General features: G+C 71.7%; 98 protein-coding genes, 1 pseudogene and 1 riboswitch (1 of these 100 running past the window's edge). Of the genes and pseudogenes, 41 read left to right on the forward strand and 58 right to left on the reverse strand.

Translation table 11 applies throughout. The annotated features are described in order from the left end of the window. Positions 1-393 precede the first annotated feature (393 nt). Together ACWBNA_RS14790 and ptsP are read left to right on the forward strand one after the other, a co-directional pair. Positions 394-843, forward strand: coding sequence for a PTS sugar transporter subunit IIA (locus tag ACWBNA_RS14790; protein WP_482704787.1), 450 nt, complete (start codon positions 394-396; stop codon positions 841-843). Positions 844-921: 78 nt separating this feature from the next. Further along, on the forward strand, positions 922-2592 hold the full coding sequence (gene ptsP, locus ACWBNA_RS14795) for a phosphoenolpyruvate--protein phosphotransferase (RefSeq protein ID WP_482704788.1): 1671 nt from the start codon (positions 922-924) through the stop codon (positions 2590-2592). 68 nt (positions 2593-2660) lie between these two features. Here ptsP and ACWBNA_RS14800 read toward each other — a convergent pair whose 3' ends face one another. Further along, complete coding sequence (locus tag ACWBNA_RS14800) at positions 2661-3554, reverse strand: hypothetical protein (protein WP_482704789.1); 894 nt, start codon at positions 3552-3554, stop codon at positions 2661-2663. A gap of 160 nt (positions 3555-3714) precedes the next feature. Next, on the reverse strand, positions 3715-5682 hold the full coding sequence (locus tag ACWBNA_RS14805) for an acetoacetate--CoA ligase (RefSeq protein ID WP_482704790.1): 1968 nt from the start codon (positions 5680-5682) through the stop codon (positions 3715-3717). A 212-nt stretch (positions 5683-5894) separates the two neighbouring features. Here ACWBNA_RS14805 and ACWBNA_RS14810 point away from each other — a divergent pair, with 212 nt between their 5' ends. Then, entirely contained in the window at positions 5895-8261 is a 2367-nt protein-coding gene (locus tag ACWBNA_RS14810) for a glycoside hydrolase family 31 protein (RefSeq protein WP_482704791.1), read from the forward strand. 2 nt (positions 8262-8263) lie between these two features. On the opposite strand, the gene ACWBNA_RS14815 is transcribed toward ACWBNA_RS14810, so the two are convergent. Continuing rightward, complete coding sequence (locus tag ACWBNA_RS14815; RefSeq protein WP_482704792.1) at positions 8264-8800, reverse strand: NUDIX domain-containing protein; 537 nt, start codon at positions 8798-8800, stop codon at positions 8264-8266. 68 nt (positions 8801-8868) lie between these two features. Next, positions 8869-9678, reverse strand: a complete 810-nt coding sequence (locus ACWBNA_RS14820) for a M15 family metallopeptidase (RefSeq protein ID WP_482704793.1) — start codon at positions 9676-9678, stop codon at positions 8869-8871. A gap of 172 nt (positions 9679-9850) precedes the next feature. Here ACWBNA_RS14820 and ACWBNA_RS14825 point away from each other — a divergent pair, with 172 nt between their 5' ends. The 5 genes from ACWBNA_RS14825 to glpK all read left to right on the forward strand — a co-directional run bounded on the left by ACWBNA_RS14825 (position 9851) and on the right by glpK (position 16072). Further along, complete coding sequence (locus ACWBNA_RS14825; RefSeq protein ID WP_482704971.1) at positions 9851-10276, forward strand: Zn-ribbon domain-containing OB-fold protein; 426 nt, start codon at positions 9851-9853, stop codon at positions 10274-10276. Then, entirely contained in the window at positions 10273-11463 is a 1191-nt protein-coding gene (locus ACWBNA_RS14830) for a lipid-transfer protein (RefSeq protein WP_482704794.1), read from the forward strand. Before ACWBNA_RS14825 ends, ACWBNA_RS14830 begins: the two co-directional genes overlap by 4 nt. 145 nt (positions 11464-11608) lie before the next feature. Further along, entirely contained in the window at positions 11609-13234 is a 1626-nt protein-coding gene (locus ACWBNA_RS14835; protein ID WP_482704795.1) for an EAL domain-containing protein, read from the forward strand. A 358-nt stretch (positions 13235-13592) separates the two neighbouring features. Then, positions 13593-14342, forward strand: a complete 750-nt coding sequence (locus tag ACWBNA_RS14840) for an MIP/aquaporin family protein (protein ID WP_482704796.1) — start codon at positions 13593-13595, stop codon at positions 14340-14342. 209 nt (positions 14343-14551) lie between these two features. Beyond that, a complete protein-coding gene (gene glpK / locus ACWBNA_RS14845; RefSeq protein WP_482704797.1) occupies positions 14552-16072 on the forward strand; it encodes a glycerol kinase GlpK in 1521 nt (506 codons plus the stop codon). A gap of 132 nt (positions 16073-16204) precedes the next feature. On the opposite strand, the gene ACWBNA_RS14850 is transcribed toward glpK, so the two are convergent. The 4 genes from ACWBNA_RS14850 to ACWBNA_RS14865 form a co-directional block, all read right to left on the reverse strand. After that, the gene (locus tag ACWBNA_RS14850; protein WP_482704798.1) at positions 16205-16810 is read right to left on the reverse strand and encodes a GTP-binding protein; all 606 of its coding nucleotides are present in this window, start codon (positions 16808-16810) and stop codon (positions 16205-16207) included. 581 nt (positions 16811-17391) lie between these two features. Continuing rightward, positions 17392-17787, reverse strand: coding sequence for a DUF742 domain-containing protein (locus ACWBNA_RS14855; RefSeq protein ID WP_482704799.1), 396 nt, complete (start codon positions 17785-17787; stop codon positions 17392-17394). Between the two features lie 9 nt (positions 17788-17796). Next, the gene (locus ACWBNA_RS14860) at positions 17797-18234 is read right to left on the reverse strand and encodes a roadblock/LC7 domain-containing protein (RefSeq protein ID WP_482704800.1); all 438 of its coding nucleotides are present in this window, start codon (positions 18232-18234) and stop codon (positions 17797-17799) included. Then, positions 18231-21302 (reverse strand): sensor histidine kinase, encoded by a 3072-nt coding sequence (locus ACWBNA_RS14865; protein WP_482704801.1) that lies wholly within the window; start codon positions 21300-21302, stop codon positions 18231-18233. The genes ACWBNA_RS14860 and ACWBNA_RS14865 overlap by 4 nt, the downstream gene beginning before the upstream one ends. 418 nt (positions 21303-21720) lie before the next feature. Here ACWBNA_RS14865 and ACWBNA_RS14870 point away from each other — a divergent pair, with 418 nt between their 5' ends. Next, on the forward strand, positions 21721-22293 hold the full coding sequence (locus tag ACWBNA_RS14870; protein ID WP_482704802.1) for a hypothetical protein: 573 nt from the start codon (positions 21721-21723) through the stop codon (positions 22291-22293). Positions 22294-22347: 54 nt separating this feature from the next. On the opposite strand, the gene ACWBNA_RS14875 is transcribed toward ACWBNA_RS14870, so the two are convergent. Continuing rightward, positions 22348-23532, reverse strand: a complete 1185-nt coding sequence (locus tag ACWBNA_RS14875; protein WP_482704803.1) for an NAD(P)/FAD-dependent oxidoreductase — start codon at positions 23530-23532, stop codon at positions 22348-22350. Then, a complete protein-coding gene (locus tag ACWBNA_RS14880; RefSeq protein ID WP_482704804.1) occupies positions 23529-23852 on the reverse strand; it encodes a bifunctional 3-phenylpropionate/cinnamic acid dioxygenase ferredoxin subunit in 324 nt (107 codons plus the stop codon). The genes ACWBNA_RS14875 and ACWBNA_RS14880 overlap by 4 nt, the downstream gene beginning before the upstream one ends. 440 nt (positions 23853-24292) lie before the next feature. Here ACWBNA_RS14880 and ACWBNA_RS14885 point away from each other — a divergent pair, with 440 nt between their 5' ends. The 9 genes from ACWBNA_RS14885 (at position 24293) to ACWBNA_RS14925 (ending at position 36692) form a co-directional block, all read left to right on the forward strand. Further along, a complete protein-coding gene (locus ACWBNA_RS14885; RefSeq protein WP_482704805.1) occupies positions 24293-25120 on the forward strand; it encodes an IclR family transcriptional regulator in 828 nt (275 codons plus the stop codon). Between the two features lie 255 nt (positions 25121-25375). Next, the gene (locus ACWBNA_RS14890) at positions 25376-26461 is read left to right on the forward strand and encodes an S-(hydroxymethyl)mycothiol dehydrogenase (RefSeq protein ID WP_482704806.1); all 1086 of its coding nucleotides are present in this window, start codon (positions 25376-25378) and stop codon (positions 26459-26461) included. Further along, complete coding sequence (locus tag ACWBNA_RS14895; protein WP_482704807.1) at positions 26458-27087, forward strand: MBL fold metallo-hydrolase; 630 nt, start codon at positions 26458-26460, stop codon at positions 27085-27087. The genes ACWBNA_RS14890 and ACWBNA_RS14895 overlap by 4 nt, the downstream gene beginning before the upstream one ends. Positions 27088-27174: 87 nt before the next feature. Beyond that, positions 27175-29631 (forward strand): GcvT family protein, encoded by a 2457-nt coding sequence (locus ACWBNA_RS14900; RefSeq protein ID WP_482704808.1) that lies wholly within the window; start codon positions 27175-27177, stop codon positions 29629-29631. Positions 29632-29672: 41 nt separating this feature from the next. After that, complete coding sequence (gene solA / locus ACWBNA_RS14905; protein WP_482704809.1) at positions 29673-30827, forward strand: N-methyl-L-tryptophan oxidase; 1155 nt, start codon at positions 29673-29675, stop codon at positions 30825-30827. 11 nt (positions 30828-30838) lie between these two features. Beyond that, entirely contained in the window at positions 30839-32014 is a 1176-nt protein-coding gene (locus tag ACWBNA_RS14910) for an aromatic ring-hydroxylating oxygenase subunit alpha (RefSeq protein WP_482704810.1), read from the forward strand. Further along, on the forward strand, positions 31995-33461 hold the full coding sequence (locus tag ACWBNA_RS14915; RefSeq protein ID WP_482704811.1) for an aldehyde dehydrogenase family protein: 1467 nt from the start codon (positions 31995-31997) through the stop codon (positions 33459-33461). Before ACWBNA_RS14910 ends, ACWBNA_RS14915 begins: the two co-directional genes overlap by 20 nt. Positions 33462-33568: 107 nt before the next feature. Continuing rightward, positions 33569-35125 carry an APC family permease gene (locus tag ACWBNA_RS14920; protein ID WP_482704812.1) on the forward strand — a complete coding sequence of 519 codons (1557 nt, stop codon included), beginning with the start codon at positions 33569-33571 and terminating at the stop codon, positions 35123-35125. A gap of 16 nt (positions 35126-35141) precedes the next feature. Then, positions 35142-36692: a GMC family oxidoreductase gene (locus ACWBNA_RS14925; RefSeq protein ID WP_482704813.1), complete on the forward strand. Its 1551-nt coding sequence runs from the start codon at positions 35142-35144 to the stop codon at positions 36690-36692. Positions 36693-36761: 69 nt separating this feature from the next. Here ACWBNA_RS14925 and ACWBNA_RS14930 read toward each other — a convergent pair whose 3' ends face one another. From ACWBNA_RS14930 to ACWBNA_RS14945, 4 genes are all read right to left on the reverse strand, one after another. Next, complete coding sequence (locus tag ACWBNA_RS14930; protein ID WP_482704814.1) at positions 36762-41384, reverse strand: coiled-coil domain-containing protein; 4623 nt, start codon at positions 41382-41384, stop codon at positions 36762-36764. 46 nt (positions 41385-41430) lie between these two features. After that, complete coding sequence (locus ACWBNA_RS14935; RefSeq protein WP_482704815.1) at positions 41431-42321, reverse strand: hypothetical protein; 891 nt, start codon at positions 42319-42321, stop codon at positions 41431-41433. A 103-nt stretch (positions 42322-42424) separates the two neighbouring features. Beyond that, entirely contained in the window at positions 42425-43951 is a 1527-nt protein-coding gene (locus tag ACWBNA_RS14940) for a hypothetical protein (RefSeq protein WP_482704816.1), read from the reverse strand. 100 nt (positions 43952-44051) lie between these two features. Continuing rightward, the gene (locus tag ACWBNA_RS14945; RefSeq protein ID WP_482704817.1) at positions 44052-44747 is read right to left on the reverse strand and encodes a GntR family transcriptional regulator; all 696 of its coding nucleotides are present in this window, start codon (positions 44745-44747) and stop codon (positions 44052-44054) included. Positions 44748-44912: 165 nt separating this feature from the next. Here ACWBNA_RS14945 and ACWBNA_RS14950 point away from each other — a divergent pair, with 165 nt between their 5' ends. Genes ACWBNA_RS14950 through ACWBNA_RS14970 form a run of 5 tightly spaced genes read left to right on the forward strand, consistent with a single transcriptional unit; the run spans position 44913 to position 49325 of the window. Further along, complete coding sequence (locus tag ACWBNA_RS14950) at positions 44913-46214, forward strand: MFS transporter (RefSeq protein ID WP_482704818.1); 1302 nt, start codon at positions 44913-44915, stop codon at positions 46212-46214. After that, positions 46211-47056: a putative hydro-lyase gene (locus ACWBNA_RS14955; RefSeq protein WP_482704819.1), complete on the forward strand. Its 846-nt coding sequence runs from the start codon at positions 46211-46213 to the stop codon at positions 47054-47056. The genes ACWBNA_RS14950 and ACWBNA_RS14955 overlap by 4 nt, the downstream gene beginning before the upstream one ends. A gap of 18 nt (positions 47057-47074) precedes the next feature. Further along, positions 47075-47833 carry a LamB/YcsF family protein gene (locus ACWBNA_RS14960; protein ID WP_482704820.1) on the forward strand — a complete coding sequence of 253 codons (759 nt, stop codon included), beginning with the start codon at positions 47075-47077 and terminating at the stop codon, positions 47831-47833. After that, entirely contained in the window at positions 47830-48459 is a 630-nt protein-coding gene (gene pxpB / locus ACWBNA_RS14965) for a 5-oxoprolinase subunit PxpB (protein ID WP_482704821.1), read from the forward strand. The genes ACWBNA_RS14960 and pxpB overlap by 4 nt, the downstream gene beginning before the upstream one ends. Continuing rightward, a complete protein-coding gene (locus ACWBNA_RS14970) occupies positions 48456-49325 on the forward strand; it encodes a 5-oxoprolinase subunit C family protein (protein ID WP_482704822.1) in 870 nt (289 codons plus the stop codon). The genes pxpB and ACWBNA_RS14970 overlap by 4 nt, the downstream gene beginning before the upstream one ends. 4 nt (positions 49326-49329) lie before the next feature. Here the strand turns inward: ACWBNA_RS14970 and ACWBNA_RS14975 are convergent, their stop codons facing one another. The 5 genes from ACWBNA_RS14975 to ACWBNA_RS14995 form a co-directional block, all read right to left on the reverse strand. Beyond that, the gene (locus ACWBNA_RS14975; RefSeq protein WP_482704823.1) at positions 49330-50244 is read right to left on the reverse strand and encodes an SGNH/GDSL hydrolase family protein; all 915 of its coding nucleotides are present in this window, start codon (positions 50242-50244) and stop codon (positions 49330-49332) included. Next, positions 50241-51398, reverse strand: a complete 1158-nt coding sequence (locus tag ACWBNA_RS14980) for a glycosyltransferase (RefSeq protein WP_482704824.1) — start codon at positions 51396-51398, stop codon at positions 50241-50243. The genes ACWBNA_RS14975 and ACWBNA_RS14980 overlap by 4 nt, the downstream gene beginning before the upstream one ends. Continuing rightward, complete coding sequence (locus ACWBNA_RS14985; RefSeq protein ID WP_482704825.1) at positions 51395-52522, reverse strand: glycosyltransferase family 4 protein; 1128 nt, start codon at positions 52520-52522, stop codon at positions 51395-51397. The genes ACWBNA_RS14980 and ACWBNA_RS14985 overlap by 4 nt, the downstream gene beginning before the upstream one ends. 139 nt (positions 52523-52661) lie before the next feature. After that, positions 52662-54080 (reverse strand): HEAT repeat domain-containing protein, encoded by a 1419-nt coding sequence (locus ACWBNA_RS14990; protein ID WP_482704826.1) that lies wholly within the window; start codon positions 54078-54080, stop codon positions 52662-52664. 300 nt (positions 54081-54380) lie between these two features. Further along, positions 54381-54773, reverse strand: coding sequence for an ankyrin repeat domain-containing protein (locus ACWBNA_RS14995; protein ID WP_482704827.1), 393 nt, complete (start codon positions 54771-54773; stop codon positions 54381-54383). 260 nt (positions 54774-55033) lie between these two features. On the opposite strand from ACWBNA_RS14995, the gene ACWBNA_RS15000 reads away from it, so the two are divergent. After that, positions 55034-55228 (forward strand): hypothetical protein, encoded by a 195-nt coding sequence (locus ACWBNA_RS15000; RefSeq protein WP_482704828.1) that lies wholly within the window; start codon positions 55034-55036, stop codon positions 55226-55228. Between the two features lie 36 nt (positions 55229-55264). After that, entirely contained in the window at positions 55265-57004 is a 1740-nt protein-coding gene (locus tag ACWBNA_RS15005; RefSeq protein WP_482704829.1) for a P-loop NTPase family protein, read from the forward strand. 65 nt (positions 57005-57069) lie between these two features. Here ACWBNA_RS15005 and ACWBNA_RS15010 read toward each other — a convergent pair whose 3' ends face one another. Further along, positions 57070-58575: an SCO1417 family PLP biosynthesis transcription factor gene (locus ACWBNA_RS15010; protein ID WP_482704830.1), complete on the reverse strand. Its 1506-nt coding sequence runs from the start codon at positions 58573-58575 to the stop codon at positions 57070-57072. A gap of 64 nt (positions 58576-58639) precedes the next feature. On the opposite strand from ACWBNA_RS15010, the gene yczE reads away from it, so the two are divergent. The 4 genes from yczE to ACWBNA_RS15030 all read left to right on the forward strand — a co-directional run bounded on the left by yczE (position 58640) and on the right by ACWBNA_RS15030 (position 62165). Then, positions 58640-59338, forward strand: coding sequence for a membrane protein YczE (gene yczE / locus ACWBNA_RS15015; protein WP_482704831.1), 699 nt, complete (start codon positions 58640-58642; stop codon positions 59336-59338). Continuing rightward, entirely contained in the window at positions 59335-60102 is a 768-nt protein-coding gene (locus ACWBNA_RS15020; protein ID WP_482704832.1) for a glycerophosphodiester phosphodiesterase family protein, read from the forward strand. The genes yczE and ACWBNA_RS15020 overlap by 4 nt, the downstream gene beginning before the upstream one ends. Positions 60103-60166: 64 nt before the next feature. After that, the gene (locus tag ACWBNA_RS15025) at positions 60167-61522 is read left to right on the forward strand and encodes an MFS transporter (RefSeq protein ID WP_482704833.1); all 1356 of its coding nucleotides are present in this window, start codon (positions 60167-60169) and stop codon (positions 61520-61522) included. Between the two features lie 268 nt (positions 61523-61790). Beyond that, positions 61791-62165, forward strand: coding sequence for an RNA polymerase-binding protein RbpA (locus tag ACWBNA_RS15030; RefSeq protein WP_003977404.1), 375 nt, complete (start codon positions 61791-61793; stop codon positions 62163-62165). A gap of 132 nt (positions 62166-62297) precedes the next feature. Here the strand turns inward: ACWBNA_RS15030 and fxsA are convergent, their stop codons facing one another. From fxsA to ACWBNA_RS15050, 4 genes are all read right to left on the reverse strand, one after another. Beyond that, positions 62298-62858 carry an FxsA family membrane protein gene (gene fxsA / locus ACWBNA_RS15035; RefSeq protein WP_482704834.1) on the reverse strand — a complete coding sequence of 187 codons (561 nt, stop codon included), beginning with the start codon at positions 62856-62858 and terminating at the stop codon, positions 62298-62300. Positions 62859-62930: 72 nt separating this feature from the next. Then, on the reverse strand, positions 62931-63731 hold the full coding sequence (locus tag ACWBNA_RS15040; protein WP_482704835.1) for a polyprenol monophosphomannose synthase: 801 nt from the start codon (positions 63729-63731) through the stop codon (positions 62931-62933). Positions 63732-64288: 557 nt separating this feature from the next. Further along, on the reverse strand, positions 64289-65890 hold the full coding sequence (locus tag ACWBNA_RS15045) for an amidohydrolase (protein ID WP_482704836.1): 1602 nt from the start codon (positions 65888-65890) through the stop codon (positions 64289-64291). Positions 65891-65937: 47 nt separating this feature from the next. Further along, positions 65938-66378, reverse strand: coding sequence for an Lrp/AsnC family transcriptional regulator (locus ACWBNA_RS15050; protein ID WP_482704837.1), 441 nt, complete (start codon positions 66376-66378; stop codon positions 65938-65940). A 268-nt stretch (positions 66379-66646) separates the two neighbouring features. Between ACWBNA_RS15050 and ACWBNA_RS15055 the strand changes: the two genes are divergently transcribed. After that, positions 66647-67078 (forward strand): hypothetical protein, encoded by a 432-nt coding sequence (locus ACWBNA_RS15055; RefSeq protein ID WP_482704838.1) that lies wholly within the window; start codon positions 66647-66649, stop codon positions 67076-67078. Between the two features lie 439 nt (positions 67079-67517). Here the strand turns inward: ACWBNA_RS15055 and ACWBNA_RS15060 are convergent, their stop codons facing one another. Next, complete coding sequence (locus ACWBNA_RS15060) at positions 67518-68690, reverse strand: acyl-CoA dehydrogenase family protein (RefSeq protein ID WP_482704839.1); 1173 nt, start codon at positions 68688-68690, stop codon at positions 67518-67520. Positions 68691-69022: 332 nt separating this feature from the next. On the opposite strand from ACWBNA_RS15060, the gene ACWBNA_RS15065 reads away from it, so the two are divergent. Continuing rightward, positions 69023-70297, forward strand: a complete 1275-nt coding sequence (locus tag ACWBNA_RS15065) for a glycoside hydrolase family 18 protein (protein ID WP_482704840.1) — start codon at positions 69023-69025, stop codon at positions 70295-70297. A gap of 122 nt (positions 70298-70419) precedes the next feature. Here the strand turns inward: ACWBNA_RS15065 and ACWBNA_RS15070 are convergent, their stop codons facing one another. From ACWBNA_RS15070 to ACWBNA_RS15080, 3 genes are all read right to left on the reverse strand, one after another. After that, positions 70420-71082 (reverse strand): TetR/AcrR family transcriptional regulator, encoded by a 663-nt coding sequence (locus tag ACWBNA_RS15070; RefSeq protein ID WP_482704841.1) that lies wholly within the window; start codon positions 71080-71082, stop codon positions 70420-70422. A 64-nt stretch (positions 71083-71146) separates the two neighbouring features. Then, positions 71147-71287, reverse strand: a complete 141-nt coding sequence (locus ACWBNA_RS15075) for an SCO1431 family membrane protein (RefSeq protein ID WP_482704842.1) — start codon at positions 71285-71287, stop codon at positions 71147-71149. Between the two features lie 145 nt (positions 71288-71432). Further along, complete coding sequence (locus ACWBNA_RS15080; RefSeq protein ID WP_482704843.1) at positions 71433-72794, reverse strand: peptidase C39 family protein; 1362 nt, start codon at positions 72792-72794, stop codon at positions 71433-71435. Between the two features lie 211 nt (positions 72795-73005). Here ACWBNA_RS15080 and ACWBNA_RS15085 point away from each other — a divergent pair, with 211 nt between their 5' ends. Together ACWBNA_RS15085 and ACWBNA_RS15090 are read left to right on the forward strand one after the other, a co-directional pair. Beyond that, a complete protein-coding gene (locus tag ACWBNA_RS15085; RefSeq protein WP_482704972.1) occupies positions 73006-73626 on the forward strand; it encodes a uridine kinase family protein in 621 nt (206 codons plus the stop codon). 432 nt (positions 73627-74058) lie between these two features. Continuing rightward, a complete protein-coding gene (locus ACWBNA_RS15090; RefSeq protein WP_482704844.1) occupies positions 74059-75921 on the forward strand; it encodes an AAA family ATPase in 1863 nt (620 codons plus the stop codon). Between the two features lie 124 nt (positions 75922-76045). On the opposite strand, the gene ACWBNA_RS15095 is transcribed toward ACWBNA_RS15090, so the two are convergent. The 9 genes from ACWBNA_RS15095 to ACWBNA_RS15135 all read right to left on the reverse strand — a co-directional run bounded on the left by ACWBNA_RS15095 (position 76046) and on the right by ACWBNA_RS15135 (position 83418). Continuing rightward, entirely contained in the window at positions 76046-77131 is a 1086-nt protein-coding gene (locus tag ACWBNA_RS15095) for a hemolysin family protein (protein WP_482704845.1), read from the reverse strand. Next, positions 77128-78456, reverse strand: a complete 1329-nt coding sequence (locus ACWBNA_RS15100) for a hemolysin family protein (RefSeq protein ID WP_482704846.1) — start codon at positions 78454-78456, stop codon at positions 77128-77130. The genes ACWBNA_RS15095 and ACWBNA_RS15100 overlap by 4 nt, the downstream gene beginning before the upstream one ends. 234 nt (positions 78457-78690) lie before the next feature. Beyond that, complete coding sequence (locus ACWBNA_RS15105; protein ID WP_482704847.1) at positions 78691-79146, reverse strand: PH domain-containing protein; 456 nt, start codon at positions 79144-79146, stop codon at positions 78691-78693. A gap of 13 nt (positions 79147-79159) precedes the next feature. Beyond that, positions 79160-80017 (reverse strand): ATP phosphoribosyltransferase, encoded by an 858-nt coding sequence (hisG, locus tag ACWBNA_RS15110; protein WP_482704848.1) that lies wholly within the window; start codon positions 80015-80017, stop codon positions 79160-79162. 53 nt (positions 80018-80070) lie between these two features. Next, positions 80071-80343 carry a phosphoribosyl-ATP diphosphatase gene (locus ACWBNA_RS15115; RefSeq protein ID WP_217239573.1) on the reverse strand — a complete coding sequence of 91 codons (273 nt, stop codon included), beginning with the start codon at positions 80341-80343 and terminating at the stop codon, positions 80071-80073. Positions 80344-80377: 34 nt separating this feature from the next. Continuing rightward, complete coding sequence (gene ribH, locus ACWBNA_RS15120) at positions 80378-80863, reverse strand: 6,7-dimethyl-8-ribityllumazine synthase (RefSeq protein WP_482704849.1); 486 nt, start codon at positions 80861-80863, stop codon at positions 80378-80380. Between the two features lie 28 nt (positions 80864-80891). Continuing rightward, positions 80892-82181 (reverse strand): bifunctional 3,4-dihydroxy-2-butanone-4-phosphate synthase/GTP cyclohydrolase II, encoded by a 1290-nt coding sequence (locus tag ACWBNA_RS15125; RefSeq protein WP_482704850.1) that lies wholly within the window; start codon positions 82179-82181, stop codon positions 80892-80894. Further along, positions 82178-82819: a nicotinamide mononucleotide transporter family protein gene (locus ACWBNA_RS15130; protein WP_482704851.1), complete on the reverse strand. Its 642-nt coding sequence runs from the start codon at positions 82817-82819 to the stop codon at positions 82178-82180. The genes ACWBNA_RS15125 and ACWBNA_RS15130 overlap by 4 nt, the downstream gene beginning before the upstream one ends. Beyond that, the gene (locus tag ACWBNA_RS15135; RefSeq protein ID WP_482704852.1) at positions 82816-83418 is read right to left on the reverse strand and encodes a riboflavin synthase; all 603 of its coding nucleotides are present in this window, start codon (positions 83416-83418) and stop codon (positions 82816-82818) included. The genes ACWBNA_RS15130 and ACWBNA_RS15135 overlap by 4 nt, the downstream gene beginning before the upstream one ends. A gap of 144 nt (positions 83419-83562) precedes the next feature. Then, positions 83563-83693: riboswitch (FMN riboswitch) on the reverse strand. Positions 83694-83996: 303 nt separating this feature from the next. On the opposite strand from ACWBNA_RS15135, the gene ACWBNA_RS15140 reads away from it, so the two are divergent. Continuing rightward, a complete protein-coding gene (locus tag ACWBNA_RS15140) occupies positions 83997-84884 on the forward strand; it encodes an RNA polymerase sigma-70 factor (RefSeq protein ID WP_482704853.1) in 888 nt (295 codons plus the stop codon). Between the two features lie 89 nt (positions 84885-84973). Further along, entirely contained in the window at positions 84974-85711 is a 738-nt protein-coding gene (locus ACWBNA_RS15145) for an SDR family oxidoreductase (protein WP_482704854.1), read from the forward strand. Here the strand turns inward: ACWBNA_RS15145 and ACWBNA_RS15150 are convergent. Both ACWBNA_RS15150 and ACWBNA_RS15155 read right to left on the reverse strand, forming a co-directional pair. Further along, positions 85708-85989 (reverse strand): annotated as a pseudogene (locus ACWBNA_RS15150) (ROK family protein); the annotation flags it as partial. The gene ACWBNA_RS15145 and the pseudogene ACWBNA_RS15150 sit on opposite strands and share 4 nt — an antisense overlap. 461 nt (positions 85990-86450) lie before the next feature. Next, positions 86451-87716, reverse strand: a complete 1266-nt coding sequence (locus tag ACWBNA_RS15155) for an ROK family transcriptional regulator (protein WP_482704855.1) — start codon at positions 87714-87716, stop codon at positions 86451-86453. 122 nt (positions 87717-87838) lie between these two features. Here ACWBNA_RS15155 and ACWBNA_RS15160 point away from each other — a divergent pair, with 122 nt between their 5' ends. Continuing rightward, positions 87839-89050: an MFS transporter gene (locus tag ACWBNA_RS15160; protein ID WP_482704856.1), complete on the forward strand. Its 1212-nt coding sequence runs from the start codon at positions 87839-87841 to the stop codon at positions 89048-89050. A 127-nt stretch (positions 89051-89177) separates the two neighbouring features. Here the strand turns inward: ACWBNA_RS15160 and ACWBNA_RS15165 are convergent, their stop codons facing one another. Continuing rightward, positions 89178-90302, reverse strand: coding sequence for a glycoside hydrolase family 6 protein (locus tag ACWBNA_RS15165; protein WP_482704973.1), 1125 nt, complete (start codon positions 90300-90302; stop codon positions 89178-89180). Positions 90303-90484: 182 nt separating this feature from the next. Between ACWBNA_RS15165 and ACWBNA_RS15170 the strand changes: the two genes are divergently transcribed. After that, positions 90485-91216 (forward strand): DUF5995 family protein, encoded by a 732-nt coding sequence (locus ACWBNA_RS15170; RefSeq protein ID WP_482704857.1) that lies wholly within the window; start codon positions 90485-90487, stop codon positions 91214-91216. Between the two features lie 56 nt (positions 91217-91272). On the opposite strand, the gene ACWBNA_RS15175 is transcribed toward ACWBNA_RS15170, so the two are convergent. The 8 genes from ACWBNA_RS15175 to ACWBNA_RS15210 form a co-directional block, all read right to left on the reverse strand. Continuing rightward, positions 91273-92970 (reverse strand): flavin monoamine oxidase family protein, encoded by a 1698-nt coding sequence (locus tag ACWBNA_RS15175; protein ID WP_482704858.1) that lies wholly within the window; start codon positions 92968-92970, stop codon positions 91273-91275. Between the two features lie 55 nt (positions 92971-93025). Beyond that, on the reverse strand, positions 93026-93814 hold the full coding sequence (locus tag ACWBNA_RS15180) for a carbon-nitrogen hydrolase family protein (protein WP_482704859.1): 789 nt from the start codon (positions 93812-93814) through the stop codon (positions 93026-93028). Positions 93815-94087: 273 nt separating this feature from the next. Beyond that, on the reverse strand, positions 94088-95284 hold the full coding sequence (locus tag ACWBNA_RS15185) for an MFS transporter (protein ID WP_482704860.1): 1197 nt from the start codon (positions 95282-95284) through the stop codon (positions 94088-94090). Positions 95285-95404: 120 nt separating this feature from the next. Continuing rightward, positions 95405-96859, reverse strand: a complete 1455-nt coding sequence (locus tag ACWBNA_RS15190; RefSeq protein WP_482704861.1) for an HAD-IA family hydrolase — start codon at positions 96857-96859, stop codon at positions 95405-95407. A 38-nt stretch (positions 96860-96897) separates the two neighbouring features. Continuing rightward, positions 96898-97974, reverse strand: coding sequence for an ABC transporter ATP-binding protein (locus ACWBNA_RS15195; protein WP_482704862.1), 1077 nt, complete (start codon positions 97972-97974; stop codon positions 96898-96900). Between the two features lie 2 nt (positions 97975-97976). Next, complete coding sequence (locus ACWBNA_RS15200; protein ID WP_482704863.1) at positions 97977-98789, reverse strand: ABC transporter permease; 813 nt, start codon at positions 98787-98789, stop codon at positions 97977-97979. Further along, positions 98777-99673: an ABC transporter permease gene (locus tag ACWBNA_RS15205; protein ID WP_482704864.1), complete on the reverse strand. Its 897-nt coding sequence runs from the start codon at positions 99671-99673 to the stop codon at positions 98777-98779. Before ACWBNA_RS15205 ends, ACWBNA_RS15200 begins: the two co-directional genes overlap by 13 nt. Continuing rightward, positions 99670-100827: an ABC transporter substrate-binding protein gene (locus tag ACWBNA_RS15210; protein WP_482704865.1), complete on the reverse strand. Its 1158-nt coding sequence runs from the start codon at positions 100825-100827 to the stop codon at positions 99670-99672. Before ACWBNA_RS15210 ends, ACWBNA_RS15205 begins: the two co-directional genes overlap by 4 nt. Before the next feature lie 234 nt (positions 100828-101061). On the opposite strand from ACWBNA_RS15210, the gene ACWBNA_RS15215 reads away from it, so the two are divergent. Both ACWBNA_RS15215 and ACWBNA_RS15220 read left to right on the forward strand, forming a co-directional pair. Then, positions 101062-101802: a GntR family transcriptional regulator gene (locus ACWBNA_RS15215; RefSeq protein ID WP_482704866.1), complete on the forward strand. Its 741-nt coding sequence runs from the start codon at positions 101062-101064 to the stop codon at positions 101800-101802. Positions 101803-101812: 10 nt separating this feature from the next. Next, complete coding sequence (locus tag ACWBNA_RS15220; RefSeq protein WP_482704867.1) at positions 101813-102253, forward strand: SRPBCC family protein; 441 nt, start codon at positions 101813-101815, stop codon at positions 102251-102253. A gap of 1 nt (position 102254) precedes the next feature. Here ACWBNA_RS15220 and ACWBNA_RS15225 read toward each other — a convergent pair whose 3' ends face one another. The 7 genes from ACWBNA_RS15225 to rpe form a co-directional block, all read right to left on the reverse strand. Then, entirely contained in the window at positions 102255-102707 is a 453-nt protein-coding gene (locus ACWBNA_RS15225) for an Lrp/AsnC family transcriptional regulator (RefSeq protein WP_482704868.1), read from the reverse strand. A gap of 10 nt (positions 102708-102717) precedes the next feature. Continuing rightward, positions 102718-104187, reverse strand: coding sequence for an amino acid permease (locus ACWBNA_RS15230; protein ID WP_482704869.1), 1470 nt, complete (start codon positions 104185-104187; stop codon positions 102718-102720). A gap of 236 nt (positions 104188-104423) precedes the next feature. After that, positions 104424-104921, reverse strand: coding sequence for a GNAT family N-acetyltransferase (locus tag ACWBNA_RS15235; protein ID WP_482704870.1), 498 nt, complete (start codon positions 104919-104921; stop codon positions 104424-104426). 90 nt (positions 104922-105011) lie between these two features. Continuing rightward, entirely contained in the window at positions 105012-106454 is a 1443-nt protein-coding gene (locus ACWBNA_RS15240) for a GuaB1 family IMP dehydrogenase-related protein (protein ID WP_482704871.1), read from the reverse strand. Positions 106455-106585: 131 nt separating this feature from the next. After that, positions 106586-106915, reverse strand: a complete 330-nt coding sequence (locus ACWBNA_RS15245) for a barstar family protein (RefSeq protein ID WP_482704872.1) — start codon at positions 106913-106915, stop codon at positions 106586-106588. 105 nt (positions 106916-107020) lie between these two features. Next, positions 107021-108064: a sugar-binding transcriptional regulator gene (locus ACWBNA_RS15250; RefSeq protein ID WP_482704873.1), complete on the reverse strand. Its 1044-nt coding sequence runs from the start codon at positions 108062-108064 to the stop codon at positions 107021-107023. A 78-nt stretch (positions 108065-108142) separates the two neighbouring features. Next, on the reverse strand, positions 108143-108829 hold the full coding sequence (gene rpe / locus ACWBNA_RS15255; protein ID WP_383865784.1) for a ribulose-phosphate 3-epimerase: 687 nt from the start codon (positions 108827-108829) through the stop codon (positions 108143-108145). 134 nt (positions 108830-108963) lie between these two features. Here rpe and ACWBNA_RS15260 point away from each other — a divergent pair, with 134 nt between their 5' ends. Then, a complete protein-coding gene (locus ACWBNA_RS15260) occupies positions 108964-111132 on the forward strand; it encodes an MMPL family transporter (protein ID WP_482704874.1) in 2169 nt (722 codons plus the stop codon). Here ACWBNA_RS15260 and ACWBNA_RS15265 read toward each other — a convergent pair. Both ACWBNA_RS15265 and fmt read right to left on the reverse strand, forming a co-directional pair. Next, positions 111113-112540 (reverse strand): RsmB/NOP family class I SAM-dependent RNA methyltransferase, encoded by a 1428-nt coding sequence (locus tag ACWBNA_RS15265; protein WP_482704875.1) that lies wholly within the window; start codon positions 112538-112540, stop codon positions 111113-111115. The two genes, ACWBNA_RS15260 and ACWBNA_RS15265, sit on opposite strands and share 20 nt — an antisense overlap. A 62-nt stretch (positions 112541-112602) precedes the next feature. Further along, on the reverse strand, positions 112603-113535 hold the full coding sequence (gene fmt / locus ACWBNA_RS15270) for a methionyl-tRNA formyltransferase (protein WP_482704876.1): 933 nt from the start codon (positions 113533-113535) through the stop codon (positions 112603-112605). A gap of 258 nt (positions 113536-113793) precedes the next feature. Between fmt and ACWBNA_RS15275 the strand changes: the two genes are divergently transcribed. Further along, positions 113794-114339: a hypothetical protein gene (locus ACWBNA_RS15275; protein WP_482704877.1), complete on the forward strand. Its 546-nt coding sequence runs from the start codon at positions 113794-113796 to the stop codon at positions 114337-114339. Between the two features lie 898 nt (positions 114340-115237). Here ACWBNA_RS15275 and ACWBNA_RS15280 read toward each other — a convergent pair. Beyond that, on the reverse strand, positions 115238-115343 hold the 3' portion of the coding sequence (locus ACWBNA_RS15280) for a primosomal protein N' (protein ID WP_482704878.1). It continues 2051 nt past the right edge of the window; the window shows 106 of its 2157 coding nt (coding positions 2052-2157); its start codon lies off the right edge, out of view — the gene reads right to left on this strand; the stop codon is at positions 115238-115240.

A 115343-nucleotide genomic window follows, 5' to 3' on the forward strand; every position in this document is an offset into this window, starting at 1 on the left:
AGTTCTCAAGGAACGGACGCTTCCTTTGTACTCACCCTCTCGGGCTTTCCTCCGGGCTTCCCTTCGGTCTTGCGTTTCCAACTCTAGCAGTGTTTTTCCGGCCCCCTGACCACCGTCCTGCAGGCATGCAGAAGGTGACCCCGAGATAGGATCTGACAAGTTGGGTGCTGCCAGGCAAGGACGCCAGGTGTGCGTCGCTCAGCCCCGAGCAGGAGTACGACTGTACACGGAGCCGCAGAGCAGGTGCAAATCGATTCGAGGTATGGTCTAGACCTCTAAGGTGAGCTCTCGTGCGGAACCGGTACTTCGTATGACATACCCTGCTGATCAGTGCGCCGTCCGGGACAGGCAGTGACGGTGTCCATATAGATCTCCACCCCTGGGAGGCTTCCCATGACCACCGTGACGTCCCCTCTTGCCGGACGCGCCATCGGACTGGCGGCGGTGCCCGATCCGGTCTTCTCCGGGGCCATGGTCGGCCCCGGAACGGCCATCGACCCCGTGCGTGAGCCTTCCGAGGCTGTCGCGCCCGTCGACGGAGTCATCGTCTCGCTGCATCCGCACGCTTTCGTCGTCGTCGACGAGGCCGGACACGGCGTACTCACCCACCTCGGCATCGACACGGTGCAGCTCAACGGCCAGGGCTTCGAGTTGCTCGTGAACAAGGGCGACACCGTCACGCGCGGTCAGAGCGTGGTGCGCTGGAATCCGGCGGCGGTCGAGGCCGCGGGCAAGTCTCCGGTCTGCCCGATCGTGGCGCTCGAGGCCACCGCCGAGGCGCTCGCCGAGCTCCGTGAGGACGGCGACGTGAAGGCCGGCGACAGTCTCTTCGTCTGGAAGTGACGCCGACACCGTCTGATGACGGCAAGTAGGGACAACCACCGCGGCGGCGGGACCCGCCGCACTATCGGGACGGGTGAGATGGAGACAACGCTGCGAGGCGTCGGCGTGAGCCATGGTGTGGCGATCGGCGAGGTTCGGCACATGGGAACGGCGGTGCTGGAACCGCCTGCCAAGCAGATACCGGCGGAGGACGCGGAGCGTGAACAGGGGCGCGCTCGTAAAGCCGTCGAGGCTGTGGCCGCCGATCTGACGGCACGCGGCAACCTGGCCGGAGGAGAAGCCCAGGCGGTGCTCGAGGCGCAGGCCATGATGGCCCTGGATCCCGAGCTGATGGCGGACGTGGAGCGGCGGATCGCCGTCGGGAGCACGGCCGAGCGGGCGGCGTACGACGCGTTCGCCGCGTACCGCGCCCTGCTCGCCGGAGCTGGTGAGTACCTGGCCGGTCGTGTCGCCGACCTCGATGACGTGCGGAATCGTATCGTCGCACGCTTGCTCGGGGTGCCGATGCCGGGTGTGCCGGACAGTGACGAGCCGTACGTCCTTATTGCTCGGGACCTTGCGCCGGCCGACACCGCGCTTCTGGATCCGACGCTGGTCCTCGGTTTCGTCACCGAGGAGGGCGGCCCGACCAGCCACAGTGCGATTCTCGCCCGTGCGCTCGGAGTTCCGGCCGTGGTGGCGCTGCCCGGAGCGGGTGAGCTGGCCGAGGGCACGATGATCGCGGTGGACGGGAGCACCGGCGAGATCTTCGTGAACCCCAGTGAGGAACGGAAGAGGCGGATGGCGGCCGAGGCCGCCGAGCGCAAGGCCGCACTGGCCGCCTCGACGGGGCCGGGCGTCACCTCCGACGGGCACAAGGTGCCGCTGCTGGCCAATGTCGGCGGTCCGGCCGACGTGCCGGCGGCCGTCGAGGCCGGGGCCGAGGGTGTCGGTCTGTTCCGTACCGAGTTCCTGTTCCTCGACGACAGCAAGAACGCTCCGTCGGAGGAGAAGCAGGTCGACGCCTATCGTCAGGTGCTCGAGGCGTTCCCCGAGGGACGTGTCGTGGTGCGTGTGCTGGACGCGGGTGCGGACAAGCCGCTGGACTTCCTCACGCCGGCGGATGAGCCGAACCCGGCACTGGGCGTGCGTGGACTGCGGGCCCTGCTCGACCATCCCGATGTGCTCCGCACGCAGCTGACCGCGCTCGCCAAGGCTGCCGAGGGACTGCCGGTCTACCTCGAGGTCATGGCTCCGATGGTGGCGGACCGTGCCGACGCGAGGGCCTTCGCGGACGCGTGCCGTGACGCTGGGCTGCAGGCGAAGTTCGGCGCGATGGTGGAGATTCCGTCGGCCGCCCTGCGGGCGCGCTCGATTCTGCAGGAGGTCGAGTTCCTGTCCCTGGGGACCAACGACCTCGCGCAGTACACGTTCGCCGCGGACCGTCAGGTGGGTGCCGTGTCCCGTCTGCAGGACCCCTGGCAGCCCGCGCTGCTCGACCTGGTCGCGCTGTCCGCCGAGGCGGCGAAGGCCGAGGGCAAGAGCTGTGGTGTCTGCGGCGAGGCCGCGTCCGACCCGCTGCTCGCATGTGTGCTGACCGGTCTGGGCGTCACCTCTCTTTCCATGGGTGCGGCGTCGATCCCCTACGTCCGGGCGACGCTGGCGAAGTACACGCTTGCGCAGTGTGAGCGGGCCGCGGCTGCGGCGCGGGCTTCGGACAGTGCTGAGGGGGCGCGGAACGCGGCGCAGGCCGTGTTGTCCGGCGAGTAGCGGTCGGGCCGGCCGTCGGCTGTGCCGTGAGGGGCGCTCCACCTGCGGGTGGGGCGCCCCTCACGCGTTCAGTGGTGGTGCCCCGGTGTCTGCCCCATGTCACCGAGCTCGGGCGGCACGCAGTAGTCGACGTCCGATTCCGGGGAGATGAGGTCTCCGGAGTCGATGTCGGTGCAGTAGGCGTCGAAGACCTCTCCGGCGGTGAGGGGTTCGAGGCCTTCCCCTCGCATGCGCCAGCCGTAGATGCGGTCCGGGGCGCCGGGGGTGCTGGTGCGCATGACGAGACCGCCGGGGCCGTGGGTGGCGAGGCCGAGGGCCAGGACGGTGGTGAACTCGAGGGCTTCGGCCTCGTCGAGGTGGGTGGCGCCGTCGCTCTCCTCTTCTGTGCGGAGCACGGACACGACTGATTCCGGGGTGCCCGTGACGCTGCAGACGAGGTGTCGGTCTCCGCTCTGGGCTGTTTCGAGGATGCGGACGAGGAGGTGGGAGGCGCGGATGAAGGCCGCACGGCCGATGTCCTCGCCGCAGGCGGCACAGGCGCCGAGACGTGCCAGCAGGGTGCTCGCGTACTCCCAGGTGGCCTGCCGGACGGCTTCGTCGACGAGGGCCGGTACGAGGTCGGCCAGGGGTTGGCCGTCGTAGGGGATGGTCGGGCCCGTTGTCGCGAGCTCCGCTGTGAAGCGTGTGCGGCTTGACTGGATGTCCGGGTCGAGGCCGGCGGCCGTGCAGAACTCGGCGTACTCCTGTGGGTCGAAGAGGGCGACGGTGGTGTGGCTGCCTTGCGCGACGCGGTGTTTGAGGAGCTCTTCGACGTGTCGCAGATAGGTTTTGTGGTCGTCGAAGGTGAAGCTGCGGTACCGCCGCATGGCGCGGAAGTCGTGCTCGTCGGTCAGCAGGCCGATGGTGCCGGCGATTTCGCGGCGCAGGACGCGTCGCATCGTCTGGTGGTCGGTGTGCGCCATGGTTCCCCCTGGGTCCGGTCGATCAATGCTCACTCACAGTAATCGGCGGCACTGACAACGGTGTCCGGGCGAGGTGGCTTTGTCGGCCTCGGGCTTCGCAGGTGTGCTGGGCGAGCCCGAGGCCGGCTACGGGAGGGTGAGCCGTGCCCTCCGGTTTTGGTCAGGCGTGTTTGTGGGCCAGGTCCTCGTAGAAGCGGAGCAGGTCCAGGTTGTCGATGGAGCCAGGGTTGACGGCCTTCTCCAAGGGGGTGCCCTGGAGGAGGCGTTTCACGGGGACCTCGACGCGTTTGCCGGTGAGGGTGTGCGGGATGCCGGGCACCTCGATGACCTCGTCGGGGACGTGGCGGGGGGAGAGCTGTTCGCGGATGGTCTGCCTGATGCGGTTCAGGAGGGCCTCGTCGAGGGCGGTTCCCGGGATCAGGTGTACGAAGAGAGGCATCCAGTAGCCACCGTCGGGCTGTTCGACGCCGATGACGAGCGATTCCTTGATCTCGGGGAGTCGTTCGACGGCTTCGTAGATGTCGGCCGAACCCATGCGGACGCCCTGGCGGTTGAGCGTCGAGTCGGAGCGACCGTGGATGACGACGGAGTCGCGCGAGGTGACGGTGATCCAGTCGCCGTGACGCCACACTCCGGGATAGGTGTCGAAGTAGCTGTCGTGATAGCGGCTGCCGTCCGGGTCGTTCCAGAAGTGGATCGGCATGGACGGCATGGGGTTGGTGACGACGAGCTCGCCGACCTCGTCGACCAGGGGCTTTCCGCTCGGATCCCAGGACTGCAGGTCGGTGCCCAGGCCGGGTGCCTGGAGCTCGCCGATGTACACGGGGAGGGTCGGTACGGCTCCGGCGAAGCAGGAGCAGACGTCCGTGCCACCGCTGACGGACGCGATCCACAGGTCGTCGCGGACCTCGTCGTGCAGCCAGCGGAAACCGTCGGGCGGCAGGGGCGAGCCGGTGGTGGCGACGCAGCGCACCCTGGAGAGGTCGTGGTCACGGCCGGGATGGACTCCGGCCTTGCGGCAGGCCATGACGTACGCGGCCGAGGTGCCGTAGAGGGTGGCCTGCGTGCGTTCGGCGATCTGCCACTGGGCGCCGGTGTCCGGATAGCCGGGGCTGCCGTCGTAAAGGACGATCGTGGTGCCCGTGAGGAGGCCGGAGACGAGGAAGTTCCACATCATCCAGCCGGTGGACGTGTACCAGAAGAAGCGGTCCTCGGGGCCCAGGTCGCAGTGCAGGCCGAGCTGCTTGAGGTGCTCGACGAGGATGCCGCCCTGGGACTGGACGATGGCCTTGGGCAGGCCGGTCGTGCCCGAGGAGTAGAGCACCCACAGGGGGTGGTCGAAGGGCACCTGCTCGAAGACGGGCTCCGTGTCGGCGGCCGTCAGGGCCGACCACTCCAGGGCGCCTTCGGGAGCCTCGGTGCCGAGCACGGGGATGTGGACGACGGCGCGCAGGGTGGGCAGTTCTCGGCGCAGTTCGGCGACCGTGTCACGGCGGTCGTGCTCCTTGCCGCCGTAGCGGTAGCCGTCGACGGTGAACAGGATCACCGGTTCGACCTGCTGGAAGCGGTCCAGGACGCTGCGGGCGCCGAAGTCGGGGGCGCAGGAGGTCCATACGCCGCCCACGGCGGCGGTGGCCAGGAGGGCTACGACGGCCTGCGGGATGTTGGGAAGGTAGCCGCTGACGCGGTCGCCGGGGCGGACGCCGAGGGTGCGCAGCTCGGCGGTCAGGGCGCCGACCTGTCGGCGCAGTTCGGACCAGGTCACGGGGCGCGGCTCGTGGGTTTCGTCGACGTGCAGGAGGGCCGGTTCGTCCGCGCGGGTCTCGGCGGCCCGCAGGGCGTGCTCGGCGTAGTTCAGGGTCGCTCCGGGGAACCACTGGGCGCCGGGCATCGAGCGGTCGCCGAGCACGCGCGCGTAGGGGGTCGAGAACCGTACGTCGAACCACTCCGTGAGGGCTTTCCAGAACGTGTCCAGCTGGTCGACGGACCAGCGGTGCAGTGCGGGGTAGCCGCCCGCGGAAGGGGCGCCGTGGTGTTCCGCCGCCCAGGCCTGGAACCTGGTGACCTGTGCCTGGGCGATGCGTTCCGGATCGGGCTGCCAGAGCGGCTGGGGGTTCGTGGTCGGCATGGGGCGGCTCCCGGACTGTGCGCGTCGTGTGCGTCGTCCGCGCACGGGCTGGGTGTGCGCGTGACGCGGCTGACACGGACGATGCCATGTGATCAATTCTCACACCAGGGTGTGCCCCACATAGTCCGTGTCGTGAAGATGTGGTCCAGGCACGGGTGAACGGCAGTTGAACGAGACACCTGTGTGAGCCGGTCAATGGCAGGCTGAGCAGCATGGATGGTCGTGACCTGGTGCGTTCGGTGAAGGCGGTCGGTTCGGCGGGGGCGGCCCAGGGGTTGCGTACCGTACGAGCCGCGTGGCGCAGGAGGCGTGCCGATGCCTCCGGGCTGCCGTCGCGGGGGGCCGAGCGGGCTCGGGTTCCCGGGCCGGTGCGGGAGGTGGAGCCTGGTCCCGGGGGCGGTGTCGTCCGGTTCAGCCGCTCCGAGCTGCGGATCAGCGTCGCCGTGAACGGAGCTGTCTTCTGGGGCTGGGACGGGGCGGGCCCGGAGCCGTCGTACGCGCTCGCGAACCGTTGTCCGGAGCCGGACCCGCGGGCGCGGCTGGAGCCGGACAAGGACGGGGGCTGGCGGGTCGTGGCCGAGCGGGTGACGGTCGTCGTCTCGCGGCACGGATCGATCGAGGTGCTTACGCCCGGAGGGGTGATGCTGCGCCGGGATCTGCCGCCCCGGTGGTGGGATCCGGTCGGCGGCGGACCGGCCCGGTGGATGCAGCGCTCGGAGGTGGCCGCGGACGCGCGGTTCTTCGGACTCGGCGGGCGCGCTTCGGGGCCCCGGCTGCGGGACGGGGCCTACCGGCTGTGGAACACGGACCCGGGCCGGCCCTTCGGCCCCGGCGACGATCCGCTGTACGTGACGATGCCGGTGCAGCTGGTGGTGGCCGACGCGGCCACGCATCTGGTGTTCCACGACACGTCGTGGGACGGCACGGTCACCCTGCGGGAGGGTGAGGAGGGCGCGGGGTCCGGTCACGACCTGGCCGGCACGTGCGAAGTGCGGATGGACGGGGGGCCGTTGCGCTCCTGGGTGATGGTGGGCACCCCCGCGCGCGTGCTGCTCGCCTGGGCCTCGCTCACCGGGGCGCCGGCGCTGCCGCCGGCGTGGGCGCTCGGTCATCACCATGCGCGGTGGGGCTTCGGCGACGAGCAGGAGGTCCGGCGGATCGGCTCGGGCTATCAGGAGCGCGCCCTGCCCCTCGACGCGGTCCATCTGGACATCGACCACTACGACGCGCACCAGGTGTTCACCGTCGATCAGGATCGTTTTCCCAAGTTGCCGGTGCTGGCCGAGGAGTTGCGGCGGGACGGGATCCGGCTGGTGTCGATCGTCGATCCCGCCGTCAAGGCCGAACCGGGGAACACCGTGTTCGACAGTGGGACGGCGAAGGACGCGTTCGTGCGGGACGCGACCGGGCGGCTCGTGCGGAGTGTCGTGTGGCCCGGAGAGGCCGCCCATCCGGACTTCACGCACGCGCGCGTGCGGCAGTGGTGGGGGCGCCTCTATGAGGAGCGGCTCGCGCAGGGCTTCTCGGGGTTCTGGCACGACATGAACGAACCCACCTCGTTCACGGCCTTCGGCGAGTCGACGCTGCCGCGGTCGGCCAGGCACTCTCTGGAGGGGCGGGGCGGCGACCATCGGGAGGCGCACAACGTGTACGCGCTGTGCATGGCCCGGGCGGGTTACGAGGGGCTGCGCGAACTGGCTCCCCAGGAACGTCCTTTCGTCTTCTCGCGCTCCGGCTGGGCGGGGATGCAGCGCTACGGCGGGACGTGGTCCGGCGACGTCGCCACCGGCTGGCCCGGGCTGCGGGCGTCACTGTCGCTGGTCATGGGGCTGGGGCTGTGCGGGGTGCCGTATTCGGGGCCGGACGTGGGCGGCTTCGACGGGAGTCCGTCGCCCGAGCTGTATCTGCGATGGTTCCAACTGGGCGCGTATCTGCCGCTCTTCCGCACGCATGCGAGCATGCGGGCCGGGCGCCGGGAGCCGTGGGAGTTCGGTGCGGAGGTGTTGGAGTACGCGCGCGTGGCGCTCGTCGAACGCCGTCGGCTGCTGCCGTATTTCGTGACGCTCGCGCATCTGGCCCGCCGTACGGGCGCGCCCTATGTGCGCCCCTTGTGGTGGTCGGCGCCCGAGGACCGGGCGCTGCGGGACTGCGAGGACGCGTTCGCGCTGGGCGACTGTCTGCTGGTGGCGCCGGTGTTCGATCCGGGCGCGGGCCGGCGTGCCGTGCGGTTGCCGCGGGGGCGCTGGTACGACACGGCTACGGGGCAGGCCTACGAGGGGCCGGCGCAGGTCCTCCTGGACGCTCCGCTGTCACGGATACCGGTGCTCGCGCGGGCGGGTGCCGTCATTCCGGTGCGCGGTGACGACGGCGGGCTGGAACTGGAGGTCTGGGCGCCCGCCCGGGGACGTACCGGGGGCGGGCTGGTGGTGCCGGACGGGGGCGACGGCTGGGACGAGCCGGCGATCGAGCGCTATGTCACTCGCTGGGAGGGGTCGCGGGTGGTCGTCGAGCAGGAGGGTGAGGACGGCGTGAGCGAGCCGCCTCACCCGGTGCGCGTACGAGGGCTGGAGACGGGCTGAGGTCAGAGGTACCGGCCCTCGAACCAGGCCCGCACGGCCAGCGTGTGCAGGGGGAAGGCGAGCTCCTGAGGCCGCCGCAGGAGGTGCCAGCCCTCAGTCTCGTCCGTGGCCTGGGAGGGCGCGAGGCCGTCGGCCGGGCGCTCCGGCAGGGCCCCGAACAGCAGGAGGTGGCCGTCGGGCGAGCTCAGCGCGTCGACGAGTCGTACGTCGCGGCTCGCCGCGTCGATGCCGGTCTCCTCCTTGAGTTCACGGACGAGGGCCTGCCGCCAGTCCTCGCGGTCGTCGATGTAGCCGCCGGGCAACGCGATGCCTCCGCGCGCGGGGGCGACGGTTCGGGTGATGACCACCAGAGCGCTGCCCTGTGTGTCGTACACGGGCTGGAGGGCCACCGCGACGGGGAGCGGGTTGCGGTAGGCGACGGTGGAGCAGGCCGGACAGGTGCGGGGCCAGCCGGAGACGCCCGCTCCGTAGGGAGCTCCACAGGCGGAACAGTGGGAGCCGGGCGCGGAGTTGGGGATGGAGTGCTGAGTTTCGGACACGCGGCGGACTGTATCCGATCATCGGAAGAGCGTCTTCCGGAGGTGGCCCCATTGCGGTCGGTCAGGAGTCAGTGGCTCTTGGTCAGCGACTTCGCGGACACCGGGAAGTCGAAGTAGGTGTCCGGGTAGGGCTCCGGCTTGTACGTGTAGTGCCACCACTCTTCGGCGAGGTTCACGAAGCCGAGGCTTTCCAGAGTGCTCTTGAGGAGCAGCCGGTTGGTCCGCTGTTCGCCCTGGATGCGGGGATCGAGGGTGTGCGAGAGGGTGTCGAAGCAGTCGAAGCCGGTGCCCATGTCGACGGAGTTGTCCGGGAAACGCTCGTCCTTGGGGGCGTAGCAGGGCACCGGGGGCTCCCCCGGGACGTACGGCCTGGTCGGCTTCGCGGGGAGCTTCACGATCGTGAGGTCCATGGTCGAGCCGCGGCTGTGACCGGATTTCTCGGCGATGTAACCGTCCTCGAACAGCCGGGTCTTGTCGACATCCGGGTAGAACTCGCTCTTCAAGGCCTGGTCGTCGAGGTCCTTCGCCCAGCGGACGAAGTGGTCCACGGCGCGCTGCGGCCGGTAGCAGTCGTACACCTTGAGGGTGTAGCCCTGGCGCAGGAGGGTCACCTGTGCCTGGTGGAGCGCTTCGGCGGCGGGGCGGGTGAGGATGCAGAGCGGTTGGCGGTAGCCGTCGATGCGCTCGCCGACGAAGTTGTGCGGGGTGAAGTAGCGCATCTCCTGGAGGATCGTCGGGTCGACGGTTCTCAGGGCCACGAAGTTCTCCGGCGCCTTGGGGTCGGTGTTCGCCCGGGCGGTGGCGGAGGGCGTGGCCACGGCCAGCAGGGCGGCGCACAAGGTGACCAGCCCGCGCACTGTGTTCGTGAGTCGTGTCATGTCTCCTGCGTCTATCAGGGGTGTGTTGCGCAGGGGAAGCGATCGGATGCGGTTCGCCTCGAAGAGAGCACCCTCGACGACGGCCCTGCCCGTGCGGCGCCGCCCGTGGCACACTTCTGACGTACCGTCAGATTCGATGGAGGGAGGGACCTTGTCGCGTACACACACGCCCGTGGTCGAGGGGTGGTTCGCCGGCGACGGCGACGACTTCAGGCTGCTCGGCACGCGCTGCAGCGCCTGCGCCTCGGTGTTCTTTCCTCGCGAGGAGATTCACTGCCGCAATCCCGGGTGTTCCGGCGGTGACCTGGAGGTGGTTCCGCTCTCCCGGCGCGGACGCGTCTGGTCGTACACCGACAGCCGGTACCGGCCACCGTCACCCTATGTGACCGATCCGGAACTTCCGTGGGAGCCGTGCGCGTTGATCGCTGTGGAGCTGGAGGCAGAGCGGATGGTGGTGCTGGGACAGGCGGTTCCCGGGGTCACGGTCGGCGATCTGGCGGTGGGCATGGAGGTGGAGATCGTGCCCGGGGTGCTCCATGAGGACTCAGAGACCATCTGGACGACCTGGCAGTGGCGTCCGACGGGGGTGACGCGGTGACCGGTGACGTGGCGGTGCTCGGCGCGGGCATGCACCCGTGGGGCAAGTGGGGGCGCGGCTTCGTCGAGTACGGAGTGGTGGCTGCCCGTGCGGCGCTCGCCGACGCGGGGCTCCAGTGGCGGCAGGTCGACTCGATCGTCGGGGCGGACACCGTGCGCGGGGGCTACCCCGGGTATGTGGCGGGGGCGACGTTCGCGAAGGCGCTGGGCTGGCAGGGGGCGCGGGTCACGAGCGTGTACGCGGCGTGCGCGTCAGGGGCGCAGGCCGTCGACACCGCGCGCGGGCAGATCCTGTCCGGTCTCGCGGACGTGGTGCTCGTGGTCGGCGCCGACGCCGCACCCAAGGGGTTCTTCCGGCCCGCGGGCGGGGACCGGCCCGACGATCCGGACTGGCTGCGCTTCCGGGTCCTCGGGGCGACCAACCCCACGTACTTCGGGCTGTACGCGCGCCGGAGGATGGCCGTGCACGGCGACACCACGCAGGACTTCGCACAGGTCAAGGTGAAGAACGCCGCCTTGGGCGCGCTGAATCCGCGTGCCCGCTATCGCAGGCGGGTCACCGCCGAGGAGGTCGCCGCCTCCGCCGTGGTCGCCGATCCGCTGCGGCTGCTCGACATCTGCGCGACCTCCGACGGCGGGGCAGCCGTGGTGCTGTCCAGCATGGATTTCGCCCGTCGGCACGGGGTGGCTGATCCGGTGCGTATCCGGGCCGTGTCCACGGTGACGCCGCGTTACCCCCAGACCGTGCTGGACCTGCCGGACATCGCGACGGACTCCGCGGTGGCCGCCGAACCCGCCACCGAGCCCTTCCGGGCGTCCATCGCGCGGGCGGCGTACGAGGAGGCCGGCATCGGGCCCGAGGACGTCTCCCTCGCCGAGGTGTACGACCTGTCCACCGCGCTGGAACTGCAGTGGTACGAGGACCTGGGGCTGTGCGGGGAGGGCGAGGGGGCCAAGCTGCTGCGGGAGGGCGCGACGGCCCTGGGCGGGCGCATACCGGTCAACACGAGTGGTGGACTGGCCTCCTTCGGGGAGGCCGTGCCGGCGCAGGCGATCGCCCAGGTCTGTGAGGTGACCTGGCAGTTGAGGGGGGTTTCGGGTGACCGGCAGGTCGCCGGCGCGCGCGTGGGGATCACGGCGAACCAAGGGCTGTTCGGACACGGTTCGGCGGTGATCGCGGTGCGGTGAGAGACGAGCGGCCGAAGTCCGGGCGGTCGTGCGGCGAGACGGGGACGCAAGGGCTTTCCCGTACGGTGCGTGACCGGCCGGGAATGCTGCGTGAACGGCTCATGAACTGGGCCTGGGCGTGCGTCGGCCGCGCCATCATGCTCCCGTGCGCTCCTGGACGGATACTCTCCGCTTCGCCTTCCAACCGGTGGTCAATCTGACGACCGGCGGGGTCGCGGGGCTGGAGATACTCGCCCGCCCCGAGACCGGGGACATCCTGGCCGAGGCCCGTCGTGACCCCGAACTCGACGGGCGGCTCGCGGTGTTGGCGGTCCGTTCGGCGGTTCGCAGAGAGACTCTGCTGCCGCTGCACGTCAACGTGTTCGCCGGCACGCTCGCCGACCTCGGCGGACTCACGCCGCTGCACGACGCCGTGCGCCAGGCGGGGCGGCTGCCGTGGGAGGTGACGATCGATGTCGGCCCGCCGTACACCCACGTACCGCAGCCGGCGCTGCTGGAGGCGGTGGCCGGGCTGCGGGAGCAGGGGTTCCGGATCAGCGCGGACGGTGTCGGCGACGGGGACGTACCGCTGCGGCTGCTCACCGACCTCGGGCCCGACCTGGTGAAACTCGACGCGTCGCTGCTGGCGCGGCCGGCGGCGGTGCGGGCGATGCGCACCCTGTGCGACGAGGTGGGTGCGTTGCTGTGCGTCGAGGGGGTGGAGACCGAACTGCAGTGCGCCGGGGCGCTGTCGGCCGGTGCGCAGCTCGCGCAGGGCGAGTTGTTCGCGCCGCCGTCCAGGCTGCCGGCCGCGGACGTCTACGTTCCGCCCCGCTCCCCCGACGTCGTCGAGGCGCCGCGTTCGGGGCCGACGGTAAGAGAGTTCGTCCGGCCCGCGGCGCTGCTGCCGGTCACCGCGTCCGCGAGCCAGGTGCGGGCGCTGCTGACAGGGTCGCCACACGTCTCCGGGGTGCTGCTCGTCGACCAGGACGGGGTGCCGGTGCGGTCGGTGCACCGGTCCCGCTTCCTGCTGTCCATGTCGGGGCGCTACGGCCATGCCCTGTACGCCGACCGGCCCGCCGCCAAGCTCGGCGACCCGCCCAGGACGGTGGGCGTCGACGCCACCGCATGGGAGGTCCTGGACGTGCTGGCGGTCGGCGACCGGGACCGGACGTCGGACGACGTGGCGGTCGTCGACCGGTACGGCCGGTGCGTGGGCGTCGTACGGCTCGCGGACCTGGTCCGGGCGCTGGCCGAGAGCCGGGTCGAGGAGGCGGCCGGGCTCAACCCGCTGACCCGGCTGCCCGGTTCGGACGCGATCACCGGCGAGGTGGACCGGTATATCGCGGACGGGCGGACGTTCGCGTTGAGTTGGCTGGACGTGGACCACTTCAAGCAGGTCAACGACGGAGCCGGTTTCGCGGTCGGCGACGAGCTGATCCGGTCCGTGGGGCGGGCGTTGCTGCACGCCGTGTCCGGCAGTGCCCGCGTGGGCCACATCGGCGGGGACGACTTCCTGGTGCTCGCGGATCCGGAGGGACTGGAACCGCTCGCCGCCGCCGTGCTGGACGTCCCGTGGTCGGCGGGCGGGCGTGCCGTCACCCTGTCCCTCGCCACGGTGCTGTGCGTGCCGGGCAGTGTGACGGACCACCGGGAAGCGGCGGCCTGTCTGGCCCCGCTGAAGCAGGCCGCGAAGTCGCTCGACGGGGCGAGTTGGGTAGTGGGGCGAGCGGGGATGCCGGGGCACGAGGTTCGTCGGGGGGTGGGAGTGACGGCCGTGCCGACGGTGTAGGGGGTGAGGGCGGGGGCAGTCTGCGCGTCGGGAGAGGCGGGCGGGCAGTCGGTGGCCGCATGCCCCTCAACCGTTGTCGTCGGCGACCTTGACGCTCTCTGGGCGCCGGTGAACACTTCCGGTGTCAGTCGACATCGCCGTACATTCTCGGCGTATTCAGGCACTGCGCTGCGCGGGCCCATCTGAACCAAGGCCCGAACTCTCGTGGGCGATTCGGCTGCGACGGCACGCTCGTCGCGGACGCCGGGCGGGGCGCGGGACTCTCCCTGCCCTCGGCAGTTCGCCAGGGGAACCGCATCCCGCACGCAGGGCCGGGGCCGATCGTCCCGGACTCAGGGCCCAGGGCCTAGGAGCCGCCATGAGCAATGGAGACATCTTCGTCGGCGAGATCATCGGTACCGCGATTCTGATCCTGTTCGGTGCCGGCGTCTGCGCCGCCGTCACCCTGAGATATTCCAAGGCGAGAGCCTCGGGGTGGATCGTGATCGCGTTCGGCTGGGGATTCGGTGTGCTGGCGGGTGCGTACACCGCCGCTCCCCTCTCCGGCGGGCACCTCAACCCGGCCGTCACGCTCGGCATCGCCGTGGACACCGGCGAGTGGGGCAAGGTCTGGGTCTATCTGCTGGGCCAGATGGTGGGCGCCATGCTCGGCGCCGTCCTGTGCTATCTCACGTACTTCGCCCAGTTCCAGGCCAACGTCCGGGAGACGGGGACGACCGAGGGGACGGCGGAGGAGCCGCTGCCGACCCTGGGCATCTTCTCCACCATCCCGGAGATCCGGAACCCTGTCGCCAACCTGGTCACGGAGATCATCGCGACGGTCGCGCTCGTCCTGCCGATCCTCGCGTTCGGGCTGACCACGGGGCTCGGTGAGTCCGGGACCCTCGTGCTGATCGTCTCGCTGCTGGTCGTCGGCATCGGTCTCTCCCTCGGCGGGCCCACCGGTTACGCCATCAACCCGGCGCGCGACCTCGGCCCGCGCCTCGTGCACACCTTCCTGCCGATCCCGAACAAGGGCTCCTCCGACTGGGGTTACGCCTGGATCCCGGTCGTCGGCCCGCTGATCGGCGGGGCGCTCGCGGGTCTCATCTACAACGCGGCCTTCTGAACGGCTTCGTACCTGCGCAGCTGTCCACCTGAGCAGCTTCATGCCTGAGGAACTGTCCACGTGAGCAGCTGTCCGCCCGAGCCGCTTCCGAACCGAGCATCCGCCGCACCGAGCAATCGCCGCACTGAGCCCGCACCGAGCAATCGCCGCACCGAGCATCCGCCGAACAGCTGTGAGCAGCATCCTGAATCCCAGCCCAAGGGGTAGCCATGACGGACAACGCCGCAAAGTACGTCGCCGCAATCGACCAGGGCACCACCTCCAGCCGCTGCATCGTCTTCGACCACGACGGCGCGATCGTCGCCGTCGACCAGCGCGAGCACCGCCAGATCTTTCCCAAGCCGGGCTGGGTGGAACACGACGCCACCGAGATCTGGTCCAAGGTGCAGGCGGTGGTCGCGGGGGCGATCGCCAAGGCCGGTCTGCGCGCCGACCAGCTCAGCGCGCTCGGGATCACCAACCAGCGGGAGACCACGGTCCTGTGGGACCGCGCGACCGGCAAGCCGGTGCACAACGCGATCGTGTGGCAGGACACGCGTACGGCCGCGCTGTGCAACCAACTGGGCGGCTCGGACGGGCAGGACCGATTCCGCGAGCAGACGGGGCTGCCGCTGGCCAGCTACTTCTCCGGGCCCAAGGCGGCCTGGCTGCTCGACAACGTGCCCGGCCTCAGGGCGCGCGCAGAGCGCGGTGAGATCGCCTTCGGCACCATCGACTCCTGGCTGATCTGGAACCTCACCGGCGGCACCGACGGCGGGCAGCACGTCACCGACGTGACCAACGCCGGACGGACCATGCTGATGAACCTGGAGACCCTCCAGTGGGACGCCTCCATCCTGTCCGCGATGAACGTGCCCGAGGCGGTCCTGCCCGAGATCAGGTCGTCCGCCGAGGTGTACGGCACGGCGGTCGGCCAGCTCGCGGGCGTGCCGGTCGCCTCGGCGCTCGGCGACCAGCAGGCGGCCGTGTTCGGGCAGGCCTGCTACGACGTGGGCACGGCGAAGAACACGTACGGCACGGGCAGCTTCCTGTTGCTCAACACCGGCAACCGGCCGGTGCCCTCGAAGAACGGCCTGCTGACGACGATGGGCTACAAGATCGGCAGTGAGGCTCCGGTCTACTGCCTGGAGGGCTCGATCGCCATCACGGGTGCGCTGGTCCAGTGGTTCCGGGACCAGCTCGGCATCATCCGTACCGCGGACGAGATCGAGCCGCTGGCGGCGAGCGTCGAGGACAACGGCGGCGCGTACATCGTGCCCGCGTTCTCCGGCCTGTACGCGCCGTACTGGCGATCCGACGCGCGCGGTGTCGTCACCGGTCTCACCCGGTACGTCACCAAGGCACACCTCGCGCGCGCGGTGCTGGAGGCGACGAGCTGGCAGACGCGGGAGGTGGTGGACGCCATGTTCCAGGACTCCGGGGTGCAGATCACCACCCTGAAGGTGGACGGCGGCATGACGAAGAACAACCTGCTCATGCAGCACCAGGCGGACGTGCTCGGCGTGCCGGTGATCCGGCCCAGGGTGTCCGAGACGACCTGCCTGGGCGCCGCCTACGCGGCCGGCCTCGCCACCGGCGTGTGGAACGACCTGGACGAGCTCAAGACGCACTGGCAGAAGGACGTCGAGTGGACGCCCGCCATGGAGGCCTCGGATCGCGACCGTGAATACCACCACTGGCGCAAGGCCGTCGAGAAGAGCTTCGGCTGGCTGGAGGACGGCGAGAACTAGCTCCCCGCGCGCGTGGACGACCGTGGACGACAACGAGACCCACGCGCACGTGCGTTGCCCCGTGCTTCGCTCCGAGACGGCCGCGGACAGCGGCCCGTACCCCGGTCGGCGGGGGTACGGGCCGCGCCCGTGTCACGTCGTGACGGCCTGGCGGCGCTCCGCCGCGTACGCCATCGCGTGCTGGACCACGCCGATGAGGATCTTCTTGACGGACTCCCGGTCGCGGGCGTCGCACAGCAGCAGGGGTACGCCGTCGTCGAGGTCGAGGGCCTGGCGTACGTCCTGGGCCGGATAACGGGCCGCTCCCTCGAAGCAGTTGATGCCGACGACGAAGGGGATGGAGCGCCGCTCGAAGTAGTCGACGGCGGCGAAGCAGTCCTCCAGGCGGCGGGTGTCGGCGAGGACGACGGCTCCGAGGGCGCCCTCGGAGAGTTCGTCCCACATGAACCAGAACCGCTCCTGACCGGGCGTACCGAAGAGGTAGAGCACCAGGTCCTCGCGCAGCGTGATGCGGCCGAAGTCCATGGCCACGGTGGTGGTGTGCTTGCCCTCCACACCGCTCGTGTCGTCGACCGGGCGTCCGGCCTCGGTGAGCAGTTCCTCGGTGCGCAGCGGCCTGATCTCGCTGACCGCGCCGACGAGGGTGGTCTTGCCCACGCCGAATCCGCCGGCCACCAGGATCTTGAACGTGACGGGCTCGACCGGGGGCTTGCCGCGCTCAGAACGCCCGAAGATCATCGATCTCTACTCCTGCTAGATGGGGTCGGGCGACGGAGAGCCGTGGCCTCCACCGCCGGGGGTGCGATGACGAGTACAGCGTGGTGGCTGGGGTCGTCCCCATGTGAGCGGCCTCGAAAGGCTTCCGGGCGGTGAAGGCGCCGCCTCGGTCGACCCGGAACTGCCAGCCTGTCGTCACGTCTGTCTCTCCGATGGCACTGCTCGGCACCGTGTCCGCAGGCCGGTGGGGTGGCTGCTGCGGATGGTCGTCGACGATCGGTCAGATCATAACGGGAGTGCTGTTTCCGTGCCCGGTCCGCACCTGGTGGCCGAACGCCTCGGGCATGGGTCGGTCTTGGCTGCCGTTCGAAGACGCGGGCGTTTCCATGACGCGGTGGCCGCGCGGATGGTCAGACGACAGAAGGGGCGCCGAACGCGACAGGGCGTCACAGCTGTTCCGCGCGCCACCGGCCGACTCCCGTACGCACGCGCACGCGTCGGCCGTGCGGCTCCCCTTCTCCCCTTCTCCCTTTCCCGACGCCGCCCGTGAGCGCCCCACGGGCGGCGGACGCGACCGGCTGCCTCGTGGGCGAGGCGGTCGATCACAGCGCCCGGAGGCCGTTGATCACGTCCCGCAGAATGCTTTCGTCCGGCAGTTCGGCAGGGGGCACGGGCCGGTTGACGTGGACGAATTCCCCGGTCACGAGGTCGCCCACGAGGACTCGCACCACGCCGATGGGCAGGTTGAGTTCGGCGGCCAGTTCGGCGACCGACTGAGGGGTGTCACGGCACAGGTCGACGATGTCCACGTGTTCCGGGGACAGCGTGTGGTCGCCTTCGGGGTCGTCCGCCTGGGGTTCCGTGACGACCACCGCGATGAGGTCGAGGCGGTGCTGCCCCGTACTGGTGGTGCGGCCGCGCGTCATGGCGTACGGACGGACGACCGGTCCGGCCTCGTCGTCGAACCAGTGGCTTCTTCCCTGACCGTCTGCGCTCATGTCATCCCACTACCCGCCCTGAGGCAGATCGGTGCGCGGAGCGGCACCCAGATGCACGCCGACCCGCTTCACCAGGAGCGTCATCTCGTACGCCACCAGGCCCACGTCCGAATCGGCGTCCGAGAGGACGGCGAGGCAACTGCCGTCGCCGGCGGCCGTGACGAACAGGAAGGCGTCGTCGAGCTCGACGACCGTCTGCCGGACGCTGCCCGCCTCGAAGTGGCGTCCCACGCCCTTGGCGAGGCTGTGGAACCCGGAGGCGACGGCGGCCAGGTGCTCGCTGTCCTCGCGGGTCAGGTCTTTGGACACGCCGGTCGGCAGGCCGTCTCCGGAGAGCACGAGGGCCTTGCGGATGCTCGCGACACGGTCCACCAGGTCGTCGAGGAGCCAGTTGAGCTCGCCGTTGTTGGTGCCCGCGGTGTGGCCGGTCGCCTTCGGTGCGGTCATCGACCGTCCCCCTTTGTTCCTTGTGGTGCTGTGCCGCTGTGGGCGTCGTCGCCCGCGGCGTTCTCCTCGCGGCCACGCTGCCAGCCGCGCTGGAGCGAGGCCATCCGGCTGCGTACCTCGTCGGCGTCCCGCTCCTCCGGCTCCGCCTTGACGTCGGTGCGCCGCCCCGGGCTCTGCTTCAGCTGCGGGGCGAGGCTGGCCTGGCGTACGCGGCGGGGCAGCGGAGCGGTGCCGGAACCGGAATCCGAGCCGGGGCCCGTTCCGTTCCCGTTCCCGGTTCCGGCTCCCTGCGGCGGCTCGGTGCCCGGGCGTCCTGCGGACATGCCCGGACCGCTGGACGTGATCTCGGCGCGCCTGGCGCGCCTGGGGAGGACGGGGGGCTCGGGCCGCTCGCCGGACGGAGGGCCGGTGTGGTGTCCGCCGGATTCGCGGCCGGAGACGGCCGGTGCTCCGGTGAGGTGCTCGTCGCGGTCACGGGCATCACCCGTCGCGGACCCCGCGCGGCGGTCGCCGAATTCACGGCCCGCGCCCGGCACGGGCCCCGTGCGGTGCTCGTCGAATTCGCGGCCCGCGCCTGTCGGGGAATCGGTCTGCTGGTCGTCGAGGCGGTCCGTCGTGCCGGGACCGCGGCGCAGCGCGCTCGCGCCGCGGCGGCGGGTGGGCAGCGGAGCCGGGCCCAGTGGGGCGGCCGACTGGGGGCGCGAACGGCCGGGACCGGTCGGATGTTCCTCGTCCGCCTCCTCGCGCCGGCCGCGCTGGTCGGTGACCGGCCGTCCGTGGGAGCTGACCAGCTTGGGGGCGCGGCGGGCGGGCAGCGGGACCGGGGCGTTGAGACCCTCGTCGGCCCGGCCCGCGTCGCGCGGCTCGGCGCGCTCGTACTGCTGCTCGCCGGGCCGGGAGCCCGCCTCCTCCTCCGTACCGGTGAGGGAGCGGCGCGGGCGGAACAGTCCGCCGCGTTCGCTGTCGTCGTCGTCCAGGGCGCCCGGGAAGTCGGCGATGGCGTCGAGGTCGACCGGCGCCTCCAGTTCGACCGGACCGTCCAGGAGCGCGGCCGGCAGGCCGGGCAGCTGCGCCGACGCCCCGGAGAGCGGGACGCGGCGGGCCTCCGCCAGCTCGGCCTCCTTGGACGGCCGGGGCCGGTCGAGGCGGAACCCGATGCCGTTGGTGTCCGGGACGTCGTCCGTCAGCAGGGTGTCGGGGATGAAGACGACAGCCGTGGTACCGCCGTACGGCGACGGCTGCAGGGAGACCCGGACGTGCTGCCGCTGGGCGAGCCGGCTGACCACGAACAGGCCCAGCCGGTCGGTGTCGGACAGCTCGAACTCCGGCGTCTCGGCGAGCCGGAGGTTGGCGTCCAGGAGGGCGTCGGCGGCCATGCCGAGGCCCCGGTCGTGTATCTCCAGGGTGAAGCCGTTGGCGACGCGCTCGCCCAGTACCTGGACGGCGGTGTGCGGCGGGGAGAACACCGTGGCGTTCTCCAGGAGTTCGGCGACCAGGTGCGTGAGGTCCGCGACCGCCGGGCCGGTGACGGCGACGCGGGGCAGCCGGCGGACCTCGATGCGCTCGTAGTCCTCGACCTCGGCGACGGCGGCGCGTACGACGTCCATCAGCTGGACGGGTTTGCGCCACTGCCGCGAGGGCGCGGCGCCGGAGAGGATCACCAGGCCCTCGGCGTGGCGGCGCATACGGGTGGTCAGGTGGTCGAGGCGGAACAGGTCGGCGAGTTCGTCGGTGTCCTCGGTCCGCCGCTCCATGGCGTCGAGCAGGGTGAGCTGCTTGTGCAGGAGGACCTGGCTGCGGCGGGCGAGGTTCACGAAGACCTCGGAGACACCGGCCCGCAGCTCGGACTGCTTGACGGCGGCCTCGACGGCGGCGCGTTGCAGCGTGTTGAGGGCCTGGCCGACCTCGCCGATCTCGTTCTTGTCGTACTCCAGGAGCGGGACCTCGGTCTCCACGTCGACCTGTTCGCCCGCGGAGAGGCGCCGCATCACGCTGGGCAGACGTACGCCGGACGCCTCGTGGGCCTCCAGGCGCAGTTGCCGCAGGTCGCGGATGAGGCCGCGGCCGACCCGCACGGACAGGACGAGCGAGAAGAGCAGGGCGAGCAGGCCCAGGACGCCGGCGACGGCCGCCTTGACGATGACGCCCATGGCGTCGGGGCGGACGCGGTCCTGGTAGCGGTCGTTGGCCTGGTCGTTGAGCGTGGCGAGCTCGTCGAGGGCGCTGCCCGCGGCGGCGTCCCAGCTCTTGGCGCTCACCGCGCCGGGGGTGGTGCCGGGTTCGGCGGCGATGACGGCCTGTTCCGCCGACCTCAGTGGGGCGGTGGTGGCGTTCTTCCAGAAGCGTTCGTAGCGTTCGCGTTCCGCCGCGGGCAGCACCGGCAGGCTGATGTCGTACATCAGGGTGCGCTGGGCGGCGAGGTCGGAGACCTCTCGGATCTCGTCGTGGGAGAGCTTCCCGACCACCAGGGCGGATCCCAGCAGGGCGTCCTCGCGGGACAGCAGTTCGCGGGCGCGGGTGATGTTCACCAGGGCCCTGGCCTGCTTGTCCAGCTCCACGCTGTCGACTCCGTCGAGGGAGGCGAGCAGGGCGTAGCAGGGGTCGACGAGACGGTTGTACTGGTCGAGGGCCTCGAACCGGTCGACGGTGCCCTCCTCGACGCTGCGGCGCAGGGAGTCGATGCCGTCGAACGCGTCCAGGATGGTGGTGAGGTGTTCGTCGTCGTCCGCGTCGAGTCCGTCGCGGACGTCGGGGTCCTTCGCGTTCTCGCGGATCCTGACGATGGCGTCGTCGGTGGCGCCGCGCGTGCTGCGCAGCGCGGACAGCGCGTCCGAGGCCCGGGGGTCGGCGAGGTAGACGAGGGTCTGGCGGCGTTCCTGCTGGAGGACCCGGACGGTGTCCTCGGTGGGGTAGCCGATCTTCTCGACGACGGACGACACCTGGAACAGCTGGGCGACTTCCCGGCCCGTGATCACCGTGGCGAAGCCCCAGATCGCGATCAGGGACACCAGAGGCACGAGGAGCAGCGCCACGATCTTCCGGCGGATCGACTTCCCGCGAAAGCGCATGGCCTCCCCCTGCTCGACCCCCACCGGCAGGGGTACAGATGTGCGTCAACAAACGGCGCGAGCCTACTACTGACGCATAGGTAACTCGAAGACCCGTCCGGAAGCTGAACTTCCGCACCGAGGGCGAGACATGGTGAGTTGTCCGCTCATTACAGGAGATTGCCCCCTGTCTTTCCTTGGCAGCGGTGGGTGCGGACGCGATCGGCCCCTGTGGCCAGTTGGCCGGAATTTTGCGTTCGTTGGGAATCTTGGAGGGGATTCGTTCGTCGTTCCTCATGGGAGTTGGGGGCGGAATCGGCCACAGGAGTCGCAACCCGCACCCGGGCGGCGTAATTCAGCGCAAGCCGGGCAGCCACTGGAGAGCCGGGTCTTCTGATTCGGGGCGAGCGGTCTGCAGGCGGTGGGGAGTGACACAGTGATGGGCACGGCGGAGCGACAAGAGACGCTGCCGGACAGCGGGGTGGCGCACGTGGTGCCGCAGCGCGAACCCGAGGCGCCGGATCGCGGCATTCCGACCGACGAGGGCGGGGCGGCGGCGTACAGGAGCGCGGCCGAGTCCGTCGAGCGCGCCGAGGGCCGCGCGGCGCGGGAACAGCCCTCCTACCGGCCGTTGTGGATCGATGAGCCTGCACGGCGGCGGCGGTTGCCCGACCCCGTGCGGACGTCTGCGGTGCGGGCGGTGCTGATCATCGCCGTGACGCTGATTCAGGCCATGGTGGCCTTCCTGTGCACCATGGCCGGTTCCTGGCTGGCGTTCCCGATGGTGCTCAGCAGCGTCGCCAGCACAGTGGTGGCCACCTGGGGCGCCCTCGACGTCTGGGTGACCCGCCAGGTGTGGAACCAGCGCCATGGCGTGGTGTCGACGCCCAGCAGCAGCGCGCGTGCCCTGCGACGCGAGCGGCGCAAGGCACGGCGACAGGCACGGACCGTCGAGCGGGCCCAGGAGCGGATACGCAGGCAGGGCGGCGCGGGCCGGCTGTCGCACTCCTGAGGACCTGTCAGGCCGGTCCGGCGAGCGGCTCGCGGTGTCCGGGCCCGGTGGCGTTCAGAGTGCGGCCGGCTGCGGCCTACTCCCTCCTCCCGCGAGTTCCCGTCGCGCCTTCATGAAGGGGCGCGGCCGGTTCACGGCGAGCACCGCGGTGGTACGGCCGTCCCGCTCGTACAGGGCGAGGAAGCCGCCCTCGCCGGGCGCGTCGTCGGTGAGTTCGCCTTCGGCGATGCGGACAGCGTCCCCGTCCTGCCGACGGCCGGCGAACTGGATGCGCGCGCCGTACTGGTCCGACCAGAAGTACGGCAGCGAGACCGCGGTCTCCCGGGTGTGTCCGGCGAGCAGGTTGGCCACGGCGACCCGGGGCTGCTCGGTCGCGGAGGTCCAGTGTTCGGCGCGGGTGCCGCCGACGCGGGCGACATCGCCGACTGCGACCACCTGCGGCAGGGCCGTCACACAGCCGTCGTCGCACAGCACGCCGTCGTGCAGGGCGAGCGTCGAGCCCGCCAGCCAGGCGGTGGTGGGTGTGGCGCCGATGCCGACGATCACCGTGTCGGCGGGCAGGACACGGCCGTCGGCGAGTTCGACGCCGGTGACGGAGACGGTGCCGCGCAGCGCGGCCACCCCCATGCCCGTGACCAGGTCCGCCCCGCCCCGCCGGTGCAGTGCGGCGCACACGGCTGCCATCTCGGGGCCGAGTTGGGGCACGAGCGGAAGCGGAGCGGCCTCCACGACGGTGACGTGGTGGCCGAGGGCGGTGCAGGAGGACGCGGTCTCGGCACCGATGAAGCCGCCGCCGATGACGACGACCTGACGTGGTCCGCCCCCGAGTTCGTCCCGCAGGGCGCGCGCGTCGTCGAGGGTGCGCAGGGTGTGGACCCCGGCGAGACCGGAGCCGGGAAGACGGCGTGCCGAGGCGCCGGTGGCGATGACGACGCCGTCGGTGGACACCGTACGGCCGCCGTCGAGCAGCACGGTCCGGCCGCGGGGGTCGAGGCCGCGGGCCCGGACGCCGAGCAGCCATTCGGCGTCGAGCTCGGCGGTCTCCTCGGCGTCCGTGAGGGCGAGCCGGTCCTCGTCCACGCGCCCGGTGAGGAAGTCCTTGGAGAGGGGAGGCCGGTCGTAGGGGCGGTGGGGTTCGTCGCCGACGATCACCAGGCGCCCGTCGAAGCCCTGGGAGCGCAGTTCCCGGGCCGCGTACAGACCTGCCAGGGAGGCGCCGACGACGGTCACGGTCCTCATGCGGCGGTGCCCTCCTCCGCGGCGACGTGGACATGGATCATGCCGTCGTCGACGCTGACGCGGTGGGTGCGGACCGGCCGCCGGGCCGGGAGGCAGGTCGCTTGTCCGGTGCGGAGATCGAATGAAGCCGCGTGCAGCGGGCATTCGACCAGACAGCCCTCGAGCCAGCCCTCGGAGAGGGAGGCGTCCTGATGGGTGCAGGTGTCGTCGATGGCGTACAGCTCGCCGTCGTCAGTGCGGAACACGGCGATGGGCGGTGTCGTCTCGACGCGGACGGACTCGCCTTCGGGGAGGTTCTCGAAGCGGCAGACGGGTATCACGGGCCCCCCTCTCGGTCCGGGACGCTCGGTCCGGACCTGTCTGGTCCAGGTTGATCAGGGAGTGCGGACCGTCGTTGGTCCGGCAGCAGAGAATGCGTAATCGAGGAGTTCCGCTCGAGCGGGGATTTCTGCTCGAGAGAGGAGTCCTGCTCAAGCAGGAACATCTGCTGAAGCAGGGAGTTCACTGGGCGCCGGATCTTCGGCGAACCTTTGTCGGGTCTTCGCGGATCTTCGTCGGATCATCATCGGTCCGAACCGGGTCCGCGCTGATCGGTACCGTTCGGCACCCTTCCGGGCGCCGGACCCTTCGGTAACATGATGTTTCACATGGCGCACGATAGAGCGCCATGCGCAACAGAATCCGGGCGGGACGACCGTCACGTCAAGGGTTTCCCGCAGATGCGGCCCGAACGGGGCCCACAGGTGGTGAGAGTTGAGCCATGACCCGCACGCAGAAGCAGTCCGACCGTAGCGAGGAGAAGGCCGCGACCCCGGAGAAGAACGGCAGAGGAGCGGCCAGCGCCGTCCAGTCGGTGGACCGTGCCGTGAGCGTGCTGGAGATCCTCGCCCGGCTCGGTGAGGCGGGGGTCACCGAGCTCGCCGACGAGCTGGACGTGCACAAGTCCACCGCGTTCCGCCTGCTCGGCGTCCTGGAGAACCGTGGTCTGGTGGCCCAGGCCAAGGACCGCGGCAAGTACTACCTGGGCGCCGGCGTGCTGCGGCTGGCCGGGGCGGCGGCCGTGCGGCTGGACATCTCGCAGGAGGGCGTCCCGGTCTGCCGGGAACTCGCCGACGAGCTGGGCGAGACGGTCAACATCGCGGTCCTGGACGACGACGCGGCGGTCAACATCATGCAGGCCCGCGGCACCGCGTCCGTCACCGCGCAGAACTGGCTGGGCAGACGCACCCCGCTGCACGCCACCTCCAGCGGCAAGGTGCTGCTCGCGCACATGCCCCCCACCCTGCGCGAGGGCCTGCTCGCACGCTCCCTGCCGCGCTTCACCGAGCGGACCATCACCGGCGCCTCCGTGCTGCGGTCCGAACTGGAGGCCGTGGTGGAGCAGGGCTACGCCCTCACCATCGAGGAACTGGAGCTGGGCCTGGCCGCCGTGGCCGCCCCGGTCCGCTCGCACGACGGCAAGGTCATCGCCGCCATCAGCGTCTCGGGGCCGGTGTACCGCCTGAACAGCGACCGGCTGCCGGAGCTGGCCAAGCGCACGGTGGCGGCCGGCGCCGAGCTGTCGCGCCGCATGGGATACGGATTCTGACCGACCCACGGACAGACACGCACGACCAGACACCCCCACCACCGGACACCCACAACCGGACAACACCACACGGACCGCGGCGCGGGACCGGGAAGCCCCTGGTCCCGCGCCGCCGTGTGTCCGGCACGTTTCGCCCCTCGCGTTCCTTTTGCCAAGGGTTAACTCGCACCTCTTGACGGCTACTCGATGGCGTTCTCACTATGTTCCTCATAGCGCAACCCATCGTGCATTGCGCAACAGCAGAGGAGCTTGGTCGTGCCACACGAGGTCCGTGCCGTAGTCGCTGTGAAGAAGGGCGCACCCGTCGAGGTGCAGACGATCGTCGTCCCCGACCCGGGCCCCGGAGAGGTACTCGTCGCCGTGCAGGCCTGCGGGGTCTGCCACACGGACCTGCACTACCGCGAGGGCGCGATCAACGACGACTTCCCGTTCCTGCTGGGCCATGAGGCGGCCGGCACGATCGAGGCGGTCGGCGAGGGTGTCACCGACCTCAAACCCGGCGACTACGTGGTGCTGGCCTGGCGCGCGCCCTGCGGCTCCTGCCGTTCCTGTCGCCGCGGCCGCCCCTGGTACTGCTTCGACTCCCGCAACGCCACCCAGCCGATGACCCTGCTGGACGGCACCCCGCTCAGCAACGCCCTCGGCATCGGCGCCTTCGCCGAGAAGACCCTGGTCGCGGCGGGCCAGGCGGTGAAGATCGACCCGGCCGCCCGCCCCGAGGCCGCGGGCCTGATCGGCTGCGGCGTCATGGCCGGTTACGGCGCCGCGGTCAACACCGGCAGGGTCGGCCGCGGCGACTCGGTGGCCGTCATCGGCTGCGGCGGCGTCGGCAACGCGGCCATCGCCGGCGCCTGCCTCAACGGCGCCATGAAGGTCATCGCCGTCGACATCGACGACAAGAAGCTGGACCAGGCGGAGCGGTTCGGCGCCACGCACACCGTCAACTCCAGTGGCACGGACCCGGTCGAGGCGGTCCGCGCGCTCACCGACGGCCACGGCGTGGACATCGCGATCGACGCGGTGGGCCGCCCCGAGACCTTCCAGCAGGCCTTCTACATGCGCGACCACGCGGGCCTGCTGGTCCAGGTCGGTGTGCCCTCCCCCGAGATGAAGGTCGAGCTCCCGCTGATCGACGTCTTCTCGCGCGGCGGCGCCATCAAGTCGTCCTGGTACGGAGACTGCCTGCCGAGCCGCGACTTCCCGTTCCTGATCGACCAGTACCTGTACGGGCTGCTGGACCTGAACGCCTTCGTCAGCGAGACCATCGCCCTCGACCAGGTCGAGGAGGCCTTCGCCAAGATGCACCGCGGCGAGGTGCTCCGCTCGGTGGTGGTCCTGTGAGCGACAAGGACCACGCGGTACGCGTCGACCGGGTCGTCACGCAGGGCACCTTCAGCCTGGACGGCGAGACCTTCGACGTCGACAACAACGTCTGGCTCGTCGGCGACGACGAACAGGTGCTGATCATCGACGCCGCCCACGACGCCCGCGCCATCCACGAGGCGGCCGCGGGCCGCCACGTCACCGCCATCGCCTGCACCCACGCCCACGACGACCACGTCGACGCGGCGGCCGAGCTCTCCCTCCTCACCGGGGCGCCGGTCCTGCTCCACGCCGGCGACCACGAGCTCTGGTCCCACACCCACCCCGGCCGCAAACCGGACGGCGAGCTGACCGACGGCCGGATCCTCACCGTCGCCGGCATCGAGGTCCAGGTCGTCCACAACCCCGGGCACACCTGGGGCAGTTGCTCGCTGTACGCCCCGTTCCTCAACGCCGTGTTCACCGGCGACACCCTCTTCCACGGCGGCCCCGGCGCCACCGGCCGCTCCTACTCGGACCGCCCCACCATCGAGGCGTCCATCCGCAACCGGCTGCTCACCCTGCCCGGCGACACGATCGTCCACACCGGACACGGCCAGGACACGACGATCGCCGCCGAGCGGCCCAACGTGCCCGCCGCATAACGCCCTCAGCCCGCCGGACAAGCGCTTCAGCCCGCCGTACAAGCGGCTTCCCGTCCCCCTGCCATCCCCGCCACCGCAAGGAGGGGCATGTCCAGCACGCCCGAAAACCACCCTCACTCCCCCCGCGTGGTCATCGTCGGCGCCGGCATCGTCGGCTGCTGCCTCGCCGACGAACTCACCTCCCGCGGCTGGAGTGACGTCACCGTCCTGGAACAGGGCCCGCTGCCCGCCCCCGGCGGCTCCACCTCGCACGCCCCCGGCCTCGTCTTCCAGACCAGTCCGTCCAAGACCCTCGCCGAGTTCGCCAGGTACACGGTCGAGAAGTTCCTCTCCCTCGACGTGGACGGCGCCCCCTGCTTCCACCAGGTAGGGGGCCTGGAGCTGGCCACCACCCCGGAGCGCCTGGCCGAACTGCACCGCAGGGCCGGATACGCCGCCGCCTGGGGCATCCGCGGCGAGGTCGTCGGCCCCGCCCGCTGCAAGGAACTCTGGCCGCTCCTCGACGAGTCCGTGGTGCTCGGCGGCTTCCACACCCCCGACGACGGCCTCGCCCGCGCCCTGCTCGCGTCCCGCGCCCAGATGGCACGGGCCGCCGAGAGGGGCGCCCGCTTCCTGGAGCGCCACACGGTCACCGGGATCGAGAAGGAAGGCGGCAAGGTCACCGCCGTCGTCACCGACCGGGGCACCTTCCCTGCCGACCACGTCGTCTCCGCCGCCGGTTTCTGGGGCCCGGTCATCGGCCGCATGGCCGGCATCGACGTCCCCCTGCAGCCGCTCGCGCACCAGTACGCGAAGACGAAGCCGCTCCCGGAACTCCAGGACCACCAGGCGGAGGCCTCCAGGCCGATCCTCCGCTTCCAGGACCGCGACCTCTACTTCCGCGAGCACACCGACCGCATCGGCATCGGCTCCTACGCCCACAGGCCCATGCCGGTCGACCCGTTCGCGGTCCTGCCGTACGACGAGGCCCGCAGCCAGAACCTGGACATGCCCTCCTCGCTCCCCTTCACGGAGGAGGACTGGGCACCCAGCTGGGACGACTGCCGCCGGCTGGTCCCGGCCCTGCGGGACGCCGAGATCGAGGCCGGCTTCAACGGCGTCTTCTCCTTCACCCCGGACGGCATGCCCGTCCTCGGCGAGTCACGGCAACTGCGCGGCTTCTGGCTGGCCGAGGCCGTGTGGGTCACCCACTCCGCCGGTGTGGCGAAGGCCGTCGCCGAGTGGATGGTCGACGGACGGCCCACCCTCGACCTGCACGAGTGCGACCTCACGCGCTTCGAGGAAGCGCAGCGTTCACCGTCGTACATCCGTGAACGCGGTTCACAGCAGTTCGTCGAGGTGTACGACGTCCTCCACCCCCTCCAGCCGATGGAGCAGCCACGCCCCCTGCGGGTCAGTCCCTTCTACGCCCGCCAGCAGCAGCTCGGCGCGTACTTCCTGGAGGGCGGCGGCTGGGAGCGTCCGCACTGGTACGAGGCGAACGCCCCGCTCGTCGACTTGCTCGACCCGCTCCCGGAGCGCGACGCCTGGGCCGCCCGCCACTGGTCCCCCATCGCCGCCGCCGAGGCCAGAGCCACCCGCGAGAAGGTCGCCCTCTACGACATGACCCCCCTGCGGCGCCTCGAAGTCACCGGCCCGGGAGCCCTGGACTTCCTGCACCGCATGACCACCAACAACCTCCGCAAGAAACCCGGCGCGGTCACCTACACGCTGCTCCTCGACGAGACCGGCGGCGTCCGCTCCGACCTCACCGTCGCCCGCCTCGCCCCCGACCGCTTCCAGGTCGGCGCCAACTCCCCCGCCGACCTCGACTGGCTCACCCGGCACGCCCCGCACGACGTCCACGTCAAGGACATCACCTCCGGCACCTGCTGCATCGGCGTCTGGGGCCCCCTCGCCCGCGACCTCGTCCAGCCGCTGACCCGCGACGACTTCTCGCACGAGGCCTTCGGCTACTTCCGCGCGAAGGAGACGTATCTCGGGCACGTCCCGGTGACGGCGATGCGGCTGAGTTACGTCGGCGAGCTCGGCTGGGAGCTGTACACGACCGCCGACCTGGGACTGCGCCTGTGGGACACGCTGTGGGAGGCCGGCCGGGATCTCGGCGTGGTCGCCGCCGGCCGCTCGGCCTTCAACTCCCTGCGCCTGGAGAAGGGCTACCGCGCCTGGGGCACCGACATGACCGACGAGCACTCCCCGTACGAGGCGGGCGTCGGCTTCGCGGTCCGCACCGACAAGGAGTTCGTGGGGCGCGAGGCGCTCACCGACGCGCCCCTCACCCGCAAGCTCACTCCCCTCCTCCTCGACGACCCGGCCGCCGTGGTCCTCGGCAAGGAGCCGGTCTACGTCGACGGCGCCCCCGCCGGCTACGTGACGAGCGCCGCGTACGGCTACACGCTCGGCCGCTGCATCGCGTACGCCTGGCTGCCGGCCGCACTCACCACCGGCACCGGCGTGCACATCGAGTACTTCGGCGAGAAGGTCCCGGCGACGGTCGCCGAAGAGCCCCTCTTCGACCCGAAGATGACCCGCATCCGCCGATGACGACCACGCTCGATCACTGACGCACCCTCAGGAGGAACGCGATGTCCCCCACCTACGACGTGATCGTCATCGGTCTCGGCGGTATGGGCAGCGCCGCCGCCCACCACCTGTCCGCTCGCGGTGCCCGCGTACTGGGCCTGGAGAAGTTCGGCCCGGTGCACAACCGGGGCTCCAGCCACGGCGGTTCGCGGATCACCCGGCAGTCGTACTTCGAGGACCCGGCGTACGTCCCGCTGCTGCTGCGCGCCTACGAACTGTACGAAGACCTGGAGCGGGCCACCGGGCGCGAGATCGCGATCCTCCCCGGTGGCGTGATGATCGGCCACCCCGACTCCCGGACCGTCTCCGGCTCACTCCTCTCCGCACAGCAGTGGGACCTGCCGCACGAGATGCTGGACGCGAAGGAGATCCGCCGCCGCTTCCCGACGCTCGCGCCGAAGGACGACGAGGTGGCGCTGTTCGAGAGGAAGGCCGGTCTCGTGCGGCCCGAGAACACCGTCGCCGCGCACCTCCAGCTCGCCACCCGGCAGGGCGCCGACCTGCACTTCGAAGAGCCGATGACACGCTGGGAGCCGTACCGGGACGGCGTTCGCGTCCATACCGCGGAGAACACCTACACCGCCTCCCAGCTGGTGATCTGTCCGGGCGCGTGGGCGCCGCAACTGCTCACCGACATCGGGGTGCCGTTCACCATCGAGCGGCAGGTCATGTACTGGTTCCAGCCGACCGAGGGCGTCCAGCCCTTCCTGCCCGAGAACCACCCGATCTACATCTGGGAGGACGCGGCCGGCGTCCAGGTCTACGGCTTCCCGTCCATCGACGGCCCCGACCTCGGCGCCAAGGTCGCCTTCTTCCGCAAGGGCGAGGTCACCACTCCGGAGACCATCGACCGGACGGTCCACGAGGACGAGATCAAGGCGATGGCCGACCACATGGCCGGCTGCATCCCGGACCTGCCCGGCACCTTCCTCAAGGCCGCCACCTGCATGTACTCCAACACCCCCGACGAGCACTTCGTCATCGCCCGGCACCCCGCGCACCCGGAGTCCGTCACCGTGGCCTGCGGGTTCTCCGGGCACGGCTTCAAGTTCGTGCCCGTCGTCGGCGAGATCCTCGCCGACCTGGCCCTCACCGGCACCACCGAGCACCCCATCGGCCTGTTCACCCCCTCCCGCCTCGCCGCCGCGCCCGCCTGAGGAGCACGCCCGTGACGACGACCCCCGCCTCCGAGAGCCCGCTCTCCGAGGCCCACCGGATCTCCCCCAGCCTGATCGCCACCCTCCCCGGGAACTACTACACCGACCCGGAGATCTTCCGGCAGGAGCAGGAGCGCCTGTTCGAGTCCATGTGGTTCTGCGCCGTCCGCAGCGCCGACCTGGTCAAACCGGGCGCCTTCCGCACCGTCCAGGTCGGCCGCGAGAACATCCTCATCACGCGCGGCCGCAAGGGTGAGCTGCGCGCCTTCCTCAATGTCTGCCGCCACCGCGGTGCGCGGCTGTGCATGGAGGAGTCCGGTGAGGTCCGCCGCAACCTCCAGTGCCCGTACCACGCATGGACGTACGACCTCGACGGCAGGTTGATCGCCGCGCCGAACTTGATCAAGATGCCGGACGTCGACCGGGTCGAGTACGGACTGATCAAGGTGTCGCTGCGTGAATGGCTCGGCTACGCCTGGGTGTGCCTCGCCGACGAACCGCCCTCCTTCGAGGAGACGGTCATGCACGCCGCCGTGGAGCGGCTCGGCGACGTGGCGGCCATCGACCACTACGGCACCGAGAACCTGGCGCTCGGCAAGCGGATCGTCTACGACGTGAAGGCGAACTGGAAGCTGATCGTCGAGAACTTCATGGAGTGCTACCACTGCGCGACGATCCACCCCGAACTCACCGACGTGCTCCCGGAGTTCGCCGACGGCTACGCGGCCCAGTACTACGTGGGCCACGGCGCCGAGTTCGGCGAGGAGATCAGGGGTTTCACGGTCGACGGCAGCGAGGGCTTCGCCAAGCTGCCCTCGGTCTCCGAGGACCAGGACCGCCGCTACTACGCCATCACGGTGAAGCCGACGGTGTTCATCAACCTCGTACCGGACCACGTGATCCTTCACCGGATGTTCCCCCTGTCCGAGGACCGCACGGTCGTAGAGTGCGACTGGCTGTACGCGCCGGAGGTGGTGGACTCCGGGGCGGACGTGTCGAAGTCGGTGGAGCTCTTCCACCGGGTGAACGAGCAGGACTTCGAGGCCTGTGAACGCACGCAGCCGGCGATGGCGTCGCGTGCTTACCGCAGGGGTGGTGTGCTGGTCCCCACCGAGCACCACATCGGGATCTTCCACGAGTGGCTCGTGGAAAAGCTGGGAGGCAGTCATGCCGGACCTGTTCATTGACGGCGAGTGGCGCGGTGCGGTCGACGAGCGCACCCGCGAGATCCGCTGTCCCGCCGACGGTTCCCTGGTGGGGGTGGTGGACGAGGCGGGCGGCAAGGACACGGTGGAGGCGATCGCCGCCGCCCGCCGGGCCTTCGACGAGGGGCCGTGGCCGCGCACGTCCCCGAACGAGCGCGGTGACCTGCTGCTGCGGGTCGCCGACCTCCTGATCCGGGACAAGGACGTGCTCGCCCGCGCCGAGTCCCTGGACACCGGGAAGCGGCTCGTCGAGAGCGAGTACGACATCGATGACATCGCGAACTGCTTCCGCTACTTCGGGCGGCTGGTCGCGAGCGAGACCGGCCGGGTCGTGGACACGGGTACGCAGGGCGTCGACAGCCGGGTGGTGTACGAGCCGGTCGGCGTCTGCGCCCTGATCACGCCGTGGAACTACCCGCTCCTGCAGACGGCCTGGAAGGTCGCTCCGGCGGTCGCCGCCGGCAACACCTTCGTGCTGAAGCCGAGCGAACTGACCCCGCACACCGCGATCCACCTCATGCGGCTCCTGGCGGAGGCCGGGCTGCCCGCCGGGGCCGGCAACCTGGTGCTCGGCGCCGGCCCGGAGGCCGGTGCACCGCTCGGCGACCATCCGGACGTGGACCTCGTGTCCTTCACCGGCGGCCTGCAGACCGGTCGCCGCCTGATGGTGGCCGCGGCCGCGACCGTGAAGAAGGTCGCGCTCGAACTCGGCGGCAAGAACCCCAACATCGTCTTCGCCGACGCGGACTTCGAGGCGGCCGTGGACATGGCGCTGACGGCGGTGTTCCTGCACTCCGGGCAGGTCTGCTCGGCGGGGGCGCGGCTACTGGTCGAGGACTCCCTGCACGACCGGTTCGTGGACGAGGTCGTACGCCGGGCCCAACTGATCCGCCTGGGCGGGCCGTTCGACGAGCAGGCGCAGACGGGGCCGCTGATCTCGGCGGCGCACCGCTCGAAGGTCGAGGCGTATGTCGCCAAGGGCCTGGAGGAGGGCGCGGTGCTGCGATGCGGGGGTGCGCGCCCGTCCGGGCCGGGCCTCGACGACGGCTTCTACTATCCGCCGACGGTGCTGGACGAGTGCACCGCCCAGATGTCGGTCGTCCAGGAGGAGTCCTTCGGACCGGTGCTCACGGTCGAGCGCTTCACCAGCGAGGACGAGGTGGTGCGCGTCGCGAACGACACCATCTACGGCCTCGCCGGCGCCGTCTGGACGAGCGACGAGGGCAAGGCAGCCCGGGTCGCGGGGCGGCTGCGGCTCGGCACGGTCTGGATCAACGACTACCACCCCTATGTGCCACAGGCGGAGTGGGGCGGCTTCAAGCAGTCCGGCTTCGGGCGCGAACTCGGCCCGTCGGGCCTCGCCGAGTACCGCGAGACCAAGCACATCTGGCGCAACACCGCTCCCGTGTCGCAGGGCTGGTTCGCCTGACTCTCCTGTAACACCATGCACATGGCCTACGCGTATAACGGCCCTCGATTGATCCAGGCACCCGCAGCAGTCGCTCCTCCCTCCCCCGGCCCACCAGGAGTCCGCTCATGACGACGACCGAGCAACCAACGTCCGGAGAAAGAGACGACGCCGAACTCGCCGAGTTCGGATACAAACCCGAACTCAAGCGCACCCTCGGCAACTTCCACACCTTCGCCGCCGGAATCAGCTACATCTCGATCCTCACCGGCACCTTCCAGCTGTTCTACTTCGGCTACGGCAGCGGCGGCCCCGCCTACTGGTGGTCGTGGCCGATGGTCTTCGTCGGCCAGTTCATGGTCGCCCTGTGCTTCGCGGAACTGGCCGCCCGCTATCCCGTCGCGGGCTCCGTCTACAACTGGTCGAAGAAGATAGGCAATCCGCATCTGGGCTGGCTCGCCGGCTGGATGATGTTGATCGCATCCATCGTGTCCATCTCGGCCGTCGCGCTGGCCTACCAGTTGACGCTCCCGCAGATCTCGTCAACGTTCCAGTTCGTGGGTGACGGCAGCGGCAAGTACGACGTGGCGACGAACGCGGTCGTCCTCGCGACCGTGCTGATCCTGTTCACGACCCTGGTGAACGCCTTCGGTGTGAAGCTGATGGCCACCATCAACAGTGCGGGCGTGCTCATCGAGCTGATCGCCACCGTCGTCCTCATCGTGATGTTCGCCGTCCACATCACGCGAGGTCCGCAGGTGGTGACCGACACGGCGGGCACCGGGGCCGGGCACCAGGCGGGCTACATGGGCGCCTTCCTCGTGGCCTCGCTGGCGTCCGCGTACGTCATGTACGGCTTCGACACGGCCGCCTCGCTCGGCGAGGAGTCCCTGGACCCGTCGCGCAACGCGCCGCGCGCCATCATCCGGGCCATCGTCGCCTCGTTCGTCCTGGGCGGCCTGATCCTGCTGCTCGCGCTGATGAGCGTCTCCAGCCTGAAGGGCGACAAGCTGTCCACGGACGGTCTGCAGTACATCGTCCTCGACGTGCTCGGCTCGACGGCCGGCAAGGCGATGCTGTGGTGCGTGCTGATCGCGGTCACCGTGTGCGCGCTGGCCGTCCACACGGCGGCGATCCGCCTCACCTTCGCGATGGCCCGTGACAACAACCTTCCCGGGTCCTCCAAGCTGGCCAAGGTCAGCCCGCGTTTCCAGACACCGGTGCTGCCCGCGGTGATCATCGGCATCCTCGCCGTGGCGATCCTCGTCGTCAACATCCGCCAGCCGCAGATCTTCACCGTCGTCACCAGCATCGGCATCATCATGATCTACCTCGCCTACCTCGGCGTCACCGGGCCGATGCTGGTGGCCCGGCTGCGTGGCAAGTGGCAGCCCGCGGGCGACGGCAAGTTCTCGCTGGGCCGATGGGGACTGCTCGTCAACATCGTCGCCGTGGTGTGGGGCACGGCCATGACGATCAACCTGATCTGGCCGCGGGCCGAGGTCTACAACGCGGCCGCTCCGTACCACTGGTACCTGCGCTGGGGCGCGGTGCTGTTCGTCGCGGTCATCATGGGCGGCGGCTTCGCCTACTACTGGTTCGTCCAGCGGCACCGCACCGGCGTGCTCGCCGAGCACCAGCTGCAGGCCACCACGACTCCCCTCGCCGCCCCGGCGGCCGACTGACGGAGGTCAACCACTCATGAGTACCGATGAGTTCGACTATGTGGTGGTCGGCGGCGGCACCGCGGGCAACGTCGTGGCGGCCCGCCTCTCCGAGGATCCCTCGGTCACGGTGTGCGTCCTGGAGGCGGGTCCGAGCGACGTCGGCGACGACGACGTCCTCAAACTCGAACGCTGGATGGGCCTGCTGGAGTCCGGCTACGACTGGGACTACCCGGTCGAGCCGCAGGCGAGCGGCAACAGCTTCATGCGGCACGCCCGCGCGAAGGTGCTGGGCGGTTGTTCGTCCCACAACTCCTGCATCGCCTTCTGGGCACCGGCCGAGGACCTCGACGGCTGGGCCGCCCAGGGCTGTACGGGCTGGAGCGCCGCCGATCTCTTCCCGCTCTACCGGCGGCTGGAGAACAACGACGCTCCCGGCGAGCACCACGGCCGCACCGGCCCGGTGAAGCTGCGCACGCTCAAGAGCGACGACCCGTGCGGCACGGCCCTGTTGGAGGCGTGCGCACAGGCCGGCATCCCGACGACGCCCTTCAACACGGGCTCGACGGTGGTCCGGGGCGCCAACTGGTTCCAGATCAACTCCGACGAGAACAACATCCGCCAGTCGTCGTCGGTCGCCTACCTCCACCCGGTCCTGGGCAAGCGGCCGAACCTGGAGGTGCGGACGGGAGTGCGGGCCAAGAAGCTGGTGCTCGACGGCCGGCGCTGCGTGGGCGCCGAGTACCTGGACCCGGACCTGATCCACACCCGTACCGTACGGGCCCGGCGCGAGGTGATCGTGTCGTGCGGGGCGATCGACACCCCGAAGCTGCTGATGCTGTCCGGCATCGGACCGGCCGAGCATCTGCGCGAGGTCGGCGTCGAGGTCGTGGTCGACTCGGCGGGCGTCGGCGAGAACCTCCAGGACCACCCCGAGGGCGTCATCATGTGGGAGGCCGCGCAACCCATGCCCACCTCGTCCAGCCAGTGGTGGGAGGCGGGCATCTTCTACGACACCGAGGACGGGCTGGACCGTCCCGACCTGATGTTCCACTACGGGTCGGTGCCGTTCGACATGAACACGGCCCGCTGGGGCTACCCGACGTCCGAGAACGCTTTCTGCCTCACACCGAACGTCACGCGGGCCAGGTCGCGGGGGACGGTGCGGTTGCGCACCCTCGACTACCGGGACAAGCCGAGGGTCGACCCGCGGTACTTCACCCACGAGCACGACGTGCGGGTGATGACGTACGGCCTCAAGCTCGCCCGGCGCATCGCCTCACAGCCCGCGCTGAGCGGCTGGGCGGGGGCGGAACTGGCCCCCGGCCCGGACGTGCGGACCGACGAGGAGCTGCTCGACTACATCCACAAGACCCACAACACCGTCTACCACCCGTCCTGCACCGTGAAGATGGGCGCGGACGACGACCCCTCGGCCCCGCTCGACGCGCGGCTGCGGGTCAAGGGGACCGAGGGGCTCCGGGTCGCCGACGGGTCCGTCATGCCGGACCTCGTCACCGTCAATCCGTGCATCACGACGATGATGATCGGCGAGAAGTGCGCGGATCTCTTGAGAGAGGACGCGTAAACGCCCTTAGGGGCGCGGGGAACTGCGCGACCAGCCACCACGGTCCCGCAGTTCCCCCTCCACCGCCGTCTACGGGACGCTCGGCGCCGGGCGCTTGTACATCCGCGTCGCGGTGATCTCGCTGTGCCCGGCTTCCCCGGCGGGAGCCTCACGCGGCAGTCCCGGCCGGAGGTGTTCCTCCACCCTGATGTACTTCAGCCCGGCCCTCAGGTCGGCGTCGTTGCGCAACCGGATGACCAGCGGGAACTCGGCGAGCGCGGTCGTGTCGAACAGGCCGGTGGTGTAGAGGAGCTGGACGCCGAGCGCGTCCGACACGGCCCGCTGGAGTTCCAGCAGATAGGTGGCGTTGGCGCGCCCGATCGGGTTGTCGAGGAACAGCGTGCCGGCGTGGCGGTGCTTGTCGCGTCCGCGGTCGTTCGACCGCAGCGCCGCCATCGTGCAGTACAGGGCGATGGCGGCCGTCAACAGCTGACCACCGGAGAACACGTCACCCATCTGTCCGACGGGCACGCGCTCGGCGCGCAGTACGGCGTCCGGCTTGAGGATCTCGACGGCGACGCCCTTGGGGTGGAGTGCCGCGCCGACGCCGCGCAGCAGCAGGGACATGCCGTCGCGGCGCAGGTCGGAGTTCTTCTTGACGGCGGCCCTGGTCGCCTCGTCGACGACCTCGCCGAGCCGCTCGGTGAGCGTGGCCTGGTCGGGCTCCTCGAAGCGGATGCGCAGGAACTCCTGCCCGGACCACTCACCGAGCCCTTCCGGCAGCCGGGACAGCCGCTGGGCGGACCTGAGCGTGGCCAGAGCGGACTCCACGAGCCCGCGCAGCCGGTCCACGATCGAGTCGCGGTTGCGCTCCAGCTGCTCCAACTCGTCGGTGAGGACGCGCAGTCGGGGCGCGAAGGCGTCGGCCCACTTCTGGGCGTGCTCGGGCAGCGCGGAGGCGGGCAGCTCGCGGATCTGCTGCCGGGCGGGGGTGCGGACCTGCTCGTAGCGCGTGGAGTTGGCGTGCCGGACGAGGATGTCGCTCGCCTCGCGCACCGCGGCTTCGGCGGCCGACAGGTCGGCGGCGCAGCCGCGCAGGGACCGGCGGGCCTCGGCGGCGGACTGCCGGGCCTCCTCCGGGCTGCCGGGGTACGCCTCGGTCTCCTCCGGCTCCTCCTCCAAGGCGGGTTCACGCAGCAGGTCGCGGAGCATCGCGGCGATCTCGTCGAAGCCGCCGGCCGCGTCCTCGGCGGCGCGGTGGGCGTCGAGAAGTTCGGCGTGCGCTTCCCGGGCCTGGCTCAACGCCTCGGTGCGGGAGGCGAGTTCGGACGTGGCCGTCCGCAGCAGGGCCTGTGCGTGCTCGGCGTCGCGCGGTTGGGCCTCCTCGGGCAGTTCGGTGTGCGCCTCGCCGTCCTCGGGCGCGTGCCGCTCGGCCTCGCCGCGCAGCCGCCCGAGCTGCTCGCTCGCGCCGGACATCCGGGTCTCCAGGAGCTGCACCAGCTCCTCCGCCCGCGCGACGGCGGCCTGCCGGGACGGGCCGTCGGAACCGTCGGGCGACTGGAGCAGCTGCTCCGCGCGCGTGCGGACCTTGTTACTCAGCCGGTCCAGATCGGCGCGCGCCGCGCTCTCGTCGCTCTCCGCCCGGGCCTGCTCGGCCCGCAGGTCGGCGCCGACGCCGACCTTCTCGTAGAGCTGGGAGGCGGCCCGATATGCCTCGCGGAGGGCCGGCAGGGACGCCGTGGGATCCGCCGGGTGGTTCTCCGGTACGTCGTCGGGGGCGCCCGCGATCTCGGAGCGCTCGGCGCGCAGCGTACGGGCGGTGCGGCGGGCGTCGTCGGCCGCTCGCTGGGCGGCGCGCCGGTCCTCGTCGGCGGCGCGGGCACGGTCCAGGCAGGTCTGGGCGCGGGCCTCCGACTCGGTGGCCTCGTCGGCGAGTTCGCGCAGCTTGACCTGCCAGCCGGCCCGTTCCCGGAGCCGGAAGGCGAGCCCGGCGAGGGCGTCGGCGGCGCGCCGCGCCTTCTGGGCGGCCTCCTGCCGCTCGTCCCGGACCTGCGCGGCCTCGGCGGCCGCTTCGTCGGCCTCGGCCCGCACCGTCCGCGCCTCGGCGAGTTCGGCCTCGGTCTCCTCGGCGAATGCCCGCGTCTGGCGGGCGGCCCGGGCCAGCTCGACGAGGTGCCCGGCCGGGCAGCCGGTGCGCCAGGAGGTGAGCCGCGCCGCCAGCTCCCGGTCCTTGCCGAGCCGTGCCGCGAGCGCCCGGATCTCCTCGTCCCGCTCGGTGGCCCGCGCGCGCAGCGTCTGCCGCTCCTCGTCGGCGGCGTGCTCGTCGTGCATGGCCGGGTTGGGCGGTACGAGGAAGACGTCGCCGGTGTCGGAGTGGGGGGCTGGAGTCGGCGCGAGGAGGGCGGCCGCCGTGCCGACCGCCACGGCGGACCGCGGCAGCAGCGCCGCCTCGCTCAGCGCCTCACGGGCACGCGCGTGCGTGTCGGGGTCGGTGATGATCACGCCGTCGACCAGTTCCGGCCGCGCGGCCAGCACGCGCGCGTGGTCGGCCGGGTCGACCGCCTGCGCGAGGTAACGCCAGCCGGGCAGCGCGGGGATGCCGTGCTCTCCGAGGTACTCGACGGTCGCCAGGACGTCCGGGCCGGGCGGCAGCAGCCCTCCGTCGCCGAGCGCGCCGAGGATGCGGGAGTCGTCGGCGGCGGCCGTACGCAGGTCGAAGAGCTGTCGTTCGGCGGCGGAGACGGCGTCGTCGAGCAGTTCTCGCAGCTCGTCGGCGAAGCGGTCGAGGTCCTCGGGGGTGACCGCCCCCCGGTCGCCGGCGTCCGTGTCCTGCCGGGGCTGCGGAACCACCGAGGGGCGCCTGTCGCCGCCGGTCAGGCTCAGCAGCTCCGCCAGTCGTTCCTCGGCCGCCAGGGCCTCGGCGAGTCGGCGCTCGGCCTCGTAGGAGCGTTCGGCGGCGGCGGCCGCGTCTTCCGCGCGGGCCGCGGTCAGCTCCGCGCGGGACTCGGCCGCCGCCGCTTCGCGCGCGTGTTCGGTGGCCCGGCCGGAGGCCTCCCGTGCGGTGTCCCAGGCGGCGACCGCGGCCTTCTCGGCGTCGCTGGCGGCGAGGGCCGCGCGCGCGGGGTCGGCGTCGGGCGCGCTGTCGTCGAGCCAGCCCGCGCGTACCGCCTCCGCGGTCTCCTGCTCGACCTCGCTCAGCCGCTGCCGCAGATGCCCGAGTTCGCTGCGGGCGCGCTGCGCCTCGGTGGCGGCGGAGGTGGAGTCCCGGTACGCGTGGTCGCTGACCTCCTGGAGGGCGGCGGAGCGCTCCTCCTCCTCGTCGGCGAGGTTCTCGGCGCCCTCCGCGGCCGCGTGCAGGGCCCGTACGAGATCGACGGCGGCCCTGGCCCGGGCGGCCAGCGCGGGTGCCGCGTCCCGCTCGGCCTCCTGGATCGCGACGGCCACGCGGGCCACCCGGTCGGCGGCCGCGCGGTGGCGCAGCACGGCCTCCGCGGCCTGCCAGGCGGAGTGCAGCGTGCGTGCTTCGGCGAGCTCGCGCTTCTGCGCGGCGGCCGACTTCTCGCCGGCGGCGAGCGCCAGGGATGCGTGCCGGTAGGCGAGTTCGGCGGCGATCAGCGCGCTGCGCTCCCGGGCCGCCTCGGCCTGCGTGACGGCGTACGCGGCGGCGGTGACCCCCTGGGCGAGGTCGGCGGCTCGTACGCGTTCCCGGGCCCCGCGCGCGGACAGGCGCCGCGCCAGGGTTCGCGTACGGCGCTCGGCCCCGGTGTGGATGTCACGGGCACGGGAGCGGGCCTCGGCGCCCTCGACGATCCGGCCGAGCAGGTCCACCGAACCGGCGGTGAAGTCCCGTTCGGCGATCAGCTCGGCGCGTCGCCCCAGCTTGTTGCCGAAGCCGCTGACCAGGTCGGCGAGGCCGTCGGTGTCGCGGGTGTCGGTCACCGCGCGCAGCAGCAGGTCGGTGAAGTCGGAGTCCTTCTTGACCGCGAAGAGGCCGGCGGCCTCGCCCTCGTCGGCGTTCATCTCCCGCTGGTAGCGGAAGAGTTCGGGGTCGAGGCCGAGCTCGCCGAGGTGCTCGATCCACCGGTCGTGGATCTCCTCCCAGTGCACCTCCAGATGCGGGTACGCCTTTCCCGCCTCGGTGAGGGCGTCGCGGAAGCCCTTCATGGTGCGCCGACGGCCCTGCGCGCCCGACTGGCCCTCGACGGAGGACCGTACGGCGGTGGACTCGGCGACGGGCAGGTTGTCCAGGCTCAGACCGGGCCCGGGCCGGAAGGAGTACCAGGCCTCGGCGAACTTGCGCGGGTCGTTGGAGACCTGGCGTCCGCGCCACTCGCTCACCTTGCCGACGACGACGCACTCGCCGGTCAGCACGTGCTGCCACTCCAGCGCCACGTGACCGCAGTCGTCCGCGAGCAGGAACTTGCGCAGCACACCGGAGCTGGCGCCGCCGAGGGTGTTGCGGTGGCCCGGCAGCATCACGGAGAAGATCAGCTTCAGCAGGACGGACTTGCCGCCGCCGTTCTCCAGGAAGAGCACGCCGGCGGGCGCCGGCCGGCGCGGCGGGCCGACGGGCTCCTCCTCGAAGAACTCCGCCTGGGTGGGCGCGGGGTCGGGCACGGGCTGGCCCACACCGCGCAGGTCAAGCACGGTGTCGGCGTAGCGCGCACCAGCGGGCCCGATGGAGTAGAGGCGGACCCGGGACAGCTCGTACATGGCGGACTCTCGTAAGTCTTCGGCAGGTGAGGGGTTCAGGACTGTGTCAGGACTGGGCCGGCGCGTGGAACGGCAGGCCGGCGTCGGCCACCAGTTCCAGGTCGTCGGTGTCCTCGGCGGGCAGCAGGGTCGGCGTCCCGTCGGTGACGGGAACGACGCCCAGTTCCAGCAGCTCGGCCATCGCCGCGCTGCCCGCCATGTCCCGCACCTGGAGCTGGTAGCGGGCCGTGGTCCGGTAGGTGCCGCCGTTGTCGTCCCCGGTCCGCTGGAGGAACCCGGAGTCGGTGAGGAAGGCGACGGCCTTGCCGACGATGCCGGTCGTCGAACCGGCGAGCCGGCGTGCGTCCTTGGTGGCACCGGTCGCGCTGCGTCTGACCCAGATCCGCCAGGCGGCCTCCAGACCGGGCGCGTCGGTGGCCGGGTCGGTGTTCTCGCCCTGCTCCTCGGCACGTTCCTCCAGGCGTCGGCAGGCCTGCCGTACGAACGCGTCGACGCCGTTGACCGAGACGCGCCCGATGTACCCGTCGTCGGCGAGGTCCTCCGGCCGTGGGAACGCCATGGCGGCGACGGCGAGGTGCGCCAGCCCGTGCAGGAACCGGTCCCCGCCGTCGGCGGACGTCCGGCGGGCGTAGTCGCCCATCCGCACCGCGAACACCGAGTCCTCCGCGGCGGTCACGGCCATCCCCGCGCGCGGGGACACCTCCAGCACGACCAGTCCGAGCCCGGCCGCCACGGCGTCGGCGAGCCGCGCGAACGGCGGGTCCTCGCGGTAGCGCCGCAGCAGTTCCGTGTACTCCTGGTCCCGGGCGGGCTGCAGTTTGGGCTGCAGCCCGAAGGCGACGAGCCGCGCCGCGTCGGCGGCGTCGGCGGGGGTGACGGCGGCGGTCACCGGCGCGGGCCCGGCTTCCGGCTCACTCCACTCGACGTGCTCGGACACGACTGCAACTCCTCGAACTGGGAAACGACGGCGAGGGCGACTCCCTCAGGGGCGCGGGGAACCGCGTGACCAGCCGCAGACGGCCGGCAGCCGAAAGACACCATCAAGCGGCCTCCGTCCTGCCGGCTGCCATCCCCACCGCGTCCAACAAGGCCGTCCCCACGATCAAATCGGCCCCGCCGAACTCGGGGTCGTCCAACTCCACCCCGTCGTCCACGGCGAACAACAGCTTCTCCTCGCCCTGCCGGTACGCCGTACCGACCGGTGGACTGGCCGCGTGCACAGCCAACAGCGCGACGAGGTACGGCAGATCGGGATCCCGGCGCCGGGCCTCGGCCAGCAGCCCCGAAAGCCTCCGCGGCGCGTCCGCCGGCAGATCGAGCAACTCCATCGCCGAAGCCAACTGCTCCTCGCTGAACCGGCTGTCGTCCGGCGTGGCGATGAGATCCGGTTCCGGCATCTCCGCACCGAGATGCTCCCGCTCCATCGGCGGCGTCAGCAGTATGTCGACGAGGTCCCCCACCCGCACCGACACCGGCGTGCGCAGCCCCGTCCCGCGCGCGAAGAAGGCGTCCGTGACCCGGACCGCCTGCTCCAGGGCCAGGGGCAGGAGCGGCGCGAGCAGATGCCCGTACAGGTCCGTGCCCGACGTCGTCATGGGCGTGGCGAAGGCCTGCCGGTCCTGCTCGGCGCGGAAGAGCGGCCCGGCCTCCAGCAGCCGGGACTGCAACTGGGTGTGCCGTCGGATGCAGTCCTTGACGATGTCCACCAATTCGGCGGCACGTCGCTTCTGTTCCGGGTCCTCGGACTCGTCACGCGCCTTGCGGATGTTCGTGAGGATCGCGTTCTCGTGGCGGTACCGGTCGGCGACGTGGTCGAGGGCCTCGGCGATCATGTCGGGGACGGTGTTGAGCCAGTCCACCGCGCGGACGTTGCGCCGGGTCGCGTCCAGCGCTCTGCGCAGCGTCTCCGAGTACTGCACCGTGCGGTAGCGGGCCTGTTCGGCGGCCAGCTGGGCGTCGGCGAGGCGGCCCCGGCTGATCAGCACCTCCAGCTTGACCTCGGCGGCGATCTGCGCGCTGGTGACATCGGTGTCGAGGGCGCCGACGAGGACGTTGACCGCCTCGTCCGTCGTACGGAGATAGACCGAGCCGCCGGGTCCGGGCACCTCCTCGATCAGCTTGAAGTCGTAGTCGCGGCGCACATATGTGCCGTCCTGCGCGAACGTGCCGTACACCGCGCGGAAGCCGCGGTCCACGCTGCCGACGTTGATCAGGTTCTCCAGGACCCAGCGGGCCACCCGCTCGTGCTCGGCGACGGGCCGCTGCGGGGCCTGGGCGGCGATGCGCGGGATGAGCCGGGCCACGATCTGGTCGTGGTCGGCGCCGGTGTCGAAGTCCATGTTCAGGGTGACCAGGTCGATGGCCGCGAGGGCCACCTCCGCCATGCCGTACACCGAGTACTCGCCGGCGAGGTTGGCCTTGCGGGCGTCGAGGTCGTGCAGCGGCGCGGTGCAGGCGAGCGCGCGCAGCCGCCGCGCCAGTCCCTCGTCGGCGGCCGGGCCCGGTGCGGGGCGCGGCCCCGCGCTGAGCTGGGGCGGAACGCTGTCCGTCGATGCAGGCGAAGTCACGGTGCACAGACTAGGTCCTCGGTCTGACAACGACCCAAACGACGCAGATGCGACCCGGCCGTCCCGGCGTCACGGTGGTCACACCATTGCGGCGGCCTGGCTACCCGTCCTCGCCGACCCGCCGCCGGTACACCTCGACGACCCGCTCCAACGAGTCGCCGAGATACACCGCCAGCAGTTTCTCTGCCTCGTCCTTGTCCCCCGCCTCCAGCGCCCGCAGGATCTGCTGGTTGCGGGCGAGGTACGGCTCGTGAAGCCGGCGCGGGTCGTCCACCACGTGAAAGGCCAGGCGCAGTTCGGCGAACACGCTGCGCATCAGCTCGTCGGTCCGGTCGCTCGCCGCGAGCGCGACCAGCTCCCGGTGGAAGTGGATGTTCGCCGTACCGAGGACTTTCCAGTCACCGTCCCGCGCCGCGCGCTGCCCCTCCGCCACGGCCTGCGCGAGACGTTCCAGAGCGTACGGCGGCTCGCCGAGACCCCGTACGACAGCACACTCGACGAGGCCGCGGGTCCGGTAGATGTCCTCCACGTCCTCCACGGTCAGGACCCGGACGAAGACGCCCCGGTTCAACTCGTGGACGAGCAGGCGCTCGTGCGTGAGCAGCCGGAACGCCTCGCGCAGCGTGTTGCGGGAGACGCCGAGCGCGCCGCCGATGCTGTCCTCCGACAGCCGCGTCCCGGGCGGGAAGAAGCCCTCGGCGATACGGCTCCTGAGGATGTCCGAGACTCGTTCGGCCGTGCTCGTGCGGCCCAGGAGGGCACGGTCGTCGGCCAGTCCCGCCAGCTGCTCTGCCATGCCCGGAATTCAATCGCAGATACAAGAACGAAACAACATAGGTATTGAAGGATCGTTCAACGATCCTCTACCTTGCTGAGAACGGCGCATCCCCACCGCGGCGTCGCCCCCGCACGGCACGGCTCACTCCCCAAGCACCCTCCGTCCTCCTTCTGCGAGGTGCCCATGAGCACGACCCCTCCACCGCAGGCCCTGCCCACCGACGCCCAGCCCGCGCCGGACGAACACCTCGACGACGAAGGGGCGTTGGGCTGGCTGCGCGCCCTCGGACCGCGCGGTCGCCGCGCCTTCGCGGGCGCGTTCGGCGGCTATGCCCTGGACTCCTACGACTACTTCACGCTGCCGCTGAGCATGGTCGCGCTGGCCGCCTACTTCGGCCTGGACAGCGGCCAGACCGGCCTGTTCACCACCGTGACCCTCGTGGTCTCCGCGGTCGGCGGCGCCCTCGCGGGTGTGATGGCCGACCGGGTCGGACGCGTCAAGGCGCTGATGATCACGGTGATCACCTACGCGGTCTTCACGGTCGCCTGCGGTTTCGCACCCAACTACGAGACGCTGCTGGTCTTCCGCGCCCTCCAGGGCCTCGGCTTCGGCGGCGAGTGGGCGGTCGGCGCGATCCTGGTCGCCGAGTACGCGAGCGCCAAGCACCGGGGCCGCACGCTCGGCGCGATCCAGAGCTCCTGGGCCGTCGGCTGGGCACTCGCCGTGATCATGTACACGCTGGTGTTCTCGTTCGTCGGCGACGACCTGGCATGGCGGATCATGTTCTGGACCGGTGCGCTGCCCGCGCTGCTGGTCATCTGGATGCGGCGCAAGGTGCAGGACGCGCCGGAGGCGATCGCCGTACGCGAGCAGAGCACCGGGAAAGGCTCGTTCACGGCGATCTTCAAGCCCGGCCTGCTGCGCACCACGTTCTTCGCGGTCCTGCTCTCCACCGGCGTCCAGGGCGGCTACTACACCCTCGCCACCTGGGTGCCGACGTACCTGAAGACCGAGCGCGGTCTCTCCGTGGTCGGCACCGGCGGCTACCTGACGTTCCTGATCTCCGGCGCCTTCCTCGGCTATCTCACCGGCGGCTACCTCACCGACCGGCTCGGCCGCCGGCGCAACATCTGGCTGTTCGCCCTGCTGTCGGCCTTGTGCATCCTGGCGTACGCGAACATTCCGAGCGGTTCCAACACCCTGCTCCTGGTGCTCGGTTTCCCGCTCGGGTTCTGCATGTCGGCGATCTTCAGCGGCTTCGGTTCCTTCCTGAGCGAGCTGTACCCGACGGCGGTGCGCGGCACGGGGCAGGGCTTCACGTACAACACCGGTCGCGCGGTGGGCGCCGTCTTCCCGACCACGGTCGGCTTCCTGGCCGACAGCTGGGGTGTCGGCGGCGCGCTGGTCTTCGGCGCGATCGGATACGGCCTCGCCGCCCTGGCACTGCTGGGGCTGCCGGAGACGCGCGGAAAGGAGCTCGCGTGAACCGCACGGAAGACCGAGCCCTCACGGTGACGAACGACCGCCCCCTGACCCTCCTGGACGAGCACGCGCACGCGTGGCGGCCGGCGGACGCCCGGACCCGCTTCCGCGCAGGGCTCGCCGGCCCCACCGCCGGCGTCGCGGCGGGCCACACCCAGGCCAACCTGATCTCGGTGCCCGCCGACTGGGCGTACGACATGCTGCTGTTCTGCCAGCGCAATCCCAAGCCCTGTCCGGTGCTGGACGTGACGGACGCCGGCTCCTGGACGACCGTCCTCGCGGACGGCGCCGACCTGCGCACCGATCTGCCGCGCTACCGCGTGTGGCAGGACGGCGAGCTGGTCGACGAGCCGACCGACGTGCGGGCGCACTGGCGCGGCGACCTGGTGTCGTTCCTGATCGGCTGCAGCTTCACCTTCGAATGGGCGCTGTCCGAGGCGGGCGTCCCGATCCGCCACGTCGAGCAGGGCCGCAACGTCCCGATGTACGTCACCAGCCGCCAGTGCCGCCCGGCGGGGCGGCTGCACGGGCCCATGGTGGTGTCCATGCGTCCGGTGCCGCCGGAGCACGTGGCGACGGCGATCCGGGAGAGCAGTCTGCTCCCGGCGGTGCATGGCAGCCCCGTGCACTGCGGGGATCCGGCGGCGCTCGGCATCGACGATCTCGGCCGTCCCGACTTCGGCGACCCGGTGGCGGCCGAGCCGGACGACATCCCTGTGTTCTGGGCCTGTGGAGTGACCCCGCAGGCCGCCGTGATGGCCTCGCGCCCGCCGTTCGCCATCACTCACGCACCGGGACAGATGTTCCTCACCGACGCCCGCGACGAGCAGTACCGCGTGGCCTGAGCAGGAGACACTGGACACATGACCTCGATCGATCTGAACGCCGATCTCGGCGAGGGCTTCGGCCGCTGGCGGCTGACCGACGACGACCAGTTGCTGACCGTCGTCACCAGCGCCAACGTCGCCTGCGGCTTCCACGCCGGGGACCCGGCCACCATGCGGCGGGTGTGCGAGCTGGCGGCCGCGCGCGGGGTACGGATCGGCGCCCAGGTCTCCTACCGGGACCTGGCGGGGTTCGGGCGGCGCGCGATGGACGTGCCGCCCGCCGAACTGGCGGCCGAGGTGGCGTACCAGATCGGCGCCCTGGAGGTGTTCGCGCGCGCCGCGGGCTCGCGGGTGTCGTACGTCAAGCCGCACGGCGCGCTCTACAACCGTGTCGTGCACGACGAGGAGCAGGCCGGCGCGGTCGTCGCCGGCGTGCTCCTCGCGGGCGGCACGCTGCCCGTGCTGGGCCTGCCCGGCTCACGCCTGCTGGAGCTGGCCGGGAACGCGGGCCTTCCTGCCGTCACGGAGGCGTTCGCGGACCGTGCGTACACCGACGCCGGCACGCTCGTGCCGCGCGGCCGGGACGGTGCCGTGCTCACCGACCCGGAGGCGGTCGTGGAGCGCTCGCTGGGCCTGGCTCGGGCCGGTGGCGTCATCTCGCAGTCCGGGGCGCTCATCGAGGTGCGTGCGCGTTCTCTGTGCCTGCACGGGGACACGCCCGGCGCGGTGGACCTGGCCCGCCGGGTCCGGGAGCGGCTGGAGTCGTCGGGCGTCAAGGTGGAGGCCTTCGTATGAAGGCCCTGCCCGTGGGTGACAACGCCCTGCTCGTCGAGGTGGCCTCGGGCGAGGAGGCCCAGGCCCTGCACGCCGAGCTGGTGCGCCGCCGCGCGGAGGGCTCGCTGGCGGTCCGCGAGATCGTCCCCGCCGCCCGCACGGTCCTCCTCGACGGCCTCGACGACCCGGGCCGCCTGGCGTCCGAACTGACCGCCGCCGAAGTCCCGCCCGAGCCTCCGCGCGCGGGTGACGTGATCGAGCTGCCGGTGCGCTACGACGGCCCCGACCTGGCCGACGTCGCCGCTCTGTGGGGCGTCCGTGAGGCGGAGGTGGCCCGTATCCACGCGAGCACCGAGTTCCGGGTCGCCTTCTGCGGGTTCGCCCCCGGCTTCGGCTACCTCGCCGGCCTGCCGTCACGGTACGACGTGCCGCGCCGGGCCACGCCGCGTACGGCCGTCCCGGCGGGCTCGGTGGGGCTGGCGGGCCCGTACACGGGCGTGTACCCGCGCTCGTCGCCGGGCGGCTGGCAGCTGATCGGCACCACGGACGCCGTGCTGTGGGACCACGCGCGCGTACCGGCCGCCCTGCTGTCGCCGGGCACGCGCGTGCGCTTCGTTCCGACGGGACCGCAGGGGGCGTCATCATGACGGACCGCGCTCTCTTCGTCGTACGCGCCGGAGCGCTCACCACCGTCCAGGACCGGGGCCGCCCCGGGCACGCCCACCTGGGTGTGCCCCGCTCCGGCGCGCTGGACGGACCGGCGGCCGGCCTCGCCAACCGGCTGGTCGGCAACCGCCCCGAGGCCGCCGTCCTGGAAACCACGCTCAACGGCTGCGCGGTACGGCCCCGCTCGACGGTCACCGTGGCCGTGACGGGCGCGCCCTGCCGGGTGACCATGGACGGACACCCGGCCGCCTGGGGCGCGCCGGTGCGCGTGCCCGCCGGTGCGCTCCTGGACGTCGGAGCGGCCGTCTTGGGGGTCCGCAGTTATGTGGCCGTCTCCGGCGGCGTCGCCGTGGAGCCGGTGCTCGGCAGCCGCTCCACGGACCTGCTGTCCAGGCTCGGCCCGCCTCCCCTCAGCGACGGCGCGGTGCTGCCCCTGGGGAGCCCTGAAGAGCTCCACGCGCGCGTGGACGTCGCCCCGCAGCCGGCGCCCCCGGCCGAACTCGTCCTGCGCGTGACGCTGGGCCCGCGCGAGGACTGGTTCACGCCGGAGGCGGTACGGGCCTTCACCTCGCGCACGTTCCGGGTGTCCTCCGCGAGCAACCGCATCGGACTGCGCACCGAGGGGCCCGCCCTGGAGCGGGCCCGGCCCGGTGAACTCCCCAGCGAGGGCATGGTGCTGGGAGCCGTTCAGGTTCCGCCCGACGGCAGGCCCGTCGTGTTCCTCGCCGACCACCCGACCACCGGCGGCTATCCGGTGATCGGCGTCGTCCGCACGGCCGACCTCCCGGCCGCCGCACAGGCGGTACCGGGCACGCCGGTGCGCTTCGTGGCCGTACGCCGCCGGTGAACTTCTAAGCGGCGCCCGGCTGCTCATCCGCCACCGACAGCGCGGCGAGCGCCGCGGACACCGCCGCGGAGGCCCGGAGATCGAGCCGGGCGCTCGTCCCGCGCGCGCGGTGCCGCACCTCGTCGGCGGCGAGTGTCAAAAGCTGCGGCAGCAGGTCGGTGCACCGCCTGGCCACCCATCCGGTGCCGGCGGTGGCCAGCCACCACAGGCTCGCCGACCTGGTGGGCGCGGGGAACTCGGGCTCGGAGGAAGGGGCGCTCCCCGTGGCGAGGCCGCTCTCTACCAACAGCGCGTGGAAGCGCACGGCCAGCTGCCTGTGCCCCCTCTCGCCGGGGTGCAGCCGGTCCGCGCTCCGCAGCGCGCGGTCCGTGAGCCAGGCGCCCTCACAGGCGTGCAGATGCACGGCCCCGTACCGCTCCGACAGCGCGTGCACCACGGCGTTGACCGCCCGCTGCCGCCGGGCCAGCGGACGCGCCAGGGCCCCCGGCAGCCCGAGCATCGCGCCGGGGTCCGGCAGACAGGCCGTGAGCAGGACCGCGCCCTGCCCGGTGAGGGCCGAGTAGACCGTGTCGAGGCGCGCGGCGACGGCCCGGACGTCGAAGGTGCAGCGCAGGGTGTCGTTGACCCCGATGACGACGGACGCGATGTCCGGCCGCAGCGCCAGCCCGGCGGGCAGCTGCCTCTCCAGCACGTCACGGGTCTGCGCCCCGCTCACCGCGAGGTTGGTGAACTCCACGGACGCGACGGACTCGACGGACCCCACAGACCCGACGGACCCGACGGACTCCACCGATCCGCAGGACTCCACGGTGAGCCCGCCGGCGAGCAGCGCGGCCCAGCCACGCCACCCCTCGCCGACGGGATCGCCCACACCTTCGGTCAGGGAGTCGCCGAGGGCGACGAACCGCGGCGGTCTCATGTCACACCTTTGGGCACGGAGGGCCGTACGGCCGCCACCGCGTCGTGCGCGTCGAGGAACGCGGCGACCGAGGTGTCCCACCCGAAACACTCGGCACGCGCGCGTGCGGCCTCCCGCCGCTCTTCCACGGGCCGGTCGAGGAGCATGTCCACCGCGTCCGCGAAGGCGCCCCCGTGGTCGGCCGCGACGGCTCCGGCGGAGCCGATCACCTCGGGCAGTGCGGACGAGGCGCTGGCCACGACGGGCGTGCCGCAGGCCATCGCCTCCAGGGCGGCCAGCCCGAACGTCTCGGCGGGTCCCGGCGCCAGGCACACGTCGGCCGACGCCTGCAGCCCGCCCAGCGACGCGTGGTCATAGACGTGTCCGAGGAACGTCACCGGCAACCCGCGCTCCCGCGCCCGCTGTTCGAGCCGCGTTCGCAGCGGCCCGTCACCGGCCACCACCAGCACGGCCCGCCGCCCGCGCCGTACCAGCGCCTCCAAGGCGTCCAGCGCGGTGCCGGGCCGCTTCTCCACGGACAGCCGGGAGCACATCACCAGCAGCACCTCGTCCACGCGCGCGTGCCGGGCACGCAGCCCGGGGTCGCGCAGTGCGGGGTGCCGCTCCACCAGGTCGACACCGAGCGGCGCCCGTACGACGTTGCGCGCCCCGATCCGCAGGAACTCCCGCTCGGCGAACTCCGTCGTGCAGACCACGCGCGCGTACGTGTGTGCCGTACGGACGTTGAGGGCGTCCGCGGCGCGCCGGGCGGCGCCCTGAGGCAGACCCCAGGTGCGCAGCACGCCGTCGGCGGTCTCGTGGGAGACCATCACGGCGGGGACCCGGGCGCGCCGCGCCCACGTGCCGGTCCACCTGAGCGTCGTACGGTCGGAGACCTCCAGACGGTCGGGGGCCAGCTCCTCCAGCAGCCGCGCCACGCGCCGCTTGTCGGTGAGGACGCGGTATCCGCCGGTGCCCGGCAGCAGCGGACCGGGCAGGGTGATCACCCGCCCCTGCTCGGTCTCCCGGTCGCCCGGGCGCTCACCGGGCACGATCAGCACCGGCTGGTGCCCGGCCGCCTTGAAGCCTTTGCCGAGCTCGCGCAGCGCGGTGCGCAGACCGCCCGAGGCCGGCGTGACGAAGTTGGCCAGCCGCACTATCCGCAACGAGCTCATGCCGCCACCACCGTCTTCCGCGCGGTGAGCACGCTCTCGTAGTGCCCGATCAGCTGGTCGCCGACGGCCGCCCAGGTGCGCCCCTCGACCGTCGCGCGCGCGGCGGCGCCGAACGCGGTGCGCAGGCGCGGGTCGGCGGCCAGGGACCACACGGCGTCCCGGACGGCGTCCGGGTCGCTCGGCGGGACCAGCAGTCCGGTACGCCCGTGGGCGACCAGGTCCAGCGGGCCCCCGGCGGCGGGCGCGACGACGGGCACACCGCTCGCCATGGCCTCCTGCACGGTCTGGCAGAAGGTCTCGAAGGGGCCGGTGTGGACGAAGAGGTCCAGGGAGGCGAAGATCCGGGCGAGTTCGTCGCCGGTGCGACGGCCCAGGAAGACCGCGCCCGGCAGTGCCTGGTCCAGGCTCGGCCGGCTCGGCCCGTCGCCGACGATCACGACCCGGACGCCGTCCAGGCCGCAGACACCGGCCAGCAGCTCGACCTGCTTCTCGGGGGCGAGCCGTCCGACGTAGCCGACGATCAGCTCTCCGTTCGGGGCGAGTTCGCGGCGCAGCTCCTCGTCCCGCAGGCCGGGGCGGAAGCGAGCCGTGTCCACGCCCCGCCGCCACAGCCGCACCCGGGGCACGCCGTGTGCCTCCAGGTCGTGCAGGGCCGGGCCGGAGGGCGCGAGGGTGAGGTCGGCGGCCGAGTGGACGGAGCGGATGCGCCGCCAGGCGGCGGCCTCCCCGGCGCCCAGGTAGGTCCGCGCGTATCCGGCGAGGTCGGTCTGGTAGACGGCCACGGCGGGAACGCCGAGCCGTGCGGCGGCCGCCATGCCGCGGACGCCGAGGACGAAGGGGCTCGCCAGGTGGACGACGTCGGCACGGTGCTCGACGATCGCCGCGGCCACGCGTCGGCTGGGGAGGGCGACGCGGACCTGGGGGTAGCCCGGGAGCGGGAGGGAGGGGACGCGGATGACAGGGCACGGCGCGAGGGCGTCGGGCCCGGTGCCGGCCGTGGCGGCCGGCGCGACGACGAGCGGAAGGTGACCGCGATCTACGAGGTGCCGGGCGGTCTGGAGCGCGCAGTGGGCCACGCCGTTCACGTCGGGGGGAAAGGATTCGGTCACGATGACGACACGCATACCGGTGTTCTCGCCGGGCTGGACGTGGCCGCGTCAACGTGGATCTTTCCGGACGAGGAACGTCGTGTGAGCGTTGCGCTGCACACCCGAGCGGGTCGGCCCGCGTCCATGCCCGCCTGACCCGCGGGTCACCGATCGTTCACATGGCGGGCGCGTCCGGTCCGATCCGGCTGCGTACCGCCGTCTGGACCTCGGCCTCCTCGGCCGGATCGGCGGCGAGCCTGCGCAGTCGCTCCACGACCCGGGCGTCACCGGTCTCGGCATGCCGGGCGGCGATCTCGCGCGTGGTCTCCTCGCAGTCCCACAGGCACTCGACGGCGAAGCCGGTGGCGAAGGAGGGGTCGGTGGCGGCGAGGGCACGAGCGGCCCGGCCGCGCAGATGGGACGAGGCGGTCTCGCGGTAGATGTGCCGGAGCACGGGGGCCGCGCAGGCGATGCCGAGGCGCCCGGTGCCGTCGACGAGGGTCCACAAGGTCGGCGCGTCGGGGCCTTCGCCCCGTACCGCCTCCCTGAGGGCCGCGAGGACGAGTTCGCTGTCCTGGGCTCCGCCCCGGCAGGCGAGCATCCGTGCGGCGGCGGCACCGAGGGGGTCGGGCCGGCGGGCCCAGCCGCGCGCCTGGTCCACCGCGGCGACGCTGCGCATGCGTTCGAAGGCGTCCACGGCGGCCTCCATCACGGCCGCCGAGCCGGTGACCACGGCGACCTCGATCAGGTGCAGGGCGTCCGGATCACCGCTGTCGGCGAGATAGCGCAACGCGGTGCAGCGGGCGCCGTCGGTGCCGTCCTTGGCAGCCCGGAGGATCTCCGGCCGGTCCTCGGGGCCGGCGACGGCCGTGAGGCAGCGGGCGGCGGGGACATGGAGCGCGGCACCGCGCTCGACGCCCTGCTGGGCCCACTCGAAGACGGCCTGCACGCTCCACCCCGGACGGGGTCCGGTTGGTCGCATCTGCCGTTGCCAGCGGTCGAAGCAGCCCGTCTCGTGAGCGGCACGCACACGCGTGGCGATGGATTCGCGCGGATCGTCGGCCCACAGGCGCCACGGCCGGGGCTCGAAGGCGTCCCGCACCGTCGCGGCCAGCTCGGCCTCGCCCTCGGCGTCGGTCGCGAAACGCGCCAGGACGGGGGCCGCGAGGGCCCGCAGTCCGGCGTCGTCGTCGCGCAGCGCCAGTTCGTCCAGGGCCCAGGCCCAGTTGGCGCCCGAGGCGGCGTACCTGCGCAGCAGTTCGAGCGCGTCCCGCCTGCCGTACGAGGCGAGATGGCCGAGGACGGCAAGGGTGAGGCCGGTGCGGGACTCCTCGGTGTCGAAGACGTCCTCGACATCGAAGAGGTGTGCCTCGATCTCGTCCAGCTCGCCGTTCAGGTCGAGGTAGAGACGGGCGTAGTAGAGGGAGCGGTTCTCCACCTGCCAGTCGTGGCGGGGATCACGCAGAACACAGTGGTTCAGCGCCGCGAGCGCTTCGGCGCGCGGTGCGGTGAGCGCGTGCAGTGTGCCGTCGCCGCGGCCCCGCTGAAGCAGGCCGAGCAGCGTGCCGCTGGGCGCTATGACCGGATCGAACATGGGAAACAGCCTCACATCAAGCGTCGACGCAACCGGGGACGTGCATTACCTGGCCGCGTGACAACACGTCGGGGCGCCCGCCGTTTCCTGCTTGCTGTAAGCCATCTTCCTCTGCCTCTCGTCGGTGGCCCATGCGGACCGCATCACGGTCCGCGCGGTGCGGCATCACCTGCCCGGCCATCACGTCCGTGAATCACGACGTCATGATGACTCGGCAGTTCCATCTACCGCGACCGAAATTTCGGCGGCCGGTTACCGCCTCCCCCGTTTTTCGTGTCCGCCCAGGTCAGGGCGTACGTGTCAGTGTGTGCCGAACAGTTCGAGCAGTTGTGTCTTGCCGAACATGCGTGCGGTGTCGACGGCCGACGGCGTGCCCGCGGCGGGGTCGGCACCGCCTTCCAGAAGCGCCTTGATCACTTCCTCCTCACCCTTGAAGACGGCCCCGGCGAGCGGGGTCTGGCCCCGGTCGTTGATCCGGTCGCCCTCGGCGCCGCGGGCGAGAAGGGCACGCACGGTGCCGGCGTGGCCGTGGTAGGCGGCGAGCATCACCAGGGAGTCGCCTCGGTCGTTGGTGAGGTTGGCCGGAACGCCCGCGTCGACGTACGCCACGAGTGCCTCGGTCTGCCCCTGCCGGGCCAGATCGAAGATCTTGGTCGCCAGCTCCACGACCTCGGGGTCGGGGGCTTCAGTCATCGGCCGGTCCGCCTCTCAGTACAACCGTTCAGGTGAATCGCCAGGGTACTGGCTCGTGCCGCACATGACCCGATGTGCCGGAGGTAAAGATCGTCGCAGGCCCGGCCGGGCGCAAGAGCCTGCCCAACCGGGCCAAGACGGCTCCGCCACCTGGGGGAAATCGTTGGAATTTCACCCAGTTGCACCTTTTATCGTATGGATACATCCTGTGATCCTGGAAGTACTCATGGTGACTGTCCCCACGAACCAGGAGAACGCAAATGATCCTGTCCATCTCAGGTGTGGTCCTGCTCGGAATCATCGTCTTCCTTTTCTTCAAGAAGGACGGACTCAAGGCCTCCCACGCCCTGGTGGCCGCACTCTTCGGCTTCTACCTGGCGAGCACGGCCATCGCCCCGAGCATCAAGGCAGGCAGCGAGAGCCTCGCGAGCCTCCTCGGCGGAATCAAGTTCTGACGCCCGCACGTCCGTACGCACCACCAGGAGACAGCAGTGGCCCGGCGCCCCCTCCCCCGCATCCTGAGCACAGGCAGCGCGCAGATCGCCCGGAGCCGGGAGCTGGCCCGGACGGCGGCCGACAGCGCCACCGACGTCCTCCACCCGCTGATCACGATCACCCGTGGTCTGCGCCGGCTGGCCTCGGCCGGGCGGCGCAAGTGGGCCGACACCCCCAAGGACAAGCGCGGACCGCTGCTTTTCCTGGTGGCGTCGGTGGTCCTGGTCGTGGCGCTCGCGCCGTACGGCCCGCTGCTCGCCGCCATCACCCTGATGGCGGCGGCAGCCTGGCAGGGCCGGGACCGCGGACAACCGGAACCCGACGGCCCCGACGAGTCCCAGACACAGCGCCTCCAGTCGCTGTACGAGGCCCTGGTGCCGTACTTCTCGGCCACCGAGGACCCGGCCCCGCTGTACTCCCACGGCGGCGAGTGGGACAAGGCCTTCCCCGCGTACGACTTCGACGCCACCGGCCGCATCACACACCTGCTGATCCACTACCCGGCGTACTTCACGGACGGCGAGGCCGAGTCCCGCGCCCGGATCGAGCAGTTGCTGCACGCCAAGTCGGGCCGCGACCGCGAGTACCACTTCACGTGGGACGAGCAGGACAACCAGCTCACGGTGACGGCCCTCGCCCCCCTGCCCACCGACATCGCCGCGCAGCGTTTCGTCACGTCCCCCGGCGAGACGGTCCTCGGCTTCACCGACCCGACCCAGGTCCGGCGCACCCTCCCCCTCGCCTACGGCGAGGAACAGCGCGACGTACCGCCGGTCGTCTGGCGCACCGGCATCCGCTCCACCGAGCCGCACCTGCTGGTCATGGGCCAGCCCGGCAGCGGCACCTCCACGCTGCTGCGCTCCATCGCCCTGCAGGCCCTCCAGTACGGCGATGTCGTGATCGTCGAGGGCGGCGGCACCGGCGAGTACGCCTGCCTCACCGGCCGGGACGGCGTCCTCGCCGTCGAGTGCGGGCTGGCCGGGGCGCTGGCGAGTCTGGAATGGGCGGCCACGGAGACCGAGCGCCGCCTGATCGCGGTCAACCGTGCCCGCCAGGCCGGCGACCCGCCGCCGGACGACACCAAACGCCCCCTGTGGCTCCTCCTGGACCGGCCGAGCGCCTTCGCCCACGTGGCCGCCGCGGACGGCCGCGAGGACCCGCAGACCCTGCTCCAGCTCCCGCTCCGGCACGGCCGCGCGGCCAACGTGACGGTGGTCGTCGCCGACCAGTTCGACAGCGCGGAGGCCCTCAGCGAGGCCGTACGCCAGCACACACGCGCGCGTGTCGTGCTCGGCCCGGCCACGGCCGACCAACTGGAAGCGGTCCTGGGCGCGCCCCCGCACACGACCCCGGTCGCCCACGTCCCGCCCGGCCGGGGCTACGCGCGCCTCGGCTCGGGCCCGGTCCACCGGCTCCAGGTCCCGTCCACGCCCGACCCGTACGACGAGGCGACGAGCGAGGCGGACCGCCAAGCGGTCCTGGCCCTGCTTCCGCCACGGACGACGCCGGCGGACGGCGAGCATCTGCCGGAGACGGCAGCGGTGGAGGCGGTGCCTACTGAGACTGTCCCCACGGACGTGGCAGCGACGAAGGCCGCGCCCACGGAGGTGGTACCGACGACGACCGTACCCACCGAGGTGGCGGTGACGAAGGCCGTCCCCACCGAGGTGGTAGCGACAAAGGCCGTACCCACGGAAGAAGTGCCGACGGAGGCCATGGCGGCGGAAGCACCGTAGCCGGGCGGTGGTGCCGCTGGGGCGGCACTGGTGGGCGCAGTCCCTCGCCGCCCGCCCGGCCCCGGTCACGCCACGAACGTGCGAGGCGCCTCTCCGCCCCCGGACCCCCCGCTCTCCACCAGCCGCGCCGCCGCGGCCAACCGCGACGCCGCCTCCTCGGCCACCGCGCCCCCCACGGTGAACGGCAGCCGCACATATCCCTCGAACGCTCCGTCGACCCCGAACCGCGGTCCGGACGGCACACGCACGCCCACCCGCTCGCCCGCCTCCGCGAGCCGTGACCCGGACAGCCCGCCCGTCCGCACCCAGAGGGTGAGCCCGCCCTTCGGCACCTCGAACTCCCAATCCGGCAGCTCCCGTCGCACGGCGGCCACCAGGGCGTCCCGGTTGTCCCTGGCCTGACGTCGTCGCACGTCCACGGCCTTCGCCCAGCCCCCCGTGCTGAACAGCCAGTTCACCGCCAGCTGTTCCAGCACGGGCGTGCCCAGATCGGCGTACGCGCGGGCGGCGACGAGGCTGCGGATCACGTCGGGAGCGGCGCGCACCCACCCGATCCGCATCCCCGCCCAGAACGCCTTGCTGGCCGAGCCGACCGTGACGACCGTCGACCCGGCCGGGTCGAAGGCACACATGGCCCGCGGCATCGCGTCCGCGATGTCCTCGTCCAGCCACAGCTCGCTCATCGTCTCGTCGGCGACGAGCACCGTCCCGGCCGAGCGCGCGGACTCGACCAGCTGCCGCCGCTGGTCCTCGTCGGCGAGCGCGCCGGTCGGGTTGTGGAAGTCGGCGACGACGTACGCGATCCGGGGCGCGGCGTCCCGGAGTACCTGCCGCCAGCGGTCCATGTCCCAGCCGGTCAGCCCCTCGGCCATCGCGACGGGCACCAGCCGGGCGCCCGCCGCCCGCATCAGCTGGAGGATGTTGGCGTAGGAGGGCGACTCCACGGCGATGCGCTCACCGCGTCCCGCGAACAGGTGGCAGATGGCGTCGATCGCGCCCATCGCGCCGGTCGTCACCATGATCTGCTCGGGCATCGTCGGGATCCCGCGTGCGGTGTACCGTTCGGCGATCATCGCGCGCAGTGCGGGCAGCCCGGCCGGGTAGTCGCCGTGCGTGTGGGCGTACGGGGGCAGCTCCTCCAGGGCTCCCTGCACGGCTCGGGTCAGCCACGGCTCGGGGGCGGGGAGCGCCGCACAGCCGAGGTCGATCATCGAACCGAGGGCTTCGGGGGGCAGGGGTTCGAGGCCGCGGGCGGGCAGCGGGTTCCCGGCCGGCACCGCCGTCCAGCTGCCGGCCCCGCGCCGGGACTCCAGGAATCCCTCGCCGCGCAGGGCCTCGTACGCCGCCGCGACCGTCGTACGGCTGACGGACAGGGACAGCGCCAGTTCGCGCTCGGCGGGCAGCCTGGCGGCGACCGGCACCCGGCCCTCCAGCACCAGCAGCCGGATGCCGTCGGCCAGCGCCCGGTAGGCGGGCGGGCGGCGGGTGCCCGGGCCGGCCGGGCGGTCCTGCTGGGAGTTGAGCAGCCGGGCGAGCTGCGCGGCACCCATCGCCGAGGTCCACTGCCCCATGTAAATCAGTCCACCTTACCCGAATTGGCCATGGATGATGTTTCCACCCAAGCCACAGGGTGTCATGTGTCAGGCCACTGCGACCACACCAGAGGGGGACCACTTGTCCACGAAGAGCCCGAGCCGCGCCGGACGACGGTTGATCCAGCTGTACGTCGGTCTCGGGCTCTACGGGGCGAGTTCGGCGCTGCTCGTCGAGTCCGGTCTGGGCCTGGAACCCTGGAACGTGCTGCACCAGGGCCTGGCCGAGCTCACCGGCCTGACGATCGGCGTCGTGTCGATCTTCGTCGGCGCCGCGGTGCTGCTCCTGTGGATCCCGCTGCGCCAGCGCCCCGGCCTCGGCACCGTCTCCAACGTCTTCGTGGTCGGCATCGCCATGGACGGAACGCTCGCCGCGGTCCCCGCGGCACACACCCTCGCCGTACGCGTCCCACTCCTGCTGGCCGGGATCCTGCTCAACGGGGTGGCGACCGGCCTCTACATCTCGGCCCGCTTCGGACCGGGCCCGCGGGACGGGCTGATGACCGGCCTGCACCGGCGCACGGGCCGCTCGATCCGTCTGATGCGGACGGCCGTCGAGGTGGCGGTCGTCGTGACCGGCTTCGCCCTGGGCGGCACCATCGGCATCGGCACTCTGCTGTACGCGGTGTCCATCGGCCCGCTCGCCCAGATCTTCCTGCGCGTCTTCGCCGTCCCGTCGGCATCCGACGGCAGCACGGTCGTTGCCTCCGGGCAAGGGGGGCAGGCGATACTTCGACCGTGACCTCGCGGATACGCCACCCCTACCTCGACCATCCGGGCCCGATCGCCTTCGCCCACCGCGGCGGGGCGGCGGATGGTCTGGAGAACACGGCGCTGCAGTTCCGGCACGCGGTCGAGGCGGGCTACCGCTATCTGGAGACCGATGTCCACACCACCGCGGACGGCAGACTCGTGGCCTTCCACGACGCGACCCTGGACCGGATGACCGACGGGGCGGGCCTGATCGCGGACCTGCCCTGGAAGGACGTACGGCACGCGCGCGTGGCGGGCAAGGAACCGGTGCCCCTCTTCGAGGACCTTCTGGAGACCTTCCCCGAGGCGCGCTGGAACGTCGACGTCAAGGCGGAGCCGGCGCTGCTGCCCCTCCTGGAGCTCATCGAACGCACGAACTCCTGGGACCGGGTCTGCCTCGGCTCGTTCGCCGAGGCGCGCGTGGTCCGCGCCCAGCGACTGGCCGGGCCCCGCCTCGCTACGTCGTACGGCACCCGGGGCGTCCTCAACCTGCGGCTGCGTTCCTGGGGACTCCCGGCGGCCGTGCGCCGCTCCGCGGTCGCCGCGCAGGTGCCGGAGATCCAGTCGGGCATCCAGGTGGTCGACCACCGCTTCCTGCGCACCGCCCACGCGCTCGGCCTGCAGGTGCACGTGTGGACGGTGAACGAGCCGGAACGCATGCACCGGCTCCTGGACCTGGGAGTCGATGGCATCATGACCGATCACATCGACACACTGCGCAAGGTCATGGAGGACCGCGGCGTCTGGGGCTGACACCCCGGAAGCCCCCCGGCCGCACGCCCGCGCGCGGCACCTTCACGGGGAAGCGAGGGCACGGGTGGGCACCGACACCGTGCGGGCAAAATCGGCGGACGAGGCCGCCGAACGGCGGCGCGAACAGCGCGGCTGGTACTTCTACGACTGGGCCTGCTCCGTCTACTCGACGAGCGTCCTCACCGTCTTCCTCGGCCCCTACCTGACCTCGGTCGCCAAGTCGGCGGCGGACACGGACGGCTTCGTGCATCCGCTGGGGATCCCGGTGCGCGCCGGGTCCTTCTTCGCGTACTCGGTGTCCCTGTCGGTGGTGGTGGCCGTGCTGTTGATGCCCTTGGTGGGCGCAGCCGCCGACCGCACCGGCCGCAAGAAACCCCTCCTGGCGGCCGCCGCGTACACCGGGGCCGCGGCGACGACGGGCATGTTCTTCCTCGGCGGCGAGCGCTATCTGCTCGGCGGCGCCCTGCTGGTCGTCGCCAACGCCGCGCAGTCCGTGGCGATGATGCTCTACAACTCCTACCTGCCGCAGATCGCCCCGCCAGAGGAACGCGACGCCGTCTCCTCCCGCGGCTGGGCCTTCGGCTACGCGGCGGGTGCGCTGGTCCTGGTCGTGAACCTCGTCCTGTACAGCGGCCACGAGTCCTTCGGTCTCTCGGAGAGTGCCGCCGTCCGTATCTGCCTGGCCTCCGCGGGCCTGTGGTGGGGGGCTTTCGCCCTCATTCCGCTACGCCGGCTGCGTGATCGCCGCTTCGAGGCGAAGGCCGCTCGGGAGGCTACCGCTCCGGGCTTCCGCCAGCTCGCCGCGACCGTCCGCGACATGCGCCGCCGCCCGCTCACCCTCGCCTTCCTGCTGGCGTACCTCATCTACAACGACGGCATCCAGACCGTGATCTCCCAGGCGTCGGTGTACGGCTCCGAGGAGCTCGGCCTCGGACAGTCGACGCTCATCGGCGCCGTGCTGCTGGTCCAGGTGCTCGCCGTCGCGGGCGCGCTGACGATGGGAAGACTCGCCCGGACCTACGGCGCGAAGCGCACGATCCTGGGCTCGCTGGTCGCGTGGACGGTGACCCTGGGGGCCGGGTACTTCCTGCCGGCCGGCGCGCCCGGGTGGTTCTTCGTACTGGCCTCCGGGATCGGTCTCGTCCTCGGCGGCAGCCAGGCGCTGTCCCGGTCGCTGTTCTCCCATCTCGTGCCGCCCGGCAAAGAGGCCGAGTACTTCTCGGCATACGAGCTGAGCGACCGGGGCATGAGCTGGCTGGGCCCGCTGCTGTTCGGGATCACCTACCAGGTGACCGGAAGTTACCGGGACGCGATCATCTCGCTGGTGGCCTTCTTCGTCATCGGGTTCGTGCTGTTGGCGCGGGTTCCGGTGCGGCGGGCGATCGGCGACGCGGGCAATCCGATTCCCGAAAGGATTTAGCGTTCAACACGAAAGCGATGTAGTGTACGCGTTTGGCCTGCCAGGCGTACCGTTACTGCGCGTCAATGATGCCGAAACGCTGGGTCACATCTGCTAGCAGATGTGACAAACCGGGCACTGGTGGGTACAACAAGGGGCGGCTACGCCGGCGACGCATTGCCCGGGACGGGACCCGGAACGGGAATCTTTACCGCCGACCGGACGTTGAACCGGATGACGACGACAGCGACACCTGTCCTGTGGGCGACAAGCCCGGGAGGCACGATTCATGAGTGAGCGAGCTCTTCGCGGCACGCGCCTCGTGGTGACCAGCTACGAGACGGACCGCGGCATCGACCTGGCCCCGCGCCAGGCCGTGGAGTACGCATGCGAGAAGGGGCACCGGTTTGAGATGCCCTTCTCGGTCGAGGCGGAGATCCCGCCGGAGTGGGAGTGCAAGGTCTGCGGGGCCCAGGCACTCCTCGTAGACGGCGACGGCCCTGAGGAAAAGAAGGCCAAGCCCGCGCGTACACACTGGGACATGCTGATGGAACGGCGCACCCGCGAGGAACTCGAAGAGGTCCTCGAGGAGCGCCTGGCAGTTCTCCGCTCCGGCGCGATGAACATTGCGGTCCATCCGCGAGACAGCCGGAAGTCGGCGTAGTCCCTTCGGGGTCTGGGCGGACGAACAACGCACCAAAGTAACCGCGGGCGCCGTACGTGAGTTCACGTACGGCGCCCGCGGTTTCGCGTTCCGGTGCGGCCGAACGCTGAGCGCGTGATGCGGCCGGAGGGCTCAGCGCGTCAGTGGCGGACGCGGGTCCTGGGGCGCGTCCCCCGGCTCGTCCCTGATGACCTCGCCCTGGACCACCTTGCCGTCGGGGCGGTGCATCCGGGCCTGCTGAAAGGCGTCACCCAGGCTGCCCTGGGTGGCCTCCCGGAGCTTGCGGTCGACGGTGCGCTCCGCGTAGCGGCCGAGGGCCTTCTGCACCGGCGGGATCAGCAGGAGCAGGCCCAGCGCGTCGGAGATCAGGCCGGGGATCATCAGGAGCAGGCCGCCGAGCATCATGAGGCCGTTGCCGCCGCCGTTCGAACCCGAGGGGGCCCCGCCCCGCTGCAGCGCCTCGTTCAGGTTCTGGAAGGCGCGCCGGCCCGCCTGCTTGATGACCACCGAGCCGAGCACGAGGGCGGCGAGCAGCAGCAGGAACACCGTGATCCCGCCGGCCGCGCCGGCGACCACGGTCAGCAGCCAGATCTCCAGCACCAGCCAGGCGGCGACGCCCAGCGGCAGGAAGGTGCGCAGCCGGGAGCGCCGGGGCCGGGCGGGGTGCGTGGGAGTCGGAGCGCCAGTCGTCATGCTTCCAGTGTGCCTGGGCCCGGCTCAGCACGGGATAAGGGGACGATCAACCGGAGCTGTGAACGCGTACGGCTACGGCTGCGAGGGCTTGCCCCGGCCCGCGATCCTGCCGACCCGCTCCCCCACGCCCCACGTCGTGACCCGCCACAGGGCCTCCACGAGGATGTCGCGGCTCATCTTGGAGTCGCCGTGCTCGCGCTCGACGAAGGTGATGGGCACCTCGACCACGTGATAACCGGCCCTGACTGCGCGGCGGGCGAGGTCGACCTGGAAGCAGTAGCCCTGGGAGGCGACCTCTTCGAGGCCGAGGCCTTCGAGGGTCTCGCGGCGGAAGGCGCGGTAGCCGCCGGTGATGTCGCGCAGCGGAAGGTCCAGGGCGAGGCGGGAGTAGAGGCTGCCGCCGCGGGAGATGAACTCGCGGGACTTGGGCCAGTTCACGACCCGGCCGCCGGGCACCCAGCGGGATCCGAGGACCAGGTCGGCACCCTTGAGGGCGGTCAGCAGGCGGGACAGTTCCTCGGGTTGGTGCGAGCCGTCGGCGTCCATCTCGACCAGGACGCCGTAGCCGTTGTCCATGCCCCAGCGGAAGCCCGCCAGGTAGGCGGCGCCGAGGCCCTCCTTGCCCTTGCGGTGCAGGACCTGCACCTGGTCGTCCCCGACGGCCAGTTCGTCGGCGAGCTTGCCCGTGCCGTCGGGGCTGTTGTCGTCGGCCACGAGAACGTGCGCCTCCGGGACCGCCTTGCGCACCCGGCCCACGACCGCCTTGATGTTCTCCGCCTCGTTGTAGGTCGGAATGATCACCAACGCCGTGCCGAGCGGGCCGAACTGCCTCCCCCGGTCCTGTGCCGCGAGGGTCCCGTCGCCGTCGTTCACTGCTGCCCCTTCAAGTCCGTACGCAGAGGTCCACCATAGTGGCCGCCGCCTGCGATGACGTGACAGGACGTAAGTATGGTGGTGTCGTTTCCACAAAAGCGGGGTAAGAATGCCCTTTTCGGGACCGTGCGTGCCGCATCGAGGGCGGTGCGTGCTGCGGATGGGGGCCCGGCGCCCTTCGGGCCGACCTGGGACCCGCTGGCTGCGGATCGACCGAAAGCCGTTGTCTACTGAGCGCCCGGGCCCCACCCTGGTCACACCTCCCCGACCGGCCCGAACCTTCCCTCGTCGTGGCGCGGGCGCTGGGCCTGGCTGCCAGTGGCGGTGCCCCGGTGCGGCACACCGTCCCTGACCCAGCAGCGCGGCGGCGAGTGCGCGGATGTTCCCCGGTCGGGCGTCCGGTGGTGGACTCGGCCGAACCTACCGGCCCGCTGCCGTCGGCTGTCAACAGCCGTTTCACCTGCGCCTCTTCGGTCAAAGCCCTGGTCAGCGGCGAGGATACGCAGGTGACGCGACGGGGCGGCGACGACCGATCGGCGGTGCGCCGCCCCGGTAGATCACTCGCCCGGCCGTACGAACACGGTCCGTCCGCCCACCACGGTGCGCAGGCACACGGGGAGGTCACGGCCGGGGGTCAGGTCGGGCAGACCGGGGGTTCCGGAGCGGGGGTCGGTGGACCAGCGCGCGACCCGGTCGTCCGGGGCCTGGACCACGAGTTCCTCGGTGCGCCAGACGGCGTAGTCCGCGGGCGCGCCCGGCACCAGGACGCCCGCGTCGTCCCGTCCGACCGCCCGCCAGCCGCCGCGGGTGTGCGCCGTGAACGCGGCGCGCACGGAGACGCGGTGCTCGGGGGTCCGGTGGAAGGCGGCCGCGCGGACCGTGCCCCACGGGTCGAGGGGCGTGACCGGGCTGTCGGAACCGAAGGCCAGTGGGACGCCGGCCCGCAGCAAGGCCGCGAAGGGGTTCAGGGTGCGGGCCCGCTCGGCGCCCAGGCGCTGGGCGTACATGCCGTCCTCGCCTCCCCACAGCGCGTCGAAGGCGGGCTGGACGGACGCGGTCAGGCCGAGTTCCGCGAAGGCCGCGATCGTCTCGGGCGTGAGCATCTCGGCATGCTCGACACGGTGCCGGGCGGCCCGGACACGGGCGAGGCCGAGTTTCTCCGCGGCGGCGCGCACACCCTCGACGACGGCGGTCACGGCGGCGTCGCCGATCGCGTGGAAGCCCGCCTGGAGGCCCGCCTCGGTGCACGCGGTGACGTGTGCGGCCACCGCGGCGGCGTCCAGGTAGGCGGTGCCGGTGTGGCCGGCGTCGGTGTACGGCTGGTGCAGACAGGCGGTGTGGGAGCCGAGGGCGCCGTCCACGAACAGGTCGCCGGCCGCGCCGATCGCGCCCAACTCGCGCGCCTTGTCGATGTCCTGGTCGGCCCAGTAGCCGACCACCCGGGGCCCGGTCTCCTCGGCCGCGATCCGGAGCAGCCCGGTGAAGTCCTCCTCGGAGGAGATCTCCGGCCCCGCGCACTCGTGGACGGTTCCGATGCCGAGTGAGGCGGCGTGGGCGAGGGCGGCGCGCTGGGCCTCGGTGCGCTGCTGCGGCCTCACAGCGCCGAGGGCGGCGGCGCGTACGGCGTGGTGGGCGTCGGCGGTCAGCGGGGCGTCCGGAGCGTCGAGGCCGGGGGTCAGGTCCAGCAGGGCCGTCGTGACGACCGCCGAGTGGACGTCGATCCGGCTGAGGTACAGCGGACGTCCGCCGGTGGCCGCGTCGAGTTCGGCGCGGGCCGGGGGGCGGCCGCCGGGCCAGCGGGCGGCGTCCCAGCCGTGGCCGAGGAGCACGCGGTCGTTCGGGCGGGCGGCGGCGAAGTCCCGTACGAGCGCGAGGGCCGCGTCGAGGGACGGCGCGTCGGACAGGTCGAGGCCGGTGAGGGCGAGGCCGGTGGACGTGGTGTGCACGTGCGCGTCGGTGAACGCGGGGGTGACCAGCGCCCCGTCCAGGTCGATCACCGCGTCGACACCGTCCGCGAAGGCGTCGGCCGCGCCCTCGGAGCCGACCCAGGCGACTTGGCCGCGCTCCACGACCATCGCCGTCGCGAACGGGTCGGCGGGGCTGTGCACCTCGCCGCGGCGGAGGAGGACGGTGGTCGGTTCGGCGGTGCGTTCACTCATGAGGGACAGTTTCGCGCCTCGCCCGGGGCGCCCGGCACTCAGGTCGGTCAGATCCGGGGCGGCCGTGCCTCGTACGGCGTGGACAGCACCACCGTCGTCCGCGTGGACACCCCCGCCAGCGACCTGAGCCGGGCCAGCAGCTCCTCCAGGTCGTGCGGGGTGGAGACCCGCACCTTGAGGATGTAGTTCTCGTCGCCGGCGACGCTGTGGCAGGCCTCGATCTCGGGGACGCCGGCGAGGCGGTCCGCGATGTCGTCGGGGGCGCTGGGGTCGAACGGCTTCACGGAGATGAAGGCGGTCAGGGGCAGGCCGACGGCTTCGGGGTCGACCACCGCGGCATAGCCGCGGATGACCCCGCGCTGTTCCAGCCGGCGCACCCGCTGGTGCACGGCCGACGTGGACAGGCCGGTGGCCTTGCCCAGGTCTGTGTAGCTCATCCGCCCGTCCTTGACGAGCAACTGCACGATTTGCCGGTCGAGCTCCTCCATGGCGTAAGAACCTACAGTGCCGCTGATCTCCTCCGATACCTGAGCGGCGCAGGTCATGCCCGGTTCGTGATGCGGCAGGGGGCGGCCTGTGCGCCATCCGGGGGACAAAGCGGCCGCCTCGGGCACCTGCGGATGGCATGTGACGAAGACCACACCCCCCTGACCGGCTCCGTGATGTTCTCGTGATTACCGCCGAGACGGGGCGGGAAGTGCTTGCTGTGGTCGAGGCCGCAGCGCCGCCACGGCCCAGCCCGAGGGGGAGAATCCAATGCAGAGTCTTAAGCGCCCTGGTCGTACCGCACCCAAGCGGCCGCAGCTGGTCGTCGAGCCCGAGCCGGAGGGCGTCGAACCCGACGAACTCGACGAACTCGACGCCTACGACACCTTCGAGATGTACCGGGTCGTCTGCCCGGACTGCGCGCAGCCCATCGCCCTGCTGGCGGACGAGGAAGTCCTGCCGGAGCACGCGCTGTGCGCCTCGCCGTGGAACCCCTTCGGGCTCACGGTCTGCACCGGCACCGGCCGCAAGGCGTCCGACGCCCGTCCGGCGGACGAGTCGGCCGAGCCGCAGGAGCAGGACACCGCCCTCCTGTTGACGCTCCCTCAGGGGCTCGACTGGCGGACGCAGCCCTTCTCGCACGTCGGCGGACCGGGCTCCCGTCCCATCCGGGTGCCTGTCATGCGCCGCCAGGCCGCCTGAGCGGCCTCGCTCCCACCCCGTGACCGAGCCGCGCCACGGCTCACAGCGCGCCGTGGCACGGTTCGGTGTGCCGTGACAGCGGGTGGCGGGGTGTCGTCGCGCCAGAGGGCTCGCGTTGCTCCCGAGCCAGGGACCGGCGGCGCCCCGGACGGCCGCGAACTCACGCCCGAATCCAAGAACCGGTGACCTGTCCCCGGACCTTCGCGTTGCCCTGGTATGACCCCCACCTCTACCGCGACCGGGCGTCAGCGCCGCGTGTTCGTTCCCGCGCCGGTTCCCGCATCCGCAAAATCGGTTCCGCTTGCGCCGCCGCAGCCCCAGGACCCGCCCATCTACCGCGATCTGATGCGCACGTGGGCCGACCGCGGCCGCACCCTGCCGGGGCGCCACGACCCGGAGTGGGCCCGGCTCGCGGCGCCCCAGGTGACGTCGGGTCAGTTCAGCGGGTCTCAGGACCCGCCAGGTGACGGGCGATGACCATCCGCTGGATCTGGTTGGTGCCCTCGACGATCTGCAGGACCTTGGCCTCGCGCATGTACCGCTCGGCCGGGAAGTCGGCCGTGTAGCCGTACCCGCCGAGGACCTGGACGGCGTCGGTGGCCACCCGCATCGCGGTGTCGGTGCAGTGCAGTTTGGCCATGGCGGCCTGCTTGGCGAACGGCCGGCCCGCGTCCCGCAGTCGCGCCGCCGCCAAGTAGAGCGCCCGGCCGGCCTCGATCTGGGTCGCCATGTCCGCGAGCATGAAGCGCAGCCCCTGGAAGTCGGCGATGGGCCGTCCGAACTGCCGCCGCCCGGTCGCGTAGGCCACCGCCTCGTCGAGCGCCGCCTGGGCCAGGCCGATCGCGCAGGCCGCGATGCCGAGCCGCCCGGAGTCGAGCGCGGCCAGGGCGATCGCGAAGCCCTGGCCCTCGTCGCCGATGCGCCGGTCGTCGGGGACGCGGACCCCGTCGAAGTGGACCTGCGCGGTCGGTGAGCCCTTCATGCCCATCTTCTTCTCCGGCGCCGCGCCGCTCAGGCCCGCCGCGTCGGCGGGCACCAGGAAGGCGGTGATCCCGCGCGGACCCTCCTCGCCCGTCCGGGCCATGACGGTGTAGAAGTCGGCGATGCCGCCGTGCGTGATCCACGCCTTGGTTCCGGTGATCACCCAGTCCCCGCCGTCCCGTACCGCCTTCGTACGCAGTGAGGCGGCGTCCGAGCCGGAGGCCGGTTCCGAGAGGCAGTACGCGCCCAGCAGACCTCCCCCGAGCATCGCGGGCAGGTGCTCGAGCTGCTGCTCCTTGGTGCCGTAGGCGGCGAGCGCGTACGAGGCCAGGGTGTGCACGCTGACGCCGAGGCCGACGGTCAGGCGGGCGGCGGCGAGTTCTTCGAGCACCTGGAGGTAGACCTCGTAGGGCTGGTCGCCGCCGCCGTACTCGGAGTCGTACGGCAGGCCGAGCAGTCCGGACTCGGAGAGCAGGGTGAAGACCTCGCGCGGGAAGCGTCCGGCGTCCTCCTCCTCGGCCGCCTTCGGGGCGATCTCGCGCTGCGCGATGTCGCGGACGAGCGAGATCAGGTCCCGGGCCTCGTCCGTGGGCAACTGCCGGTCCACCGGCTGCGGGGCGCGGTCGGGCATGGCGACACTCTCCTCCCTGTCGGGCACGGGCGGAGGCCCGTTGTGGGGGCTGGTCCGCCGGGTCTCACTGGTGCCGGCCGATGCTCGCACTCCCGGGTCGCGGAAGCTGCTGACCAGCGGCTGTGCGCTGTGAGTATGCCCGATCGGAGGCACTCCGTCACCAGTTAACGACCGCTTACTTCAAGAAATCGCGCCGCGTCGGGCGCGCCCCGAAATTGGTACGAACCATTGACCGAATGGTCTAGTCCTCTTACTGTTTCGCTCCAACGCTTCCCCGCGTTCATGCCAATCGGCGTGCGATCCCCTCCCTGTCCCCTGCGAGGAGACACCCGATGCCCACCCCGCTCCACCCCCGTGCCCGGTTCCGGGCCCTCCTGTCCGCCTCGTGCTGCGCCGCCCTCGGCGCCGCCCTGCTCGCCGGTGCGGGCACCGCCACCGCCACCGCCACGCCCGACGCCGCCGCCGAGGCCTTGGCGGCCGACGTGACAGGTACGGCCGGTTCGGCCGGCTCCAAGGTCGTCGGCTACTTCACCGACTGGGGCATCTACGGCCGCCAGTACTACGTCAAGAACATCGAGACCTCGGGCTCCGCCGACAAGCTCACCCACATCAACTACGCCTTCGGCAATGTCACCGACGGCAAGTGCGCCCTCGGCGACGCCTGGGCGGACACCGACAAGCCGTTCACCGCCGAGGAGTCCGTCGACGGTGTCGCCGACACCGCGGACCAGCCGCTGAGCGGCAACTTCAACCAGCTGCGCAAGCTGAAGAAGCTCCATCCCGACCTCAAGGTCATCTGGTCGTTCGGCGGCTGGAGCTGGTCGGGCGGTTTCGGTGAGGCCGCCAAGGACCCGGCGGCCTTCGCCCAGTCCTGCTACGACCTGGTCGAGAACCCGAAGTGGGCCGACGTCTTCGACGGCATCGACATCGACTGGGAGTACCCGAACGCCTGCGGCCTGACCTGCGACACCAGCGGCCGGGACGCGTTCCGGGACGTGATGGCCGCGCTGCGCGCCAAGTTCGGCAAGCGGCAGCTGGTCACCGCGGCGATCACCGCCGACGCCACCCCCGGCGGCAAGATCGACGCGGCTGACTACGCGGGCGCGGCGCGGTACGTCAACTGGTACAACCCCATGACGTACGACTACTTCGGCGCCTGGGCCGCCACCGGCCCGACGGCACCGCACTCCCCGCTGACGTCCTACCCGGGCATCCCGGAGGAGGGCTACAACACCGCCGCCACCATCGCCAAGCTCCGCGGCCTGGGCATCCCGTCCTCGAAGCTGCTGCTCGGCATCGGCTTCTACGGACGCGGCTGGACCGGCGTCACGCAGGAGAAGCCGGGCGGCACGGCCACCGGCCCGGCGGCGGGCACGTACGAGGCCGGCTTCGAGGACTACAAGGTGCTGAAGACCACGTGCCCGCCGACCGGGACAGTCGGCGGCACCGCGTACGCCAAGTGCGGCAGCGACTGGTGGAGTTACGACACCCCGAAGACGATCAAGGGGAAGATGAAGTACAAGGACGCGCAGGGTCTGGGCGGCACGTTCTTCTGGGAGCTGAGCGGGGACACCGCGGACGGTGAGCTGATCAGGTCGATCAACTAACCCGGCTCGCCGGGGACTTGGGGCGGAGGACCACGAGCCTTCGCCCCAAGTCGTCAGTTGTGAGTCGCAGGCGTCAGTTCGCTGCCATCAGCCGTCGTCGCGGCGGGCCGGTTCCGGGGCCATCAGCCGTCGTCGCGGCGGGCCGGTTCCGGGGCCGGATACGCGGGCTCCATCTCCTCGATGGCCCTCATCGATCCGCCGAGCGTCTTCACCAGCAGTTCGCGCATCGTGTCGCGGGACAGCTTGGGACGGTCGATCCAGTCGAGGGTGGCGCCCTCGACGCTGCACAGCCAGGCGAGCAGCCCCATGCGGGGCACCGGCGCGAGGTCGCTGCGGCCGTACGCCCCTTCGGCGAGGGTGGTGACGATCGCCTCACGCACCCCGTCCCGGATGGCGTGCACCTCGGCGTCGAAGCCGACACCGCCGCTGACGATGGCGCGGTAGGCGGCCTGATTGTGCTCCGCATACCGCAGATAGCTGTCGATGGTGCGGTGGACCCGGTCCACCGGCTCCAGTTCGAGACCGCTCGCCGCGAAGGTGACCAGGTCGGCGACGGAGTCCTGGATGATCGCCAGGTAGTAGCCGCGCTTGGACTGGAAGTAGTAGTAGATCAGCCCCTTGGCGACATGCGCCTGGCGGGCGATGTCGTCCATCGAGAGTGCGTCGTACGACGTGTCGGCGAACAACTTCCGCCCGATGGTGATGAGTTCGGCACGGCGTGCGACCGAGCGCTCGGTGCCGCGGGCCCGGGGACGGGCGGCGTCGCGCTGTTGACTGATATTCAAATTCGACCCTGGTCTCAGCGGGCGGCGGGACACCCGCAGTATGTCAGGTCGGGTATATGACAGGTCACAGCAGGCCGAGCTGGGTGACGAGCATCGCGATCACCACGACGAGGGTCCAGCCCACTACGTGCTCGACGACCTTCGGGCCGTCCTCGCGGGGGCCGCCGGTACGAGTGCGGGCGGCGGTGGCTGAGTGTGCGGTCATGGCTTCTCGCTGAGCTCGGACGTACGGGTGGACTCCCCCCACCGGAGTGTCCACCTTGCCACTCGGAGCGGCTTTTGCGGCAGAGAGCTTGGTCACAGGCGAACGGCCCCCGGAAGGCACTCCGGGGGCCGTTCGTACGCCGGGTTCAGCGCACGCCCACCGCCGCGAGCGCCTTGCGCTGGCGCGAGGTCGGCTGCGCCGGGAAGTACAGGTAGCAGACGCCTCCGGTGCCGGAGACGACCTTGCCGCTGGCGTTGTACCGCTTGGTACGGAGCCAGATATTTTCCCACTCGCGCCGCTTGTACACGCGCCGCACGGCCTCGTTGGTCGGCGAGGCCGGATCGTTGGCGATCACGTCGCCGGCCGCCGTGAACCCGATCACGGTCATCAGATGCCCGGAGGTGCCGTAACCCGCCCCCGTGAGCTCCTCCTTGAGGAAGGACTGGGACGTTATGGCCGGGATGCCCGCCGCGATCAGCGTCTCCAGGTCGGTGAGGGAGCCGAGCCGGGTGACCACGCCCTGGAGGCCCTTGAAGGTGGCCGCGTAGGCGGCGTTGAACGGCCAGTTGCCGCAGCCCGCGTACTGGTAGTCGTAGGTGAAGCGGGCGGCGTGGCAGACCTGCGGGTCGGCGAACGCCGGGTCGACCCAGGCCAGCTGCCCCGGGGAGAGCCGGCCGCCCCAGTACTCGATGATCATCTGCGAGGAGGTGGGGCTGCACCAGGCCTCGCCGCCGTTGTCGTACTCGGGGTACTGGCCGACGTGGCTCTCCTGCGAGTAGCGCGGCACGGTCAGTTCCTGGGCCAGACCGGGGACGGAGGCCGCGACGGTGAAGCGGTCGGGGACGTCGGAGCCCATCGCGCCCAGCCGCCAGACCGTGGGCGTGACCTTGACGCCTGGCTTGCGGTAGAGGGTGAGCCGCAGGCGGTACGACACCAGGCGCAGGCCCGTGGCCGGGTCGTCGATCGCGAAGGTGTCCGTCCAGATGCTGCTCCTGCCGTCGCTCTGGTCGTCGACCGAGGTCCGTCTGATGTCCTGGTCGCCGGCCGCCCAGCGGCCCATCACGTACCAGGGGGTGTCCGTGCCGTCGGAGTACGTGCCCTTCAGCTCGACCTGGATCCAGGTGCCGGCCGGGGTGCGCGCGTTCCAGGAGGCGATCGCCTCGGTGGAGGGGACGGCGAGGTCGTGGACGGGAGACGTCCAGGTCGCGTACTCCCAGGCGGCCGTCTTGCCGGTGTGCGGGTCGGTGTAGTCGACGGTGCCCACGGGGCTGCCGATCACGAGCCCGGGGCGGGTGCCGGCGACGGCCCGGGTGCCCTTGGCACCGCCGCCGCGCCAGTCGGCGTACGAGGTCCAGAAACGGTTGTCGACCGGGCGTGCCCGGACGGCTGTGTCGGTCACGGCACTGCTCGCGGTGTCGGCGGACGCCGGGCCCGCGCTGCCGGCCACGGCGGCGGCGACCGCGGCGGCCAGGACGGTTCTACGGGACGGCTGTTCGGCTCTGCTCATGGGCGGAATGACCCCCAGGTGTTCGAGTCGGGGCAGGTCCAATGCACGGTTGTGCGCCAACTATGGAGCAGCCCGCATGCTCCTGCCAGCACTTCGGGCCATGCCACGCCCGGCAATATTGGTCTCCTCCACTGGCATGACCTGGCCGACTTAGACTGCACGGAGAAGAGCTGCCCCCTGTCCCCGCCCCCTGCTCCCCCGAGGAACGGCCATCCGCGACCTCGCCTCCCGGCTCCGCCGGCTGCCCCCGTCCTGCGGCCCGGTCCGCCTGATCGGTGTCGACGGGCACGCCGGCTCCGGGAAGTCCACGTTCGCCGGCCGGCTGGCCCGGGAGCTGGGCGGGGCGCCGGTGCTGCGCCTCGACGACATCGCCAGCCACGAGGAGCTGTTCGGCTGGACCGGGCGCCTTCTGGCCCAGGTGATCGAACCGCTCGGTCGTGGCGAGCGCGCCGAGTACACGCCCTACGACTGGCACACCCGTCGCTTCGGCCCACCACACCCGCTGCCGCCGGCCCCGGTGGTCCTGGTCGAGGGCGTCGGTGCGGGCCGCCGGGCGCTGCGTCCGCATCTGGCCCATCTGCTGTGGATGGAGTTGCCGCGCGAGGAGGCATGGGCACGCGGGCGGTCGCGGGACGGGGAGGAACAGCGGGAGTTCTGGGCCGGGTGGGTCCGGGCGGAACAACGGCACTTCGCCGACGACCCCTCCCGGCCCTTCGCCGACCTTCTGGTACGGCAGTGTCAGGAGGGATATGAGGTGGTTCGCGGGCCTGCCGGGGCCGTTGGCGCGGACCAGGATGTCACGTACGGTGACGGACCATCCGCAATGTGCTGAACCTGTGAAGGGCCTTGCGGGAGAAGTTCCCGGAGTGCCTCAACTCGGCTTGACCGAGGGGCCGTACAGGTCTTACGTTCTGAAGTGCGGCCATTCGAAGCCGCCCGTCAGACGCGAAGCCCCCGGTTGTTCCCCCGTGATCGGGGGCTTCGTTCTGCCCTCTCTCCCCAATTCGGACGCCCCGAGGCACGATTCACTCACCCTCGGTCACCATGCGGGAGTCCGCCCCCGCGCCCCCACCTCGCCGAACGGCCTGTGCGGCACCCTACGGCGGGCGACACCACCGCAGGTACGATGCCCTCGGTGCGACCTACGGACAGCTGCTCTGCGCACCGTTGCAACTCCGGTCCGCGGCACAGCGGTTGGACCAAGCGGTCGACGGGCACCGGCCCGCCGGCCAACCAAACGGGGGCACGGTTTGTGGGGGACGTGATGGACTTCGGCACGCAGGGCCCCGAGGCCCCGGCCGAGCTCGCCTGGCTGCGAGGGGTGGACGCCTACACGATGGGCGCCTATCCGCAGGCGGAGGAGGAGTTCCGCACCGCGGTGCGGATCGATCCCGGGATGGCCGACGGCTGGCTCGGACTGCACGCGCTGCGCGTGGACACGACGACCGCGCTGCTGAGGATGTTCCGGCACCGGGACCGCTTCGGCGAACAACGCACCCGGCACCGGCGCACCCTCAACTCCTGGTACTGGCTGGGCTGGTGGGTCCAGCCCGTGCTGGAGAGCCCGCGCGACCTGCTCCTCGCCCACACCTCGCACTGGCTGGACGGCCGGCACGTCCCGGAGCTCGACCGGGCCCTCGCGGGCCTGCCGCCGGTCGACGCCGACCACCAGGTCCGCTTCCTGCACGCCTGCCGCGCCTACCTCGTCAAGGACTGGGAACAGCTCGTCCGGCACACCGACCCGCTGGTCAACGACCCCATGCTGGGCATCGAGGCGGGACTGTTCGGCGGTATGGCCCGGGTCCGCCTCGAGATGTACGGGCAGGCCGAACCGCTGCTGTCGGCGGCCCTGATGCGCTGTCGCAGCGAGCAGCCCCAGCGCAAAGAACTGCGCTACTGGCTGGCGCGGGCCCACGAGGGCACCGGCCGCAGCGCGGCCGCCCTGCCCCTGTACCGCGCGGTGCACCGCGTCGACCCGGCCTTCATGGACACCTCGGCCCGGCTCGCCGCGATCGCCGAGGGCGACGGATACGACGACTCCACCGACCTCGCCGCGATCACGCTCACCGGGGCCGGGCAGGACATGGTGGACGGCCCCGACGGGTTCGACCCGCTCTTCGGCACCGAAGGGCGGGACCTCAGGCTCCCGGAGCCCGACCTGCCGCCTGCCGGTCCGCTGCCGTCGGCCACCGACCCGACGGTGCGCGAGAAGGCCGTACCGTCGCCGTTGCTTCCCGCCGGGCCCACCGATCCCGCGTTACTCGACGAGGCGCTCGCCGAGCTCGAGCGCATGGTGGGCCTGGAACCGGTGAAACGCCAGGTCAAAGCTCTCTCCGCACAGTTGAACATGGCTCGGCTGCGCACCGGGCAGGGCCTGCCGGTCCAGCCGCCCAAGCGGCACTTCGTCTTCTCGGGTCCCTCCGGCACCGGCAAGACCACCGTGGCCCGTATCCTCGGCCGCGTCTTCTACGCCCTCGGACTCCTCGGCGGCGACCATCTCGTGGAGGCCCAGCGGGCCGACCTGGTCGGCGAGTACCTCGGCCAGACGGCCGTGAAGGCCAACGAGCTGATCGACTCCGCGCTCGGCGGTGTCCTCTTCGTCGACGAGGCCTATTCGCTGTCCAACTCCGGCTACGGCAAGGGCGACGCGTACGGCGACGAGGCGCTCCAGGTCCTGTTGAAGCGCGCCGAGGACAACCGCGACCACCTCGTGGTGATCCTGGCCGGCTATCCCGAGGGCATGGACCGTCTGCTGGCCGCCAACCCCGGGCTGTCGTCCCGCTTCACGACCCGCGTCGACTTTCCGTCCTACCGTCCGCTCGAACTCACCTCCATCGGCGAGGTGTTGGCCGCGGAGAACGGTGACGCGTGGGACGAGGAGGCACTGGACGAGCTGCGGTCCATCGCCGGGCACGTGGTCGACCAGGGGTGGATCGACGAGCTGGGGAACGGGCGGTTCCTGCGGACGCTGTACGAGAAGAGCTGCGCGTACCGGGATCTGCGGTTGTCCACCTATCCCGGGATGCTGACCCGGAACGACCTCGCGACGCTGAGGCTGCCGGATCTGATGCAGGCGTACGGAGAGGTGCTGTCGGGGCGGGGGCCGCAGGATCCGTCGGCGACGTGACGGACCGGGCGGGTGCCCGGTGCCGGCGCGGGCGGGGTGGGTCGCGCAGCCCCGTGCCGACGGGAGTGCCGCTGCGCCCACCCCGCCGCCCCGGCGGCACGACTGCCCGCAGCGGCGGCGTGCCTCAGCTCGCCAGCGCCTCCTCCGGCTCCCCGCTCACCCGGGGCTCCGCGACCCGTACCTCCGGCACCTCCCGGTGCGCCGGGTCCCGAACCTCGCCGACGAGCAGCTCCAGTACGTCCTCCAGCGCGACGAGCCCCAGCACCTTGCCGGACGCGTCCGCCACCTGGGCGAGGTGCGTCGCGGCCCTGCGCATGACCGTGAGCGCGTCGTCGAGCGGCAGTTCGGACCTGAGTGTGGTCATCGGCCGCCACACCTGCTGCGGCACCGCCCGCTGGGAGTCCTCCAGGTCGAGTACGTCCTTCACGTGCAGGTAGCCCATGAAGGCGCCGGTCTCCGCGGCCACCGGGAAGCGGGAGTAGCCGGTGTGCCCGGTGAGTTCGACGATCTGGCCCGGGGTGACCGAAGGGCTGACCGTCACCAGCGACTCGCGGGTCAGGAGCACGTCCGTGACCGGGCGCGAGCCCAGCTCCAGGGCGTCCTCCAGTCGCTCCTGCTCCTCCGGGTCGAGCAGACCGGCCTGGCCGGAGTCCTCCACCAGACGGTTGAGCTGCTCGCTGGTGAAGACGGCCTCGATCTCGTCCTTGGGTTCGACGCCGAAGAGCCGCAGGATGCCGCCGGCGCAGGCACCGAGGGCCACGGTGATCGGCCGGCAGAGGCGGGCGAAGGTGACCAGGCCGGGGCTGAGCCACAGCGCGGCCTTCTCCGGGGCCGCCATCGCGAGGTTCTTCGGGACCATCTCGCCGATGACGAGGTGGAAGAAGACGACCGCGGCGAGCGCGATGACGTAACCGAGCGGGTGGATCATGCCGTGCGGCAGGTGGACCCACTCGAAGAGGGGCTCCAGCAGGCGCGCGACCGTCGGTTCGGCGACCGCGCCCAGCGTCAGCGAGCAGACGGTGATGCCGAACTGGGCGGCCGCCATCATCTGCGGCAGCCGCTCCAGGCCGTACAGCACCTGGCGGGCCCGGGCGGTGCCGAGCGGTTCGATCTGGCTGCGGCGCACGGAGACGAGCGCGAACTCCGCGCCGACGAAGAAGCCGTTGGCGAGCACGAGCACCGCGGCGAACAGGAGTTGGAGCACGGTCATCGGACGGCCTCCAGCACGACGGGAGCCGTCCGCACCAGGCGGACCCGCTCGGCGCGGTAGTGCCCGACCTGGCGCACGGACAGGCGCCAGCCGGGCAGTTCGGTCTTGTCGCCGACGGCCGGGATGCGGCCGAGCAGGTCGGCGACCAGGCCGGCGACGGTCTCGTACGGCCCCTCGGGCACGTCCAGGCCGATGCGCCGGAGGATGTCGACGCGGCAACTGCCGTCGGCCTCCCAGGCGGGCCTGCCGTCCTCCGGCGGGGCGGCGGCGAGTTCCGGCACGTCCTGACCGTCGTGCTCGTCGCGGACCTCGCCGACGATCTCCTCGACGATGTCCTCCAGCGTGACGACGCCGGCCGTGCCGCCGTACTCGTCGACAACGACAGCTATGGGCTGTTCGTTGCGCAACTGCGCGAGCAGGGGCCGTACGGGCAGGGTCTCGGGCACGAGCAGTGCCCGACGGGCGATGCGCCCCACCGGGGTGCGCAGTCGGTCGGCCACCGGGACGGCCAGGGCGTCCTTGAGGTGCACCATGCCGACGATCTCGTCGATCTTCTCGCGGTAGACGGGGAAGCGGGACAGGCCGGTGGCGCGGGTCAGGTTGACCACGTCCTCGGCGGTGGCCGACGACTGCAGGGCGCTGACCTTCACCCGCGGGGTCATCACGTGCTGCGCGGTCAGCTCGGCCAGGGACAGTGTCCGTACGAAGAGGTCCGCGGTGTCCTGCTCCAGGGCACCGGCCCGCGCGGAGTGGCGGGCCAGGGAGACGAGTTCGCCGGGGGTGCGGGCGGAGGCCAGCTCCTCGGTGGGCTCGACGCCCATCGCGCGGACCAGGCGGTTGGCGACCGCGTTCAGGGCGGCGATCACCGGGTGGAACAGGCGGGCGAAGGCGTGCTGCGGGCCGGCGACGAAGCGCGCGACCTGCATCGGCTTGGACACCGCCCAGTTCTTGGGCACCAGTTCGCCGATCACCATCTGCACGGCCGAGGCCAGCAGCATGCCGACGACCACGGCGACACCGGAGACGGCGCCCTCGGGGACGCCGGTCGCGGTGATGGGGCCGTCCAGCAGTTCCGCGAGCGCCGGTTCGGCGAGCATGCCGACGACGAGCGAGGTGATGGTGATGCCGAGCTGGGTGCCGGAGAGCTGGAAGGACAGCTCCTTGAGGGACTCGACGACCGTACGGGCCCGTCGGTCGCCCTCGGCGGCGGCCTTCTCGGCCTCCGTCGCCTCGACCGTCACCAGGCCGAACTCGGCCGCGACGAAGAATCCGTTGGCGAGAATCAGCAGGAACGCCGCTCCGAGGAGCAGCAGGGGGGTGGTCATGATGCCGCCGCCTCCGCGTACGCGCGGTCCGTGAGGTCACGGTCCGCGGTATGTCGGCAGGGGGCGGCGCAGGTACTACAGGACGATCCGTCCATCGCCGGAGAGGGTCACTCCTCGCGTAGCAGGAACCCCTGGGCGCCGGGCGGCGCGCAGGGGCGGAGGCGCAGCGAAAAACGCCTCCGCGAACAGATTAATCAAGACATGGCCATGTGCGGCAGGGTGGACGGCCTCGAGTCAGCCCTGATCTTCCTCGGGGCGGGCCTCGGAGCGGGCCTCGGCCAGCGCCCGCAGCGTGCGCGCGTCGGCGATCGCACGCTGCTTGGCGATGCCCGGCTGGATGCCGAGCGCGGGCAGGCTGGTGCCGTCGCTGAGGTTGAGGAAGACCCAGGGGTCGCCGGGCCGGAGGTTCACCTGGATGATCTCGGCCCAGTCCAGACGGCGCTTGCTGGCGATGTTGACGACGGTGACGCCGGACTCGTCGGCCACGACCTTCGGCCGCGACAGCAGGAGCAGGACGCCGAACAGGAGCGCGCCGGTGAAGACGAAGCTGAGGCGCTCGCCGGAGCTGAGCTGCTCCAGCAGCATGGCGACCGTCGTGATGACCACGAAGATCGCGAGGCCGGCGGTCAGCAGCACGGCACGGGTACGCCCTGGCCGAAACGTGACGGGGAGAGCGGGCAGTTCGGACATCTGACCGCGCCCCTCAGAGACGGCAGGCGTGGATGGCCGTCGTCAGGATGGCCCGCGCGCCGATGTCGTACAGGTCGTCCATGATCCGCTGGGCTTCCTTGGACGGGACCATCGCACGGACGGCGACCCAGCCCTCGTTGTGCAGCGGGGAGACGGTCGGGGACTCCAGGCCCGGAGTCAGCGCGACGGCCTTCTCGAGCTGCTCGACCCGGCAGTCGTAGTCCATCATCACGTACGTCCGGGCCACCAGGACGCCCTGGAGGCGGCGCAGGAACTGCTGGACCTTCGGCTCGACCGTCTCGTCGGCCTCCGCGCCGGTACGGCGGATCACGACGGCCTCGGACTTCATGATCGGCTCGCCGATGACCTCCAGGCCCGCGTTGCGCAGCGAGGTGCCGGTCTCGACGACGTCCGCGATGACCTCGGCGACGCCCAGCTCTATGGCCGTCTCGACGGCGCCGTCGAGGTGGACGACGGAGGCCTCGATGCCGTGGTCGGCGAGGTGTTTGGCGACGATCCCCTCGTAGGAGGTGGCGACCGTCATGCCGTTCAGGTCCTTCACGCCGCTCGCCGTGCCCGGCTTGGTGGCGTAGCGGAAGGTGGAGCGGGCGAAGCCGAGGGGGAGGATCTCCTCGGCGTCGGCGCCGGAGTCGATCAGCAGGTCGCGGCCGGTGATGCCGATGTCGAGCTTGCCGGAGGAGACGTAGATCGCGATGTCGCGGGGGCGGAGGTAGAAGAACTCGACCTCGTTCTCCGGGTCGACGATCCGCAGTTCCTTGGACTCGCGGCGCTGCTGGTAGCCGGCCTCATGCAGCATCTCCGCCGCAGGTCCTGACAGGGAACCCTTGTTGGGGACGGCGATGCGCAGCATGAGGTCGGCTTCCTTCGTTCGTGCGTGGGTGGTGTGCGGGTGGGTGGTGCGGCTCAGAGATGGGCGTAGACGTCGTCCAGGGAGATGCCGCGGGCGACCATCATCACCTGGACGTGGTACAGCAGCTGCGAGATCTCCTCGGCGGCCGCCTCCTTGCCCTCGTACTCGGCGGCCATCCAGACTTCGGCGGCCTCCTCGACGACCTTCTTGCCGATGGCATGGACACCCTTGCCGACCAGCTCCGCGGTGCGGGAGGTGGCGGGGTCGCCGGTTGCGGCCTTGTGCTGGAGCTCGCTGAAGAGCTCCTCGAACGTCTTATTGGACATGGTGGCGCTCACTTTACGCGTAGTGCCGCCCGCCCTAGCGCCACGGTTCGGATACTGAGCGGAGGGTGGCCGCCGTGGCCACCGCCGCCGTCACCGCCTCGTGGCCCTTGTCCTCACGGGAGCCCTCGATGCCGGCCCGGTCCAGGGCCTGCTCCTCGGTGTCGCAGGTGAGGACGCCGAAGCCGATGGGGACACCGGTCTCGACGGAGACCTGGGTGAGGCCTTGGGTGACGCCCTGGCACACGAACTCGAAGTGGGGGGTGCCACCGCGGATGACGACGCCGAGGGCGACGATCGCGTCGTAGCCGCGGCCCGCGAGGACCTTGGCGACGACCGGGAGCTCCCAGCTGCCGGGGACCCTGAGCAGGGTCGGCTCGTCGATCCCCAGGTCGTGCAGGGCCCGCAGGGCGCCGTCCACCAGGCCGTTCATCACCTTTTCGTGCCACTGCGCCGCGATGACGGCGACCCGCAGGTCTCCGACGTTGCGTACCGACAGTTCAGGTGCACCCTTGCCGCTCACGTGTTTCGCGTCTCCTCGTGGTGTGTGCTTACTGGTTGCCGCAGGTGGACACGGGGGTCGTGTCCAGCCAGGGCAGGTCGTGCCCCATCCGGTCCCGCTTGGTGCGCAGGTACCGGAGGTTGTGTTCGCCCGCCTGTACCGGCATCGGCTCGCGGCCGGTGACCTTGAGGCCGTGGCGGACGAGCGCGTCGGTCTTGTCGGGGTTGTTCGTCATCAGGCGCAGGGTGCGGACGCCGAGGTCCTGAAGGATCTGCGCGCCGGCGCCGTAGTCCCGGGCGTCGGCGGGCAGGCCGAGCTCCAGGTTGGCGTCGAGGGTGTCGTGACCCTGCTCCTGGAGCTCGTACGCGCGCAGCTTGGACAGCAGGCCGATGCCGCGTCCCTCGTGGCCGCGCAGGTAGACCACCACTCCCCTGCCCTCGGCCTGGATGCGCTCCAGGGAGGCGTCCAGCTGAGGGCCGCAGTCGCAGCGCGCGGAGCCGAAGACGTCGCCGGTGAGGCACTCGGAGTGGACGCGGACCAGGACGTCCTCGCCGTCGCCGATCTCGCCGTGGACGAGGGCGACGTGCTCGACGCCGTCGACGGTGGAGCGGTAGCCGTACGCGGTGAAGGTGCCGTGGACGGTGGGCAGTCGGGTCTCGGCCTCGCGGCGGACGGTGGGCTCGGAGCTGCGGCGGTAGGCGATCAGGTCCTCGATGGAGATGATCGTCAGGCCGTGCTTGCGGGCGAAGGGGATCAGCTCGGGCAGGCGCAGCATGCGGCCGTCCTCGCCGGCGATCTCGACGATCGCGCCGGCCGGGCGCAGGCCCGCGAGGCGGGCGAGGTCGACGGCGGCCTCGGTGTGACCGTTGCGGACCAGGACCCCGCCGGGCTTGGCGCGGAGCGGGAAGACGTGTCCGGGGCGGACGAGGTCCGTGGGCTCGGCCGTACCGCTCGCGAGCAGCTGAAGCGTGGTGGCGCGGTCGGAGGCCGAGATGCCGGTGCTCACACCGTGAGCGGCGGAGGCGTCCACGGAGACGGTGAACGCGGTCTTCATCGACTCGGTGTTGTCGTCGACCATCTGCGGGAGCCGGAGGCGCTCCAGTTCCTCGCCCTCCATGGGGGCGCAGATCAGGCCGCGGCACTCGCTCATCATGAAGGCGACGATCTCGGGGGTCGCCTTCTCGGCGGCGACGACGAGGTCGCCCTCGTTCTCCCGGTCCTCGTCGTCCACGACCACGATCGGCCGGCCGGCCGCGATGTCCGCGATGGCCTGCTCGATCGGGTCGAGCGCGAAGTCCTCGAAACCGTCGGTGCTGTACAGGATCGGTGCCGCGCTCATGCCGGCGCTCCTTCCAGGGTGGGCTGCGGGCCCTTGCGGGAGCGCAGCCACCAGTCGCGCATGCCCCACAGGACGAGCGCGCCGTAGATGATGTAGACGAAGCCGGAGAATGCGTAGCCGTTGGCGAAGTTCAGCGGGACGCCGACCAGGTCGACCAGCAGCCAGGCGAACCAGAACTCGACCATGCCGCGGGCCTGGGCGTACATGGCGACGACGGTGCCGACGAAGATGTAGGCGTCCGGCCAGGGGTCCCAGGACAGGGTCGGGTAGGCCTTGAACAGCAGGGCGACCGCGACCGTGCCGGCGGCGGCGGCGCCGACCATCGCCGCGCGCTCGCGCCAGGTGGCGAACCGCGGGGTGATCTGCCCGTTGCCGGACTGCCCCTTGTTCCGGTTCCACTGCCACCAGCCGTACCCGGCGACGACCATGACGACGGCCTGCTTGCCGGCGCTGCCGGTCAGGTGGCCGAAGAAGGCCCCGAAGAGGATGAGGCCGGACAGGAACTGGACGGGCCAGCTCCACAGGGAGCGGCGCCAGCCGAACGCGAGACCGATCAGGCCGAGGATGTTGCCGACCATGTCCGACCACAGGATGTGCTGGTCGAAGAGGACGAACGCCTCGGAGTTCAGCCAGTTCACCGAGTCTCCCCCTGACTGCCCATCAGTCGCTCGACGTACTTGGCGATGACGTCGACCTCGAGGTTGACCGGGTCGCCGGGCTGCTTGTGGCCGAGCGTGGTCAGGGCGAGGGTGGTGGGGATGAGGCTCACCGTGAAGTAGTCGGGGCCGGCGTCGACGACGGTGAGGCTGATGCCGTCGATGGTGATGGAGCCCTTCTCGACGACGTAGCGCGTGAGGTCCGCGGGGAGGGAGACCTTCACGATCTCCCAGTGCTCGGACGGCTTGCGCTCCAGCACCTGGCCGGTTCCGTCGACGTGGCCCTGCACGATGTGGCCGCCGAGGCGGGCGCCGAGTGCCATGGGGCGTTCGAGGTTGACGCGGGAGCCGACGGCGAGGGCGCCCAGGCTGGAGCGGTTCAGGGTCTCGGCCATCACGTCGGCCGTGAACTCGTCGCCCTCGTGGTCGACGACGGTCAGACAGACGCCGTTGACGGCGATGGAGTCGCCGTGCTTCGCACCCTCGGTGACGACGGGGCCGCGCAGCCTGAAGCGGGAGGCGTCGCCGAGGTTCTCGACGGCGGTGACCTCACCCAGCTCTTCGACGATTCCGGTGAACACTTCCCGGGTCCTCCTGCCTCTTCGGGCACGGACTCCGGGGCTGTCGATGACGACAGAACGTACGGGCAGGGACACCGGGGCGACGCCGGACAGGGCTCGCCTCATGGACGAACCGGTACGGCGGCGCGCACGAATGCCCGCCCGCCGCGCACTGCCTCCCATCCGGACTTTAACCGTCGGTCCAGGAATTTCACCTGGTCAACCGGCCGCTGGAAGCGACCGGGTCGCGGACTGTAACCGCCGGTTCGGACTTTCACCGACCCCGGAGTGCGCTGCTTCTGGTACAGAGCCAGTGTGCCACGCCTGATCGACGTCCATACGGGCGAACGGTGTGGGGTGGCTCACAGGCCGTGCCGATGGACTTCCCGGCCGGGTCATGAGGCCGTCAATCCCCCCGTGAGCACCGGGTCTTGACTCCTTCACCTCGACCTCCATCCCTTGACGCAATGGTCTAGTCCTTTTTAGGGTCGCCTTGCGTGGACACCCGCACAGACGGGCCCGGCGGCGGTGACGACGGCCCTTGCCCGCCGCCGGGTCTCCCCCGCTCCGACAGGGGACCCTTCTGGCAGTCTGAACGCATGACGAGCGCGCCCGCCGACGAGTTCGAGCGTCACCGCCCCCGGCTGTTCGGCCTGGCCTACCGCATGCTGGGGTCCGCCGAGGAGGCGGAGGACACGGTCCAGGACGCGTATCTGCGTTTCAGCGGTGCCGTCCGCGCGGACATCGGACATCCCGCGGCCTGGCTGGCCAAGGTCGTCACCAACCTCTGCCTCAACCGGCTCACCTCGGCCCGGGCCCGGCGTGAGCGGTACGTCGGGGCCTGGCTGCCGGAGCCGGTCGTCACCTCCGACGGAGCGCTCGGCCCCATGGAGTCGGCCGAGCAGCGGGACGCCGTGTCGATGGCGATGCTGCTCCTGCTGGAGCGGCTGACGCCGACCGAGCGTGCCGTGTACGTGCTGCGGGAGGCCTTCGGGTACGGGCACCGGGAGATCGCGGACGTGCTCGACCTCACCGAGGCCAACTGCCGTCAGCTGTACCGGCGGGCGGTCCGGCGGGTGGACGAGCCGCGGCCCCGTTTCGAGCCGGCCCCCGAGCGGCAGCGGGAGCTGGTCGCCTCCTTCATCACGGCCGCCCGGGAGGGCGATCTGGCCGGCCTGGAGAAACTGCTCGCGGCCGACGCGAGCTGGTGGAGCGACGGCGGCGGCAAGGTCAGCGCCGCCCGGCGGCCCGTCGAAGGCCGGGAGAAGGTCGTCCGGTTCGCGATGGGCGCGTTCGAGCGGTTCGGAACGGACCTGGAGTTCACCGCGGCCGAGGTCAACGGCACGAGTGCGCTGGCCGCCTGGGCGGGGGACACGCTCCTCGCGGTGGCCGCGTTCGAGGTGCGGGACGGGGTGATCGCGCAGGTGCGGGCCGTGCTGAACCCCGACAAGCTGGTCTTCGTACGAAGTCAGCTCACGCGGCCGTAGCGACTGTCACGTCGCCGAGGGCTGTCCGGTCTCAGCTGACGAGGGGCGCTCCGTCCGGAAGCGCCCGGTGTCCGAAGGGGATGAACAGCATGACCACGATCCTGGTGACCGGCGGTACCGGAACGCTCGGCCGGCTCGTGACCGAGCGGTTGCGGGCGGACGGGCACGAGGTGAGGGTGCTCAGCCGGCACGCGGAGCCGTACGCCGTCGATCTGCGCGAGGGCGGCACCGGACTGGACGCGGCCGTCGCGGGCGTGGACACGATCGTGCACTGCGCGAGCACACCGCGCGGTGGTGACGAGCGGGCGGCGGAGCACCTGATCGGGGCGGCGCGGCGGGCGGAGGTGCGCCACCTGCTCTACATCTCGATCGTCGGGGTGGACCGGGTGCCGTTCGGCTACTACCGGACCAAGCTTGCCGTGGAACGGCGGATCGAGACGTCGGGGATCGGCTGGACCGTGCTGCGGACCACGCAGTTCCACGATCTGCTGGCGCAGCTGTTCCAGGTGCTGGCCAAGTCACCGGTGCTGCCGCTGCCGGCGGGGGTCCGGGACCAGCCGATCGAGGTGGCCGAAGTGGCGGACCGGCTGGCCGGGTTGGCGGTGGGGGCGCCCGCGGGCCGGGTCGACGACATGGGCGGGCCCGAGGTGCGGTCGTTCGAGTCACTGGCCCGTGCGTACCTGAAGGCGAAGGGCCGGAAGCGTGTGGTGGCGAACGTGCCGCTCGCGGGCAAGGCGTACCGGGAGTTCCGGGCCGGCGGTCACCTGACGCCGGAACGGGCGGTGGGCAAGGGCACGTTCGAGGACTACCTGGCTCGGCGGGACTAGCCGGCCCTGCGGGGCGCGAACAGGTCGTCCTGCGCCTGATCCCGCGCCGTGAGCAGCGCCCCGCGCAGCACCGCGCCCCCGCCCAGCGCGCTGGGCCGCACCTCCGTGGGCAGAGGGGACAACCGAGCGAGCCGTTCCTGGACACGACGCGCCAGAACCTCACCGCCCGCCCGGCCGACCTCCCCCGCCAGCACCACGCAGCCGGGATCCAGTACGGCGACGACGGCGGCGGCACCGAGGGCGACACGGTCGGCGAGGGCGTCGAGGAAGCGGTCGGCGGCGGAGGCGGGGGCCGGGTGCGGCGCGGTGCGGCCGTGCTCCGCGCGGGCGTTCCGGCTGGGATCGGCGACGGGCTCTGCGTGCGGCGCGACGTGGCCGCCTCGGGTGGGGGCGTCCTGGCCGCCACCGGAGGCAGCCGGCGGCTGGACTCGGCCACTTTCGGCGAGGTCACCAACGAGACGCCCGGGGGCGGGCTCTGCGGGCGGCGCGACACGCCCGCCCGCGGCGTGAACGTCCCGGCCGCCGGCGGAGGCGGCCCGCGGCTCGGCAAGGCCACCCTCCGCCGCGACTCCACCGGGCGCGCGGTCCGCCGTGACGCCCCGTTCTTTCAGCGTGCTGTCCGCCGGCGTCGGCCCGTCCGCCACCGCCCCGTCCATCGCGGCCGCCGCGCTCGTAACCGTCTCCACCGCCGCGCGGACCAGTGCCGCCGCCCGGGGCTCGTGTGCGACGGACGGGGCCGTCACGCCGTAGGTCGNAGGTCACGAACGAAACGGCCGGCGACGGGCTCTGCGTGCGGCGCGACGTGGCCGCCTCGGGTGGGGGCGTCCTGGCCGCCACCGGAGGCAGCCTGCGGCTGGACCCGGCCACTCTCGGCGAGGTCACCAACGAAACGCCGGGGGGCGGTCTCTGCGGGCGGCGCGACACGCCCGCCCGCGGCGTGAACGTCCCGGCCGCCGGCGGAGGCGGCCCGCGGCTCGGCAAGGCCACCCTCCGCCGCGACTCCACCGGGCGCGCGGTCCGCCGTGACGCCCCGTTCTTTCAGCGTGCTGTCCGCCGGCGTCGGCCCGTCCGCCACCGCCCCGTCCATCGCGGCCGCCGCGCTCGTAACCGTCTCCACCGCCGCGCGGACCAGTGCCGCCGCCCGGGGCTCGTGTGCGACGGACGGGGCCGTCACGCCGTAGGTCGTCGCGAGGTCGGCCACCGCGCCGGCGCCCGCGAGGGAGTGGAAGCCTCCGTCGCAGCCGGTCGCCGATGGCAGGCCGGTCGTGCCCGGCACCGGGAGGAAGCCGATCTCGCCCGCGCCGCCGGAGGCTCCCCGGCGCAGGGTGCCGTCGAGGACGACCGCGGCGCCGATGCCCATGCCGAGCCAGAGCAGCACGAAGGTGTCCCGGTCGCGGGCGGCGCCGTCGCGCTGTTCGGCGAGGGCGGCGAGGTTGGTCTCGTTCTCGACGCTGACCGTGGCCCGGGGGAAGCGCTCCTGCAGCGCGGCGACCAGCCGGCGGTGCCATTCGGGCAGGCCCGAGGAGTCGTGGAGGTCGCCGCTCGCCGGGTCGATCAGGCCGGGCGCGCCGATGCCGAGAGTGTGCAGCCGGTCGGCGCCGGCCTCCTTCGCCACCCGCTCGACGAGGGTGACCGCCTGTTCCACCGCGGATCCGGTCCCCGTGTCGTCGCCGATCGGTACGGACGCCTCGGCGAGCACCCGGCCGAGGAGGTCTGAGACGAGGACCGCGACTCCCTCGGTACGGACGTCGAGGGCCGCCAGATGGGCGCGGTCGGCGACGATGCCGTACAGCTTGGCGTTCGGCCCGCGACGCTGCTCGCCCGACTCCCCGACCACCGTGATCAGACCGGAGTCCGTGAGGCGTTCGACGAGGTCGGCGACGGTCGGCCGGGACAGACCGGTGAGCTTCTTCAGCTGCCCTGCCGTCAACGGGCCCTCCTGCTGGAGCAGACGCAGGGCGAGTCGGTCGTTGATGGCCCGGGCGGTGCTCGGGGATGCGGGCATGCCGGGATCCTTCCAGATCGGCGGGCCGTACAGGGGGCCGGTTGGCCGCTATCTATCAGGCAGGGTTCCTGATAGTTTACGCGGTCGGCGAGCGGGGACCGAAACCCTGGAGGGGCCGGAGAATGAGTGAAGTGATCTACGAGCAGGTCGAGGTGAGGCGGGCCCGGTACGCCGTGGCCGCCGTGTTCGCGGTGCACGGGGCCGTGACCGGTTCGTTCGCGACCCGGGTGCCGTGGATCCAGGACCACGCGTCGGTGAGTGCGGGGCAACTGGGCCTCGCCCTGGCCTTCCCCGCGCTCGGCGCGTCCATGGCGATGCCGCTCGCGGGCAGGATCAGCCACCGCTTCGGCGCCCGGAACGCCCTGCGCGGCCTGATCGCCCTGTGGAGCATGTCCCTCGTCCTGCCGTCCCTCGCCCTGAACCTCCTCACCCTGTGCCTCGCCCTGTTCGTCTACGGCGCGACCGCGGGCATGGCGGACGTGGCGATGAACGCGCTGGGTGTCGAGGTCGAGAACCGCCTGGGCCGGTCGATCATGTCCGGCCTGCACGGCCTGTGGAGCGCGGGTGCCCTGATCGGGTCGGCGGCCGGCACCCTCGCCGCCCATCTCGGCGCGGACGCCCGGCTGCACCACGTGCTGGCGGCCGGGGTCCTGACCGTGCTCGGCGTCGCCTCGTGCGCCTGGGTGCTGGACCTCCAGCCCGCCGAGGACGAGGCGCCGCCGCCCCGGTTCGCGCTGCCGCCCCGGTCGGCGCTGCTCATCGGCGCGGTCGGGTTCTGCGCGGTGTTCGCGGAGGGCGCGAGCCTGGACTGGTCGGCGGTGTACCTGCGCGACCAGCTGGAGGCCTCGGCGGGGCTGGCGGCCGCGTGCACCACGGGCTTCACGCTCACCATGGCGCTCGCCCGGCTCGTGGGCGACAAGGTGGTGGACCGGTACGGCTCCGTGCGCACGGTGCGCGTGGGCGGAGTCCTCGCCGCCGCCGGTGGGCTGCTCATCGTCGTCGCGAACCATCCCGCCGTGGCGATGGGCGGGTTCGCCCTGATGGGTCTCGGCATCGCCGTCGTCGTACCGCTGTGCTTCGCCGCGGCGGGGCGCAGCGGGCCGAACCCCAGCCTGGCCATCGCCGGGGTCGCGACCATCACCTACACCTCGGGTCTGGTCGCGCCGAGCGCGATCGGCGGTATCGCCCAGGCGACCAGCCTGACGGTGTCGTTCGGTCTGGTGACGGTGCTGGCGTGCGGGCTCGTGCTCTTCGCGGGCGTGCTGCGCGCGGGCGACCGCGGCCGGCCGAAGGTCAGCCGGCGGGCCGCGGCGGTTCCCGGCCCGCGGCCCTGAAACCGTCGCTCCGGCGCGCGGGATCCCCGTCTCCAGCCGCACCGGCACCCGGGGGCCGCGCGCGGACGTCGTGACATCGTCCGCCGAGCGCCTCGTCGCTCCCCCTGCCCTTCCAGGCAGGCCCTCCTCAGCGCGCCAGGTCGTACGCGTACGACGGCGTGAAGGTCCCCGGCGCCCCCTTGCAGCCGTCCGACTCCCCCGGCAGTTTCACCCACAGGTAGCCGTCGATCCGCGCCTCCCCGGTGTTCAGGGTGGGCGCCCGGCCGATCTTGCGGCCTGCCGGGTCGCACCACTCGCCGTCGGCCGGGGCGCCGTTTCCGTTGCGGCTGGTGTCGATGACGGCGCCGAGGCCGGCCGGGCCGTCCATGGCGTCGAGGATCTGCCGGTCGTAGGCGATCTCGTCGGCCGTGCGGTGGAAGTTGGAGACGTTGCTGAAGATGCCGTCCGAGGAGGCCGCCGAGGCGGCACCGGCCTGCCGCAGCCGGCCGGCCTGTTTCGCGGCGTCGTTCCAGCCGGAGTGGCCGGCGTCGTAGTAGACCCGTGCCTTGGGGTTGGCGGCCTTGAGGACGCGGCCCGCGCGCGCCAGCGAGGCGAAGCGGCGGTCGCTCTCGCCGGCCGAGAGGCACTCCGCCTGGGCGATCGAGTCCGGCTCCAGGATCACGATGACCTCGCCGGAGCCGAGCCCGGCGGCGAAGGCGTCGATCCAGTCGTCGTACGCGTCGAGGTCGGGGGCACCGCCCTGCGAGGCGCCGCCGCAGTCGCGGCCGGGGATGGCGTACGGCACGACGACGGGCACCTGGCCCCGCGCGCTGCCGCCGGAGGTGACCGCGCGGACCCGGGAGGTGATGGTCGACGGCGTGAAGTCGGCGAACCAGACCGCCGCGGGCTGGTCGGCTATGCGGGACGCTATGACCGCCTGGCGTGGGTCGCCGCTGTGGTCGCGGACCCAGTCGAGCACCTGGGACTCGGGGTGGCGGTAGAGCCGGGTGGAGGTGGCGGGAGACTGCCGCTTCGCCTCGGTCTCCGTCTTCGTGCGGGACGGCGTGGGACTGGCCTTCTTCTTGGGGGACGGCGAGGCGGAGCCGCTCGCGCCGGGCGAGGCGGACGGCGTCGGGACGGCGGGCTGCGGCGCGAGATATGGCGAGCTGGTCACCTCGGGCCTCGCCTGGTCGGAGTCGGGCCGGTCGTCGACGGCGGACAGCATTCCGGTCGCGGTGCCTATCGCCACCACCACGGAGGCCGCCGCGACCATGGCGCCACGCCGCGCGGTCCGCCTGCGCTCGGCCCGGCGCGCGGCCAGGCGCTGCGCACGTAGGCCTGACACTGTGCAGCTCCCCCCTGTCGGGCTCCCCTGCGGCAGGCGCGTTCCCCCGTTCTGGGGAAGCGTCGGGCCTGCCGGTACCCGGGCCAGCCTAAAGCTGCGACTCTGCCCACATGGTGCAATGCGAACAAGTCACCACCCCCGTTGAGCGACTCGCTCCTCCCGCCGACCGCGTCGTCACTCCCGTGGACGGCGTCATCTCCCGTATGCGCGCGCTCGACACGACCCTGCCGGCGCACGACGGCCTCGCGGTGTTCAACCGCGTCTACCTCGCCGTCACCGAGGCGGTCGACCGGCGCATCGACAGCGGGCAGTTGGGGGACGCACGGGCCGCGATCACGCTGGACGTGCGGTTCGCGGAGCGCTACCTCGACGCCGTCGAGGCGGTGGCCGAGGAGCGGCGTCCACCGGCCTGCTGGCGGCCCCTGTTCCAGTTCCGACGGCATCCCGGCGTACGTCCGTTGCAGTTCGCCCTGGCGGGCATCAATGCGCACATCGGGCACGACCTGGCGCTCGCCGTCGTGGACACCTGTCGTACGCTCGGCTGCGAACCCGCCGACGTGGAGGACGAGTTCGACCGCGTGGGCGATCTCCTCGTCTCGCTGGAGGAGCGCATCCGCGAAGAGCTGATGCCGGGCCCCGACCTTTTCCAGATCGCCGACCCGCTCACTCATCTGCTCGGCGCATGGAGCCTGGAGCGCGCCCGTGAGGCGACGTGGACCGCGGCTCGGGCCCTGTGGGTGCTGCGCCGGCTGCCCGACGTCGCCGAGGAGTTCACCGAACGCCTGGACGCGGCGGTGGGTTTGGCGGGACGCATGCTGCTCACGCCGATGCCCGACCGGTGATCTGGGCCTGTCGTCTGGATCATCCCGGCGTCGCGGGCTGGTCCAGACGAGAGGCCCTAGTCCTCCGGGAGCTCCACGGGGGCGATCTCGTCGTACACGTCCCCCGGTCCGGGGTTCGTGGCGTCGGTCGTCCCGCCGAAGTGGTGCATGACGCCCCACACCGCGTTCAGCGCGGTCTGGACGGCGCCCTCGGCCCAGCCGGCCGTCCAGGAGATGTCGTCTCCGGCGAGGAAGATGCCCCGCTTGTCCTCGGGCAGCCGGTCCTGCATGAAGTGGGTGAACAGGCGCCGCTGGTAGCGGTAGTGGCCGGGCAGGTTGGCCTTGAACGCACCCATGAAGTAGGGCTCGTTCTCCCAGGAGACCGTCACCGGGTTGCCGATGACGTGCTTCCTGATGTCGACCTTCGGGTAGATCTCGCCGAGCGACTTCAGCATGACCTCCATCCGCTCGCCCGCGGACAGAGGCAGCCACTTCAGGCTGTCGTCGCACCAGGTGTACGACAGACAGATCACGGCCGGCCGGTCCGGACCGTCGTCCAGCAGGTAGGTCCCGCGCGTCATGCGGTCGGTGAGGGTCATCGACATGACGTCCCGGCCGGTCTGCTCGTCCTTGTCCAGCCAGAACGGCCGGTCGACGGGGACGAACAGCTTGCTCGACTCCATGTAGTGGGTCCGCTCGATCGCCGTCCAGTGGTCGATCGGGAAGAGCGAGTCGTCGCAGGCGATCTTCGACAGCAGCATCCAGGACTGGGCGGTGAAGATCGCCGCCTGGAAGGTGCGGATGTCGCCGCTCGCGTCCGTCACGGTGATCCGGTTGCCCGCGGTGCGGTGCAGCCGGGTCACGGCCGGGCGGGGCTCGCCGCCCTCGTGGAGGCTCGCGAGCGAGGTGCCGTACGGCCAGTGGACGATCTTCTCCGGCTCGCGCTCCCACAGGCGCAGCGGCAGCTGCTGGGAGCCGCCGACGATGCCGCGGTGGTGGTCGTCGGCCTCGGTGTAGACGACGCGGAGGATTTCGAGGATGGAGTTGGGGAAGTCCGTGTCCCAGCCTCCCGTTCCGAAGCCGACCTGGCCGAAGATCTCGCGGTGGCGGAAGGACTTGAAGGCCTCGGAGTCGCAGAGGAAGCCGTAGAAGGTCTGGTTGTCGAGCTTCTCGACGAGCTTGGCCCAGATCTCGCGGATGCGCGGCACGTCCCGTTCGCGCATGGCCTGGTTCATGTCGGAGAAGTCGGCGCCCTCTTCGAGGCACTTGTTCCAGGCGGCGGCGACGTCCCGGTAGACCTGGGGCAGGTCGTCGACCGTCTCGGCGTAGTGCGACTCGCCCTTGAGGTCGACGACGGTCGAAGGCGTGGTCTCCGCGAGGGGGTTGGGGAAGGGCCGGGTCGTAAGGCCCACCAGGTCGATGTAGTGCTGCAGCGCCGTGGAGGAGGGCGGGAAGCGCATCGCGCCCATCTCGGCGGTGAGGGAGGGGTCGCAGCCGTCGAAGCCGACGGTCCGCAGCCGGCCGCCGATCCGGTCGGCCTCGTAGACGACGGGCTTGAGGCCCATCTTCATCAGCTCGTACGCGGCCACGATGCCGGACAGGCCGCCGCCGATGACCGCGACCTCGGTGCCGTGCTCGGTCGCGGGTATCTGGCCGAGCCCCGCCGGGTGGGCGAGGAAGTCGTCGTAGGCGTACGGGAAGTCCGGGCCGAACATGGTGATCGGCGGCTGCTGTTCGTCTGCGTGCTCGACGGCGTTGGGCACGGTGGACGTCATGGGGTACGGACTCCTTGCACGGAAAAGGGCGTTGCAGAAAAAGGCGTTGGGGTCTTCAGACCAGGGACCCGTAGAGCCCGGGGCGGCGGTCCGACAGATACGGGTTCGCCTCGCGGGACGCGGCGAGGAACGCGGGGTCGACGTCGGCGAGGAGAAGCTCCTCACCGCGTCCGGCGCGGGTGCGGGAGACCCCGTCGGGGCCGGCGAGGGTGGAGAGTCCGACGAAGTCGAACTCCCCTTCCTGGCCGACGCGGTTGACGTACGCCACGTACATCTGGTTCTCGAAGGCGCGCACCGGCACGACCGACTCGGCGACGAACTGGAACGGGTGCATCTGCGCGGTCGGCACCACGAGGAGGTCGGTGCCGGCGAGGGCGTGGGCGCGGACGTTCTCCGGGAACTCGACGTCGTAGCAGATCATCAGGCCGACCCGCAGACCGTCGAGCTCGGCCTGGACGACGGTCTCGTCGCCCGGCGTGAAGTGGTCGCGTTCGAAACAGCCGAAGAGGTGGGTCTTGCGGTAGTTGGCGAGGCGGGTGCCGTCGGCGGAGATCAGCTGGGCCGAGTTGTGCACCAGGTGCGCGGCCCGCTCGGGATAGCCGTAGACGATCGCGAGGCCGTGCCGGCAGGCGATCTCGGCGATCGCGTCCGCGGCCTCGCCGTCGGCGGGCTCGGCGAGGCGGCCGATGTCGTCGCCGATCGCGTACCCGGTGAGGAAGAGCTCCGGCGCGGCCAGGAGCCCGGCGCCCGCGGCGGCGGCCCGGCCCGCGGCCTCGTCGAGGACCTTGAGGTTCTCGACGCTCGAGCCGGGGCGGCCGGAGCTCTGGAGCAGGGCGGTGCGCATGCGTGTTCCTCACCGGGCGGAAGGGTGGTTGCGGGGGCCATGTAGACGGTACGGGCGACGGGCTCGGGCGGACAAGAAGGAGCCGTTGCGCGCCGACGAGCCGATCGTTGCGTGCACAGGCCGTCCGGCGGCGATTCGTTGCGTCAGCCCATTCTTTCGACCGACCGAGTCGGGTGGTGGGAGGGCAAGGCTGGGGTCCAGGGGGCGGAGCCCCCTGGGATGGGACGGGACGGGTAGGGGCGGCGGGGGCGAGAAACCCCGCCGCCCGCACGGCTAAGTCACGGCCGGCCGCGCCCTCGCCGCCAGCACGACCGCCGTCACCAGGTACGGCACCGCGAACACCGCGAACACGGTGGCGTGCGAAGCGCGCTCGCCGAGCACGGCGTACGCACCGAACACGGCGACCGTGACCAGTTCGGTGCCCAGGCCCGCGACCGAGGTCAGGGTGGCCCGGCCGGTGCTCTCGATCCGGTGCTGGAGGCGGACGTCCGCGAGCACCTCGGCCAGCTGGAAGCCGCCGAAGGCGAGCGCCACCAGAGCGATGCCGGCCGGTGTCCGGGCCACGGCCCCCGCGGCCAGGGCGAGCGCGGCTCCCGCGAGCAGCACGGCCAGTCCGGTCGTGCCCAGGCGTTCGGCCGCTCCGGCGAGCAGGCTCGCGGCGGTGACGCCCGCCCAGATCAGCAGGACCAGATGGGGCACGGTCTCGTCCGCCACTCCGAGGTCGCGGATCAGGAGCGGCGTGTACTCGTCGAGCGCGCCCCACACCGCGGCGACCGCCGGCACCAGCAGGAGAGCGCCCCGCACGGACCGGTCCCCTCGGGCTTCGGCGAGTCCGGCCCGCAGGCTCGTCGCCCAGCCGCCGTCCCCGGCCGCCGACGGCTCCCGGTGCTCCGGGAACCGGGTCGCGGCCGCCGCGGTCAGCAGGCAGGCCAGGACGCTCGCCGCGCCCACGGCGGGGTAGCCGCCCAGCGCGAGGACCGGGCCCGCGAGACCCATGGACGCCATCGTGGCCAGCAGCCGCGCCGCCCGGGCCCGGCCCATGACGCGCGCGTACCGGTCGGCGGCGCCGAGCCGGTCCAGTTCGTCGTAGACCAGCGCCTCCTGGGCGCCGGAGCCGAGCGCTCCCCCGGCGCCCCACAGGACGAAGCCGAGCGCGAAGGTCCCGTACGAGGGGACGGTCACCCACAGTGCGAAGCCGAGGGCGGTGAGCAGCGGGCCGATCCACAGCAGGGTGCGTCGGGACACGGCATCGGCCCAGGCGCCGGAGGGGACCTCCAACAGCACGGCGGTGAGCGACCAGAGGGCGAACAGGGAGGAGATCTGCCACAGGGACAGACCGGTGTCGGCGAACAGCAGCGCGTACACCGGGTAGAGCAGGACGAGGTCGTCGAGGAACGCGTAGCCGTACAGCGTGGCCGTGAGCCGTCGCACACCGGTGGTGTCGGGCACACGCGCAGGTGAGAGTGTCATGGGGCCTTCCCGCAGGGACGAATCGGACGCCGGAGGTACGGCGTCCGAGGCGGCCCTCGGGGGGCACGGCTGCGGGAGGCACTGCTGGTGGATCAATGTCGCCAGGTCATGGAACCGATGTTAGACCGGCTCCGCCCCGCCGCCCAGCGAGAATGTGGTGATCACGGCCGCGTGGTCGGACGGCCAGTCGTTGTCCTCGACGTCCGGCCACGGCCGGGGACGTCCGCTGACGTGCGTCCCGGAGTCGAGCACCCGCAGACCCCGGTGCAGGACGAAGTCGATGCGGTCCTGCGGCTCCGGCCGGCCGCTGCCGTCCTCGTGCTCGGCGTGGACGGGGGACCAGGTGTGGCCGGGGTCGCGTACGGGGTCGGGGTGGGCCTCGCGGTAGGAGTCGCGAAAGCCGGCCTCCGCGGCCGCCTTGGTCACCGGCCACTCGACGTCCGGCCAGTCCTGGTGGGAGGGGCTGTTGAAGTCGCCCACGAGGACGACCGGCACGGTGTCGTCGATCCGGCCGAGGGTGTCCCGCAGCCGACCGAGCCGGATCTCCTCGTGGGCGGTCAGCTCGTCGGCCGCGAGCCCGTCGAAGGCGGACTCGTAGGGCCCGTACGGCTCGCAGTCGAGGTGCGTCGTCCAGATGTCCACCTCGGCGCCCGCGTCGGTCCGGATCCGGACTCCCGCCGCCCCGTAGAAACCGACGTCCGGGTCGCCGAAGCGGGCCGTGATCGGGTGGCGGCTGATGATGCCGAGGTTCTCCCCGGCCCGGTGGTAATACCAGCCGAGGGCGTCGGCGAGTTCCTGGGCGGCGGTGCCGTACGTCTCCTGGAGACCGACCACGTCCACGCCGGTCTGTGTGATGGCCTTGAGCTGCTTGGCGCGGTGGTCGCGGACCTTGGTTCCGCCGTACCAGAGGTTCCAGGTCATGACGCGCAGTGTCCGCGGCAGCAGGGCGCGCAGCCGCGATGGCGTCACGTCCTCCAGGCTGGCCAGCACGGTCCGGCCGGGTGCCGCCTCGATCGGGGCGAGCGAGGGCACCGCGAGCACCGCGCAGCCGGCCGCCTCGGCGGAGCTGACACCGGTCTGCGTGTCCTCGACGGCGACGCAGGCGGCGGGGTCGACGCCGAGGGCGCGGCAGGCGGCGAGGTACGGGTCGGGGGCGGGCTTGGTGTGCTCGGTGTCGTCGGCGGTGACGGAGACCGCGAAGCGGCTCGCGCCGAGCGCCGCCAGCACGGTGTCGGCTATCGCTCGGGGGGATGCGGTCACCAGGGCGGTGGGTACGCCCTCCCGGGCCAGTGCGTCGAGCAGGTCCAGCGCGCCCGGGCGGGGCACGATGCCGGTGTGCACCCGGTCCGCGAACTCCCGGTGGAGGGCGTCGGCGAGGTCCGAGGCCGGGGTGCCCGTGGCCGCGGCGAGCCAGGCGGCCGTGTGCTCGACCGGACGGCCGAGCACCTCCGGCTGGTCCGCCTCCGTCAGGGTGCGTCCGGCGACCCGCTGCACCGCCTCCCACCACAGCCGCTCGGTGTCGACGAGCGTGCCGTCCATGTCGAACAGGACGGCCTGGAGCGGGAGTCGAGTCACAGTTGTCTCTTTCCTACGTGTTCCTGCGTGGGGGCGGTTCAGCTGGTGCGTTCGGCCACCAGCACGGGACGCTCCGGCAGGCAGACGCTCACCGCGGCCCCGGCACCGAGCGCGGCCGCCTCGTGCGTGGGCAGGTCGGCCTTCACCTCCGTGCCGTCGGCGAGCCGTACGGTGACCCGGACGGCCGCTCCGAGGAACGCGGTGGCGACCACGCGCGCGTCCCCGGCGTCGTCGGCCCGTACGCCCATCGCCTCGGGCCGCACCAGCACGTCCACCTCGGTCACCGACGGGGCCTGGCCGTCGACCGGCAGCCGCTGTCCCAGTACCTCGACGACACCGTGGGAGAGCAGACCCGGGATCCGGCTCATCGTACCCACGAACTCGGCGACGAAGGCGGTGGCGGGGCGGCCGTACAACTCGGCGGGGGCGGCGCACTGTTCGAGGCGCCCGGCGTGCATCACGGCGACCCGGTCCGCCATGGAAAGCGCCTCCTCCTGGTCGTGGGTCACGAACAGCGTGGTGATGCCCAGCTCCTGCTGGAGCCGCCGGATCTCCTCGCGCAGCGTGAGGCGCACTTTGGCGTCGAGCGCGGACAGCGGTTCGTCGAGGAGCAGGACGCGCGGGCGCAGGGCGAGGGCGCGGGCCAGGGCGATGCGCTGCTGCTGGCCGCCGGAGAGTTGGTGCGGGTAGCGCCCGCCCTTGTCGGCGAGGCCGACCAGCTCCAGCAACTCGGCGGCGCGCGCACGCCGTTCGGCCGTACGCACCTTGCGCATCCGCAGCCCGAAGGCCACGTTGTCGAGCGCGTCGAGGTGCGGGAAGAGGCTGTACGACTGGAAGACCATCCCGGCGTCGCGCCGGTGCGCGGGGACGCGGGTGACGTCCTCGCCGTCGACCAGTACCTCGCCGGAGTCGGGGTGTTCGAACCCGGCGAGCATCCGCAGCGCGGTGGTCTTGCCGCAGCCGGAGGGGCCGAGCAGGGCGAGGAGTTCACCGGGACGGACGGTCAGGTCGAGGCCGTCGAGGGCGACGGTCGGCCCGTACTCCCTTCGCAGTCCCCGGAATTCGACGGTGGCGGCCTTCTCGGTGGCCGTCTTCTCAAGCGTGGTCGCGGTCATGATCATCCCCGGGACTCGGTACGGCCGCGCCCGCCGACTCCGGCGAGCGCGAGGAGCAGTGCCCAGGTGACGAACAGGCTGAGCACGGACACGGCGACGGACAGCTGGGCCTGCGATCCGGCGACGCTGTAGATCCACACGGCGAACGGCCGGAAGCCGAGCAGCTGGGCGACGGTGAACTCGCCGAGCACCAGGGCCAGGGTGAGGAATGAGGCGTTCAGCAGGGCCCCGCGCAGGTTGGGCAGCACGGCCCGGACCAGGGCCTGCGGCCAGGAAGCGCCGCAGCTGCGGGCCGCCTCGACGAGGGTGGGGACGTCGACGGCCCGCAGGCCCGCGTCCAGCGCCCGGTACACGAACGGCAGGGCCATCACGACGTACGCGAGGACGAGCACGAACGGGAAGTCCGGGTTCTGGATGGCCACGAACGTCTGGAACAGCGGGGTGCGTGAGAGGTGTTCGGGCCCCCACTTGAGGACGGTGGAGATACCGGCGACGAAGGCGATCGGCGGGACCACCAGCGGCAGCGAGCACACCACCTCGACGACCGGCCGCAGCCGGGGCGCGCCGAGCCGCAGGGCGACCATGGCGGGCACCATCAGCAGCAGGACGAGCGCGATCGTCGCGGCGGCCAGTTCCAGTGACAGCAGCAGGCTCGCGACGAACCCGTCGGCGGAGACGATCTGCGTGTAGGCGTCGAAGGTGACGCCCTGCCCGGGCACGTCGACCGTGAAGACCACGGAGGCGGCCAGCGGCACCAGGAAGTACAGGGCGGCGAGGCCGAACACGAGCCACCGCCACGAGTTCAGGCGAGCCATCGGGCGCTCCGTCGTTGCAGGGGCAGGTACACCGCCATGACCAGACCGGCGACGAGGACCATGTCGAGGCTCAGGGCGAGCGCCACGTTCTCCTGGCCGACCAGCACGTTGCCGGAGATGGCGTCGGCGATCTGCAGGGTGACCAGCGGCACCGAACTGCCCACCATGGCCGCCGCGGTGGCGTAGGCGGCGAACGCGCTGCCGAAGAGGAGGACGAGTCCGCCGAGCAGGGAGGGCAGCAGCACGGGCAGGGCGACGTGCCGCCAGTACTGCACGGAGGTCGCGCCGTTGTTCCGCGCGGCCTCGCGCCACTGGATGCGCAGCCCCTCCAGCGCCGGGGTGATCGTGAGCACCATCAGCGGGATCAGGAAGTACAGGTAGACGATCACCAGGCCCCAGAAGCTGTAGAGGTCCCAGCCCTTGCCGGTCAGGCCGAAGTACCGGGTCAGCACACCGGCGTTGCCGAGGGTCGCGACGAAGGCGAAGGCCAGCGGGACGCCGCCGAAGTTGGCGAGCACCCCGGACGCGGTGAGCACCGCCTCGCGCAGGGCGCGGGAGCGGGAGGTCACGACGGCCTGGGCGAGCGGCAGCCCGAGCAGCGCGGCGATCCCGGCCGTCACCGCGGACAGCTTCACGCTGCCGATCAGGGCGGTCAGATACGCCCCCTGCAGCGAGGCAGTCAGGTTCTCGGTGGTGTACGAACTGACCCCGGTGGCCGGGTCCTTGGCGGTGAAGGCACCGTCGAGCATGGCCAGGGCGGGCAGCCCGAAGGCGAGCGCGGTGAAGACGAGCAGCGGGACCACGGCGAGCCGGCCGAGGGCACGGCGCCGCCGCTTCACCGGAGCGGCGGTCGCCGTGTCGAGGTGCGGGAGGGTGGCCGTCATCCGGAGACGGCCTTCGCCCAGCCCTGTCCGAGGACCGTCTTGGCCTTGCCCTGCTGGGCCTCGGTCGGGAAGGAGGGCGTCCCGGAGACCTTGGGCAGCTTGGCGGCGGCCGCCGTGTCGAGGGTGCCGGCCTTCTCCATGGCGGTCATCAGGGCCGGGCGGGCGTATCCCTTGAGCCACAGGTTCTGGCCCTCGGTGCTGTAGAGGTACTCCTGCCACAGGCGGGCGGTCGCCGGGTGCGGGGCGTCCTTGTTGACGGCCTGCGAGTAGTACTGCGAGAACTGGCCGTCGCTGGGCACCGACACCGTCCAGTCGACGCCCTTGGACTTGAACTCGTCGGCGTACCCGGCGTTGAGGTAGTCCCAGTCGATGCTGATCGGCGTCTCGCCCTTCTCGACGGTGGCCGGGGTGGACTCGACGGGCGTGTAGTTGCCGTTCTTCTTGAGCTTCGCGAAGAAGTCGAGGCCGGGCTGGATGTCGTCGAAGGAACCGCCGTCGGAGAGGGCGGCCGCCCAGACGCCGCCGAAGGCGGAACCGGACTTGGTGGGGTTGCCGTTGAGGGCGACCTGGCCCTTGTACTCGGGCTTGAGCAGGTCCTTGAAGGTGGTGGGGCAGGTGGTGACTCGCTTGGCGTCGCAGCCGATGGAGATGTATCCGCCGTAGTCGTTGTACCAGCGGCCCTTCGGGTCCTTCTGCCCCTGGGGGATGTCGGCGAAGGCGGCCACCTGGTACGGCGCGAGCAGCCCCTGCTGGGCCGCGCTCAGCGCGAAGGAGCTGCCGAGGTCCAGGACGTCCGGGGCGCGGCCCTGGCCTTTGCGGGAGGTGACCGCGTTGATCTCGTCCTGACTGGTGCCGTCCGGGTTCTCGACCTCGACCTTGATGCCGTACTTCTTCTCGAAGCCGTCGATGAGGGCGCCGTAGTTGGCCCAGTCGCGGGGCAGCGCGATGGCGTTGAGCGTGCCCTCCTTCTTCGCGGCCTTCACCAGGGCGGCCAGGCCGCCGAAGTCGGCGGCGGAGGTGGCGGTGGCGGCGTTCTTGCCGTCGGCGGTGGTGGACGCGGTGTCGGGGGCGGCGCCACAGGCGCTCAGGGCCAGCGCGGCGACGACGGCGAGGGCACCGCCGCGGACGGCTGTTCTCGGCAGGGACACGGTCACGGCTTCTCCAGGGGACGCGCGAGGGTGCAGGAGGCCAAACAAAAGGAACGACGATCAGGCACAGGAACTTGTCTGAACAAGTTGGCCTCAGTACGCACGCCGCTGGTGTCGCTCCGGTAAACACTGGCGAAACCCTGACCGCTGAATTCCTGCACAACCCGAGTCACCCCGGGCGGCGCCGGATGTCGACTAGGCTGGTCATGCTGTGCACAGCGGCTGACTCGGAGGGGGAGCATGGCTGCGCGACACGAGGAGATCGCCGACGAACTGCGCCGGGCGATCGGCCGCGAGGAGTACACCGTCGGCAGTCTGCTGCCCGCCGAGACCGACCTCGCGGCGCACTACGGCGTCTCGCGCGGAACGGTCCGCCAGGCGGTCGCGGCACTCACCGCCGAGGGCCTCATCGGTTCGCGTCAGGGCGCCCGCCGCATGGTCCTGGCCAGCCGCCGCAGCCAGAGCTTCGCCGAACTGCGCAGCTTCGCCCAGTGGGCACGCGCGATGGGCCGCGAGGCGAGTGGCCGGGTGGTGGCGCAGGAGTACCGTCCGGCGACCGCGGAGGACGCTGTGCGCCTCCAACTGCCCGAGGGCGCCGGGGTGTTGCACGTCCTGCGGCTGCGCGGCCTGGACGGCGAGCCGGTCCTCCTGGAGCGGACCGTGTACGCCGACTGGATAGCCCCCGCCGTCGAGCCGATCGAGCCGGACTGTCCCTCGGTCACCCAGCGCCTTCTCGACGACACCGGCCTGGTCTTCGCCTACGGTGAGCACGTCATCGACGCGGTGGCGGCGGGCGCCCGGGACGCGGAACTGCTGGGCATCCGCCGGACGAGTCCGCTGCTGCGGGTGCGCCGCGTGACGACGACCCGCGAAGGGCGGCCGGTGGAGTGGTCCGACGACCGCTACCGCTCGGACGCGGTCAGCTTCAGCGTGCACAACTCGATAGGGAACAACGCGCTCGCCCGCAAGACGGCCGACTGAAGGAGCCCTCATGGAGATCGCCGGCCTGCCGTACGTCGACGAACACGCCACCGTCATCGCGGCGGACGCCGAAGCCGTCTGGCGCGGCATCGGTGACGTCCTGGACCACTCCTCACTCGAACCCGGTTACGCGCGCCTGGTGGGCTGCGCGGACCGTACGGCCTCCGGGCCCCGGCCGCTGGCCGAGGGCTCGACGGTGCCCGGCTTCCGGGTGCTCTCCGCGGACCGGGGCCGGGAACTGGTCCTGATCGGCCGCCACCACTTCTCGACGTACGCCCTGGTCTTCCGCCTCGACGAGGCGGGCCCTGGCCGCACGCGGCTGCGGGCCGAGACCCGGGCCAGGTTCCCCGGCCCGGGCGGCGGTCTCTACCGGCTGCTCGTGATCCGCACGGGCGGGCACGCCGTTCTCACGGGGCGCCTGCTGTCCGCGATCCGTCGCGAGGCGGAGTAGGTCAGGCCGGGGACCCGGACGAGAACCTCCGCAGCAGCGGCGACAGCACCAGCACGGACTTCGTGCGCTCCACGAACGGCTCCCCCGCGATCCGCTCCAGGACCCGTTCGAAGTGCCGCATGTCGGCGGCGAAGACCTGGACGACCGCGTCCGCGTCGCCCGTGACGGTCGACGCGGCCACGACCTCCTGGTAGCGCTCCAGGCCCCGCCGGATGGTGTCCGGCGAGGTGTTGTGCCGGCAGTAGATCTCGACGAACCCCTCCGTCTCCCAGCCGAGGGCGGCCGGGTCCACCCGTACGGTGAAGCCGGTGATGGCTCCGGTGGCGCGCAGCCGGTCCACCCGCCGTTTCACTGCGGGCGCGGACAGGCCGACCAGCTGCCCGATGTCCGCGTAGGAGCGGCGGGCGTCCTCGGCCAGGGCGTGCACGATGCGTTCGTCGAGATCGTTCAGCACTGCGGGTGGTTCACTTCGCTTCAGATGGGGCAAGACGGGAGCGGCGATGGCCGTATCCGAAGTAGAACACGAGCCCGACGGCCATCCAGACTCCGAAGACCACCCAGGTGATCGCCGAGAGGCTGCCCATCATCCAGACGCAGAAGCCGAGTCCCAGGGCGGGCAGGACCGGCGACAGCGGCACCCGGAAGGTGCGGGGCATGTCCGGACGGGTCCGGCGCAGCACCACGACGGCGATGTTGACCAGCCCGAAGGCGAAGAGGGTGCCTATGCTGGTGGCGTCGGCCAGTTGGCCGAGCGGGACGGTCGCGGCCAGCACACCGCAGAACAGGGACACGATCACCGTGTTGGCGCGGGGCGTGCCGGTCTTCGGGTGGACGCGGCCGAACACCTTGGGCATCAGCCCGTCCCGGGACATCGCGAAGAGGATGCGGGTCTGGCCGTACAGGACGGTCAGGACGACGCTCGCGATGGCGATGACCGCGCAGAACGCCAGCAGCGTGCCCCAGAAGGTCTGTCCGGTGACCTCGCGCATGATCTGGGCGAGCGCGGCCTCGGAGTCCGTGAACCGCTGCCAGGGCTTCGCGCCGACGGCGACGGCCGCGACCAGGACGTACAGCGCGGTCACGATGACGAGCGAGAGCATGATCGCGCGGGGCAGGTCGCGCTGCGCGTTCTTCGCCTCCTCGCCGGCGGTGGAGGCGGCGTCGAAGCCGATGTACGAGAAGAACAGCGTCGCCCCGGCCGCACTGACCCCGGCCATGCCGAGCGGCATGAAGTTCTCGTAGTTGCCGGAGCGGAAGCCCTGGACGCCGATCGCGCAGAACAGCACCAGCGCGGCGATCTTCACGACGACCATGACGGTGTTGGCGCGGGCGGACTCGCGGGCGCCGCCGAGCAGGAACGCCATGGCGAGCAGGACGACGATCAGCGCCGGCAGGTTGAAGACGCCGCCGTCGCCGGGCGGGGCGGACAGCGCGTCCGGGATGGTGACGCCGAGGGTCCCGTCGAGCAGCTCGTTCAGGTACTCGCCCCAGCCGACGGCGACGGCGGCGACCGAGACGCCGTATTCGAGGACCAGGCACCAGCCGCAGATCCAGGCGACCAGCTCGCCCATGGTGGCGTACGCGTAGGAGTACGAGGATCCGGCGACCGGGATGGTGCCGGCCAGTTCGGCGTAGGACAGGGCCGAGAAGAGCGCGGTGAGGCCGGCGATCACGAAGGAGAGGGTGACGGCCGGGCCGGCCTTGGGAACGGCCTCGCCGAGGACGACGAAGATGCCGGTGCCGAGGGTGGCGCCGATGCTGATCATGGTCAGCTGCCAGAGCCCCAGGGAGCGGCGCAGGCTGCCTCCCTCACCCTGGCCGCCCTCCGCGACCAGGTTTTCCACCGGCTTGCGACGCATGAGGCGCGCACCGAGGCCCGGGGACGAGGGCCCGTTCTGACTGCGCTGTTGCGGGGGTGCGCCTTGGTCGAGCACGCGCTGACTCCTTCGTCGCTGCCACTGAGGGCGGCGGGGACCGGCGGCACCCCTACGAGAGCAGGAACCCACCGAGCGGGGTCCCCGCCACGCCATGTACAGGGCATGACCCTATGAGCCAGGGCATCACGGTCGTAATGCGGCAACCTTGCGCATCTCCGCAAGATCGTTGCGTTGACGGCGGATGAGCGGGCGTTCGTTGCGCGGGGAGTTCCGACCCTTGCACAGGGCCCTGATCAGCACCCTTGCGGCAGCTCTTTGACGAGGAAGGTGCACTGCTCGGCGCATTCACGCATCGTGCCCTCGTGGTCCTCGTAGGCGTACCGGTCGACGTAGTCGACGAGGGGGCGGTAGCCGAGCCGGGCGTAGAGGGCGGCCGCGCGCGGATTGTCCCTTCCGACGCCGATGCCGACCGTCGTCAGACGCCGCTCCCGGGCCAGGTCCTCGGCGGCGCGGATCAGCGCCGTGCCGATGCCGCGCGAGCGGAGTTCCTCCGGCCACACGCCCAGCCCGCCGATCTCGGGGCAGTCCACCGTGACGTCGGGCGCCGCGCAGCCGAGCCAGCGCATCTCCGTGTGCCCCACGGGCCGCCCGTCCAGCCAGGCGACGAGGTACGTGCACTCCCCCGCCTCCTGCCGCGCGAAGCGTCGGGCATGGAACGAGGTGACGCCGGGCGAGCCCATGTACTGGTCGAGCAGCGCCACGTCGGCGGGCCCGCAGACGGTGATCTCCATTCACCCGACGATAGCGGCCGGCTGCCCGGACGGCCCCCGGTTTCTTTCCCGGCGAGCGGGGACAACGGGGGCCGTACGGAAGGGAGTTGCTCAGTTCCAGCTGGCGTGCAGCGGCTTGCCCTCGGCGTAACCGGCCGCGCTCTGGATGCCGACGACGGCCCTCTCGGCGAACTCCTCCAGGGAGCCGGCCCCCGCGTAGGTGCAGGAGGAGCGGACACCCGCGATGATCGCGTCGATCAGGTCCTCGACGCCCGGGCGGTCCGGGTCGAGGAACATGCGGGAGGTGGAGATACCCTCCTCGAACAATGCCTTGCGGGCGCGGTCGTACGCCGACTCCTCCGACGTACGGTTGGCCACGGCCCGGGCGGAGGCCATGCCGAACGACTCCTTGTACAGGCGACCGTCGGCGTCCTGCTGGAGGTCGCCCGGGGACTCGTAGGTACCGGCGAACCAGGACCCGATCATCACGTTGGACGCCCCGGCGGCCAGTGCCATCGCGACGTCACGCGGGTGGCGGACGCCGCCGTCGGCCCACACGTGCTTGCCGTACTTCTTCGCCTCGGCGGCACACTCCATGACCGCGGAGAACTGGGGGCGGCCGACGCCCGTCATCATGCGGGTGGTGCACATGGCGCCGGGGCCCACACCGACCTTGATGATGTCCGCGCCGGCTTCGATCAGGTCCCTCACGCCCTCCGCGGCGACGATGTTGCCCGCCACGATCGGCACGTGCGGGTCGAGGCCGCGCACCAGCTTGATCGTGCTGATCATCGACTCCTGGTGGCCGTGCGCCGTGTCGATGACGAGGGTGTCGACGCCCGCGTCCAGCAGCTGCTTGGCCTTGGCCGGCGCGTCGCCGTTGATGCCGACGGCGGCGGCGATGCGCAGCCTGCCGTTCGCGTCGACGGCCGGTGTGTAGAGCGTGGCGCGCAGGGCGCCCTTGCGGGTGAGGATGCCTGCGAGGCGGCCGTCCTTGTCGACGGCGGGCGCGTAGCGGCGGTTGGCGTGGTCCAGCCGGTTGAATGCCTCGCGCGGGTCGATGTCCGCGTCGAGCAGCAGCAGGTCCTTGGACATGACCACTTCGAGCTGGGTGAAGCGGTCCACGCCGGTCAGGTCCCGGTCGGTGACGACACCGATGGGCCGCTGCTCCTCGTCGACGACCACACCGGCGTTGTGCGCGCGCTTGGGCAGCAGCGACAGGGCGTCGGCGACGGTCTGGTGCGGGGCCAGCACGATCGGGGTGTCCAGCACGTGGTGGCGGCTCTTCACCCAGGAGACGACCTCGGTGACGACCTCGATCGGGATGTCCTGCGGGATGACGACCAGTCCGCCGCGCCGGGCCATCGTCTCGGCCATCCGGCGCCCGGCGATGGCGGTCATGTTGGCGACGACCAGCGGGATGGTGGTGCCCGTGCCGTCCGGGGAGCTGAGGTCCACGCCCTGTCGCGAGCCGACCGCGCTGCGGCTCGGGACCATGAAAACGTCGTCGTACGTCAGGTCGTACGGGGGCTGGATGTCATTGAGGAAACGCACGTGCTGCACATCCCAGTCGATCAGAGGTGGCCCCCGGACAGGTCAGCCAGGGGGAAGAGCACGTACTTCATTATCCCATGGCGGCCGGCACACACGGCACGGGCGAAACATCCAGGCAGGTCAGAGCGGTCCTAGGAGGAACCTCCAAGGGCGAGAGCCACGGTGAGCGCCTTCGTCCGGTCCGCCGCCTCGGCGAACACCGCCCGGGCGGTCGCCCACTCGTCCGGCCGTGCCTTCGCGTACGCCTGCCAGTTCCGTACGACGATCAGCAGCCCCTTCTCGACGGCGTCCTCGGGCCAGACGGTGTGGTCGCCTAGGGAGTCGGAAAGCGCGTCCCAGTTGCGGCCGAACCAGTCGGGCAGCTCCAGGGCCCGGGCGCAGCGGTCCATCAGTTCCGCCTTGTCCGTGACCCCGTCGAGGTCCAGCGTGACCACGCGCCGACCCGCCGGCTCGTCCGTCATCTCAGCTCCGCCCTGAAGAGTTGTGGTGATCGTCGGTGTAGTGGACCAGGCAGGGGGGCGGCCGTGGCGGAGTTCCGCCACGGCCGCCCCCCTGCGGACGGTTCGTCAGATCCCGTCGGGGTCGGCCCGGTTGAGCGCCGGCTTCGGCGTGGGCCCGGCCGTCATCAGGTAGTCCGCTGCCGACGTGTCCGTCACCAGGCTGGTGACGAGCCCGGACCGCAGCACCGCGTCGATCGCGGCCGCCTTGCGCTGCCCTCCCGCGATCGCGACGACCTCGGGGATGCGGCGGAGCTGGTCGGCCTTGACGGTGATGCACCGCTCGCCCAGGTCCCGCCCGACCCGGCGGCCATCGGCGTCGAAGAGGTGCGCGGACATCTCGGCGGCGACACCGAGCGAGGCGTAGTGCGAGACCTCCTCGTCGCTGAGCATGTCGTGCACCGTGGAGATGCCCGGCTCCCAGGAGCCGATGGACACGCAGGCGACCGTGACCTTGTCGAAGTACTCGAAGGCCCGGGCGATCCCGGTCTGGTTGCGCAGCGCGATCGCGGTGGCGGCGTCCGGCAGCAGCATCGGCGCGTAGATGGGATGGGCGTCGCCGCCCGACACCTGCGCGGCACGCCGTACCGCCTCCACCGAGCCGCGCTCGGCGGTTCCGGCGTCGTACACGCCCGTCAACTGCACCACCGTGCACGGTGGCAGCCGGTCCAGCGCCGCCGCCATGTGGATGGTGGAGCGGCCCCAGGCCAGTCCCAGCACATCACCTTCGTTCACGAGCTCGCCGAGCAGGTCGGCGGCCACTTCCCCCAGGTTCTCGGGATCGGGCGAATCCTGGGCCTCGGCCGGGGACTCGACCACCACTGCGTGCCTGAGGCCGTAGCGGGCGCGGAGCGCGTCCGAGCGCTCCGCGTCCAGCTCGGCCGGCACACGGATCTCGATACGCACGAGATCCCGTTCGAGAGCGGTTTCCAAAACCCGGGCCACCTTGAAGCGGCTGACGCCGAACTCCTCCGCGATCTGGATCTTGGACTTGCCCTCGAGGTAGAAGCGGCGGGCCATGGCCGCCGCCTGCACCAGCTCAGCGGGTCCCATCCGCATGGCTGACCGGCCCGCCGACATACCCGACACGGCGATCTCCTCACTGCTGTTCACACTCTGGATTCGCCGTTCATCCTTGCAGATCCGGCGCACTTGATCAGCCCTGATGAGAGCCGTTCACGTTCCCGTGGTTCAGTGGCCGCATGCCCAGGAGGCCTTGGCCGTCGCCCCCTCCGCCTGCGTGCGCAATGCACGTACCGCCTCGGCCGGGTCCGATGCGCCGTAGACCGCCGAGCCGGCGACGAACACGTCGGCCCCCGCGTCCGCGCAGCGCTCGATGGTGGAGGCCGAGACTCCCCCGTCGACCTGGAGCCACATCTCCAGCCCGTGCTTGTTGATCAACTCGCGGGTGCGGCGAATCTTCGGCAGCATGATGTCGAGAAACGCCTGACCCCCGAAGCCCGGCTCGACCGTCATGATCAGCAGCATGTCGAGCTCAGGAAGCAGATCCTCGTACGGCTCGATGGGTGTCGCGGGCTTCAGCGCCATGGAGGCGCGGGCGCCCTTTGCCCGGATCTCCCGGGCGAGCCGGACCGGAGCGGCGGCCGCCTCGACGTGGAAGGTGACGGAAGAGGCCCCCGCTTCGACGTACTGGGGCGCCCACCGATCGGGGGCCTCGATCATCAGATGGCAGTCCAGCGGGGTGTCCGTCGCACGGGCCAGCGACTCTACGACCGGCACGCCGAGGGTGAGGTTCGGGACGAAATGGTTGTCCATGACGTCGACGTGGAGCCAGTCGGCTCCCTCAACCGCCTTCGCCTCGTCCGCGAGGCGGGCGAAGTCGGCGGACAAGATGCTGGGATTGATCTGCGCGGCCATGACCCAAGACTGCCATGTCCGGGCACGAATGTTCGCGCCGGTCCAGACCTAAGCCGTTCATCGGATGTTGCACCGGGGCCGCCCGTGCCATGCTGGGCGGCCGATCGGCTCCAAGGGCGGCTGCGGGGGTGGCCATGACGGAGATCCAGGGGAACAAGCAGGGGCAGCGGGGCATCGCGCATCTGGTGTGCGGGCGGCGTGCCAAGTGGCTGGTGCTGGTGCTGTGGCTGGTGGTGCTGTTCCTGACGGCACCGTTCGCCCAGAAACTCACCGACGCCCAGGACAACGACGCGGCCTCCTGGCTGCCCGGCTCCGCCGAGTCGACCCAAGTCCTGCAGATCTCGGAGGACTTCAGGCCCGAGCAGATTCCCGCGGTCGTGGTGTACGCCCGCGAGGACGGCCTGACCGCACAGGAGCGGGCGCAGATCACCAAGGACACGGCCGAGCTCAAACAGCTGACCGACCACGGCATCCGCGGTGACGAGACCCGGGGCCCGGTCTACGACCGGCAGACGAACCCGCGCGCCGCCCAGGTCCTGGTGCCGATCACCATGGACGAGAAGGGCTGGGAGCGGATCGGGCCCGCGGTCGACTCGATCCGGGACATCGTCGGCGAGGGCGGCGACGGCCTCGCCGTGCACATCACCGGCCCGGGCGGCACCTCCGCCGACTTCTCCGAGGCCTTCGAGGGCATCGACTCGACGCTGCTGATCTCGGCGATGAGCGTCGTCATCGTGATGCTGCTGCTCACCTACCGCAGCCCCACGCTCATCCTGGTCCCCCTGCTCTCGGTGATCGCCGCGCTGTTCACCGCCCAGGCGCTGATCTACTTCCTGGCGGAACACGCGGGGCTCACGGTCAACGGGCAGAGCGCGGGCATCCTGACCGTGCTGGTGTTCGGCGCGGGGACGGACTATGCCCTGTTGCTGGTCGCCCGCTACCGGGAGGAGCTGCGCCGCCACGAGGACCGCCACGAGGCGATGGCGCTCGCCCTGCACCGCGCGGGCCCGGCGGTCCTCGCCTCCGGCGCGACCGTCGTACTGAGCATGCTGATGCTGCTGGCCGCCGACATGAACTCCACGAGAGGCCTCGGCCCGGTGGCGGCGATCGGCGTCGCGGTCGCCCTGCTGGCGATGATGACGCTGTTCCCGGCACTGCTGGTGATCTTCGGCCGCTGGATCTTCTGGCCGGTGATCCCGCACCTCGGCACACCGAACCCTGCCGACCGGGGCGTGTGGGCCCGTATGGGCGGTCGCATGGCCGTCCGTCCCCGCATGGTCTGGGGCGTCACCGCGGCGGTGCTGGCGATCTGCTCGCTCGGCCTGATCCAGCTGCGCGCCGAGGGCATCAGCAACGCGGACGCCTTCACCGGGAAGCCGGACTCCATCGTCGGCCAGGAGGTCTCGGCGCTCTACTTCCCGGCCGGAAGCGGTGATCCGCTGGTCGTCGTCAGCAACCAGGCGCAGGCTCGGCAGGTCGGCGAGACGGTCGCCGCCACCCGGGGCGTGGTCCCCGAGTCGCTCGGTCTGCCACCGGGCACCAAGCCGTCCTTCGAGGGCAAGGTGCTGTTCGAGGCCACCATGACCGATCCGTCCGACAGCGAGGCCGCGAAACAGACGGTGGAGCGGGTCCGGGACGCCGTGCACGCGGTGCCGGACGCCGACGCCCAGGTGGGCGGCGGTACGGCATCCCTGCTGGACATGGACAAGGCGACCACGCACGACAACAAACTGATCATCCCGCTGGTACTGGTCGTCGTCCTGCTGATCCTGTGCGTGCTGCTGCGCGCGCTGATCGCCCCCCTGCTACTGGTCGGGACGGTGATCCTGTCGTTCACGGCGGCCCTCGGCATCAGCGCGCTCGCCTTCCGGTACCTCTTCGACTACGCGGGCGAAACGACGGACTTCCCGCTGTTCGTGTTCGTCTTCCTGGTCGCCCTGGGCATCGACTACAACATCTTCCTGACCACCCGCATCCGCGAGGAGGCCCTCCATCAGGGCACGCGCAAGGGCGCGCTGACCGGCCTCGCCGCGACCGGCGCGGTCATCACCTCGGCGGGCCTGGTCCTCGCGGGCACCTTCGCCGCCCTCGCCACCCTGCCGATGGTCGCCTTCGCCGAACTCGGCTTCGCGGTGGCCCTGGGCGTGCTCCTTGACACGTTCATCGTGCGGTCGGTGCTGGTCACGTCCCTGTTCCTGGACGTGGGCCCGAAGGTGTGGTGGCCGCACCGGCTGGCCCGGGAGGACGGCGGGCCACCCGCCGCCGAGGCGGTGGCGGCCACAGTCAGCCGGTCCGCCGAATGAGCGCCAGGTACATGGCGTCGGTCCCGTGGCGATGCGGCCACAGCTGTACGTCGGGGCCTTCGCCGAGGTCCGGTACGCCGGGCAGCAGGGGCCGGGCGTCGACGAGTTCGGCCTCCGGGCGCTTCCCCAGCACATCGTCGACGACGGCCCTGGTCTCCGCGAGATGCGGCGAGCAGGTGGCGTAGCCGACGATCCCGCCGACCCGCACGGAGTCGAGCGCGGAGTGCAGCAGTCCGCGCTGCAGCGGCGCGAACCCTTCGAGGTCCTCGGGGCGCCTGCGCCACCGCGCCTCGGGTCGCCGCCGCAGGGCGCCGAGCCCGGTGCACGGCACGTCCATCAGCACCCGGTCGAAGGAGCCCGGCCGCCACGGCGGACGGATCCCGTCGGCGGCGATGACCTGGTAAGGGCCGGGGTTGCCGTCGAGGGCCTTGGCGACGAGCCCGGCCCGTTTCGGCTGCTTCTCGGAGGCGAGCAGGAAGGCCCCGCGCTCGGCGGCGAGAGCGGCGAGCAGCGCGGCCTTGCCGCCGGGCCCGGCGCATCCGTCGAGCCACTTCTCGTCCCGCCCTTCGAGGGGCGCGTGGGCGAGGGCCAGCGCGACGAGCTGGCTGCCCTCGTCCTGCACACCGGCCCGGCCCTCCCGTACGGCCTCGATGGCACCGGGTTCGCCGCCCTCGGCCAGCCGCACGGCGTACGGCGACCAGCGGCCCGCCACCGCGGCCTCCTCCCGGAGCAGCTCGTCGGTGGTGGACCGGCCCGGCCGCGCCACGAGGGTCACCTCGGGCCGCTCGTTGTCGGCCGCCAGCAGTTCCTCGATGCCGGCCCGCCCGCCGCCGAGCGAGTCCCACAGTGCGGAGACGACCCAGCGGGGATGCGAGTGCACGACGGCGAGGTGGTCCTCGGGGTCCTCGTCGTAGGGCGGTGCGACCTTCGCGATCCAGCCGTCGAGGTCGTCCTGCGCGACCTTGCGCAGCACGGCGTTGACGAACTTCGCCCGCCCGTCGCCGAGCACCACCCGGGCGAGTTCGACGGACGAGGACACGGCGGCGTGCGTCGGGATCCGCGTCCCGAGCAGCTGGTGCACGCCGAGACTGAGCACGTCGAGCACCGGCGGGTCGACCTCGCGCAGCGGCCGGTCGATACAGGCTTTGATGACGGCGTCGTACGTCCCCTGCCGGCGCAGCGTCCCGTACACCAGCTCGGTCGCCAGCGCCGCGTCCCGCCCGTCGAACTTGTCGGGTCCCTCCTTCTCCCGCGCCTTCCGCAGCAGCGGCGGCAGGACGAGGTTGGCGTACGCGTCCCGCTCGTCCACGGCTCGCAGCGCCTCGAAGGCGAGGAAGCGGACGGGGTCCTTCTGCGGCCGACGGTAGGGCTTGCCGGCGGGGCGGGGCCGACGGGGCTGGTCACTCACGAAAAAGGTGCTCCGGGTTCAGAGGGGGATACCCGCCAAGGGTAAGTCCGTGGCCCCCCGTTTCACGCGCCGAGGGTCTCGCCGTCACCGATGCGCACCCCGCGCGCCCAGTCGGCGGCCTTCATCGGCTTCTTGCCCTGAGCCTGCACCCACAACAGCTCGACGGCGTACGAGCCCGTGCCGACGTGGACGTCGTTCTTGCCCACGGAGAGCACGCCGACGGCCAGGTCGGTCCGCTCGGGCACGGGCCGCGCCTGAATGAGCTTGAGGCGCTCGCCCCGGAAGACGGTCCAGGCGCCGGGCGCCGGAGTGCACCCGCGCACCACCCGGTCCACCCGCAGCGCCGGGGTAGCCCAGTCCACCTTGGCGTCCTCGACGGTGATCTTCGGGGCGAGGGTGATGCCCTCGGGGGGTTGCGGTACAGCCTTCAGCGTGCCGTCCGCGATCCCGTCCATGGTCGCGGCGAGCAGCCCGGAGCCCGCGAAGGCGAGCCGGGTCAGCAGGTCACCGCTGGTGTCGGTGGGCCGGATCTCCTCGGTGACCGTGCCGTAGACGGGCCCGGAGTCGAGCCCTTCCTCGATCAGGAAGGTCGAGGCTCCGGTGATCTCGTCCCCCGCCATGATCGCGTGCTGCACGGGCGCGGCCCCGCGCCAGGCGGGCAGCAGCGAGAAGTGCAGGTTGACCCAGCCGTGGGCGGGGATGTCGAGGGCCACCCTGGGAAGGAGCGCGCCGTAGGCGACGACGGGACAGCAGTCCGGTGCGATCTCCCCGAGCCGCTCCAGAAATTCCGGATCCCGCGGCCTGACCGGCTTCAGCACCTCGATCCCGGCCTCCTCGGCCCGCTGGGCGACGGGAGAGGCGACCAGCCTCCGCCCACGTCCGGCCGGCGCGTCGGGCCGCGTGACGACGGCGGCCACCTCGTGCCGCCCGGAGGCGAGCAGAGCGTCCAGAGCGGGAACGGCGACCTCGGGGGTACCGGCGAAGACGAGCTTCATGGGTGGGTTCGGGCCTCTCGGGCGGGGGTGGGACGGGCAACTCCCAAGTCTATGACCACGTATGGAACAGCGGCGGGAGACCAATCCCGGGCCGACGGCCGAGGCGCAATCACCCCTCCAGGGGCGTACGCATATGCCCATACGCCCCCGGAGCGTGACCAGCGGAGCGTAGACGCGTTGGTCAAGAGAGAGTTGACCAACGCGGGCCGCACATCGCGCGGCCCGATCCTTTTCATCGCCGGTTCGAGAGGCTTGTTCATGGCCGACCACGCAACCCACGACGCCCAGGCTCGGGCCAGCCTGCACTTGCTGGTGCGGGACATCGAGCGGGTCCGCCGGCAGGTGGACGCACTGCGCACGCTCACCGCCCAGCTGGGCAACGTCTACCGCCCGCGCCGCTCCGGCCCGTCCACGGGCTTCGTCGTCTACGGACGCGCCCCCGCCCCCACGGTCCGGCTCGCCCAGGAACTCCGGGACAGTGTCGAGACCCTGGTCACGGCCGCCGTGGACTTCGACCGCTCACTCGGCTTCTCGTGGGACGCGGTGGGTTCCGCCCTCGGAGTCACCAAGCAGGCGGTGCACCGCCGTTACGGCGCCCGCCGCGCCACGGCCCAGACGACGACCGAGCCCGAGCGGACCACGGACCCCGTGCCTTCCCGCACGGTCAACGTGGGCTCCGGTATCACCACCGTGCCCACGGTCCCCGCCGCACGCTCGATGCCGACCCAGCCGACGGCAGGCAGCCCGTCCCTTCGCGACGAGGCCAGGCCGACGACCGCCTTCCCCGCCCCCCGCAACGGCTGACCGACCCCTTCCCTGCCCTCCCGGCGCATCCGGGAGGGCAGCCGCATGTCACGACCCCACCGCTCGGTCCGCGTCCGGCCGCATCCCCCATTCCGGCACCCAGGGCAACCGACGCCCCGGCCGAGACCGTGCCACCGTGCCGAGTCACCGACAACCCCGGCCAGCCCGTGCCGCCTTGCCAAGGCCTCCGACACACTCGGCGGGGCCTGTCGCTGGGGCGAGGCCCCCACCTCCCGGCCAGCCCGTGCCGCCTGGCCAAGGCCTCCGACACACGCGGCGGGGCCTGTCGCTGGGGCGCGGCCCCCACCTCCCGGCCAGCCCGTGCCACCGTGTCGAGACCGCCGACGCCCCCGGGGCCAGCCCGTACCGCCGTGCCAAGGTCACCGACACACCCGGCGAGGCCTGTCGCCGGGACTCCCCCGGCAGCCCATACCGCCCGGCCAAGACCACCAACGCCCCCCAGCGAAGCCCGTTTCACCGGGGGCGACGCCACCAACTCCCCCGGCAGCCCATACCGCCCTGTCGACCACCAACGCCCCGGCGAAGCCCGTATCACCGTGTCGCGGCACCGACTCCCCGGCAGTCCGTACCACGGTGTCGAGACCACCGCCCCCAGCAAGGCCGTATCACCGCGGGAAAGGCACCGACACGCCCGGCCAGCTCGTACCACCGTGCCAAGGCCACCGACACACCCGGCGAGGCCGTATCACCGTCCCGAGGCCCCGACACCCCCGGCCAGCCTGTACCACCGTGCCAAGACCACCGACGCCCCCCCGGCGAAGCCTGTATCAGCGTGGCAAGCCCACCAAGACCCCCGACCAGGCCTCGTACTCCCCTGCCCAGACCGCCAACACCCCGGCCAGGCCCGTACCTCGGCGGGCCGCCTTCGCCCATCGCCTCAGCCGATGTCGGGCGGATCGATCCGTACCCGGACCGCCCCGGTCTCCGCGCCGCCACGCGCCATTCGCGCCGCCTGCGCGGCCTTCAGGGCGGACGCCAGCGCC

The organism is Streptomyces sp. Q2, from assembly GCF_056820935.1.

Excerpts from the sequence above, each read along its gene's own strand:
- ACWBNA_RS14860 (WP_482704800.1), bottom strand. The coding sequence starts at position 18,234 with ATGACCGCACCGAAGGCGACCGGCCACACCGCGGGCACCAACAACGGC.
- ACWBNA_RS15060 (WP_482704839.1), bottom strand. The coding sequence starts at position 68,690 with ATGCCCGACCGCGCCCCGCAGCCGGTGGACCGGCAGTTGCCCACGGAC.
- ACWBNA_RS14960 (WP_482704820.1), top strand. The coding sequence starts at position 47,075 with ATGACCTCGATCGATCTGAACGCCGATCTCGGCGAGGGCTTCGGCCGC.
- ACWBNA_RS15105 (WP_482704847.1), bottom strand. The coding sequence starts at position 79,146 with ATGTCCGAACTGCCCGCTCTCCCCGTCACGTTTCGGCCAGGGCGTACC.
- ACWBNA_RS15055 (WP_482704838.1), top strand. The coding sequence starts at position 66,647 with ATGCAGAGTCTTAAGCGCCCTGGTCGTACCGCACCCAAGCGGCCGCAG.
- ACWBNA_RS14855 (WP_482704799.1), bottom strand. The coding sequence starts at position 17,787 with ATGAGCGCAGACGGTCAGGGAAGAAGCCACTGGTTCGACGACGAGGCC.
- ACWBNA_RS15045 (WP_482704836.1), bottom strand. The coding sequence starts at position 65,890 with ATGAGTGAACGCACCGCCGAACCGACCACCGTCCTCCTCCGCCGCGGC.
- ACWBNA_RS15030 (WP_003977404.1), top strand. The coding sequence starts at position 61,791 with ATGAGTGAGCGAGCTCTTCGCGGCACGCGCCTCGTGGTGACCAGCTAC.
- ACWBNA_RS15090 (WP_482704844.1), top strand. The coding sequence starts at position 74,059 with ATGGACTTCGGCACGCAGGGCCCCGAGGCCCCGGCCGAGCTCGCCTGG.
- ACWBNA_RS14950 (WP_482704818.1), top strand. The coding sequence starts at position 44,913 with ATGAGCACGACCCCTCCACCGCAGGCCCTGCCCACCGACGCCCAGCCC.
- ACWBNA_RS15010 (WP_482704830.1), bottom strand. The coding sequence starts at position 58,575 with ATGGGGCAGTGGACCTCGGCGATGGGTGCCGCGCAGCTCGCCCGGCTG.
- ACWBNA_RS15185 (WP_482704860.1), bottom strand. The coding sequence starts at position 95,284 with ATGACACTCTCACCTGCGCGTGTGCCCGACACCACCGGTGTGCGACGG.
- ACWBNA_RS14915 (WP_482704811.1), top strand. The coding sequence starts at position 31,995 with ATGCCGGACCTGTTCATTGACGGCGAGTGGCGCGGTGCGGTCGACGAG.
- ACWBNA_RS14790 (WP_482704787.1), top strand. The coding sequence starts at position 394 with ATGACCACCGTGACGTCCCCTCTTGCCGGACGCGCCATCGGACTGGCG.
- ACWBNA_RS15100 (WP_482704846.1), bottom strand. The coding sequence starts at position 78,456 with ATGACCACCCCCCTGCTGCTCCTCGGAGCGGCGTTCCTGCTGATTCTC.
- ACWBNA_RS15065 (WP_482704840.1), top strand. The coding sequence starts at position 69,023 with ATGCCCACCCCGCTCCACCCCCGTGCCCGGTTCCGGGCCCTCCTGTCC.
- ACWBNA_RS14970 (WP_482704822.1), top strand. The coding sequence starts at position 48,456 with ATGACGGACCGCGCTCTCTTCGTCGTACGCGCCGGAGCGCTCACCACC.
- ACWBNA_RS14925 (WP_482704813.1), top strand. The coding sequence starts at position 35,142 with ATGAGTACCGATGAGTTCGACTATGTGGTGGTCGGCGGCGGCACCGCG.
- glpK (WP_482704797.1), top strand. The coding sequence starts at position 14,552 with ATGACGGACAACGCCGCAAAGTACGTCGCCGCAATCGACCAGGGCACC.
- ACWBNA_RS14995 (WP_482704827.1), bottom strand. The coding sequence starts at position 54,773 with ATGACTGAAGCCCCCGACCCCGAGGTCGTGGAGCTGGCGACCAAGATC.
- ACWBNA_RS15080 (WP_482704843.1), bottom strand. The coding sequence starts at position 72,794 with ATGAGCAGAGCCGAACAGCCGTCCCGTAGAACCGTCCTGGCCGCCGCG.
- yczE (WP_482704831.1), top strand. The coding sequence starts at position 58,640 with ATGTGTCAGGCCACTGCGACCACACCAGAGGGGGACCACTTGTCCACG.
- ACWBNA_RS15075 (WP_482704842.1), bottom strand. The coding sequence starts at position 71,287 with ATGACCGCACACTCAGCCACCGCCGCCCGCACTCGTACCGGCGGCCCC.
- ACWBNA_RS15205 (WP_482704864.1), bottom strand. The coding sequence starts at position 99,673 with ATGACGGCCACCCTCCCGCACCTCGACACGGCGACCGCCGCTCCGGTG.
- ACWBNA_RS14885 (WP_482704805.1), top strand. The coding sequence starts at position 24,293 with ATGACCCGCACGCAGAAGCAGTCCGACCGTAGCGAGGAGAAGGCCGCG.
- fmt (WP_482704876.1), bottom strand. The coding sequence starts at position 113,535 with ATGAAGCTCGTCTTCGCCGGTACCCCCGAGGTCGCCGTTCCCGCTCTG.
- ACWBNA_RS14985 (WP_482704825.1), bottom strand. The coding sequence starts at position 52,522 with ATGCGTGTCGTCATCGTGACCGAATCCTTTCCCCCCGACGTGAACGGC.
- ACWBNA_RS14820 (WP_482704793.1), bottom strand. The coding sequence starts at position 9,678 with ATGACACGACTCACGAACACAGTGCGCGGGCTGGTCACCTTGTGCGCC.
- ACWBNA_RS15170 (WP_482704857.1), top strand. The coding sequence starts at position 90,485 with ATGGTGCAATGCGAACAAGTCACCACCCCCGTTGAGCGACTCGCTCCT.
- ACWBNA_RS14840 (WP_482704796.1), top strand. The coding sequence starts at position 13,593 with ATGAGCAATGGAGACATCTTCGTCGGCGAGATCATCGGTACCGCGATT.
- ACWBNA_RS14875 (WP_482704803.1), bottom strand. The coding sequence starts at position 23,532 with ATGAGGACCGTGACCGTCGTCGGCGCCTCCCTGGCAGGTCTGTACGCG.
- fxsA (WP_482704834.1), bottom strand. The coding sequence starts at position 62,858 with ATGACGACTGGCGCTCCGACTCCCACGCACCCCGCCCGGCCCCGGCGC.
- ACWBNA_RS14990 (WP_482704826.1), bottom strand. The coding sequence starts at position 54,080 with ATGTTCGATCCGGTCATAGCGCCCAGCGGCACGCTGCTCGGCCTGCTT.
- solA (WP_482704809.1), top strand. The coding sequence starts at position 29,673 with ATGTCCCCCACCTACGACGTGATCGTCATCGGTCTCGGCGGTATGGGC.
- ACWBNA_RS14900 (WP_482704808.1), top strand. The coding sequence starts at position 27,175 with ATGTCCAGCACGCCCGAAAACCACCCTCACTCCCCCCGCGTGGTCATC.
- ACWBNA_RS14945 (WP_482704817.1), bottom strand. The coding sequence starts at position 44,747 with ATGGCAGAGCAGCTGGCGGGACTGGCCGACGACCGTGCCCTCCTGGGC.
- ACWBNA_RS15260 (WP_482704874.1), top strand. The coding sequence starts at position 108,964 with ATGACGGAGATCCAGGGGAACAAGCAGGGGCAGCGGGGCATCGCGCAT.
- ACWBNA_RS14870 (WP_482704802.1), top strand. The coding sequence starts at position 21,721 with ATGGGCACGGCGGAGCGACAAGAGACGCTGCCGGACAGCGGGGTGGCG.
- ACWBNA_RS15140 (WP_482704853.1), top strand. The coding sequence starts at position 83,997 with ATGACGAGCGCGCCCGCCGACGAGTTCGAGCGTCACCGCCCCCGGCTG.
- ACWBNA_RS15245 (WP_482704872.1), bottom strand. The coding sequence starts at position 106,915 with ATGACGGACGAGCCGGCGGGTCGGCGCGTGGTCACGCTGGACCTCGAC.
- ACWBNA_RS15115 (WP_217239573.1), bottom strand. The coding sequence starts at position 80,343 with ATGTCCAATAAGACGTTCGAGGAGCTCTTCAGCGAGCTCCAGCACAAG.
- ACWBNA_RS14980 (WP_482704824.1), bottom strand. The coding sequence starts at position 51,398 with ATGAGCTCGTTGCGGATAGTGCGGCTGGCCAACTTCGTCACGCCGGCC.
- ACWBNA_RS14975 (WP_482704823.1), bottom strand. The coding sequence starts at position 50,244 with ATGAGACCGCCGCGGTTCGTCGCCCTCGGCGACTCCCTGACCGAAGGT.
- ACWBNA_RS14930 (WP_482704814.1), bottom strand. The coding sequence starts at position 41,384 with ATGTACGAGCTGTCCCGGGTCCGCCTCTACTCCATCGGGCCCGCTGGT.
- ACWBNA_RS15180 (WP_482704859.1), bottom strand. The coding sequence starts at position 93,814 with ATGCGCACCGCCCTGCTCCAGAGCTCCGGCCGCCCCGGCTCGAGCGTC.
- ACWBNA_RS15215 (WP_482704866.1), top strand. The coding sequence starts at position 101,062 with ATGGCTGCGCGACACGAGGAGATCGCCGACGAACTGCGCCGGGCGATC.
- ACWBNA_RS15220 (WP_482704867.1), top strand. The coding sequence starts at position 101,813 with ATGGAGATCGCCGGCCTGCCGTACGTCGACGAACACGCCACCGTCATC.
- rpe (WP_383865784.1), bottom strand. The coding sequence starts at position 108,829 with ATGGCCGCGCAGATCAATCCCAGCATCTTGTCCGCCGACTTCGCCCGC.
- ACWBNA_RS15165 (WP_482704973.1), bottom strand. The coding sequence starts at position 90,302 with ATGGTCGCGGCGGCCTCCGTGGTGGTGGCGATAGGCACCGCGACCGGA.
- ptsP (WP_482704788.1), top strand. The coding sequence starts at position 922 with ATGGAGACAACGCTGCGAGGCGTCGGCGTGAGCCATGGTGTGGCGATC.
- ACWBNA_RS15200 (WP_482704863.1), bottom strand. The coding sequence starts at position 98,789 with ATGGCTCGCCTGAACTCGTGGCGGTGGCTCGTGTTCGGCCTCGCCGCC.
- ACWBNA_RS14920 (WP_482704812.1), top strand. The coding sequence starts at position 33,569 with ATGACGACGACCGAGCAACCAACGTCCGGAGAAAGAGACGACGCCGAA.
- ACWBNA_RS14800 (WP_482704789.1), bottom strand. The coding sequence starts at position 3,554 with ATGGCGCACACCGACCACCAGACGATGCGACGCGTCCTGCGCCGCGAA.
- ACWBNA_RS15050 (WP_482704837.1), bottom strand. The coding sequence starts at position 66,378 with ATGGAGGAGCTCGACCGGCAAATCGTGCAGTTGCTCGTCAAGGACGGG.
- hisG (WP_482704848.1), bottom strand. The coding sequence starts at position 80,017 with ATGCTGCGCATCGCCGTCCCCAACAAGGGTTCCCTGTCAGGACCTGCG.
- ACWBNA_RS15125 (WP_482704850.1), bottom strand. The coding sequence starts at position 82,181 with ATGAGCGCGGCACCGATCCTGTACAGCACCGACGGTTTCGAGGACTTC.
- ACWBNA_RS15000 (WP_482704828.1), top strand. The coding sequence starts at position 55,034 with ATGATCCTGTCCATCTCAGGTGTGGTCCTGCTCGGAATCATCGTCTTC.
- pxpB (WP_482704821.1), top strand. The coding sequence starts at position 47,830 with ATGAAGGCCCTGCCCGTGGGTGACAACGCCCTGCTCGTCGAGGTGGCC.
- ACWBNA_RS14850 (WP_482704798.1), bottom strand. The coding sequence starts at position 16,810 with ATGATCTTCGGGCGTTCTGAGCGCGGCAAGCCCCCGGTCGAGCCCGTC.
- ACWBNA_RS15235 (WP_482704870.1), bottom strand. The coding sequence starts at position 104,921 with ATGGAGATCACCGTCTGCGGGCCCGCCGACGTGGCGCTGCTCGACCAG.
- ACWBNA_RS15195 (WP_482704862.1), bottom strand. The coding sequence starts at position 97,974 with ATGACCGCGACCACGCTTGAGAAGACGGCCACCGAGAAGGCCGCCACC.
- ACWBNA_RS14865 (WP_482704801.1), bottom strand. The coding sequence starts at position 21,302 with ATGCGCTTTCGCGGGAAGTCGATCCGCCGGAAGATCGTGGCGCTGCTC.
- ACWBNA_RS15175 (WP_482704858.1), bottom strand. The coding sequence starts at position 92,970 with ATGACGTCCACCGTGCCCAACGCCGTCGAGCACGCAGACGAACAGCAG.
- ACWBNA_RS14805 (WP_482704790.1), bottom strand. The coding sequence starts at position 5,682 with ATGCCGACCACGAACCCCCAGCCGCTCTGGCAGCCCGATCCGGAACGC.
- ACWBNA_RS15160 (WP_482704856.1), top strand. The coding sequence starts at position 87,839 with ATGAGTGAAGTGATCTACGAGCAGGTCGAGGTGAGGCGGGCCCGGTAC.
- ACWBNA_RS15145 (WP_482704854.1), top strand. The coding sequence starts at position 84,974 with ATGACCACGATCCTGGTGACCGGCGGTACCGGAACGCTCGGCCGGCTC.
- ACWBNA_RS15095 (WP_482704845.1), bottom strand. The coding sequence starts at position 77,131 with ATGACCGTGCTCCAACTCCTGTTCGCCGCGGTGCTCGTGCTCGCCAAC.
- ACWBNA_RS14810 (WP_482704791.1), top strand. The coding sequence starts at position 5,895 with ATGGATGGTCGTGACCTGGTGCGTTCGGTGAAGGCGGTCGGTTCGGCG.
- ACWBNA_RS15275 (WP_482704877.1), top strand. The coding sequence starts at position 113,794 with ATGGCCGACCACGCAACCCACGACGCCCAGGCTCGGGCCAGCCTGCAC.